Source organism: Aeromonas sp. R5-3 (assembly GCF_040908225.1).
GTDB lineage: Bacteria > Pseudomonadota > Gammaproteobacteria > Enterobacterales > Aeromonadaceae > Aeromonas > Aeromonas dhakensis.
Genome location: NZ_JBFODH010000017.1, coordinates 55728 through 170704, shown reverse-complemented (window position 1 = coordinate 170704; position 114977 = coordinate 55728). Strand labels below are relative to the sequence as shown.

98 protein-coding genes, 3 tRNA genes and 1 pseudogene (2 of these 102 cut by a window edge) are annotated in these 114977 nt (G+C 61.1%); 45 read left to right on the top strand and 57 right to left on the bottom strand.

Going from position 1 to position 114977, the window contains the following annotated elements:
• On the top strand, nt 1-732 hold the 3' portion of the coding sequence (locus AB5Y95_RS08310; protein ID WP_042006289.1) for a PLP-dependent aspartate aminotransferase family protein. 432 nt of this gene lie to the left of the window's left edge; 732 of the gene's 1164 nt are visible here — the last part of the coding sequence; its start codon lies beyond the left edge, outside the window; its stop codon occupies nt 730-732.
• A 91-nt stretch (nt 733-823) separates the two neighbouring features.
• Here the strand turns inward: AB5Y95_RS08310 and AB5Y95_RS08305 are convergent, their stop codons facing one another.
• Both AB5Y95_RS08305 and asd read right to left on the bottom strand, forming a co-directional pair.
• On the bottom strand, nt 824-3595 hold the full coding sequence (locus AB5Y95_RS08305) for a M16 family metallopeptidase (protein WP_368160465.1): 2772 nt from the start codon (nt 3593-3595) through the stop codon (nt 824-826).
• Between the two features lie 569 nt (nt 3596-4164).
• Complete coding sequence (asd, locus tag AB5Y95_RS08300) at nt 4165-5280, bottom strand: aspartate-semialdehyde dehydrogenase (protein ID WP_005300252.1); 1116 nt, start codon at nt 5278-5280, stop codon at nt 4165-4167.
• Nucleotides 5281-5619: 339 nt separating this feature from the next.
• Between asd and sugE the strand changes: the two genes are divergently transcribed.
• The 4 genes from sugE (at nt 5620) to pflB (ending at nt 11376) form a co-directional block, all read left to right on the top strand.
• Complete coding sequence (gene sugE, locus AB5Y95_RS08295) at nt 5620-5934, top strand: quaternary ammonium compound efflux SMR transporter SugE (protein WP_368160462.1); 315 nt, start codon at nt 5620-5622, stop codon at nt 5932-5934.
• Nucleotides 5935-6061: 127 nt separating this feature from the next.
• Nucleotides 6062-7822 carry a 30S ribosomal protein S12 methylthiotransferase accessory factor YcaO gene (gene ycaO, locus AB5Y95_RS08290; RefSeq protein WP_024941585.1) on the top strand — a complete coding sequence of 587 codons (1761 nt, stop codon included), beginning with the start codon at nt 6062-6064 and terminating at the stop codon, nt 7820-7822.
• 381 nt (nt 7823-8203) lie between these two features.
• A complete protein-coding gene (gene focA, locus AB5Y95_RS08285; RefSeq protein WP_005300246.1) occupies nt 8204-9052 on the top strand; it encodes a formate transporter FocA in 849 nt (282 codons plus the stop codon).
• 41 nt (nt 9053-9093) lie between these two features.
• Entirely contained in the window at nt 9094-11376 is a 2283-nt protein-coding gene (gene pflB, locus AB5Y95_RS08280; protein ID WP_005300244.1) for a formate C-acetyltransferase, read from the top strand.
• A 123-nt stretch (nt 11377-11499) separates the two neighbouring features.
• Here pflB and phnX read toward each other — a convergent pair whose 3' ends face one another.
• From phnX to phnW, 3 genes are read right to left on the bottom strand one after another with little or no spacing between them, the layout of a single operon-like run.
• Nucleotides 11500-12339 (bottom strand): phosphonoacetaldehyde hydrolase, encoded by an 840-nt coding sequence (gene phnX, locus AB5Y95_RS08275; protein ID WP_126881982.1) that lies wholly within the window; start codon nt 12337-12339, stop codon nt 11500-11502.
• Entirely contained in the window at nt 12332-13756 is a 1425-nt protein-coding gene (locus AB5Y95_RS08270; RefSeq protein WP_368160458.1) for an aspartate aminotransferase family protein, read from the bottom strand. The genes phnX and AB5Y95_RS08270 overlap by 8 nt, the downstream gene beginning before the upstream one ends.
• Complete coding sequence (phnW, locus tag AB5Y95_RS08265) at nt 13753-14895, bottom strand: 2-aminoethylphosphonate--pyruvate transaminase (RefSeq protein ID WP_368160456.1); 1143 nt, start codon at nt 14893-14895, stop codon at nt 13753-13755. Before phnW ends, AB5Y95_RS08270 begins: the two co-directional genes overlap by 4 nt.
• Nucleotides 14896-15136: 241 nt before the next feature.
• Here phnW and phnR point away from each other — a divergent pair, with 241 nt between their 5' ends.
• The 5 genes from phnR (at nt 15137) to AB5Y95_RS08240 (ending at nt 21504) form a co-directional block, all read left to right on the top strand.
• Nucleotides 15137-15844, top strand: coding sequence for a phosphonate utilization transcriptional regulator PhnR (gene phnR, locus AB5Y95_RS08260; RefSeq protein WP_172442655.1), 708 nt, complete (start codon nt 15137-15139; stop codon nt 15842-15844).
• A gap of 120 nt (nt 15845-15964) precedes the next feature.
• The gene (locus tag AB5Y95_RS08255) at nt 15965-16984 is read left to right on the top strand and encodes a putative 2-aminoethylphosphonate ABC transporter substrate-binding protein (RefSeq protein ID WP_368160453.1); all 1020 of its coding nucleotides are present in this window, start codon (nt 15965-15967) and stop codon (nt 16982-16984) included.
• Nucleotides 16985-17251: 267 nt separating this feature from the next.
• The gene (locus AB5Y95_RS08250) at nt 17252-18346 is read left to right on the top strand and encodes a putative 2-aminoethylphosphonate ABC transporter ATP-binding protein (RefSeq protein ID WP_368160450.1); all 1095 of its coding nucleotides are present in this window, start codon (nt 17252-17254) and stop codon (nt 18344-18346) included.
• Entirely contained in the window at nt 18343-20079 is a 1737-nt protein-coding gene (locus AB5Y95_RS08245; RefSeq protein ID WP_368160447.1) for a putative 2-aminoethylphosphonate ABC transporter permease subunit, read from the top strand. Before AB5Y95_RS08250 ends, AB5Y95_RS08245 begins: the two co-directional genes overlap by 4 nt.
• Nucleotides 20080-20097: 18 nt before the next feature.
• Complete coding sequence (locus tag AB5Y95_RS08240) at nt 20098-21504, top strand: FAD-dependent oxidoreductase (protein WP_368160445.1); 1407 nt, start codon at nt 20098-20100, stop codon at nt 21502-21504.
• Nucleotides 21505-21622: 118 nt separating this feature from the next.
• Here the strand turns inward: AB5Y95_RS08240 and AB5Y95_RS08235 are convergent, their stop codons facing one another.
• Complete coding sequence (locus AB5Y95_RS08235; RefSeq protein ID WP_279973113.1) at nt 21623-22090, bottom strand: YcgN family cysteine cluster protein; 468 nt, start codon at nt 22088-22090, stop codon at nt 21623-21625.
• 294 nt (nt 22091-22384) lie between these two features.
• On the opposite strand from AB5Y95_RS08235, the gene AB5Y95_RS08230 reads away from it, so the two are divergent.
• Entirely contained in the window at nt 22385-23023 is a 639-nt protein-coding gene (locus tag AB5Y95_RS08230) for a DarT ssDNA thymidine ADP-ribosyltransferase family protein (protein ID WP_123246020.1), read from the top strand.
• A gap of 6 nt (nt 23024-23029) precedes the next feature.
• Nucleotides 23030-23734, top strand: a complete 705-nt coding sequence (locus tag AB5Y95_RS08225) for a hypothetical protein (protein ID WP_368160441.1) — start codon at nt 23030-23032, stop codon at nt 23732-23734.
• Nucleotides 23735-23872: 138 nt separating this feature from the next.
• On the opposite strand, the gene sucD is transcribed toward AB5Y95_RS08225, so the two are convergent.
• From sucD to sdhC, 8 genes are all read right to left on the bottom strand, one after another.
• The gene (gene sucD / locus AB5Y95_RS08220) at nt 23873-24745 is read right to left on the bottom strand and encodes a succinate--CoA ligase subunit alpha (RefSeq protein WP_005300222.1); all 873 of its coding nucleotides are present in this window, start codon (nt 24743-24745) and stop codon (nt 23873-23875) included.
• Nucleotides 24745-25911 (bottom strand): ADP-forming succinate--CoA ligase subunit beta, encoded by a 1167-nt coding sequence (gene sucC / locus AB5Y95_RS08215; RefSeq protein WP_005300220.1) that lies wholly within the window; start codon nt 25909-25911, stop codon nt 24745-24747. The genes sucD and sucC overlap by 1 nt, the downstream gene beginning before the upstream one ends.
• A 223-nt stretch (nt 25912-26134) precedes the next feature.
• A complete protein-coding gene (gene odhB, locus AB5Y95_RS08210) occupies nt 26135-27322 on the bottom strand; it encodes a 2-oxoglutarate dehydrogenase complex dihydrolipoyllysine-residue succinyltransferase (RefSeq protein ID WP_005300217.1) in 1188 nt (395 codons plus the stop codon).
• 90 nt (nt 27323-27412) lie between these two features.
• Nucleotides 27413-30223, bottom strand: coding sequence for a 2-oxoglutarate dehydrogenase E1 component (sucA, locus tag AB5Y95_RS08205; RefSeq protein WP_005300215.1), 2811 nt, complete (start codon nt 30221-30223; stop codon nt 27413-27415).
• Nucleotides 30224-30338: 115 nt separating this feature from the next.
• Nucleotides 30339-31055 carry a succinate dehydrogenase iron-sulfur subunit gene (locus AB5Y95_RS08200; RefSeq protein ID WP_010634177.1) on the bottom strand — a complete coding sequence of 239 codons (717 nt, stop codon included), beginning with the start codon at nt 31053-31055 and terminating at the stop codon, nt 30339-30341.
• A gap of 17 nt (nt 31056-31072) precedes the next feature.
• Nucleotides 31073-32839 carry a succinate dehydrogenase flavoprotein subunit gene (sdhA, locus tag AB5Y95_RS08195; protein WP_017782711.1) on the bottom strand — a complete coding sequence of 589 codons (1767 nt, stop codon included), beginning with the start codon at nt 32837-32839 and terminating at the stop codon, nt 31073-31075.
• A 1-nt stretch (nt 32840) separates the two neighbouring features.
• Entirely contained in the window at nt 32841-33185 is a 345-nt protein-coding gene (sdhD, locus tag AB5Y95_RS08190) for a succinate dehydrogenase, hydrophobic membrane anchor protein (protein ID WP_005300209.1), read from the bottom strand.
• Nucleotides 33179-33568 carry a succinate dehydrogenase cytochrome b556 subunit gene (gene sdhC / locus AB5Y95_RS08185; RefSeq protein WP_005300207.1) on the bottom strand — a complete coding sequence of 130 codons (390 nt, stop codon included), beginning with the start codon at nt 33566-33568 and terminating at the stop codon, nt 33179-33181. Before sdhC ends, sdhD begins: the two co-directional genes overlap by 7 nt.
• 424 nt (nt 33569-33992) lie before the next feature.
• On the opposite strand from sdhC, the gene AB5Y95_RS08180 reads away from it, so the two are divergent.
• The 3 genes from AB5Y95_RS08180 to AB5Y95_RS08170 all read left to right on the top strand — a co-directional run bounded on the left by AB5Y95_RS08180 (nt 33993) and on the right by AB5Y95_RS08170 (nt 36306).
• Nucleotides 33993-35279, top strand: coding sequence for a citrate synthase (locus AB5Y95_RS08180; protein WP_005300205.1), 1287 nt, complete (start codon nt 33993-33995; stop codon nt 35277-35279).
• A 93-nt stretch (nt 35280-35372) separates the two neighbouring features.
• Entirely contained in the window at nt 35373-35699 is a 327-nt protein-coding gene (locus AB5Y95_RS08175) for a DUF4377 domain-containing protein (protein ID WP_005300200.1), read from the top strand.
• 112 nt (nt 35700-35811) lie between these two features.
• The gene (locus AB5Y95_RS08170; RefSeq protein ID WP_214453872.1) at nt 35812-36306 is read left to right on the top strand and encodes a GNAT family N-acetyltransferase; all 495 of its coding nucleotides are present in this window, start codon (nt 35812-35814) and stop codon (nt 36304-36306) included.
• A gap of 59 nt (nt 36307-36365) precedes the next feature.
• On the opposite strand, the gene fabB is transcribed toward AB5Y95_RS08170, so the two are convergent.
• Nucleotides 36366-37577 (bottom strand): beta-ketoacyl-ACP synthase I, encoded by a 1212-nt coding sequence (gene fabB / locus AB5Y95_RS08165; protein ID WP_010634180.1) that lies wholly within the window; start codon nt 37575-37577, stop codon nt 36366-36368.
• Between the two features lie 90 nt (nt 37578-37667).
• Here fabB and mnmC point away from each other — a divergent pair, with 90 nt between their 5' ends.
• Nucleotides 37668-39680 carry a bifunctional tRNA (5-methylaminomethyl-2-thiouridine)(34)-methyltransferase MnmD/FAD-dependent 5-carboxymethylaminomethyl-2-thiouridine(34) oxidoreductase MnmC gene (gene mnmC, locus AB5Y95_RS08160; protein WP_368160436.1) on the top strand — a complete coding sequence of 671 codons (2013 nt, stop codon included), beginning with the start codon at nt 37668-37670 and terminating at the stop codon, nt 39678-39680.
• Nucleotides 39681-39770: 90 nt separating this feature from the next.
• On the opposite strand, the gene AB5Y95_RS08155 is transcribed toward mnmC, so the two are convergent.
• Complete coding sequence (locus tag AB5Y95_RS08155) at nt 39771-40370, bottom strand: DUF922 domain-containing Zn-dependent protease (protein WP_017779966.1); 600 nt, start codon at nt 40368-40370, stop codon at nt 39771-39773.
• Between the two features lie 335 nt (nt 40371-40705).
• Here AB5Y95_RS08155 and dcuC point away from each other — a divergent pair, with 335 nt between their 5' ends.
• From dcuC to AB5Y95_RS08130, 5 genes are all read left to right on the top strand, one after another.
• Nucleotides 40706-42058, top strand: a complete 1353-nt coding sequence (gene dcuC, locus AB5Y95_RS08150) for an anaerobic C4-dicarboxylate transporter DcuC (protein ID WP_368160434.1) — start codon at nt 40706-40708, stop codon at nt 42056-42058.
• 129 nt (nt 42059-42187) lie between these two features.
• Entirely contained in the window at nt 42188-43846 is a 1659-nt protein-coding gene (locus tag AB5Y95_RS08145; protein WP_368160431.1) for a bifunctional UDP-sugar hydrolase/5'-nucleotidase, read from the top strand.
• 197 nt (nt 43847-44043) lie between these two features.
• Nucleotides 44044-45687, top strand: a complete 1644-nt coding sequence (locus AB5Y95_RS08140) for a hypothetical protein (protein ID WP_368160428.1) — start codon at nt 44044-44046, stop codon at nt 45685-45687.
• A gap of 139 nt (nt 45688-45826) precedes the next feature.
• Nucleotides 45827-46330 carry a M48 family metallopeptidase gene (locus AB5Y95_RS08135; RefSeq protein WP_368160425.1) on the top strand — a complete coding sequence of 168 codons (504 nt, stop codon included), beginning with the start codon at nt 45827-45829 and terminating at the stop codon, nt 46328-46330.
• A 26-nt stretch (nt 46331-46356) separates the two neighbouring features.
• Complete coding sequence (locus AB5Y95_RS08130; RefSeq protein WP_368160422.1) at nt 46357-47145, top strand: DUF2927 domain-containing protein; 789 nt, start codon at nt 46357-46359, stop codon at nt 47143-47145.
• 292 nt (nt 47146-47437) lie between these two features.
• Here AB5Y95_RS08130 and AB5Y95_RS08125 read toward each other — a convergent pair whose 3' ends face one another.
• Nucleotides 47438-47686 carry a DinI family protein gene (locus AB5Y95_RS08125; protein WP_117404324.1) on the bottom strand — a complete coding sequence of 83 codons (249 nt, stop codon included), beginning with the start codon at nt 47684-47686 and terminating at the stop codon, nt 47438-47440.
• 278 nt (nt 47687-47964) lie between these two features.
• Here AB5Y95_RS08125 and AB5Y95_RS08120 point away from each other — a divergent pair, with 278 nt between their 5' ends.
• On the top strand, nt 47965-48234 hold the full coding sequence (locus AB5Y95_RS08120) for a type B 50S ribosomal protein L31 (protein ID WP_010634187.1): 270 nt from the start codon (nt 47965-47967) through the stop codon (nt 48232-48234).
• Complete coding sequence (gene ykgO, locus AB5Y95_RS08115) at nt 48231-48356, top strand: type B 50S ribosomal protein L36 (protein ID WP_005300174.1); 126 nt, start codon at nt 48231-48233, stop codon at nt 48354-48356. The genes AB5Y95_RS08120 and ykgO overlap by 4 nt, the downstream gene beginning before the upstream one ends.
• 46 nt (nt 48357-48402) lie before the next feature.
• Here ykgO and AB5Y95_RS08110 read toward each other — a convergent pair whose 3' ends face one another.
• On the bottom strand, nt 48403-49269 hold the full coding sequence (locus tag AB5Y95_RS08110; RefSeq protein ID WP_368160420.1) for a pirin family protein: 867 nt from the start codon (nt 49267-49269) through the stop codon (nt 48403-48405).
• 123 nt (nt 49270-49392) lie between these two features.
• On the opposite strand from AB5Y95_RS08110, the gene AB5Y95_RS08105 reads away from it, so the two are divergent.
• The 3 genes from AB5Y95_RS08105 (at nt 49393) to AB5Y95_RS08095 (ending at nt 52673) form a co-directional block, all read left to right on the top strand.
• Nucleotides 49393-50298: a LysR family transcriptional regulator gene (locus AB5Y95_RS08105; protein ID WP_124249839.1), complete on the top strand. Its 906-nt coding sequence runs from the start codon at nt 49393-49395 to the stop codon at nt 50296-50298.
• Nucleotides 50299-50584: 286 nt separating this feature from the next.
• A complete protein-coding gene (gene sbcB, locus AB5Y95_RS08100) occupies nt 50585-52012 on the top strand; it encodes an exodeoxyribonuclease I (RefSeq protein ID WP_185450565.1) in 1428 nt (475 codons plus the stop codon).
• A gap of 154 nt (nt 52013-52166) precedes the next feature.
• A complete protein-coding gene (locus AB5Y95_RS08095; RefSeq protein WP_005300120.1) occupies nt 52167-52673 on the top strand; it encodes a hypothetical protein in 507 nt (168 codons plus the stop codon).
• 73 nt (nt 52674-52746) lie between these two features.
• Here the strand turns inward: AB5Y95_RS08095 and AB5Y95_RS08090 are convergent, their stop codons facing one another.
• Nucleotides 52747-54456, bottom strand: a complete 1710-nt coding sequence (locus AB5Y95_RS08090) for a glycoside hydrolase family 36 protein (protein WP_368160416.1) — start codon at nt 54454-54456, stop codon at nt 52747-52749.
• Between the two features lie 159 nt (nt 54457-54615).
• On the opposite strand from AB5Y95_RS08090, the gene AB5Y95_RS08085 reads away from it, so the two are divergent.
• The 3 genes from AB5Y95_RS08085 (at nt 54616) to cdd (ending at nt 56724) form a co-directional block, all read left to right on the top strand.
• Nucleotides 54616-54972: a CidA/LrgA family protein gene (locus tag AB5Y95_RS08085; RefSeq protein ID WP_010634193.1), complete on the top strand. Its 357-nt coding sequence runs from the start codon at nt 54616-54618 to the stop codon at nt 54970-54972.
• A complete protein-coding gene (locus AB5Y95_RS08080) occupies nt 54969-55655 on the top strand; it encodes an LrgB family protein (RefSeq protein WP_010634194.1) in 687 nt (228 codons plus the stop codon). Before AB5Y95_RS08085 ends, AB5Y95_RS08080 begins: the two co-directional genes overlap by 4 nt.
• Nucleotides 55656-55842: 187 nt before the next feature.
• Nucleotides 55843-56724 carry a cytidine deaminase gene (cdd, locus tag AB5Y95_RS08075; RefSeq protein ID WP_017779977.1) on the top strand — a complete coding sequence of 294 codons (882 nt, stop codon included), beginning with the start codon at nt 55843-55845 and terminating at the stop codon, nt 56722-56724.
• Nucleotides 56725-56797: 73 nt separating this feature from the next.
• On the opposite strand, the gene AB5Y95_RS08070 is transcribed toward cdd, so the two are convergent.
• The 3 genes from AB5Y95_RS08070 to AB5Y95_RS08060 form a co-directional block, all read right to left on the bottom strand.
• A complete protein-coding gene (locus tag AB5Y95_RS08070) occupies nt 56798-58462 on the bottom strand; it encodes an AMP-binding protein (protein ID WP_005300110.1) in 1665 nt (554 codons plus the stop codon).
• A gap of 97 nt (nt 58463-58559) precedes the next feature.
• The gene (locus AB5Y95_RS08065) at nt 58560-58838 is read right to left on the bottom strand and encodes a YfcL family protein (RefSeq protein ID WP_005300108.1); all 279 of its coding nucleotides are present in this window, start codon (nt 58836-58838) and stop codon (nt 58560-58562) included.
• 110 nt (nt 58839-58948) lie between these two features.
• The gene (locus tag AB5Y95_RS08060) at nt 58949-60064 is read right to left on the bottom strand and encodes an ATP-NAD kinase family protein (RefSeq protein WP_206219902.1); all 1116 of its coding nucleotides are present in this window, start codon (nt 60062-60064) and stop codon (nt 58949-58951) included.
• 118 nt (nt 60065-60182) lie between these two features.
• On the opposite strand from AB5Y95_RS08060, the gene AB5Y95_RS08055 reads away from it, so the two are divergent.
• Nucleotides 60183-60917 carry a TerC family protein gene (locus tag AB5Y95_RS08055; protein ID WP_368160411.1) on the top strand — a complete coding sequence of 245 codons (735 nt, stop codon included), beginning with the start codon at nt 60183-60185 and terminating at the stop codon, nt 60915-60917.
• 57 nt (nt 60918-60974) lie between these two features.
• Here the strand turns inward: AB5Y95_RS08055 and AB5Y95_RS08050 are convergent, their stop codons facing one another.
• From AB5Y95_RS08050 to pspA, 12 genes and pseudogenes are all read right to left on the bottom strand, one after another.
• Complete coding sequence (locus AB5Y95_RS08050; protein ID WP_005300102.1) at nt 60975-61463, bottom strand: OmpA family protein; 489 nt, start codon at nt 61461-61463, stop codon at nt 60975-60977.
• A 2-nt stretch (nt 61464-61465) separates the two neighbouring features.
• Nucleotides 61466-62734, bottom strand: coding sequence for a diguanylate cyclase (locus AB5Y95_RS08045; protein WP_368160408.1), 1269 nt, complete (start codon nt 62732-62734; stop codon nt 61466-61468).
• The gene (locus AB5Y95_RS08040) at nt 62731-63282 is read right to left on the bottom strand and encodes a YfiR family protein (protein ID WP_026141919.1); all 552 of its coding nucleotides are present in this window, start codon (nt 63280-63282) and stop codon (nt 62731-62733) included. Before AB5Y95_RS08040 ends, AB5Y95_RS08045 begins: the two co-directional genes overlap by 4 nt.
• A 195-nt stretch (nt 63283-63477) precedes the next feature.
• Nucleotides 63478-65025 (bottom strand): transcriptional regulator TyrR, encoded by a 1548-nt coding sequence (tyrR, locus tag AB5Y95_RS08035; RefSeq protein WP_010634201.1) that lies wholly within the window; start codon nt 65023-65025, stop codon nt 63478-63480.
• 169 nt (nt 65026-65194) lie between these two features.
• A pseudogene (locus tag AB5Y95_RS08030) lies at nt 65195-65284 on the bottom strand (4a-hydroxytetrahydrobiopterin dehydratase); the annotation flags it as partial.
• A gap of 31 nt (nt 65285-65315) precedes the next feature.
• On the bottom strand, nt 65316-65654 hold the full coding sequence (locus AB5Y95_RS08025; protein ID WP_005300093.1) for a 4a-hydroxytetrahydrobiopterin dehydratase: 339 nt from the start codon (nt 65652-65654) through the stop codon (nt 65316-65318).
• 53 nt (nt 65655-65707) lie between these two features.
• The gene (gene phhA, locus AB5Y95_RS08020) at nt 65708-66502 is read right to left on the bottom strand and encodes a phenylalanine 4-monooxygenase (protein ID WP_368160404.1); all 795 of its coding nucleotides are present in this window, start codon (nt 66500-66502) and stop codon (nt 65708-65710) included.
• A 172-nt stretch (nt 66503-66674) separates the two neighbouring features.
• Nucleotides 66675-67706 (bottom strand): YcjF family protein, encoded by a 1032-nt coding sequence (locus tag AB5Y95_RS08015; protein WP_368160401.1) that lies wholly within the window; start codon nt 67704-67706, stop codon nt 66675-66677.
• A 60-nt stretch (nt 67707-67766) separates the two neighbouring features.
• Nucleotides 67767-69173, bottom strand: coding sequence for a YcjX family protein (locus AB5Y95_RS08010; RefSeq protein WP_368160398.1), 1407 nt, complete (start codon nt 69171-69173; stop codon nt 67767-67769).
• A gap of 133 nt (nt 69174-69306) precedes the next feature.
• On the bottom strand, nt 69307-69711 hold the full coding sequence (gene pspC / locus AB5Y95_RS08005) for an envelope stress response membrane protein PspC (protein ID WP_005300085.1): 405 nt from the start codon (nt 69709-69711) through the stop codon (nt 69307-69309).
• Nucleotides 69708-69944, bottom strand: coding sequence for an envelope stress response membrane protein PspB (gene pspB / locus AB5Y95_RS08000; protein WP_005300084.1), 237 nt, complete (start codon nt 69942-69944; stop codon nt 69708-69710). The genes pspC and pspB overlap by 4 nt, the downstream gene beginning before the upstream one ends.
• 3 nt (nt 69945-69947) lie before the next feature.
• Nucleotides 69948-70628, bottom strand: a complete 681-nt coding sequence (gene pspA, locus AB5Y95_RS07995) for a phage shock protein PspA (protein WP_368160396.1) — start codon at nt 70626-70628, stop codon at nt 69948-69950.
• A 196-nt stretch (nt 70629-70824) separates the two neighbouring features.
• Between pspA and pspF the strand changes: the two genes are divergently transcribed.
• The 6 genes from pspF (at nt 70825) to AB5Y95_RS07965 (ending at nt 77275) form a co-directional block, all read left to right on the top strand.
• Nucleotides 70825-71859: a phage shock protein operon transcriptional activator gene (gene pspF, locus AB5Y95_RS07990; RefSeq protein WP_017782737.1), complete on the top strand. Its 1035-nt coding sequence runs from the start codon at nt 70825-70827 to the stop codon at nt 71857-71859.
• 90 nt (nt 71860-71949) lie between these two features.
• Nucleotides 71950-73545 (top strand): ABC transporter substrate-binding protein SapA, encoded by a 1596-nt coding sequence (sapA, locus tag AB5Y95_RS07985; protein WP_017782738.1) that lies wholly within the window; start codon nt 71950-71952, stop codon nt 73543-73545.
• 2 nt (nt 73546-73547) lie between these two features.
• Entirely contained in the window at nt 73548-74507 is a 960-nt protein-coding gene (locus AB5Y95_RS07980; RefSeq protein WP_005300071.1) for an ABC transporter permease subunit, read from the top strand.
• A 35-nt stretch (nt 74508-74542) separates the two neighbouring features.
• A complete protein-coding gene (locus tag AB5Y95_RS07975) occupies nt 74543-75436 on the top strand; it encodes an ABC transporter permease subunit (protein WP_005300069.1) in 894 nt (297 codons plus the stop codon).
• Entirely contained in the window at nt 75436-76434 is a 999-nt protein-coding gene (locus tag AB5Y95_RS07970) for an oligopeptide/dipeptide ABC transporter ATP-binding protein (protein WP_005300065.1), read from the top strand. Before AB5Y95_RS07975 ends, AB5Y95_RS07970 begins: the two co-directional genes overlap by 1 nt.
• Nucleotides 76435-76489: 55 nt before the next feature.
• The gene (locus AB5Y95_RS07965; RefSeq protein WP_017779988.1) at nt 76490-77275 is read left to right on the top strand and encodes an ATP-binding cassette domain-containing protein; all 786 of its coding nucleotides are present in this window, start codon (nt 76490-76492) and stop codon (nt 77273-77275) included.
• Nucleotides 77276-77422: 147 nt separating this feature from the next.
• Here the strand turns inward: AB5Y95_RS07965 and AB5Y95_RS07960 are convergent, their stop codons facing one another.
• The 8 genes from AB5Y95_RS07960 to lrp all read right to left on the bottom strand — a co-directional run bounded on the left by AB5Y95_RS07960 (nt 77423) and on the right by lrp (nt 87539).
• Nucleotides 77423-78181: a tRNA-(ms[2]io[6]A)-hydroxylase gene (locus tag AB5Y95_RS07960; protein ID WP_368160392.1), complete on the bottom strand. Its 759-nt coding sequence runs from the start codon at nt 78179-78181 to the stop codon at nt 77423-77425.
• Nucleotides 78182-78365: 184 nt separating this feature from the next.
• Nucleotides 78366-79886 (bottom strand): amidophosphoribosyltransferase, encoded by a 1521-nt coding sequence (purF, locus tag AB5Y95_RS07955; protein ID WP_005300060.1) that lies wholly within the window; start codon nt 79884-79886, stop codon nt 78366-78368.
• 21 nt (nt 79887-79907) lie between these two features.
• On the bottom strand, nt 79908-80396 hold the full coding sequence (locus AB5Y95_RS07950) for a CvpA family protein (protein ID WP_005300057.1): 489 nt from the start codon (nt 80394-80396) through the stop codon (nt 79908-79910).
• Between the two features lie 186 nt (nt 80397-80582).
• Nucleotides 80583-81878 (bottom strand): serine--tRNA ligase, encoded by a 1296-nt coding sequence (gene serS, locus AB5Y95_RS07945; protein WP_206865320.1) that lies wholly within the window; start codon nt 81876-81878, stop codon nt 80583-80585.
• A 339-nt stretch (nt 81879-82217) separates the two neighbouring features.
• A complete protein-coding gene (locus tag AB5Y95_RS07940; RefSeq protein WP_054545047.1) occupies nt 82218-83561 on the bottom strand; it encodes a replication-associated recombination protein A in 1344 nt (447 codons plus the stop codon).
• A gap of 70 nt (nt 83562-83631) precedes the next feature.
• Nucleotides 83632-84240, bottom strand: coding sequence for an outer membrane lipoprotein chaperone LolA (lolA, locus tag AB5Y95_RS07935; protein WP_042007800.1), 609 nt, complete (start codon nt 84238-84240; stop codon nt 83632-83634).
• 77 nt (nt 84241-84317) lie between these two features.
• The gene (locus AB5Y95_RS07930; RefSeq protein ID WP_139724163.1) at nt 84318-86846 is read right to left on the bottom strand and encodes a DNA translocase FtsK; all 2529 of its coding nucleotides are present in this window, start codon (nt 86844-86846) and stop codon (nt 84318-84320) included.
• A gap of 201 nt (nt 86847-87047) precedes the next feature.
• Nucleotides 87048-87539 (bottom strand): leucine-responsive transcriptional regulator Lrp, encoded by a 492-nt coding sequence (gene lrp / locus AB5Y95_RS07925; protein WP_005300047.1) that lies wholly within the window; start codon nt 87537-87539, stop codon nt 87048-87050.
• A 911-nt stretch (nt 87540-88450) separates the two neighbouring features.
• Here lrp and trxB point away from each other — a divergent pair.
• The gene (trxB, locus tag AB5Y95_RS07920) at nt 88451-89401 is read left to right on the top strand and encodes a thioredoxin-disulfide reductase (protein WP_010634213.1); all 951 of its coding nucleotides are present in this window, start codon (nt 88451-88453) and stop codon (nt 89399-89401) included.
• 57 nt (nt 89402-89458) lie between these two features.
• On the top strand, nt 89459-90706 hold the full coding sequence (locus AB5Y95_RS07915; protein WP_017779995.1) for a diguanylate cyclase: 1248 nt from the start codon (nt 89459-89461) through the stop codon (nt 90704-90706).
• Nucleotides 90707-90812: 106 nt separating this feature from the next.
• Here AB5Y95_RS07915 and AB5Y95_RS07910 read toward each other — a convergent pair whose 3' ends face one another.
• Nucleotides 90813-91283 carry a glycine zipper 2TM domain-containing protein gene (locus tag AB5Y95_RS07910; RefSeq protein WP_017765515.1) on the bottom strand — a complete coding sequence of 157 codons (471 nt, stop codon included), beginning with the start codon at nt 91281-91283 and terminating at the stop codon, nt 90813-90815.
• Nucleotides 91284-91302: 19 nt separating this feature from the next.
• Between AB5Y95_RS07910 and aat the strand changes: the two genes are divergently transcribed.
• The 3 genes from aat to infA all read left to right on the top strand — a co-directional run bounded on the left by aat (nt 91303) and on the right by infA (nt 93010).
• On the top strand, nt 91303-92010 hold the full coding sequence (gene aat, locus AB5Y95_RS07905) for a leucyl/phenylalanyl-tRNA--protein transferase (protein ID WP_042050953.1): 708 nt from the start codon (nt 91303-91305) through the stop codon (nt 92008-92010).
• Entirely contained in the window at nt 92007-92723 is a 717-nt protein-coding gene (locus AB5Y95_RS07900; RefSeq protein ID WP_005300035.1) for an arginyltransferase, read from the top strand. The genes aat and AB5Y95_RS07900 overlap by 4 nt, the downstream gene beginning before the upstream one ends.
• 68 nt (nt 92724-92791) lie before the next feature.
• Entirely contained in the window at nt 92792-93010 is a 219-nt protein-coding gene (infA, locus tag AB5Y95_RS07895) for a translation initiation factor IF-1 (protein ID WP_005300033.1), read from the top strand.
• A gap of 69 nt (nt 93011-93079) precedes the next feature.
• On the opposite strand, the gene clpA is transcribed toward infA, so the two are convergent.
• On the bottom strand, nt 93080-95329 hold the full coding sequence (gene clpA / locus AB5Y95_RS07890) for an ATP-dependent Clp protease ATP-binding subunit ClpA (protein WP_005300030.1): 2250 nt from the start codon (nt 95327-95329) through the stop codon (nt 93080-93082).
• A 59-nt stretch (nt 95330-95388) separates the two neighbouring features.
• Nucleotides 95389-95706 carry an ATP-dependent Clp protease adapter ClpS gene (gene clpS, locus AB5Y95_RS07885; RefSeq protein WP_005300028.1) on the bottom strand — a complete coding sequence of 106 codons (318 nt, stop codon included), beginning with the start codon at nt 95704-95706 and terminating at the stop codon, nt 95389-95391.
• A 229-nt stretch (nt 95707-95935) separates the two neighbouring features.
• Here clpS and cspD point away from each other — a divergent pair, with 229 nt between their 5' ends.
• Nucleotides 95936-96154 (top strand): cold shock-like protein CspD, encoded by a 219-nt coding sequence (gene cspD, locus AB5Y95_RS07880; RefSeq protein WP_005300025.1) that lies wholly within the window; start codon nt 95936-95938, stop codon nt 96152-96154.
• A gap of 107 nt (nt 96155-96261) precedes the next feature.
• On the opposite strand, the gene folD is transcribed toward cspD, so the two are convergent.
• Complete coding sequence (folD, locus tag AB5Y95_RS07875; RefSeq protein WP_042050951.1) at nt 96262-97125, bottom strand: bifunctional methylenetetrahydrofolate dehydrogenase/methenyltetrahydrofolate cyclohydrolase FolD; 864 nt, start codon at nt 97123-97125, stop codon at nt 96262-96264.
• Between the two features lie 203 nt (nt 97126-97328).
• On the opposite strand from folD, the gene AB5Y95_RS07870 reads away from it, so the two are divergent.
• The 3 genes from AB5Y95_RS07870 (at nt 97329) to AB5Y95_RS07860 (ending at nt 97643) form a co-directional block, all read left to right on the top strand.
• Nucleotides 97329-97405: transfer RNA gene (locus AB5Y95_RS07870), tRNA-Pro, on the top strand.
• Nucleotides 97406-97441: 36 nt separating this feature from the next.
• Nucleotides 97442-97518: transfer RNA gene (locus AB5Y95_RS07865), tRNA-Arg, on the top strand.
• Between the two features lie 49 nt (nt 97519-97567).
• Nucleotides 97568-97643: transfer RNA gene (locus AB5Y95_RS07860), tRNA-His, on the top strand.
• A 786-nt stretch (nt 97644-98429) separates the two neighbouring features.
• On the opposite strand, the gene AB5Y95_RS07855 is transcribed toward AB5Y95_RS07860, so the two are convergent.
• From AB5Y95_RS07855 to tssH, 11 genes are all read right to left on the bottom strand, one after another.
• Nucleotides 98430-98852: a hypothetical protein gene (locus AB5Y95_RS07855; protein WP_155292465.1), complete on the bottom strand. Its 423-nt coding sequence runs from the start codon at nt 98850-98852 to the stop codon at nt 98430-98432.
• 10 nt (nt 98853-98862) lie between these two features.
• Entirely contained in the window at nt 98863-101514 is a 2652-nt protein-coding gene (locus AB5Y95_RS07850; RefSeq protein ID WP_368160382.1) for a peptidoglycan DD-metalloendopeptidase family protein, read from the bottom strand.
• Nucleotides 101515-101526: 12 nt separating this feature from the next.
• A complete protein-coding gene (locus tag AB5Y95_RS07845) occupies nt 101527-101925 on the bottom strand; it encodes a hypothetical protein (RefSeq protein WP_139398350.1) in 399 nt (132 codons plus the stop codon).
• Nucleotides 101926-101978: 53 nt separating this feature from the next.
• Nucleotides 101979-104027 (bottom strand): type VI secretion system tip protein TssI/VgrG, encoded by a 2049-nt coding sequence (tssI, locus tag AB5Y95_RS07840; RefSeq protein ID WP_368160379.1) that lies wholly within the window; start codon nt 104025-104027, stop codon nt 101979-101981.
• A 10-nt stretch (nt 104028-104037) separates the two neighbouring features.
• Nucleotides 104038-104325, bottom strand: a complete 288-nt coding sequence (locus tag AB5Y95_RS07835) for a type VI secretion system PAAR protein (RefSeq protein ID WP_005300007.1) — start codon at nt 104323-104325, stop codon at nt 104038-104040.
• A gap of 257 nt (nt 104326-104582) precedes the next feature.
• Complete coding sequence (locus AB5Y95_RS07830) at nt 104583-106013, bottom strand: VasL domain-containing protein (RefSeq protein WP_005300006.1); 1431 nt, start codon at nt 106011-106013, stop codon at nt 104583-104585.
• A 46-nt stretch (nt 106014-106059) separates the two neighbouring features.
• A complete protein-coding gene (tssM, locus tag AB5Y95_RS07825) occupies nt 106060-109545 on the bottom strand; it encodes a type VI secretion system membrane subunit TssM (protein WP_368160375.1) in 3486 nt (1161 codons plus the stop codon).
• Between the two features lie 41 nt (nt 109546-109586).
• A complete protein-coding gene (tssA, locus tag AB5Y95_RS07820) occupies nt 109587-111032 on the bottom strand; it encodes a type VI secretion system protein TssA (RefSeq protein WP_368160372.1) in 1446 nt (481 codons plus the stop codon).
• Between the two features lie 8 nt (nt 111033-111040).
• Nucleotides 111041-111646: a type VI secretion system-associated protein VasI gene (gene vasI / locus AB5Y95_RS07815; RefSeq protein ID WP_368160369.1), complete on the bottom strand. Its 606-nt coding sequence runs from the start codon at nt 111644-111646 to the stop codon at nt 111041-111043.
• Entirely contained in the window at nt 111646-113184 is a 1539-nt protein-coding gene (vasH, locus tag AB5Y95_RS07810; protein WP_368160367.1) for a sigma-54-dependent transcriptional regulator VasH, read from the bottom strand. Before vasH ends, vasI begins: the two co-directional genes overlap by 1 nt.
• 2 nt (nt 113185-113186) lie before the next feature.
• Nucleotides 113187-114977, bottom strand: the 3' portion of a protein-coding gene (gene tssH, locus AB5Y95_RS07805; protein ID WP_368160364.1) for a type VI secretion system ATPase TssH. Its footprint extends 852 nt past the window's final position; 1791 of the gene's 2643 nt are visible here — the last part of the coding sequence; its start codon lies beyond the right edge, outside the window; its stop codon occupies nt 113187-113189.

Here is a 114977-nt window from a genome sequence, read left to right as displayed (position 1 = left end):
GTACTGTTCGAAACCCTGACCAACCCCACCCTCAAGGTGGTGGATCCGCGGGTGGTGGTGGAGGCGGCCCGCAAGGTGGGCGCCATCACGGTGTGTGACAACACCTTCCTCACCCCCTATCTGCTGCGCCCGCTCGAGCTTGGCATCGACATCGTCATGCACAGCGGCACCAAGTACCTGGGCGGCCACGGCGACATCATCGCCGGGGTGGTGGCGGGCTCGCACGTGCTGATGAAGTCGATCCGTACCGTGGCCCTCAAGCACATCGGCTCCCCCATCGGCCCGCAGGAGGCCTACCTGCTGCAGCGCGGGGTCAAGACCCTGCCCCTGCGCATGGATGCCCACCTGCACAACGCCCAGCAGGTGGCCGACTTCCTGGCCGCCCATCCGGCGGTGAAGAAGGTGATCTACCCGGGGCTTGCCAACCATCCGGGCCACGATGCCCTCGGCGCCTTCGCCAGCGGTTTTGGCGGCATGGTGAGCATCGAGCTGGAAGGTGGGTTTGAGCGCTGCGCCACCCTGCTCGACAACCTGCAGCTGTTCGTGCAGGCGGTGAGCCTGGGGGATCTCGAGAGCCTGGCCTGCCATCCGGCCAGCACCACCCACGCCGCCATGGACGAGGCGAGCCGCCTCGCCGCCGGGGTCAATGACGATCTCATCCGCTTCAGCATCGGGGTGGAGGACGCCGACGATCTGATCGCCGATCTGGCCGCCGCCCTGGCCCTGCTCTGACCGTCTGTCTCTTTTGAATGAAAAAACAGCCCGCCCCCTGCCAGGGGGCGGGCTGTTTTGCTTGCGGCCGTCGCCCAATAGGGGCAACCCGCTAGGGAGAGAGGCGCTGCACCGGCCAGCCCAACCCGGCCAGCTCAGGGGCCAGCGTCTTGGCATCCCCCACCACCAGGATCACCATGTCGTCGGGATCGAGCCAGCGGCGGGCCAGCTCGCGCAGGGTAAAGGGGGAAAGCTGGCTCACCTGCTGCACCTGCTGCTCCACATAATCCTGCGGCCACCCTTTGAGCAGGATGGGTTGCATGTAGGCCACCTCCTGCGGCAGCGTCTCGTAGTCGAGCGCCTGGCCATTGAGCACCCGATCCCGCAGGGTACGCACCTCCAGCCGGGTCGGCCCCAGCCGCTGATACTTGTCGAGCTCCTGCAGGATCTGCCGCAACGCCGCCCCGGTCACTGCGCTGCGCACGCTGCTTTGCAGCAGGAAATAACCCGCATCGACGTTGCCCTCGAAGGTAGCGCCGATAAAGTAGGTGTAACCCAGCTCCTCACGCAGCCGGATGTTCAACCGCTCGGCGAGGGAGACATTCATCAGCCGGGTCAGGTACTGCTCGCCGAAGGCATCCTCCGCCATGGCGCGCCGCCCCACCCGGATCTGGCTAAGCGCAGCCCCGGGATTGTCCAGCAGATAGATGGCCCGTTTGGCCTGCTGCCCACGCCACTCCAGAGAGCGCAGGGCCGCCGGCTGACCCGCTGGCTCGACCAAGAACCCGAGGGCTTTCATCACCCGCTCCTGAGCCAGATCCCCGCTCACCACCACTTGGGCTTCCCCGCTGCGATGGACCGACTGATAAAAATGGCGCACATCGTCCAGGGTCAGCGCCCGCAGGCTGGCCACGGGATCCAGCGGCTTGTTCCCCTTGAGCAGGGCGCCGAACTGCCAGTCCGCCTGCCACTGGGGATCGCGAGCCAGCTGTTGCAGCCACTGGCTGTAGTCAAACTGGCTGCGCTCGAAATCGGCGCTGCGCATGGCGGGCTGCAGCACCAATTCCCGTACCAGCGCCAGCACCTCCTCGAAATGGGAGGTGAGCCCCTGGACCTCGATGGAGCTGCGCTCCTCACCATGTTCGAATCTGATGCTGGCTCCCAGCTGGCGCGCCCGCTCCTCGATGCTCGCCTCCTGCAGCTGTTCGCTGCCAAGGGAGAGCATGGCGTCAGTCAGGGTGGCGACCCCGCCCTTGCCCTGCGGCTCGGCCCGCTCACCGCCCGGCCAGTTGATGCTCATGGCAAAGGCCGGCACTTCGTCGCTGTAGTGACCGAGCAGAGAGACCCGCTCACCCAGCTTGGCATGCCACAGGGTCGGCATGGGCACCGGCAAGGCACCGCCACTGGCCGGCTCCTGGCGTCGATCCAGGGTCTCCTCGATCTGTCTGGGAGCCAGCGTCTGCTGCGGCCGGGCCAGCGGCAAGGGGGGCGGCTCGACGAAGTTGGGGTTGCCCGCCTGCCACTCGGGATGCTCGGCCGGCACCACGCTCAGCACCACCCTGGGCTTGTTCAACACATAGCGCGTCAATGCCCGCTGCAGATCGGCCGGCGTCACCCGGGCAAGGCGCTTGAGGTTGCGATACTGGAAGTTGGGATCCTGAAACAGGGTATAACCTGTGCCCAGCTGCTCCACCTTGCCGGCCACGCTGTCCAGCGGCCAAATCCGTTTGGCGCGCAGGGCATTGACCGAGTGGGCAAGCTGCTCGCGGGAGACCCCGTCGCTGACGAGCTGGCCGATGACCCGATCGATCTCCGCCTTGATGGGGCCAAGCTCGGCCCCTTTGGCCAGATTGGGAATGGCATGGATCATCAACTTGCATGCCAGCACATTGCATTCATGGCTGGCAAAGACGGAGACCAGCCTGCCGCTTTGCTGCAGCTCTCGCTGCAGCAGGCCACTGGCCGAGCCCCCCAGCTGATCCGCCAGCAGATCGAGGGCCTCGACCCCGGGATCACTGGCAGAGACGGTCGGATAGGCCAGCACCAGCAGGGGTTCGGCCACCCGATCGGTCAGGGTGCGATAGCGGCTCTTCTTCAGCGTCACCGGCCGCACCAGCGGCCGAGTCTGGGCCGGAGTGGCGGGCAAGGCCCCGAAATAGCGCTCGACCCAGGCCAGGGTCTGGGCCGGCTGAATGTCACCGCCGATCACCAGGGTGGCGTTGTTGGGCCCATACCAACGCAGGAAGAATTGGCGCACATCCTCCAGAGTGAGGCGATCCAGATCTGCAGCCCGGCCAAACGGCGTGTTGAAGTAGGGGTGATTGGGCGGGTAAAGCGTGCGATTCAGCGCCTCATAGAAGCGCCCATAGGGTTGATCTTCGATCAGGTTGGCGCGCTCGTTCTTGATGATGTCGCGCTGCACGTCCAGCTTCTGCTGATAGAGGGTATCAAGCAGAAACCCCATGCGATCCGCCTCCAGCCAGAGTACCTTCTCCAGCTGATTGGCCGGCAGCGTCTGGAAATAGCGGGTCTGATCCTCCTGGGTCCAGCCGTTCACATCCTTTGATCCCATCTGTTGCAGCAGGCGGTTATGGCCCTCCTCCCCCGCGTGAGCCGAGCCCTGAAACATCATGTGCTCGAACAGGTGGGCCAGCCCGGACTGGCCCGGCGCCTCTTCTTCCAGCCCCACCCGGTAGTGGACCGCCACGTGCACCAGGGGATCGGAGTGATCCTGGGTCAGGATCACCGTCAGGCCATTGTCGAGCCGATATTGCTGATAGGGCACGATCAAGGGATCGGCCACTTTTTTCTGCTCCTTGACCAGCGCGGGGCCGGCCAAGGCCAAGACACTGAAGAAATAGAGCAAACTCCACACGACTCTCATGTAATTTCCCAATTCTCGAACCTGAACATTATTATGGGTCACCGTTGCTGCCCTTCATTGGTCTCGCAGCAAGGGGAAAACGGCGACGGCACGCCATGGGCGTAACGCGCACTATTGAGCATATAAATATTATTTTCGCCCCCCACGGGGCTGCCGCGAGCCGGCCGCCACGCCGCGTCGGATCACCTGGCGCCACGGCCTCGTGGTATCGGCCTGGCCAGGCGGTCAGTGTAATCAATCGGGCTCGCAGTGGATATCTTGAATGGATATTCATTTGTAACAAGGCATATATCCCGCCCATCCCGCGAGCCCACCGCACCCTATTTTGTGGTACAGATGGAATAGAACGAGTCGGCTACCAGGGCGGCTGCGGGAATATATTTCCGGCACTGACTGCTCAGTCAGGAAATAATCGATGCGCCACTGTTAATATCTATTTAGTTAATAACAGTGCCACTGCATTACAAAACGAAGACCCCATGCCTTGCAGCGTCAATGGCATCGAGCCTGCCCGGTTCCTGCCAAAAAAACAGGGGGCCTGAGCCCCCTGTCGTCGTTCCCGATTGCCATCACCCGCGGTCCAGCAGGATGTTGAGCATGCGGCGCAGCGGCTCGGCGGCGCCCCACAACAGCTGGTCGCCCACGGTGAAGGCGGCCAAATACTCCGGACCCATGTTGAGCTTGCGCAGACGACCGACCGGGATGCTGAGGGTGCCGGTGACGGCGGCCGGGGTCAGCTCGCGGGCGGTGATGTCGCGATCGTTGGGGATCACTTTCACCCAGTCGTTGTGGGCGGCCAGCAGGGCTTCGATCTCGGCTAGCGGCACATCCTTTTTCAGCTTGATGGTGAAGGCCTGGCTGTGGCAGCGCAGGGCACCGATGCGCACGCACAGGCCATCCACCGGAATGGCGGCGTTTTCGATACCCAGGATCTTGTTGGTCTCGGCCTGGCCCTTCCACTCTTCGCGGCTCTGGCCGTTGTCGAGCTTGGTGTCGATCCAGGGGATGAGGCCACCGGCCAGCGGTACGCCGAAGTTGTCCACCGGCAGGGTGCCGGAGCGGGTCTTCTCGGTGATCTTGCGCTCGATGTCGAGGATGGCGGAGGCGGGATCCGCCAGCTCCACAGCCACTTCATCACGCAGCAGCCCCATCTGGGTGACCAGCTCACGCATGTGGCGCGCACCGCCGCCGGAGGCAGCCTGATAGGTGGCCACGCTCACCCACTCCACCAGATCGGCCTTGAACAGGCCACCCAGGGCCAGCAGCATCAGGCTGACGGTGCAGTTGCCGCCGACGAAGGTCTTGATGCCGTCGTTCAGGGCATGTTCGATGACGTCGCCGTTGACCGGATCCAGGATGATGACCGCGTCCTTCTCCATGCGCAGGGAGGAGGCGGCATCAATCCAGTAACCCTGCCAGCCGGCGGCTTTCAGGCGCGGATAGACATCCTTGGTGTAGTCGCCGCCCTGGGCGGTGATGATGACGTCCTGTGCGGCCAGCGCCTCGATGTCGAAGGCATCCTGCAGGGTGCCGGCATCGACGCCGAAATTGGGGGCGGCCTCACCGGCCTGGGAGGTGGTGAAGAAGGTGGGCTGAATGCGGGCAAAATCCTTCTCTTCCTGCATCCGGCTCATCAACACCGAACCCACCATGCCACGCCAACCGACCAAACCTACTTTTTTCATAATGTCCTACCCTGGATAGCTGCTTATAGAAACCGAGTGTGATAACCGTGATCCCTTGTCCGGCGCGGGCCGTTTACAAGCGGTTCACAAAATATGGGTTGCGAAAAATGCGTCTGTCCACATTACGGATTGTGACGGCGGGCGCAAGTCGAATTGCGCAATATTCTGTGCCGTTCGCTGCAATATCCGTCAGCCTGGCCGACCTGCGGGCAGCCGGTTGGCATCCCGTCACGACTTGGGGCATCATTGAGACCGACCGGCAGCCCCGCTGCCCCTCGGGGACGACCCCGAGGCCTCCTGATACGCAGGGACGACCCTGCTTCCTGCGGAATCTGCCTTATGTCCTGGTTGCTCCTGCTGCTGGCCGGCCTGTTCGAGGTCGCCTGGGCCATCGGCCTCAAATACACCGACGGTTTCAGCCGTCCCCTCCCCACCCTGCTGACTCTCTCTGCCATGGGGGTGAGCGTGCTGCTGCTCGCCATGGCGGTCAAACAGCTGCCCCTTGGCACCGCCTACGCGGTCTGGACCGGCATCGGCGCGGTCGGCACCGTGCTGATGGGGATCTGGCTGTTCAACGAACCGGCCACCCTCGCCCGGGTGCTCTGCCTGCTGCTGATCATCGGCGGGCTCCTGGGTCTGAAATTCATCGGATGAGCCGTGACCCTGGGCGGTTGAAAGGAGAGCCAAACGGGGCATGGCCCCCGTTTTTTGCCTGCCAAACGCGCCGACCCCTGCTATTATCTGCGGCCAAACATGAGCCAATAAAAATCAGGATATCGTGATGACCGACCACACTTTTATTCCCGGCAAGGACGCGGCGCTGGAAGACTCCATCGAACGTTTCCAGACCAAGCTGCAAGCCCTGGGGTTTGATATCGAAGAGGCCTCCTGGCTCAACCCCGTGCCCAACGTCTGGTCCGTGCACATCCGGGACAAGGAGTGCTCCCTCTGTTTCACCAACGGCAAGGGGGCCAGCAAGAAGGCGGCGCTCGCCTCCGCCCTTGGCGAATATTTCGAGCGTCTCTCCACCAACTACTTCTTCGCCGACTTCTATCTGGGCGAGCAGGTTGCCAATGGCGACTTCGTGCACTACCCGAACGAGAAGTGGTTCCCCATCGAGGGGGATCAGCTGCCGGCCGGTCTGCTCGACAGCTTCACCCGCAAGTTCTACAACCCGGACGGTGAAGTGACTGCCGACATGCTGGTGGATCTGCAATCCGGCAACGAGGAGCGCGGCATCGTCGCCCTGCCCTTCGAGCGCCAGTCCGATCACCAGACCGTCTACATCCCGATGAACATCATCGGCAACCTCTACGTCTCCAACGGCATGAGCGCCGGCAACACCAAGACCGAGGCCCGCACCCAGGGCTTGTCCGAGGTGTTCGAGCGCCACGTCAAAAACAAGATCATCGCAGAAGCTCTGAGCCTGCCGGAGATCCCGGCCGAGGTCATTGCCCGTTACCCCGGCATCAAGGCCTCCATCGAGGCGCTGGAAGCCGAAGGCTTCCCCATCTACAGCTTCGATGCGTCGCTTGGCGGTCGCTACCCGGTCATCTGCGTGGTGCTGCTCAACCCGAGCAACGGCACCTGCTTTGCCTCCTTCGGCGCCCACCCGCGCTTCGAAGTGGCCTTCGAGCGCACCGTCACCGAGCTGCTGCAGGGCCGCAGCCTCAAGGATCTGGATGTGTTCGTACCACCCTCGTTTGACAACGAGCAGGTGGCGGATCACCACAACCTGGAGACCCACTTCATCGACTCCTCAGGCCTCATCAGCTGGGACCTGTTCAAGCAGGATGCGGACTTCGAGTTTGCCGACTGGGACTTCCGCGGCACCTCGCAGGAGGAGTTCGACCACCTGATCGGCATCTTCCACGAGCTGGAGCAGCCGGTCTACATCGCCGACTACGAGCACCTGGGCGTCTACGCCTGCCGCATCCTGGTGCCAGGCATGTCCGACATCTATCCGGCCGAAGATCTGCTGCTGGCCAACAACACCATGGGTGCCCACCTGCGGGAAACCATCCTGGCGCTGCCGGCGCTGGAGTGGGACGCGGAGCAATACATGGCGCTGTTTGACCAGCTGGATGAAGAGGGTCACGACGAGCGCACCCGGGTGCGCGAGCTGCTCGGCATCGCCGCCGCCAAGGGCACCGCCCTGCACACCCTGCGGGTGGGCGAGCTCAAAGCCATGCTGGCGCTGGCCGCCGGAGAACTCGACACAGCGCTCGATCTCATCGACTGGACCATGGAGTTCAACCAGTCGGTGTTCCCGGCCGATCGCGCCAACTACTATCGTGCCCTGCGCGCCTGCGTCGAGCTGTTCCTGGACGAGGATCGTGACCCCGAGCAGTACCGCGCCGTGTTTGCCCGCATGTATGGCGAAGAGACGCTGGCGCAGGCTTGGGCCCACGCCAGCGGTGAAGCGCGCTTCCACGGACTGGCTGCCGCCGATCTCTCCCTCAGCCAGTTCCCGCTGCATCAGAAGCTGCTGGCTGCCTACGAGAAGCTGCAGAAGGCCAAACGAGCCCATTCATGGGGTTGATGTGGTAACATTCCGAAGGGGCCCTGATGGCCCCTTCTCTTTTATGGTCTGCCAAGTGGCCATTTGTTATTCAAAGATGAAATAAAAAACAAAAAATACCTCTTAGGGGGTTGCCAACAAGGAGTAGCAAGTGCTGGGGAGACGCAAAGATGCCTTGCCGGCACACTTTTTCAGGGATGAAAAATAAATTGTTTAAAATCATGACATTAAAAAAACCACGTTTCTGTTTCAGCTGAAACCTGGTGTAAAGAATCGCTGCCGGGGGACTCAAATATTTGTAGTAAAATTACATTCACAATCTGCAATTCTTGATCGGAGTCAATTTTGACGATCTGGCCCTTTGTTATGATTTCCACAGGCAAAACATCAGGTACATGAGAATTGAAAGCAGAATCTCCCTTTGATTGTCTCAAGCCAGAAGCCATCGCTGCACTGGCAGAAGATATAACCTATGCCAAGGCCACCAAGCCCGCATACAAGGTCATCCCCCTGGCCATCACAGCTGGCGCCTTCATCGCCATCGCTTTCGTCTTCTACATCACAGTCACCACGGGTGCCGGCAATGTGGCCTGGGGCCTCAGCAAGCTGGTCGGCGGTCTCTGTTTCGCTCTTGGCCTGATCCTCTGCGTGCTGCTCGGCGCCGAGCTGTTCACCTCTACCACCCTCACCCTGGTGGCCAAGGCAGCCAACCGCATCACCTGGGCCCAACTGTTCAAGAACTGGGGACTGGTCTACTTCGGCAACCTCATCGGCGGTCTCATTATCGTCGGGCTCATCATCATGTCGGCCGAATACATGGCGGCAGATGGTCAGTGGGGCCTCAACGCCCTCAAGGTGGCCCAGCACAAGATCCACCACACCTTCTTCGAAGCCGTGGCGCTTGGCATCCTCTGCAACCTCATGGTGTGTCTCGCCGTGTGGATGGCGTTCGGCGCCCGCAGTGCCACCGACAAGGTGATGGTCATGCTGCTCCCCGTCGCCATGTTCGTCGCCTCCGGTTTTGAGCACAGCATCGCAAACATGTTTATGATCCCGGTCGGCATCGCCATTCACAGCGTCGCAGGCCCGGAATTCTGGCAGGCCATCGGCCAGGACCCGGCGACCTTTGCCGACCTGACCGTATCCAACTTCGTCCTGCACAACCTCATTCCTGTCACCATAGGTAATATCATTGGTGGTGGCGTCATGGTTGGGCTGACTTACTGGTTTATCTTCCGTCGCCATCATTAAGGATGGCGGCAGACACATAAATACCTTGAGAGGTAATGAAAATGGCAGAACTTAACGAACAGTTCCAAAAAGCATGGGAAGGCTTCGCGGCCGGTGAATGGCAGACCTCTGTCAACACCCGTGACTTCATCCAGAAGAACTACACCCCGTATGAAGGTGATGAGTCCTTCCTGGCTGGCGCGACCGAAGCTACCACCAAGCTGTGGGACAAGGTCATGGAAGGCATCAAGATCGAGAACCGCACCCACGCGCCGGTCGATTTTGATACCGACCTGCCCTCCACCATTACCGCTCACGATGCCGGCTATATCGATCAGAGCCTGGAGCAAATCGTTGGTCTGCAGACCGACAAGCCGCTCAAGCGCGCCATCATCGCCAACGGCGGTATCAAGATGGTCAAGACCTCTTGCGAAGTGTACGGTCGTCAGCTGGACCCCATGGTCGAGAAGATCTTCACCGAGTACCGCAAGACTCACAACCAGGGTGTGTTCGACGTCTACACCAAAGACATCCTGAACTGCCGCAAGTCCGGCGTCATCACCGGTCTGCCGGATGCCTACGGCCGTGGCCGTATCATCGGTGACTACCGTCGTGTTGCCCTGTACGGTATCGACTTCCTGATGGCCGACAAACTGGCCCAGTTCAAGTCCCTGCAGGCTGACCTGGAAAACGGTGTCAACCTGGAAGCCACCATCCGTCTGCGCGAAGAGATCTCCGAGCAGCACCGTGCCCTGGCCCAGATGAAGGTGATGGCTGCCAAATATGGTTGCGACATCTCCGTTCCGGCCAAGACCGCCAAAGAAGCCGTACAGTGGACCTACTTCGCCTACCTGGCGGCGGTCAAGTCCCAGAACGGCGCGGCCATGTCCTTCGGTCGTACCTCCAGCTTCCTGGACATCTACATCGAGCGTGACCTGCAAAAAGGCCTGATCACCGAGCAAGAAGCCCAGGAGCTGATGGACCACATGGTCATGAAGCTGCGTATGGTTCGCTTCCTGCGTACCCCGGAATACGATTCACTGTTCTCCGGCGACCCGATGTGGGCTACCGAGACCCTGGCTGGTATGGGCGTTGACGGCCGTACCCTGGTCACCAAGAACAGCTTCCGTATGCTGAACACCCTGTACACCATGGGCCCGTCCCCTGAGCCGAACCTGACCATCCTGTGGTCCGAGAAGCTGCCGGTCGGTTTCAAGAAGTACTGCGCCAAGGTATCCATCGAGACCTCTTCCGTTCAGTATGAGAACGACGACCTGATGCGTCCGGACTTCAACAACGATGACTACGCCATCGCTTGCTGCGTGTCCCCGATGATCGTCGGCAAACAGATGCAGTTCTTCGGTGCTCGTGCCAACCTGGCCAAGACCATGCTGTACGCCATCAACGGCGGTATGGACGAGAAGATGAAGCTGCAGGTGGGTCCGAAGACCGACATGATCACCTCCGAGTACCTCGAGTACAACGACGTGATGGATCGTCTGGATCACTTCATGGACTGGCTGGCCAAGCAATACGTTGCCGCGCTGAACATCATCCACTACATGCACGACAAGTACAGCTACGAAGCCTCTCTGATGGCGCTGCACGACCGTGACGTCTATCGCACCATGGCTTGCGGCATCGCCGGTCTGTCCGTGGCGGCTGACTCCCTGTCTGCCATCAAGTACGCCAAGGTCAAGCCGGTTCGTGACGAAGATGGCGTGGCCATCGACTTCGAAATCGAAGGCGAGTACCCGCAGTTCGGTAACAACGACGCTCGCGTCGATGACATCGCCTGCGACCTGGTTGAGCGCTTCATGAAGAAGATTCAGAAGCTGAACACCTACCGTGGTGCCGTGGCTACCCAGTCCGTGCTGACCATCACCTCCAACGTGGTGTACGGCAAGAAGACCGGTAACACCCCGGATGGTCGTCGCGCCGGTGCGCCGTTCGGCCCGGGTGCCAACCCGATGCACGGTCGTGACCAGAAGGGTGCCGTTGCTTCCCTGACTTCCGTCGCCAAGCTGCCGTTCGCTTACGCCAAAGATGGTATCTCCTATACCTTCTCCATCGTGCCGAACGCGCTGGGTAAAGACATGGAAGCCCAGAAAGCCAACCTGGCCGGTCTGATGGATGGTTACTTCCACCACGAGTCTAACCTGGAAGGCGGTCAGCACCTGAACGTCAACGTGATGAACCGTGAAATGCTGCTGGACGCCATGGAAAACCCGGAAAAATATCCGCAGTTGACCATCCGCGTATCCGGTTATGCCGTTCGCTTCAACTCTTTGACCAAAGAGCAACAGCAAGACGTCATCACCCGTACCTTCACCGCCTCTCTGTAATAGAGTCTCGGTGAACAAAAACCGGCGCCCAGGCGCCGGTTTTTTTATGCCTGATAGTCAGGGAACATAGGCCTGAAAACCTGCAGGCAGGGCCGGCACTCCCCTTCTCTCACCCCACCTTGTTCAGGGCCGCTCCCCTGCTGCCAGACGGCGGTTGATATCGGCGATGACCGGAGCGATGTCGGCCAGGGTATCGATCACGTAATGAGCCCCCGCCGCCCGCAGTTTGGCCTCGGCCGGTGCGCGCCTAGTGGCGATCTCCGCCTCGCTCATGGCGGAAAACGCTTCCCAGGTGGCGCCAAACTCGTTGCCGGAGACCGACAGACCTACGGTCCACATGCCCGCATTCAACCCTTCGCTGATACCCGGCACGGCATCATCCACCTTGATGCAGCGATGCACCGCGCTCACCCCCAGCTCAATCACGTTGGCCAGCGCCATCCAGGGGCCGGGGCGACCACCTGCCTTGAGGTCATCGGTGGCGACCCAGTGATCCGGGCGATAGCCGTGATCGGCCGCCGCCGGTACCAGCGCCTCCATCACGGGACGGGGGTAGCCGGAGCAGGAGCCGATGCGCAGCCCTTGAGCTCGCAGAGCCTCCAGCACCGGCAGCACACCCGGGATGGGGGCGGCGAAGCGGGTCACGGCGGCAATCTGCAGCGGCATAAAGGTGTGATAGAGGTGGTCCACCTCGGCGTGGCTCATGGGGTGGCCAAAGCGGGCCTGCCAGCGCGCATCCACCGAGGGCAGCCGGCCGAGCGCCGCGATATGGTCCCACTTGCCCAGCCCCATGGGCTGGCGCGCCTCATCCAGGGTCACAGCAAAGTCATAGGCGCGGGCGAAGGCCTCGACAAAGATGGAGGTGGGGGCGAAGGAGCCGAAATCGACGACGGTGCCGGCCCAGTCGAGGATCAGCGCCTCTATGTCTGTGGTCGGGTGGATGGCAGTCTGCAAGTCAGTCATGGTGGTGTTCCTGTTGCGGTGAAGACGCGATCTCGCCGAGGGCGCGATCGAGAATGGCGATGGCGCGCACCAGATCGGCGCGGGCGATATTGAGCGGGGGCGAGAGCTGGATGACGTTGCCCTGGGAGACCTTGAAGCTGAGCCCCAGTTCCAGGCAGCGGTAGAGCAGCCGCTCGGCGGCCTGGCTGTTGCGGATGCGACTCTGGTGATCGACCACCAGATCGAGCGCCCAGAGCAAACCTATGCCGCGCACCTGCCCGATCAGCGGGTGGCGTTCGGCAAGCGCCGCGAGCTCGCACGCCATCAAGCGGCCATCCTCCTGCACCTTGGCCAGCAACCCTTCTTCACGGATGGTGGCGATGGTGGCGAGCGCCGCCGCGCAGCCGATAGGGCTCTTCTCGTGGGTGTAGTGACCGAGCGAGATGGCCGCCGCCTGATTGAAACGATCGCGGGTGATGAGCGCGGCAAACGGCACCACCCCGCCCCCCAACCCCTTGCCAAGGCAGATGATGTCGGGCTCGATGCCAAACTCCTCGAAGCTGAACCAGTGGCCGGTGCGACCCAGGGCATTGGGGATCTCGTCGACGATCAGCAGCACCTTGTGGCGATCGCAGATCTCCCGCACCCGCTGCCAGTAGGCCCTTGAGGGCACCTGCACATCGGTGTTGCGGATAGGCTCGGCAATAAAGGCGCCTATTCCCCCCTCTTTCTCGATGACGTACTCCAGATAATCGGCGTAGTGCAGATCATCCCCCTCCCCGCGATACCAGACACCGCGATAGCGGGTGGGTGGCGGGATGCGCTCTACCCCGGCCATCAGCGGGCCCATGCCAGCGCGAAAACAGGCCTCGCCGCCGACCGAGATGGCATCGAGGGAGGCGCCGTGAAAGGCATCCCACAGGGATACCACCTTGCTGTTGCCGGTGATGAAACGGGCAAGCTTCAGGGCAATCCCCACCACCTCGCTGCCGCCGGGGGCGAACAGCACCCGGTTGAGATCGTCCGGGGCCAGTTCGGCCAGAGTGCGGGCGCAGTCGATGGCGACCTGATGGGTGTAGCGGCGGGGGGCGAACGGCAAGTCGGCGAGTTGCTGCTGCACCGCGGCCACCACTCTGGGGTGACCATGGCCCAGCTGATGGACACTGTTGCCGTGAAAATCGAGGTAGCGCTTGCCCGATACGCTGGTCAGCCAGCTCCCCTGCGCCCCCTCAATCAGATCCAGACAGGGGGTGGAGAGGGCCTGATGGAGAAAGTAGCGGCTATCTTCTGCCAATCCGGCCTGTACATCTTCGCTCTGACCCGCCCACCAGCGTGAGCGCCCCTCGCCGAGGTTGATATCCCCTTCACTGTCGGCGCGGCCACTGCCGTGCAGCTTATGGTCACGCTGCTCGCGGCCCTGAGCCAGAACGCTGGTCATCGCGCATCCCCTCGCCAGTAGCAGGCACAGGCTATGGCGGCGAGCAGATCCCGCACCCGCTCCGGCGTCACGTCACCGATATTGCCGATGCGAAAGCAATCGGCTTGCGAGACCTTGCCCGGATAGATGACAAAACCCTGCCCCTTGAGCCGCTGGTAGAAGTCAGCAAAGCGGTAATCCGGGTGCGCCGGGGAGTAGAAGGCGGTGATGATGGGGGATTGCCATGTTTCTGGCAGCAGCGGCGCAAAGCCAAGCGCCGCCATACCATCCACCAGGGTGCGCTGGTTCTCGCTATAGCGCTGATGGCGGGCGGCGATCCCCCCTTCTTCATCCAGTTCACGCAGGGCCTGGGCGAAGGCGAGCACGGTATGGGTGGGCGAGGTAAAGCGCCACTTGCCCCCCTGCTGCTCCATGGTCTGCCACTGAGCGTGCAGGTCGAGGGAGACCGAGCGGGCGCGACCGGCGCAGGCCGTGAGCGCCACGCGACGGGCGATGACAAAGCCAAAGCCCGGCACCCCCTGAATGCACTTGTTGGCAGAGCTGATGAGAAACTCGATGCCAAGGCGCCCCATGTCGATGGGGATGCCGCCAAAGCTGCTCATGGCATCGACGATCAGGCGAATGCCGCGGCGCTGGCAGAGTTCAGCCACCTCCTCAAGCGGGTTGAGCATGCCGGTGGTGGTCTCGCAGTGCACCATGGCCAGATGGGTGATCTCGTGGTGGCGCGCCAGCATCGCCTCGATGGCGGCGGGTTCGGGGCGGGTGGTCTCGCCGCAGTCGAGCTCATGGTGGCGCAGGCCAAGGCAGCGGGCCATCTCCCCCATGCGGGCGCCGTAGGCGCCGTTGTTGATGATCAGCAGACACTCGTCGACGCCTATCGCCGAGCCCAGCACGCTCTCCACCACATAGCTGCCGCTCCCCTGCAGCAGTACGGCGCTGTAGTCGCTCTCATATTCAGGGCCAGTGGCGAGGCGCACCAGCTCGCGGCGGATGGGCTCCACCACGCCCTGGTTGTAGTCCGCATCCCAGGTGCAGCTGTCTTGCAGCATGGCGGCGCGCACCGTGGCGGTGGTCGAGAGGGGGCCCGGGGTCAGCAGCAGGTAATCGACGGCGGCAGGGGCCGCAGGAATATGGGTCATGACTTCACTCCTTTTGGTATATACCAGAATGAGCGCATTGTGGGTAACTCCCCCGCCAAGGTCAAAGGGGTGGCCTTACGTGCAACAAAAAATTCATTTTCGGCGCCGGGATCGCGATAATCTAGGAAGCCTGAACAACAGGGGCAACACTGGTCTTTACCAATGCACGTTGATACCTACGCTTAGCGACCTGGCCGATGACCAGACCATTGCCCAACTCATTGCACAACCAGGGATTTTCATGAGCAAACCCCAATACCTGCAGATCAAGGATGCCCTCGCCAACCAGATCCTGGCGGGGGGCCTGGCCCCCAACGACAAGCTTCCCTCCGAGCGGTTGCTGGGGGAACTCTACGCCACTACCCGGGTCACCATCCGCGAGGCCCTGGTGCAGCTGGAGGCCAATGGCCTTATCTATCGGGAGGATCGCCGCGGCTGGTTCGTCACCCCGCCGCGCTTTCGCTTGAACCCCAGACGCACCTCCAACTTTCACCAGATAGTGCGGGAGCAAGGGGGGGAGCCGCGCACCGAGCTGCTGGAGAAAAGCCGCCAGGCAGTGCCGCCCGCGTTGATGGCGCAGTTGCAGCTCAAGCCGTTCGACAGCCTGTTTCTGCTCAAGCGGCTGCGCTACGCCAACGGGCGCGCCATCTGCTATTGCGAGAATCACTGCCTGCCAGAGCGGGTACCGGGCCTGCTGGAGCTGGATCTCAACGGCAGCCTGACCGAGATCTATCAGGCCCATTACGATCTTCACTACGCCCGCATGCAGGTGCGCTTCTTCCCTACCGCCCTGCCGGACGAGGTAGCCAAGGCGCTGGGGGCCACCGCCGGTCTGCCCGCCCTGCGCCTCGAGCGACTCAACTTCGATCAGCACGGCCGGGTGCTTGACTTCGATCTGGAGTACTGGCGCCACGACAGTCTGGAGATCGAGGTGGATACCCAGGATTAGTCGCGGACACATCAGGAACAGCAAAACGTCACGGGGCCGTCACGGTCACGTCATAAAGATCCCCTAGCCTCTCTCTCGACCAATCTGGTTTATACCAAGCCAACTTATATGGAGAAGAGGATGAAACAGGGAACCCATCTGCTGGCCGCCGCCGTGCTGGCTGCCACGACAGCCCCGGCACTGGCCGCGACCGATCTCACCGTCTACACCGCCTTCGAACCGGAACAGCTCAGCGAGCTGAAAACCGCGTTCGAACGCCAGCATCCGGACATCAACATCAAGTGGGTGCGCGACTCCACCGGCGTGGTCACCGCCCGCTTGCTGGCGGAAAAAGCCCAGCCCAAGGCAGATGTGGTGTGGGGGCTGGCGGCCACCAGCCTGATGCAGCTCGATCAGCAGCAGATGCTCAATGCCTATGCCCCGAAAGGGCTGGAGAAGCTCGACAGCCGCTTTCGCGACAGCAAGGCCGAGCCACACTGGATCGGTCTGGACGCCTTCTTCAGCGCCATCTGCTTCAACAAGGTAGAGGCGGAAAAACAGGGGATCCCGGCGCCCACCAGCTGGGCCGACCTCACCAAGCCCGTCTACAAGGGCAAGGTGATCATGCCCAACCCCAGCTCCTCCGGCACCGGCTACCTGAGCGTCGCCGGCTGGCTGCAGACCATGGGCGAGCAGCAGGGCTGGCAATTTATGAATGGCCTGCACCAGAACATCGACCGTTATACCCACTCGGGCTCAGCTCCCTGCAAGCTGGCTGCCAGCGGCGAGACGGTGATCGGTATCTCCTTCGACTTCCCGGCTACCAGCCTCAAGGCCAAGGGTGCCCCCATCGAGGTGGTGTTCCCGAAAGAGGGCTCGGGCTGGGATATGGAAGCCGCCGCCATCATCAAGGGCACCCCCAAGCTGGATGCAGCCAAACAGCTGCTGGACTTTGCCGCCACCGAGCAGGCCAACGCCCTCTACAACAAGTCATTCGCAGTGGTCGCCATCCCGGAGGTGGCCAAGCCCAGAGCCGGCTATCCCGCCAACATCAAAGGCCAGATGATCGACAACGACTTTGGCTGGGCTGCCCGCGAGCGCAACACCATCCTGGCCCAGTGGAGCGCCAGCTTCGACGGCAAGACCGAAGCTAAGCAGTAATCCCATTTAGGGCTGGTTTGAACAATGCCAATGCACCCAGGCTGATAAACAGATTGCCGAAGGCCAACCCAGGTTGGCCTTCGTTTTTTGGCATCGCCCCCACTTTGTTTCACCCTCAATTGGTAACCCCGCCCATCCACAAGCGACCAAGCTAGCTGCTGGCGACCCGATGTCATCTGACTGTCATCAAGCCGTCATCCCCCGATCACCTGATCGTCACACTTCACCCGCAAACTGGTATATACCAAATCAGTAGCGAGTCGCACCATGACCCAGCCCTATCTGGACATTCAACATCTCAACAAGCAGTTTGGGACTTTTCAGGCCCTCAAGGGGATCTCTCTGACCATTGAGCCGGGGGAGTTTATCTGCTTTCTCGGCCCCTCCGGCTGCGGCAAGACCACCTTGCTCAGAGCCATCGCCGGGCTGGATCTGCCGGACAGCGGCGAGATCTGGCAAGGGGGGCGCAATATCTCCCAGCTGCCGCCCCAGCAGCGCGACTTTGGCATCGTGTTTCAGTCCTATGCCCTCTTCCCCAACCTGACGGTGGCCCAGAACATCGCCTTCGGCCTTGAGAATCAGGGGCTGGCACGGGATCTCATCAAGGAGCGGGTCGATCACTGGCTGGGGCTGGTGGACCTCACTGCCCAGTCCCACAAATACCCGAGCCAGATCTCCGGCGGCCAGCAACAGCGGGTGGCGCTGGCCCGGGCCTTGGCCCTCTCCCCCGGTCTGTTGCTGCTGGACGAACCGCTCAGCGCGCTGGATGCGCTGGTGCGCACCCACCTTCGCAGCGAGATCCGCGCCCTGCAGCAGCGCCTTGGCATCACCACCATCATGGTGACCCACGATCAGGAAGAGGCGCTGACCATGGCCGATCGCATCGTGGTGATGGAAGGCGGCCGCATCGTACAGGTAGGCACGCCACAAGCGATCTACCACCAGCCTGCCAGCCGTTTCGTGGCAAGCTTTGTCGGCACCATGAACTTCCTCGAGACCCTGGTGCTCGGCCCCACTCAAGTGCGCCTCAACGAGCAACCGCTGACACTGGCCAACCGGGCGGCGGCCGGTAGCAAATTGCAGGTGGCGATCCGCCCCGAGGCGATCACCCTGAGTGCGCCGAGCGAACCCTGTCTTGGTCAGCATGGCGTTGAAGCAACCATCGATCAGGTGGAGTTTCTCGGCGCCGCCCAGCGCCTCATCTGCACCGCCGACACCTATCTGGGCCCGCAGCAGATCCTGGTGGAGCGCCCGACCCACGAGCTGCCCCGCCACGAACAGGGTGGCTGGCGCAGCGGCATGCGCTGCTCGCTGCACTGGCCCGCCGGAGCGATGCAGCTGTTTGAAGGAGATCGCCCATGACAGCCCCCCTTGCGACCTCCTCCCTGCTGCCGCCAGCGACAGCCCGCCAAGACTCTCGTTGGCAGCGGCTTTGTCGCGGCTGGAGCCGGGATCAACTGCTGCAGCTGATCCTGCTTTTGCTTGGCATCGCCCTGCTCACCGGCGGCCTGCTGCTACCGCTGCTCACCATGCTGCAAAAGAGCCTGCAGGATGAGAACGGCCTCTGGGTGGGCCTTGCCAACTTCAGCGCCTACTTCGACTCCCCTCATCTGGGGCGCACCATAGGCAACACCCTCTGGCTCGGGGTTTTAATCACCGCGCTGGTGGTGACCATCGCCTTTGGCTACGCCTATGCCCTCACCCGCACCTGCATGCCGGGCAAGCCCCTGTTTCGCCTCATCGGTTTGATCCCGCTCTTGATGCCCTCTCTGCTGCCCGCCATCAGTCTGGTCTACTGGTTTGGCAATCAGGGGATCGCCAAGGGGCTGCTCGGCGGCGAGAGCATCTACGGCCCCATCGGTATCGTCATTGGCCTTGGCTTCTGGTGCTTTCCCCACGCCCTGATGATCCTCATCACGGCGCTCGGTCAGAGCGATGCCCGCCTCTATGAAGCCTCCCGGGTGCTCGGCAGCAGCGGCTGGCGCACCTTTGTCACCGTCACTCTGCCTACCGCCCGCTATGGCCTTTTGAGCGCCGCCATAGCGGTCTTCACCCTCACCATCTGCGACTTCGGGGTGGCCAAGGTGATTGGCGGCCAGTACAGCGTGCTGGCTACCGACATCTACCGGCAGGTAATCGGGATGCAGAACTTCTCGCTGGGCGCCGTTGCCAGCGTCACCCTGCTGCTGCCGGCGCTCTTGAGCTTTGCGCTGGAACACAGGGTGCGTAGCAAGATGCAGGAGCAGAGCAGCACCAAGGCGGTGCCCTATCAGCCCAAACCCCATCGGCTACGGGATCTGCTGGCGCTAGGCTGGTGCACCCTCTGGGCCCTGCTGTTTCTGGCGCTGGTCGGGATGGCGGTTTATGGCTCCCTGGTGCAGTTCTGGCCCTACAACCTCGGGCTGACGCTGGATCACTACGCCTTTGACAGCAACAGCGTCTACGGCTGGCAGCCCTTTACCAATACCTTGCAGTTGGGTCTTTTTACCGCCCTTGTGGGCACAGTGCTGGTGATGGTGCTGGCCTGGGCCCAGGAGAAGGGGCGCCACTTTGCATGGCTACGCCAGTTGCTGCATCTGCTTGCCATGCTGTCGCTGGCGGTGCCCGGCATGGTGCTGGGGCTGGGTTACATCTTCTTTTTCAACGGCAATCCGCTGTTTGGCAGCCTCTATGGCACTCTGCCGCTGATGGTGCTCTCCTGCGTCATCCACTACTACACAGTGGGCCATATGACGGCGCTGACCAGCCTCAAGCAACTGCCCAAGGAGCTGGAGCTGGTGGCCATCTCATTGCGCATTCCGCTCTGGAAGGCGTTCTGGCGCGTCACCCTGCCCGCCTCCCTGCCAGCGCTCTTGGAAATCTTTATCTATCTGTTCGTCAACGCCATGACCACCACCTCGGCGGTGATCTTCCTCTACTCGAGCGACAGCGTGCTCGCCTCCATCGCCGTGCTGAATATGGAGGATTCCGGCGATACCGCCGCGGCCGCTGCCATGGCCACCCTGATCCTGCTGGCTGCCGCCACCGTCAAGCTGCTCCAGCTCTTTTTGAGCCGCACCCTGCTGGATCGCACCCAGCGCTGGCGCCACCCATAACCTTGTTGAGGAGTCATGATGTCCACTCTCCCCTTCTGGCTGGCCGAAGCGCTGGCCGCCGAACAGCCCGCGCCCCCCACGCCACTTTGCGGCAACCACGAGGCCGATGTCTGCATCGTCGGCGGCGGCTTTACCGGGCTGTGGAGCGCCATCGCCCTTAAAACAGCCGAGCCACACTTGCGCATCATGGTGCTGGAGAAAGATCGCTGCGGCAGCGGCGCCTCCGGGCGCAACGGCGGCTGCCTGCTCACCTGGTCGGCCAAATACCTGACGTTAAAGCGCCTCTTTGGCGAGCAGCAGGCCGCCTGGCTGGTGCAAAAATCCGAGCAGGCGGTGCACGAGATCGCCCGCTTCTGCGAAAAGCACCACATAGAGGCAGAGCTGAGGGTCGAGGGCACCTGTTACACCGCCACCAGCGAGGCGCAGCGCGGCCTGATGGAGCCGGTATTACAGGAGCTAGAGCACGCCGGCCTTAACCAGTGGCAGGCGATTGCGGAGGGTGAACTGGCGAGCCAGTGCGGCTCCCACGTTCATCTGGAGGGGCTCTACAGCCCCCACGCCGGTTCGGTGCAACCGGCGCTCTTGGTGCGCGGCCTGCTGCGGGTGGCGCGGGAGCTGGGGGTCGAGGTTTATGAGCACTCCCCCATGCAGCGCCTTGAGGCGGGTCAGCCTGCACGGGTGCAAACGCCGCAAGGTGAGGTGCGTGCCCGCAAGGTGGTGCTGGCCCTCAACAGCGCCATGGTGCAGCACTTTCGCGAGTTTCGCCGCAGTATCGTGCTGGTCTCCTCCGATATGGTGATAACCGACCCCGCGCCGGATGCACTGGCTGCCCAGCAGCTTGCGCATGGCCGCTCCGTGGTGGATGGCCGCACCTTTGTCCACTACTACCGCTCCACCCCGCAAGGGCGGCTGATGCTGGGCAAGGGGGGCAACACCTTCGCCTTTGCCAACCGCCATCTGGCCGAGTTTGATGCGCCGAGCCGTTATCTTGCCCCCCTCACCTGCACCCTGCTCCGCTTCTTTCCGGCGCTCAAAGAGGTACCCATCGCCGCCAGCTGGTGCGGCGCCTCCGACCGCTCGGTAGATGGCCTCCCCTTCTTCGGCCACTGGCGAGGGCAACCCAATATCGTCTATGGCCTCGGCTACTCCGGCAACGGGGTGGCCCAGAGCTGGATGGGCGGCCAGATCCTGGCGGCCTTGGTGCGCGATGAAGTACGGGAGGAGGACAAGCCGTGGCGCGACTGCGCGCTGGTCAGCAGCCCGCGCGGCTATTTTCCGCCCGAACCGTTTCGCTGGCTGGGCGCCATGGCGGTGCGCAACGCCATCCGGCGCAAAGAGCGGGCGGAAGATGAGAACCGCCCGGTGGCCTGGTATGACAAACAGCTGGCCAAACTGGCCGATGCGGCGGGCAAGGCAGACAAATAGGCGCCTTCGTCCAGCGCTTCGGAAAGCATCAAAAAACCGAAGGGGCAGGAGAGTGATGACTCCCCTGCCCCTTCGCAGTTGGTACGGCTCGCGGCTGGCCCGATAGGCGGGCCTGGCGTTAGCTGGCCCAGGTAATGATGTGATCGATCCAGTCGCCGGCATCCACCTCGTGCACCACCTTGCCGCGCACCGACTGACCAGCCTGGTGCATGGCGCTGCGGCTGCCGGTGATAAGCGGATGCCACGCAGGCAGGCTCTGCCCCTCCGCCAGCAGGCGGTAGGCACAGGTCGACGGCAACCAGTCATATTCGGCAATCTTGTCGTGGGTGATCTGCAGGCAGTCCGGCTCTTTTTTAAAGCGGTTGCCGTAGTCGGAGCACTGGCAGGTCTTGGTATTGAGCAGGTTGCAGGCCACGTTGGTGAACACCAGCTCCTCGGTGTCCTCGTCGATCAGCTTGTTCAGGCAGCACTTGCCGCAGCCGTCGCACAGGGACTCCCACTCCGTCATGGTCATCTGTTGCAGGCTTTTTACCTGCCAAAAGGGGGCGTTCTGCACGGGTTCTGTTTGCTGCGCGTTCTGCTGCATGAAGATAGGCTCACTCAATACACTGACAAGCGCGTGGTTATACGCCCTATTGCCCGATTTTTCAAGATAAATTGGCAGAGTATCAATAAACATTGAGTTTCATAAATTCTGCCAAAAATTTAAGATAAATAAGAAACACATCAATGTGAATAAAATCAGAAACGAACTCATTAAAGTCACAAACCAAATACACCTTAAATCCACTCAATCACGATCAAAATAATCATTACTCTTGCCTAAAAACATTAGGAGGTACATTATAAAATCAGCGAAAACAAGAGTGAGGGATAACTCATGAAACAACAAACAATTGAAAATTATGCAAAGGAAAGAGCAATACCTTATTTACTTCATTTCACTAGGGCAATCAACCTTCCATCAATAATGACTCATGGGATTTATCCTGTTGGCCGTGCACATGAGGTAGATGCAGCTCCAGTTATCAATGATAACTACCGATTTGATGGTCATAGTGATAGTACATCTCTATCTATTGGCTTTCCCAACTGTCAGATGCTGTACAAATATAGAATGTCAGACGTCACTGTTGATTGGGTTATTCTAGTTCTTCCCCCCTCAATTCTTTGGACGAAGAATTGTGCCTTCTGCTGTCACAACGCTGCTGATGGACGTATTAGTACTCAACCCCTTACCAACCTAATGACTCCTCGAGCATTTGCAGGTATGTATCAAGACATTGCAGGCATCCCCTCCCGTGAGGAACAAAGGCTTAAAATCTACGACCCATCGGACGTACAGGCTGAAGTACTGGTGTTTGATGTCATTGAGCCTCATGATATAGCATGTGTAGTTTTCGAGAGATCTGCGGCACGAGACGCTTATGCGCCATACCTCGGAGACCGAAAATTGTACCTTCACGCAAACAATAAAGGCATGTTTGCATCACGAGGATACTCTCGTAAGTATGAGTAGATACCCATGGCAAAAAGACCCGTATTCATTCCGACAACAGAAGGCCCGGTATTAGTCAGGACAGAATCTACTGACTTCCAATGGTTTTCTGGTTTGGCTGTATCTCAGAAGCAAAAATCTATCGATTCGCTTCATGCTTCTGCCTGTAAAATGGTTGGTATCAATAGAGTACTCGAGGTTTCCAGCAAATCACGTGAAGAACTAGGCATCGCCCTCAGCGCTTTCAATCTAACTTTTACCACCATCAAATACAGCCGTACAACAAGCGTTGAGTGTGCGTTTCAGGGGAGTAAGATTTTCGAACATGGCGGTCCATTTCTCGATATTTTCGACATGACCTCACGTGAGGCCAAGAAAGATGAGAGGATTCGTTCGTCTGGCCGACTAATTGGATTCCGGTTCTTTGGCATTGAATGGGGATTGGAGCCACAGACAGCTTTCTATGATTGGCTATATATAAACGCTTTGAAAAAAAACACCAATCTGACAGCACAACTATTAGATTATTCAGCCTTTACTGATATAGAGTTCAACCCCGAGCGTTCGATAAACTGTCAAGCCTATTCTGTTGCGCTCTATATATCACTTCACAGACGTGGCTTGCTCGAGAAGGCTATATCCTCAAAGGAAGCTTTTTTACAAATTGTAGGAAGTGCTCCTGTTTGCAACGCTCGGGAGGACGAAACAATACAGGGTTCATTACGTCTTTGAGCGAATACTCATTTTCTGAACAAATAATCAAAATTTAGCTTCTTTACAAATCGGTACTGCACATGCCTATGTGACAACTAGAACTGTAAAAAATGCCGCCCTAGGGCGGCATTTTGCTATCCGAGATAACAGGCTAACTTACCAGCCGGTCACTTCACGCAGGGCTTTGCCGATATCGGCCAGGGAGCGCACGGTTTTCACGCCAGCATCTTCCAGGGCGGCAAATTTCTCGGCCGCGGTGCCTTTACCACCGGCGATGATGGCGCCCGCATGACCCATGCGCTTGCCAGCCGGGGCGGTGACACCCGCGATGTAGGAGACCACCGGCTTGGTGACGTGGGCCTTGATGTAGGCCGCCGCGTCTTCCTCGGCGTTGCCGCCGATTTCGCCGATCATCACGATGGCTTCGGTCTGCGGGTCATTCTGGAACATCTCGAGGATGTCGATGAAGTTGGAACCCGGGATGGGGTCACCACCGATACCGACGCAGGTGGACTGGCCGAAGCCCTCGTCCGTGGTCTGCTTGACCGCTTCGTAGGTCAGGGTGCCGGAGCGGGAGACGATGCCCACCTTGCCCGGCTTGTGGATGTGGCCGGGCATAATGCCGATCTTGCACTCACCCGGGGTGATGACGCCCGGGCAGTTGGGGCCGATCATGCGCACGCCGGTTTCCTGCAGCTTCACCTTGACGTCCAGCATGTCCAGGGTCGGGATGCCTTCGGTGATGGTGACGATGAGCTTGATGCCGGCATCGATGGCTTCCAGGATGGCGTCCTTGCAGAACGGCGCCGGGACATAGATGACGGAGGCAGTGGCGCCAGTGGCTTCCACGGCGTCACGGACAGTGTTGAACACCGGCAGGCCCAGGTGAGTGGTGCCACCCTTGCCCGGGGAAACGCCGCCGACCATCTGGGTACCGTAGGCAATCGCCTGTTCGGAGTGGAAAGTGCCCTGACCGCCGGTAAAGCCCTGGCAGATCACCTTGGTGTCTTTGTTGATCAGAACGCTCATTATTTGGCCTCCGCTGCTTTTACCACTTGCTGAGCTGCGTCAGTCAGACTCGTTGCGGCGATGATATTGAGGCCGCTGTCGGCCAGTTTACGGGCACCCAGTTCGGCGTTGTTGCCTTCCAGACGCACCACCACGGGCACTTTCACCCCCACTTCCTTGACGGCGCCGATAATGCCTTCCGCGATCATGTCGCAGCGCACGATGCCACCGAAGATGTTGACCAGCACGGCTTGTACCTTGCTGTCGGAGAGGATGATCTTGAACGCCTCGGTCACCCGCTCCTTGGTGGCGCCGCCGCCGACGTCCAGGAAGTTGGCCGGTGAGCCGCCGTGCAGGTTGACGATGTCCATGGTGCCCATGGCCAGACCCGCGCCGTTGACCATGCAGCCGATGTTGCCATCGAGGGCCACATAGTTCAGCTCCCACTGGGCGGCGTGCGCTTCACGGGGGTCATCCTGGGACGGGTCGTGCATCTCGCGCAGCTTCGGCTGGCGGTACAGGGCGTTGGCGTCGATGTTGATCTTGCCGTCCAGGCAGTGCAGGTTGCCCTTGTCGGTGATGACCAGCGGATTGATTTCCAGCAAGGCGAAGTCGCAGTCCAGGAACATCTGGCCCAGACCCATGAAGATCTTGGTGAACTGCTTGATCTGATCGCCGACCAGACCCAGTTTGAAGGCCAGCTCGCGGGCTTGATAAGGCTGCGGGCCTACCAGCGGATCGATGGCGGCTTTGTGAATGAGTTCCGGGGTTTCGTGGGCGACTTTTTCGATCTCCACGCCACCTTCGGTGGAAGCCATGAAGACCACACGGCGAGAACCACGGTCAACCACGGCGCCCAGGTAGAGCTCCTTGGCGATGTCGGTGCAAGATTCCACCAGGATCTTGGTGACCGGCTGACCGTTGGCGTCAGTCTGATAGGTCACCAGGTTCTTGCCGAGCCAGTTCTGGGCGAAGGCACGGATCTCGTCCTTGCTCTTGGCCAGCTTGACGCCGCCCGCTTTACCGCGGCCACCGGCGTGGACCTGGCACTTGACGACCCAGGTGTTGCCGCCAATCTTGTCGGCCGCTTCGGCCGCTTCCTGCGGGGTGGCACAGGCATAACCTTCGGAGACCGGCAGGCCATACTCGGCAAACAGCTGTTTTGCCTGATATTCATGCAGATTCATAGATGCTCTATCCGTGTTGTAGGTATTTCCGTCCGGGGCTCGTGTTTCTCAATCCCCTGTGAAAGAGGCCAAAGTGGCCCCTCGTTATCTTTCTAATTTCACTTTCACTCAGACGTTCCGTCAGGGCCGCGAGGGCCCCCGCTTGCCGCCGGGCGACAGACCCGGCGGCAAGCTTGTGGCGCGGCTTGGCAAGCCCACAGGCTTGCCACTCCGGCCGATTTCTTTAGACGTCCAGCAGCAGACGGGTCGGATCTTCCAGCAGCTCCTTGATGGAGACCAGGAAGCCCACCGACTCGCGGCCGTCGATGATGCGGTGATCGTAGGAGAGCGCCAGGTACATCATCGGCAGGATCTCGACCTTGCCGTCAACAGCCATCGGGCGGTCCTGGATCTTGTGCATGCCCAGAATGGCGCTCTGGGGCGGGTTGATGATCGGGGTGGACATCAGGGAGCCGAACACGCCACCGTTGGTGATGGTGAAGTTGCCGCCGGTCAGTTCGTCCACGGTCAGCTTGCCGTCACGGCCCTTGCCGGCCAGATCCTTGATGGCCTTCTCGATGTCGGCCAGGCTCATGCTGTCGCAGTCACGCAGCACCGGAGTCACCAGACCACGGGGGGTGGAGACGGCGATGCTGACGTCGAAGTAGTTGTGGTAGACGATGTCGTCACCGTCCAGCGCCGCATTCACTTCCGGGTAGCGCTTGAGGGATTCCACTACCGCCTTCACGTAGAAGGACATGAAACCGAGCTTGATGCCGTGCTTCTTCTCGAAGATCTCGCCGTACTGCTTGCGCAGCTTCATGATGGGCGCCATGTTGATCTCGTTGAAGGTGGTCAGCATGGCGGTGGTGTTCTTGGCCTCCAGCAGACGCTCGGCGATACGCTTGCGCAGACGGGTCATGGGCACGCGTTTTTCAGTGCGACCGGCCAGCGGGGCGACCGGTGCAGCCGGGGCTGCAGCGGCAACCGGCGCGGCGGCAGGCTTGTTGCCACCCTTGATGAAGGCTTCCACGTCTTCCTTGGTGACGCGACCGCCTTTGCCGGTACCGGTCAGCTTGGCAACATCGATGTCATGCTCGGCCACCAGGCGGCGCACGGAGGGGCTCAGGCCATCGGCGGCGTCATCGGCTACCGCTTCTACCGGCTTCTCCTTGGTCTCTTCACCGGCCACCGGGGCAGGCTTGAGCATGGCGATCAGCTGGCGGGAGAGCACGGTGGCCCCTTCGCTTTGCAGGATGTCGCCCAGCACGCCGGCTTCCGGCGCCGGCACTTCCAGCACGACCTTGTCGGTCTCGATGTCAACCAGCACTTCGTCACGGGCAACCAGATCACCCGGCTTCTTGTGCCAGGTCGCGATGGTGGCATCCGCCACTGATTCCGGCAGGTCCGGTACTTTGATCTCGATAGTCATCTAATCAGTTCCTTGTTTACTTCTTGGCCAGCGGGCTTGTTCTTGGTCGAAGAGGACGCTCCCGGGGAGCGCCCTCTCCTTCACAACTCGTTATTCCAGGGTAAGTGCGTCTTCCACCAGGGCTTTTTGCTGCTTGGCGTGGACGGACATGTAACCGACGGCCGGCGAGGCCGAGGCCGGGCGACCGGCATAACGCAGACGGGCATGGCTTGGCAGCACGCTGTCGTAGTGATGACGGGTGCAGTACCAGGCGCCCTGGTTCTGCGGCTCTTCCTGACACCAGACGAAGTCGGTGACATGGCTGTAGTCGGCCAGGATGGCGCGCACTTCCTCTTCCGGGAAGGGGTAGAGCTGCTCAATCCGCACCAGGGCCACATCTTGCTGCTCGGCCTTGCGACGGGCATCGAGCAGGTCGTAGTAGACCTTGCCGGAGCAGAACACCACGCGCTTGACGCCCTTCGGATCCAGCGCATCGATCTCGCCGATGGCGTTCTGGAAGGTGCCTTCGGCCAGCTCTTCGAGCTTGCTCACCGCCAGCGGGTGGCGCAGCAGGGATTTGGGCGTCATCACGATGAGCGGACGGCGCATCGGGCGCACTACCTGACGGCGCAGCATGTGGAATACCTGGGCTGGGTTGGACGGCACGCACACCTGCATGTTGTGCTGGGCGCACATTTGCAGATAGCGCTCCAGACGGGCGGATGAGTGCTCCGGACCCTGCCCTTCGTAGCCGTGCGGCAGCAGCATGGTCAGGCCGCACATCCGGCCCCACTTCTGCTCGCCGGAAGAGAGGAACTGGTCGACCACTACCTGAGCGCAGTTGGCGAAGTCGCCGAACTGGGCTTCCCAGATGGTGAGGCCGGCCGGCTCGGCGCTGGCGTAGCCATATTCAAACGCCAGTACCGCGTTCTCGGTCAGCACGGAGTCGTACACCTCGAACGGGCCTTGCTCGTCGTGCAGGTTGCACAGCGGGGTGTAGGTGCTGGCATCGGTCTGGTTGTGCAGTACGGCGTGGCGGTGGAAGAAGGTGCCACGGCCGGAGTCTTCCCCGGTGAAGCGGATGCGGGAACCCTTGTCCACCAGGGTGGCGTAGGCCAGGGTCTCGGCAAAGCCCCAGTCCACCAGCTTCTCGCCGGCGGCCATCAGGCGGCGGTCTTCGTAGATCTTCTCGACCTGGCGCTGCAGCACGTGGGTGGCCGGATACTGGCTCACCCGCTCGCCGAGGGCCTTCAGATGATCCATGGGCACAGTGCTGTCATAGGGCATGGCCCAGTCATGGCCCAGGTAGGGGGTCCAGTCGACGGAATGCAGCTCCATCGGACGCCACTCCTTGCTCACCCGCTCACCGCGATCCAGGGTGTCGCGATACTCGTTGACCAGGGTAGTGGCCAGCTCCTGGCTGATGACGCCATCGGCCACCAGCTGATCGGCGTAGATCTTGCGCGGGGTCGGGTGCTGCTTGATCTTCTGGTACATCAGCGGTTGGGTGGCGCTCGGCTCGTCGGCCTCGTTGTGGCCGTGACGACGGTAGCAGACCAGCTCGATCACCACGTCGCGCTTGAAGGTGTTGCGGTAATCCAGGGCAATCTGGGTCACCAGCACCACGGCTTCCGGATCGTCACCGTTGACGTGCAGCACGGGGGCCTGCACCGCCTTGGCGATGTCAGTGCAATATTCGGTGGAGCGCAGGTCACGAATGTAAGAGGTGGTGAAACCCACCTGGTTGTTGATGACGATGCGCACCGTCCCGCCCACGCCATAGGCACGGGTCTGGGACATGTTGAAGGTCTCGGCTACCACGCCCTGACCGGCCATGGCCGAGTCACCGTGGATGGTGATGGGCAGTACGGTCGAGCCGTCCTTGTCACCACGGCGGTCCATGCGAGCACGCACGGAGCCGATGACCACGGGGTTGACGATCTCGAGGTGAGACGGGTTGAAGGCGAGCGCCAGGTGGACGTTGCCGCCCGGGGTGGCGAAGTCGGACGAGAAGCCCATGTGGTACTTCACGTCACCCGTACCCCAGGATTCGCCGTGCTTGCCGGCAAACTCGTCGAACAGGTCCTGGGCGCGCTTGCCCAGCACGTTGATCAGCACGTTGAGGCGACCGCGGTGGGCCATGCCGATGACGGCCTCTTTGCAACCCTGCTCGCCGGCGCGACGGATCAATTCTTTGAGCATGGGTACCATGGCATCACCCCCTTCCAGGGAGAAGCGCTTGGCCCCCGGGAACTTGGCACCCAGGTATTTTTCCAGCCCTTCGGCAGCGGTCAGGCTCTCGAGGAAGCGGGTCTTCTCTTCGAGGGTATAGGTCCCCTTCCCTTCGATGGATTCGAGCCTGTCTTGCAGCCAGCGCTTCTCCTCGGTGGAGGTGAGGTGCATGTAGTCGGCGCCTATGCTGCCGCAGTAGGTCTTCTTCAGCGAGGCATACAGGTCGGAGAGCACCATGGTCTCGCGACCGATGGCGTAGGAGCCCACGTTGAAGGTGGCCTCCATGTCCGCGCCTTGCAGGTTGTGAAACGCAGGGTCCAGTTCGGCAACGGTTTCACGCGCCCACAGGCCGAGCGGATCCAGATTGGCGTTTTGATGGCCGCGGAAGCGGAAGGCGTTGATCAGCTGCAGTACCCGCACCTGCTTGGCATCCACTTGCGGATCGGAGACGGGGGCACTGTAACGGGAGGGCTCCTTGGCCAGGCGACGGAAATAATCGCGGACCCGGGAATGGGGTTGTTCTATCGCATGGCCATTGACCTGGGGCAGCGAGCTAAACAGGCTGCGCCACTCTTCGGCTACGGATTCGGGGTCTTCCAGGAAGGATTCGTACAAATCCTCGATATAGCTTGCATTCGCACCAGCCAGGTGAGATGACTCCAACCAGGCCTTCATCACGCCGTTATGCATTTCTATCCCTTGTACATCTTGTTCACTGCAGCGCAGCTTGTAGGGGTCAAATAGCCATCCAGGCTGGATGGCTATCCAGAGGTCGGGCCTGGCGCGTGACGCCCTGGCCCTGATATCAAACAGCCCGGTTGAGCAGCATCGACTTGATGTGGCCGATGGCCTTGGTCGGGTTCAATCCCTTGGGACAGACGTTCACGCAGTTCATGATGCCGTGGCAACGGAACACACTGAAGGCGTCATCCAGATTACCCAGTCGCTCGGTCGCGGCGGTGTCGCGGCTGTCCGCCAGCCAGCGGTAGGCGGCGAGCAGCCCGGCCGGGCCGATGAACTTGTCCGGGTTCCACCAGAAGGAGGGGCAAGAGGTGGAGCAGCAGGCACAGAGTATGCACTCGTACAGGCCATCCAGCTTGGCGCGCTCTTCGGGGGATTGCAGGTGCTCACGCACGGGCGGCAATTTTTCGTCGTTGATGAGGAAGGGTTTGACCTTCTCCCACTGGGTGTAGAACTGGGTCATGTCGATCACCAGATCGCGGATCACCGGCAGGCCTGGCAAGGGGCGGATAACGACGTTATTGCCCTTCTTCAGCAGATCGGAGAGCGGGGTGATGCAGGCAAGACCGTTCTTGCCATTCATGTTGAGACCGTCTGATCCACAAACCCCTTCGCGGCAGGAGCGGCGGAAGGCGAGCGTGGGATCCAGCTCCTTGAGCTGGATCAGTGCGTCGAGCACCATCATGTCGGAACCTTCAGGAATATCAAGACGATATTCCTTCATATGGGGGACGTTATCAACATCCGGATTGTATCTGTAGACAGAGAATGTGACGTTCATTGTGCTTGGCTCCGCAATCAGTAAGTCCGGACCTTGGGCGGGAACGCCTCACGGGTCTTGGGTGACATGTTGACAGCGCGACGGGTCATGGACTCGGTGTCCGGATGATAGAGGCTGTGGCACAGCCAGCTCTCATCGTCACGCTCCGGGAAATCGAAGCGGCTGTGGGCGCCCCGGCTCTCGGTACGGAAGTTGGCGGCCACCGCGGTGGCATAGGCGGTCTCCATCAGGTTGTCCAGCTCCAGGCACTCGATGCGCTGGGTGTTGAACTCCCTGGAGGTGTCGTCCAGACGGGCGTTCTTGAGGCGCTCGCGGATGAGTTTCAGCTCGGCCAGCCCTTCCGCCATGGCATCCCCTTCGCGGAACACGGAGAAGTTGTTCTGCATGCAGCGCTGCAGATCCTTGCGGATCTGGGCCGGGTCTTCACCGTTACGGTTGCTTTCCCAGCGGTTGAGGCGCTCGAGCGCCTTGGCGATGTCGGCTTCGGTGGCTTCCACGCCGTGATCCATCGAGCCCAGGGTCTCCACCAGGTGCATGCCGGCGGCACGACCGAACACCACCAGATCCAGCAGGGAGTTGCCGCCCAGACGGTTGGCGCCGTGCACGGAGACGCAGGCGATCTCGCCCACCGCGAACAGACCGACCACCGGCACGTCGTTGCCATCCTTGTCCTGAGTCAGGCACTGACCGTTCACGCTGGTCGGCACACCGCCCATCATGTAGTGGCAGGTCGGGATGATGGGGATGGGTTCCTTGACCGGATCCACGTGGGCGAAGGTGCGAGAGAGCTCGCAGATACCCGGCAGACGGGATTCCAGTACCTCTTTGCCGAGGTGATCCAACTTGAGCTTGATGTGCGGGCCCCAGGGACCGTCGCAGCCACGGCCTTCGCGGATCTCGATCATGATGGAACGGGCCACCACGTCGCGACCGGCCAGATCCTTGGCGTTCGGCGCATAACGCTCCATGAAGCGCTCGCCGTCTTTGTTCAGCAGGTAGCCGCCTTCACCGCGGCAACCTTCGGTCACCAGTACCCCTGCCCCGGCGATGCCGGTGGGGTGGAACTGCCAGAACTCCATGTCCTGCACGCCGACCCCGGCACGCAGCGCCATGCCGACACCGTCACCGGTGTTGATGTGGGCGTTGGTGGTGGACTGGTAGATGCGACCGGCGCCGCCAGTGGCGAGTACGGTGGCCTTGGCCTTGAAGTAGACGACTTCACCGCTCTCCATGTCGATGGCGGTACAACCGACGATGTGGCCGTCCTGGTTCTTCACCAGATCCAGCGCATACCACTCGGAGAAGACGGTGGTCTTGTTCTTGACGTTTTGCTGATACAGGGTGTGCAGCAGGGCGTGGCCGGTACGGTCGGCAGCCGCCGCGGTACGGGCAGCCTGCTCGCCACCGAAGTTCTTGGACTGACCGCCAAACGGACGCTGGTAGACGCGGCCGTTGTCGAAGCGGGAGAAGGGCAGACCCATGTTCTCCAGCTCATAGACGGCCTCGGGGCCTGTCTTGCACATGTACTCGATGGCTTCCTGATCACCGATGTAATCGGAACCTTTCACGGTGTCATACATGTGCCACTGCCAGTTGTCGTCGTGGGCGTTGCCCAGCGCAACCGTGATGCCGCCCTGGGCGGAAACCGTGTGGGAACGAGTCGGGAAAACCTTGGAAAGCAGTGCGCAGCTCTTGCCGGACTGGGCAATCTGCAGCGCGGCGCGCATGCCGGCACCGCCGGCGCCGATCACGACCGCATCAAATTCACGAGTTGGAATAGTCACCTTACACACCCCACAGCACGACGAAACCCGTCATCAGATAGACAAACAGCACCACCACCAGTGCAAACTGCAGCGCACCGCGCAGCCCGACCGGCTTGATATAGTCGGTCAGCACCTGCCACAGACCGATCCAGGCATGGATCAGCACACACAGCAGCGCCAACAGGGTGAACACCTTGGTGAAGGTTTTCGCGAAGAAACCGGTCCACACCTCGTAGGTGATGTCGTTGCACGCAACGAAACCCACCAGATAGAGGACATAACAGGTCATGATGAGGGCGGTGGCGCGGATCAGGATGTAATCGTGAACACCGCTGCGCCCGAATGTTGCAGAATTGGTTACCATACCAGAACCCCCGCCAATACCGCCAAAATCGCAGTGATCACGAAGGCCACACGGGCACTCTGATTACCGGATTCCAGCTCTTCCCAATAGCCCATGTCCATGACCAGGTGACGCAGCCCGCCCACAATGTGGTAAGCCAGCGCGGTCAGGATCCCCCACAGCACGAATTTGACCAGGAAGTTGTCCATGATGGACACCACGGTCTCAAATCCTTCGGGAGAGGCGAGTGAAGTACCAAGCATCCACAGCAAGATTGAGAGCGCCACAAAGGTGATGACCCCTGAGACACGATGCAAGATGGAAGCGATGGCGGTGACAGGAAAGCTGATCGTCTGTAGGTCGAGGTTTACAGGTCTCTGTTTATTTTTCACGGCTTTGCCCACTCAGCTCCATTGAGCACGTTAGTTATTGTTTTTTCACGCTTATGAGGGCATGGAGTGGCATTTGTTAGGTTTTTGTTACCAAAACAACTCGGGAAAGCCAAAAACGACATTTTCAATATCACATCTGGCTTTGCGAAAGCGTTTCAAACACCGACAGCCATCACCCACGAGGCGCAGTATATCGGCGGGCTTAACCAATGACAATCAATTAGCTACAAAGAAAACCCAAAACCGTAAACCAGATCTCACAACTGATTTAACAAAACATTAATGATCATCCAGCAAAATTGACAACAGACCTGAACTCTGTTTCAAATAAGGCGCTCCAGCCGCCCTGGTACGGGTCAGAACCTTTGCCAGCGTCATCAAACTCGTAATAAAGTAGAGCTGGAATCAAATTATAAAAGAGCAAAGGAGACGTGCTATGGCTGATAAGATAGCCACCCTACATCTGCCCGGCAAAGACCCGGTAGAACTCCCGATCCTGTCAGGAACTGTCGGACCTGACGTGATCGATGTCAGAAAGCTGGGCGCGCAAGGGTACTTCACCTTCGACCCCGGTTTCATGGCCACCGGTTCTTGCAAATCATCCATCACTTACATAGATGGCGATCAGGGTGTCTTGCTGCACCGTGGTTACCCCATCGCCCAGTTGGCCACCCAGGCCAGCTACCTCGAAGTCTGCTACATCCTGCTGTACGGCGAGGCGCCCACCAAGGCGCAATACACGGAATTCGAACGTCTGGTCACCCGCCACACCATGGTGCATGAGCAGATCGCCTTCTTCTTCCGCGGCTTCCGCCGCGACGCTCACCCCATGGCCGTCATGTGCGGCGTGGTCAGCGCGCTTTCCGCCTTCTATCACGACGCCCTCGACATCAACAACGAAGAGCATCGCGAGATCTGTGCCTTCCGTCTGCTCTCCAAGATGCCGACCCTGGCCGCCATGTGCTACAAGTACTCCATCGGCCAGCCGTTCATGCAGCCGCGCAACGCCCTCTCCTATGCCGGCAACTTCCTGCACATGATGTTTGGCGTGCCGACCGAAGAGTACAAGGTCAACCCCATCGTCGAACGCGCCATGGACCGCATCTTCACCCTGCATGCGGACCACGAGCAGAATGCCTCCACCTCCACCGTGCGTCTGGCTGGCTCGTCCGGTGCCAACCCGTTCGCCTGTATCGCCGCGGGGATCGCCTCCCTGTGGGGACCGGCCCACGGCGGTGCCAACGAAGCCTGCCTCAAGATGCTCGAGGAGATCGGCTCCGTGGATCGCATCCCCGAGTACATCGCCAAGGCCAAGGACAAGAACGATCCGTTCCGTCTGATGGGCTTCGGTCACCGGGTCTACAAGAACCACGACCCCCGTGCCACCGTGATGCGCGAAACCTGTCACGAGGTACTGACCGAGCTGCAGATCAAGGATCCGCTGCTGGACGTGGCCATGGAGCTGGAGCGCATCGCGCTGTCCGACCCCTACTTCATCGAGAAGAAGCTCTACCCGAATGTGGACTTCTACTCCGGCATCATCATGAAGGCCATCGGCATCCCCATGTCCATGTTCACCGTGATCTTCGCCATCTCTCGTACCATCGGCTGGATTGCCCACTGGAACGAAATGCACTCGGATCCGGATCAGAAGATTGGCCGTCCGCGCCAGCTCTACACCGGTCAGCCGCAGCGCGAGTTCACCCCGCTCGACCAGCGTTAAGTCGCAGGTTTCAGATATTTTGTTACAAAGGCGGTCATTGACCGCCTTTTCATTTGCCGCTCTAATGCCCCCCTTTTAGCCAAGGAGTCCATCATGAGACCATTATTCATCAGCGCCGGCGCCGCCCTGCTGCTCAGCGCCTGCCAGAGCGCCCCAGCCCCGACCGCCGGCGAGACTCTCTACGTCAACAGTCAGCTGGTGCACTGCGTCGGTGTCGGCCCCATGCAGTGCATGCAGGTGCGCAGCGACGAGCAGCAGCCCTGGACCCTGTTTTATCAGCAGATCGAAGGCTTCCAGTTCGAGCCCGGCTACCGCTACCAGCTGAGCGTCAGCAAGGAGCAGCTCACCGATGTGCCGGCAGATGCCCCTTCCCTGCGCTACCAGCTCATCAAGGTCGTCAGCAAACAGGCGGCGCGCTGATCAAAAAAGGCATCATTTGAAGATGCCTATTCAGTTGGTGACCCGCTTCTGGTAGGCTGGCTGACGCATTCACTATTTAATCAGCGTTTTCGGGCAGCCATGCCCTGTCACTATGATCAAGATCCGCACGACCCGGGCCAACGACTGGCCCGCCATCATGGCCATTCAGGACGAGTGTTATCACCAGCTGGATCCTGAACCCATCGACGTCATGAGCAACAAGGCTGAACTGGCCCCCGACTGCTGCTGGGTCGCCGAATATCAGGGCCAGGTGCTGGGTTACCTGCTCTGCCACCCCTGGCGCGCCCACCAGCCACCGCCCCTCTCCATGTCCATGCAGCGCCTGGCCGGCAACGACGAGTTCTATCTGCATGATCTCGCCGTCTCCAGACAGGCTCGCGGCAAGGGGATCGGCCAGCGTCTGCTCGCCACCGCCCTCGCGTTTGCCACCGACGAAGGGTTCGAGCACGCCGGTCTGGTGGCGGTACAGGATGCGCCAGCCTTCTGGCGCAAGCAGGGGTTCAAGCCTGCCAGCACCCAGAAATCCCTGGCTGAATACGGCGAGGGCGCCACCTACATGCGACTGCCACTGCAGGCGCGGGCCTGACGAACACCCAATAAAAAAGGCGCCTTGCGGCGCCTTTTTTGCAACTCATGACGGGCTCATCAAGCCTTGAACTTGCTGAACACCAGAGAGGCGTTGGTACCGCCAAAGCCGAAGCTGTTGGACATGACGGTGTTGAGCTCAGCCTCTTCATACTCACGCACGATGGGCAGACCTTCAGCCTTCTCGTCCAGGGTCTCGATGTTGATGCTGGGGGCGATGAAGCCGTGTTCCATCATCAGCAGGGAGTAGACAGCCTCGTGCACGCCGGCGGCGCCCAGCGCATGGCCGGTCATCGCCTTGGTGGCAGAGATCTTGGGACCGTTGGCACCAAACAGGGTCTGGATAGCTTCCAGCTCTTTGGTATCACCGACCGGGGTGGAGGTGCCGTGGGTGTTGATGTAGTCAACCTTGCCAACACCTTGCATCGCCATCTTCATGCAGCGCACCGCGCCTTCACCGCTCGGGGCGACCATGTCGTAACCGTCGGAAGTGGCGCCGTAGCCGGTCAGTTCGGCATAGATGTGAGCACCACGAGCCAGCGCGTGCTCCAGCTCTTCGATCACCAGGATGCCGCCGCCACCGGAGATGACGAAACCATCGCGGTTCGCATCATAGGTACGGGACGCCTTTTCCGGCGTGTCGTTGTATTTGGTAGACAGCGCGCCCATGGCGTCAAACTGGATGGTAGAAGACCAGTCCAGCTCTTCACCGCCACCGGCGAAGACCACATCCTGTTTGCCAAGCTGGATCAGCTCCATGGCGTGACCGATGCAGTGAGCGGAGGTCGCGCAGGCGGAGCTGATGGAGTAGTTCACACCCTTGATCTGGAACGGGGTCGCCAGGCAGGCGGAGGTGGTGGAGGACATGGTGCGCGGCACCATGTAGGGACCCACACGCTTGACCCCTTTCTCGCGAGCGATGTCCACAGACTCGGAGGTGTTCTTGCCGGAAGCACCACCCGAACCGACCACCAGGCCGGTACGCTCGTTGGAGACCTGGTCTTCCGCCAGGCCGGCATCTTCAATGGCCTGCTGCATGGAGAGGTAGGCGTAGGCCGCGGCGTCACCCATGAAACGCATGACTTTACGGTCGATCAGTTCAGACGGATCGAGTTTGATGTTACCCCAGACACGGCTGCGCAGGTTGTGCTGCTCGAACTGCTCGGAATAGGTGATGCCAGATTTGCCTGCTTTCAGGGAGGCCAGCACTTCTTCCTTGTTGTTGCCGATACTGGAGATGACGCCGATACCGGTGATCACTGCTCTTCTCATTAATTCATCTCGTCTGGAAAAACTGGCACCGAGTCTACCCGCTTTCGGCTGCCAAACTGGTCTGCTTTCACGTAGAATGCCCGCGATTTTGTGACGCGAGCCGAGGAAAACGTGAGTCAAACATCCTTACATCATGCCCGATTGGACTGGAACGAAGCGGGAACTCCAGTCTCCAGTGAGTTCGGGGATGTGTACTTTTCCAATGATAACGGTCTAAGTGAAACCCGCTACGTCTTTTTGCAGCAAAATCGGCTGCCAGCGCGATTTTCGCACCACGATAGTGACATTTTCGTGATAGGTGAGACAGGTTTCGGCACAGGTCTTAACTTTCTGGCGACAATGGCCGCCTTTCTGGAACAGGCGCCCCAAACCGGCAACGGTTCCCGGCTGCACTTCATCAGTTTCGAAAAGTACCCGCTAACCCAGCACGATCTGCGCAAGGCGCTGGCGGCCTGGCCCGAGCTTGCCCACCTGAGCCAGGATCTGATTGCCCAGTGGCCGCTGCCTGTCTGCGGCTGCCATCGCCTCATCTTTGCCAGCGGCCGCATCCGGCTCGATCTCTGGCTTGGCGACATCAAGGAGATGCTGCCCCAGGTGCCCCACCCGGTAACGGGGCTGGTGGATGCCTGGTATCTGGATGGCTTCTCGCCGGCCAAGAACCCCGAGATGTGGACCCAGGATCTGTTCGACGGGCTCGCCCGTCTCGCCCGCCCCCAGGCGACCATAGCCACCTTTACCTGTGCCGGCTTCGTGCGCCGCGGCCTGATTGCCGCCGGCTTTGCCATGCAGAAGGTGAAAGGGCACGGCAGCAAGCGGGAGATGCTGGCAGGCGAGCGCGCAGACAAGCTGCCGCAGCAGACCATAGCCCCCTGCTATGCCCGTCCGTCCGGGCGGGAGGGAGAAGTGCTGATCATTGGCGGTGGCATCGCCTCGGCCATGACGGCGCTCTCGCTGGTGGAGCGGGGCCGCAAGGTCACCCTCTTGTGCCAGGATGACGAGCCGGCCGGCGGCGCCTCCGGCAATCGCCAGGGGGCGCTCTATCCTCTGCTCAACGGTGAGCACGATGCCCTGTCGCGCTTCTATTCGCTGGCCTTCGGCTTTGCCAGAAGCCGACTGCTGGCCCTGGCCGAGCGCCACCCCGTCGCCTTTTCCCTGTGCGGCGTCACCCAGCTCGGTTATGACGACAAGTCCGCCGCCAAGCTGACCAAGATGGCGCAAGGCCCCTTCCCGCCCGATCTGATGCACCCGCTTTCCGAGCCAGAGGTCGAGCAGGTGGTCGGTCTGCCTTGCGGCCACGGCGGCGTCAGCTATCCGCTGGGGGGCTGGCTCTGTCCGGCCGATCTCACCCGCGCCGCCATCAAGGAGGCGCAGGCCGGCGGGCTGCTTGAGGTGCTCTTCAATACCCGGGTCGCTACCGTGACCGAACAGGCGGATGGCTGGCAAGTCGAAAGCTGTGACGGGCGCCGCTGGCAGAGCCCCACCCTGGTGGTGGCCGCCGGACACCAGTTGCCGGCGCTCATCCCCTTTGCCGAGTTGCCGCTCTATCCGGTGCGCGGCCAGGTGAGCCATGTGCCCACCTCCGCCAGCCTGAGCCAGCTCAATACCGTGCTCTGTTATGACGGCTACCTCACCCCAGCCAACGAAGGCCAACACTGCATCGGCGCCAGCTATGGCCGCAACCAGACCGAGCTCGCGTTTCGCGCCGAGGAGCAGACCCAGAACCAGGCGCGCCTGCAGGCCTGCCTGCCGCAGCAGCGCTGGCCTGCCGAGGTGGACGTGAGCGGCAACCAGGCCCGGGTCGGCGTGCGCAGTGCCAGCCGGGATCATCTGCCGGTGGCGGGGCCGGTCGTCAGACTGGCGGCGCTGGCGGATCACAACCTGAAGGCGCCCGTTGATCAGCAGAGTCCATTGCCCCTCTACCCCGGCCTCTATGTGCTGGGGGCGCTCGGCTCACGGGGTCTGTGCTCGGCCCCCCTCTGCGGCGAGCTGCTCGCCTGCGAGATCTGCGGCGATCCGCTGCCGCTGGCCGCCGATCTGCTGGAGGCGCTCCATCCGGCCCGCTACTGGGTACGCAAGCTGCTCAAGGGCAAGCCGTTGCAGTAAGCCTCAGATGCTCAGCTCAAGTGCTCGGCAAGGCGCAACAACAAAACGGGCTCCCCAAGGGAGCCCGTTTTTCATGGATGGTATGTGGCGTCAGATGCCCTTAGGCCAGTTGAGCCCCAGCTTGCGGCCATGGTCGGTCTGCTGCTGCAACTGGGCAAAACGCTCGCGCAAGCTGGCCAGCCCCCCCTGCCCGCGCTGCCAGGCCTGATACTGCAGGGCGGCGCAGTCACGCTCCACCGGCAGTTGGGCCAACTGGATGCCGAGCTGGCTCACGCTCTCCAGCAAGATGTCCTTGTGGCGGCTCTCGTAATCGAACATGGCGGCCACCAGCTTGTCCCACTTCTGGCGCTCGGCGACGGAGGCCTTGGCCTTGTCCATCCAGTTCGGCACCATCACCTTGATGCGGGTGGTGACCTTGACCTGCTCCAGCTCGCAGCGCTGCGCCCCGGGGCTGGTCTGCAACTGCCAGGAGAGTTGATAGCTGGCCATGCCGATGTGGCCATTGGCCCGGGCTGTGCCCGCATTGGTCATCTGGCGGGCCAGGCTCGCCACATCCGGTCCGGAAACCCGATAAAACTGGAAGTCTACCTTGATGTCAGGCACCGCCTTGATGCCGGTGTAATGGGAACTCTCGGCCCCTGCGGTGGCGGCAAACAACATCAGTGCCACCATGAAAAGTTTGCTGACCATTCCCATCTCTGCTGCCTTGACCTCGTTGCTGGCGGGGTTGTTATTTTAATTAATAATCAACGCATTAATATTCAAAGCAGGAGATTAACCGCGATCCCCGCGACTGTCACCTACTCCCGTCACAAAGCCTAAGTGTCAGCTTGACAAGTCGCAACCCCGCGCCCGTATTGATTTGCAAGCGAGATCACAAGTGATGCGCTACATCATGGTGGGTTACCCCTTATTAGATAATAATCGCCGAGTTTTATGTCGATGCATTTCGGGATTGGCCAGATTAACCTCCAAGTTGACGCCAATAATGCATCCACTCCCATTCGTACTCAGGAACTCACTCTATGATGGAACTCCTTATTGGTACCCTGGTCACCCTTGCCGTGGGCCGCTACATCTTCAAGGGCTACTCGGCCACCGGGGTGCTGCTCAGCGGCGGCCTGCTGCTGCTGGCGATCACCGCCCTGATGGGCAAGGCGGTGCTGCCCACCAGCGTCACTTCCACCGGCCACGTTGCCACCGACGTGTTCGAATACGTGCGCTTCCTGCTGGTTGACCGGGGCGGCGGCCTTGGCATGCTGATCATGGTGCTGTGCGGCTTCGCTGGCTACATGAGCCACATCGGGGCCAACACCATTTTGGTGAAGCTCGCGAGCAAGCCGCTCGGCGTCATCAAGTCCCCCTATATCCTGCTGGTGGCCGCCTACCTGGTGGCCTGCGCCATGTCGCTGGCGGTGAGCTCCGCCACCGGCCTCGGCGTGCTCTTGATGGCCACCCTGTTCCCGCTGATGGTCAACATGGGGATCTCCCGCGGCGCCGCGGCGGCGGTGTGCGCCTCGCCGGCCGCCATCATCCTGGCCCCCACCTCAGGGGACGTGGTGATGGCCGCCCAGGCCGCCAACATGGAGCTCATCGAATTTGCCTTCAAGCTGACCCTGCCCATCTCGCTGGTGGCCATCGCCGCCATGGCGGTGACCCACTTCTTCTGGCAGCGCTATCTGGATCAGAAGGCCGGCGAGCACAACGCCGCCGTCGCCCCGAGCGGTCTCATCACCGACGCGCCCGGCTTCTACGCCATCCTGCCCTTCACCCCCATCATCGGGGTGCTGCTGTTTGACGGCAAACTGGGTCCCAAGCTCGACATCGTCACCATCATCGTCATCTGCCTGGTGCTGGCTGCCCTGCTGGAGCTGGTACGCAAGCACAACGGCAAAGAGCTGCTGGACGGGCTGCAGGTGTGCTGGCGCAGCATGGCCGATGCCTTCGCCGGCGTAGTGATGCTGCTGGTGGGGGCCGGGGTGTTTGCCCAGGGGCTGATGGGGCTTGGCTTCATCGCCAACCTCCTGGATCTGGCCCAGAGCTTTGGCACCGGCGGCATCGTCATCATGCTGGTGCTGGTGGTCATCACCACCCTGGCCGCCTTTACCACGGGTTCGGGCAACGCCCCCTTCTACGCCTTCGTGGAGCTCATTCCCCATCTGGCCACCAGCCTGGGCGTCAACCCGGCCTACCTGGTGATCCCCATGCTGCAGGCCTCCAACCTCGGCCGCACCATTTCGCCGGTCTCCGGGGTGGTGGTCGCCTGTGCGGGGATGGGCAATCTCTCTCCGTTCGAGGTGGTCAAACGTACCTCGCTGCCGGTGGCCGTCGGCCTGCTGGTGGTGATCCTCGCCACCCAGATCATGGTGCCCGCCTGACGTGGTCGGGGCTCCCTGAGCGGATGCCCCGCCTCTCCCCTCTCTGCCAGCCCGACCTGCCGCCGGGCTGGTATCTCCCCCCGCCATTGGAGTAGACTCGGTGCTCTTTTTTCTCTAAGGAGGACCGAGATGAGTATTACGGTTCAACTTGCCCATTTCAGTGACTGCCACTCCCATTTCGATGGCGCCCCCATGCGCTTCGCCCCCGCAGGCGAGTCCGAGTGGCGCACCCAGTGCGGCGGCTATGCCCGTATCCTGACCCGGCTCAACGCCCTGCGCCGGCAGGCGGACGAGGCAGGCCAGTCCTCTCTGTTTCTGCACGGTGGCGACACCTTCCAGGGCTCGCTCTATTTCAACCGCTTCAAGGGGCGGGCCAACGCCGATCTGCTGAGCCTGCTGCGACCGGACGCCATGGTGATCGGCAATCACGAGTTCGATCTGGGCAACGGTCCTCTGGTGGAGTTCCTGCGCCAGCTCGATTTTCCGGTGCTGGCTGCCAACCTCGACAGCAGCCAGGAGCCGGCCGATACCCCACTCCCCCTGCGCGGCCTGCCCAATCTGTACGATGCCAGCCGCCCCTGGCAGCGGCGCCTGCTCGGCGGCGTGCCCTTTGCCCTGCTTGGCATCACCTTGCCGCAGATGGCCGCCATCGCCAACCCGGATGGCCACACCCGCTTCCACGGCATCGAGCAGACCCTGCAAACCGCGCTGGCAGAGATCAAGGCCGCCGGCATTCAGCACATCATCCTGCTCAGCCACCTGGGGCTCGAGCAGGACAAACGGCTCGCCGAGCGTTTCCCCGAGCTCAGCCTCATCATCGGTGGCCACACCCACAGCCTGCTGGGGGAGCTGGCGCCGCTCGGGCTCGACAGCGAAGGCAGCTACCCGCTGATGGTGAACGGGGTGGCCGTCCTGCACGCCGCCCACAGCGCCCTCTGCCTCGGGGTGTGCGAGCTGACCTTTGACCAGCGCGGCCGGGTTGAGCGCAGCCGCGGCCAGCTGGAGTGGCTACCCTGGCAGCCCTGGCCCTTTGCCGGCAATCCGCCGGCCGGGCTCACCTTCTGTGACCCCGACCCCGAACTGGAACAGCATCTGACCAAGCGCTACCGGCCCGAGCTGGAGACCATGACCCAGCGCATCGTGACCCGCCTTGACGAGCCGCTGCACCACCAGCGGCTGCCCGATGCCAACCTACCGGCCGGCAGCCAGGTCGCCCCCCTGGTGGCGAGCGCCATGCTGGCCAGCGCCCGCGAGCAGGTCGGTCAGGTGGACTTCGCCCTGCACAACGCCGGCGGGGTGCGCTGCTCCCTCGAACCCGGGCCGCTCAGCGAAGCAGACATCGCCGGCCGCCTGCTGCCATTCGCCATCCCGCTCACCCTCTATCGGGTGCACGGCCATGAACTGGCCGAGGCGCTGGAGGGGGCCATCGACAACGCCACCAACAACGGCGTGACGGGCAATGGCAGCGGCAGCTTCCCCTATACCGCCGGCGTGCGCTTCTGTTATCAGGCGGACCAACCCAAGGGGCGCCGGATCACCCGGCTGGAGTGGGAGCGTGCGCCTGATGAGTGGCAAGCGGTCGACGCCGACGCCATCTATCGGGGGGTCTCCAGCGCCTACACCGCCTCCGGCAAGGAGGGCTACACAGCGCTGGCCCGCACCCTGACCCAGCACAATCAGGAGCTCGGCATCACCCTGGCGGATGCCTTCATCCGCTGGGCCCGCTATCTGCCGGCGCTCACCGCCATGCCGGCGCGGGTGGAGTATCAGGGGCCGACCGCCGGCTGATCCCCCGCCAGCCGGGGCGAAAGCCGGACTCGGCTTTGCCCTTTGTCCCCGTACGCCATAAAACGTGCCGCTTTCTTGTCGTAAAGCGGCACTTTTGCAAATTATTTCAAGCACATTCCCCTGGCCCATTGCATCGTGTGGTCAGGCTCGGCAAGATAGGCCCGCTTTCGAGACTTCCCAGCAGGAACAGGTCACCCATGAATCATGCCATCCGTTTTACTCCTCCTCGCGTCAATCCGGGCCTGCGGCCGCTGGTGATCCTGCTCACCGGTTTGCTGGCCTTGCTGTTCTGCCTGCGCAACCCGCTGTTCCACGGCATGGCGCCGGGCTTCGACGCCTCACTGTTTGCCGTGATGGGCAAGATGTGGAGCGAGGGGGGCGTGCTCTATCGGGACATGATCGACATCAAGGGCCCCATGATCTTCGCCCTCGATGCCTTCGGCTACGGCCTCGGCGGCTTCTTCGGGATCTGGTTGCTGGAATGGGCGCTCTGCTGGCTGGGGCTGATGGCCAGCTGGCAGGCCTTCGGTCAGCTCGGCCTCTCATTGCGGGCCCGGCTCGGCAGCATGCTGGCGGTGCTGGCGCTCTATGGCACCCGCTATTACTACGGCAACATGACCGAGGACTGGACCTTCCATCTGGCCCTCATCGCCCAGTGGGCCTTCATCACCATGCTGCTGGACAAGCGCTGCAGCTGGGGACCGGCGCTGGTGGCCGCGCTCACCTTTGCCATCGTCGCCTGGATGCGCACCAACAACGGCGCCTTCTGGGGTGCCTGGTATCTGGTGCTGTTCTGCCACTGGTGCCTGCGCGAGCAGTGGCGCTGTGCCCTCTCCCTGCTCTGCTCCAGCCTGCTGGGGCTGATGCTCGTCGGCGGTCCGCTGCTGGCCTATTTCCAGCACCACAACCTGCTGGCCGAATTCAAATACTACGCCTTCGACATCTTCTTCGAGGGGAGCTACGGCAACGGCTTCTCGCCGGATGTGGGCAGCGTCGGCCTGCTGCGCACCGGCCTCATCATGCTGTTGCCCGCCTTCATCGTGCTGATGATGAGCCGGCGCCAGGAGTGGTACCTGCCTGTGTTGTGCGCCACCCTGTTTGGGGTCATCTTCACCCTGATCGCCAACTCGGTCTCCGGCCACGTGTTCGATCACTACGACGTGCTCTATCTGCAGCTGGCCCTGCTGCCGCTTGCCTGCCTGCTGGATCGCAGCGAACAGCAAGCCGATGCCCTCGGTCTGCTCTGCATCTCGCTGGTGGTGCTGACCGCCAGCTGGCTGCTGGCCCAACAGCTCGGTTACGGCTGGAGCACCAAGGAGTGGTCACTGGAACGGGTGCGTGAAGTGCTCGGCAACAGCCTGCTGTGGGCCCTGCCGGTGCTCATTCTGGTGCCCCTGTGGCGCGCCTGGGACGTGCGCAGCGCCACCCCCTGGCTCGCCTCGCTCGCCATGCTGGCCCTGATGCTCAACAACGCCTGGGAAGGCAGCCAGAAAGGCAGACCCTTCAACCCACCGGCCCAGGTACGGGTCGACCGGATCCTGGCCGAAAGCACCCCCACCGACAAGATCTGGGTGGATGGCATCCAGCCCCAATATTACCTCTGGACCGATCGCCAGCCGGCCTCCGCCTACCTGTTCTTTGCCAACGTCAACCCACCCTACGACGTGCGTGAACGGGTGCTGGCCGACCTCAAGCGCCAGAGTCCCAAGTTCATCATCGCCAAGCCGGATCGGGTGGCCTATGAGCTCAAGAAGCCCAGCTCCCCCTCCAGTCTCGCCTTCTATCAATATCTGGTGAGCCAGTATGAAGAGGTGGAGCCGGGTCTCTATCGCAGGCGCTGAGCCCCCTTGAGCGAACAGGGCCGTCATCCCGCGATGACGGCCTTTTCATTGCGGTGAGGCAGGCCCGGCCCGAAACGGTAGGCAAGCGGCGACGCGCTGACTACAATGGCGCTCTTTTGATGTATTGAGTAATGCAGACATGGCGGAACTGACCTATCTCGATGGCTACCCCGAGCCCCTCAAGGCCCAGGTGCAACAGCTGATCGCGGCGGGCAAGCTCGGGGAGGGGCTGGCCAGGCGCTATCCTGAGACCCACCTCATCCAGAGCGACAAGGCGCTGCTCGCCTACACCATGGAGCTGAAGAACCGCTACCTGAAGAGCTCGGCGCCGCTTTCCAAGGTGATCTTCGACGGCAAGATCAACGTGATCAAGGATGCCCTCGGTCTGCACACCTATGTGAGCCGGGTGCAAGGCAGCAAGCTCAAGGCCAAGAACGAGATCCGCATCGCCGCCCTGTTCAAGGAGGCCCACCCGGCCTTTCTGAAGATGATCGTGGTGCATGAGCTGGCCCACCTGAAAGAGAAGGATCACAACAAGAGCTTCTATCAGCTCTGTCAGCATATGGAGCCGGACTATCATCAACTGGAGTTTGATCTGAGGCTCTGGCTCACCTGGCGCGATCTCGAGCGTGCCGCACGCTGACCCATCGCAGGTTTCAAGGAGGAGACATGATCCCGTTGCGCCGACCACTTGCCCGCTGGTTGATGGCGACACTCTTGCTGAGCCCTTCCCTCTCGGCGGCCGAACGCTGGCAGAGCGATGCCTATCTCACCGCAAGCTTCTTTGAGATCGCCATGAAGCGGGAGTACGGCCACGAACAGAACGTGCGCTTCTCCCGCTGGGAGCAGCCCATCCGGCTCAAGCTGGTCAACGAGTTTGGCGACAAGGCGCTGCAAAGCGAGGTGGTAAGGGTGCAGAGCCAGCATCTGGCCGGCATCATAGGCCGCCCCATTACGCTGGTAGATGAGCGGCCCAACATCACCCTGATCATGACCGAGCGCGCCAAGATGGCGAGCTGGGCCAAGCGCACCATGGGGCAGGATGCCTCCGTCAAGACGGCGCTCAAGGAGGGGCTCTGCATGGCCAACTTCACCACCAATACCCGCCGCGAGATGGCCCGCGCCACCATCATCATTCCGGTGGATTACAGCCGGGCCAAGGGGCGCTTCCTCGACTGCGTGGTGGAGGAGCTCACTCAGGTGATGGGGCTGCCCAACGATTCGGACAAGGTGTTTCCCTCCATCTTCAACGACAACAGCATCGACAGCTTTCCGACCGGGCTCGATTACGTGCTGCTCAAGCTCGCCTATCACTCGGCCCTGCAGGCCGGCATGACGGCCAGCGAAGTGCGCGCCGCCCTTCCCATCGCCCTCAAGGCACTGCGGGCCAGCGGTGACATTGCCCAGGCCGATCAGCGGGTACAGGTCAACAGCCTCAAACGCTGGGCCGGGCTCTAACACTTGCTGCCTGTTCTGAGTTCTGAGTTTTGAGTTTTGAGTTTTGAGTTTTGAGTTTTGAGTTTTGAGTTTTGAGTTTTGAGTTTTGAGTTTTGAGTTTTGAGTTTTGAGTTTTGAGTTTTGAGTTTTGAGTTTTGAGTTTTGAGTTTTGAGTTTTGAGTTTTGAGTTTTGAGGATTAAGGATTAAGGGCAGAGAGCACGACAAGCACGGGCTCCATCCCGCGAAAACAAAAAACGCAGCCATGGCTGCGTTTTTTCTGTCTATCCAATTTTCATATGCTCGACGCCTGGCTCAGGAGGCTGCACTCTCCGGCATCCAGCTATCGGCGTTCTCCCACACCTCCTGCACCATGGCTTCCGCCAGCTCCTTATCCTCCTTGCTGGCCCGGCTGACGGTCAACGCCATGGCACTGCCAGGGGCGACGCGAACATGCAGGTCGGGGAACTTCTCGCCCAGCTGCTTGAGCAGCTCCTGGCGCAGCGCCTCCATGGTCGAGGTGGGCACCTGATGTTTCTTGTCGATGATGATTTCCAGACGCATAGGATACTTCTCCATGATTTTTACTGTATTTTTATACAGTAAAAATCAAAAGTAAAGAGGGCGCCAGCGGCTGACCAAAAACTCTTTCCTGCAAGACCTTCTCCCCTGATGCAATTGGCTGTCTATTCAAGCGGTCAACCGAGCAAACGGCGCAACGCGGCAACTTCATTCTCCTCGCTCAACCCTGATGCCGTGCAAAAAGTTGTTGATATTGATTCTCAACGGAGGCATGATTTTATTGTTATAACATAACATTAAATCACACAGAGCGAACCATCATGCGTCCAGACATTCACCCCGAGTACCGTCAGGTTCTGTTCCACGACCTGACCGCCAACACCTATTTTCTGGTGGGTTCCACCCTCAAGACCGATCGCACCAAGCTGTGGGAAGACGGCAATACCTACCCCTATGTAACACTGGATGTTTCCAGTGCGTCACACCCCTTCTATACCGGCAAGCAGAAGCAGGTCAGCAAGGAGGGTCAGGTCGCCCGCTTCGGCCAGCGTTTCGGTCAGTTCTTCAACAAAGGAAAAGCCCAGTCATGAAAGTCCTCTCCTCCCTCAAATCAGCCAAGTCGCGCCACCCCGATTGCCAGATCGTCCGCCGCCGCGGCAAGCTGTTCGTGATCTGCAAGAGCAACCCCAGGTTCAAGGCCCGTCAGCGCTGATCCGCAGCACAATAAAAACAAGGCCCTTCTGCGAGGGCCTTGTTTATCACTCCGGCATCACGCCGAATCTGCCGCTGTTGAAGTCATCAATAGCCTGCACTATCTCCTCATGGCTGTTCATCACGAAGGGGCCGTGCCCCACGATGGGCTCCTCGATGGGCTCGCCGCTCAGCAGCAACACAGTGGCGTCGCTGTTTGCCTCGATCACCACCTGCTGCCCCGCTCTCTCTAACACCACCATCTGCGCCTCCCGGGCGATGGCACTGCCGCTGACCTGCACCGAACCCTTCAACACGATGAGCGCGCCGGTCCAGCCTTCGGGCAACTCGAGTGTGCTGACGCTGCCCTGCACCAGACGCAGATCCCAGACATGCAGCGGACTGAAGGTATGGGCCGGACCACGGACTCCCTCAAACTCGCCAGCGATAACCCGTACCGACCCCGCGTCGTCGGCAAGCGCCACCGTCGGAATATCTCGTGCCAGGATGGGCTGGTAACCGGGCGGCGTCATCTTGTGGCTGCTCGGCAGATTCACCCACAGCTGCACCATCTCGAGTTCACCGCCTGACTCGCTGAAGGCCGGGGCATGAAATTCCTCGTGCAAGATACCCGCGCCGGCGGTCATCCACTGCACGTCACCCGGGCCTATCACGCCGCCCCGACCGGTCGAATCCCGGTGCGCCACTTCGCCCTTGTAGACGATAGTTACCGTCTCGAAACCGCGATGGGGATGTTCACCCACTCCGCGCGGCCGGCTGCTCGGCGTGAAGTTGGTCGGGCCGGCATAGTCGAGCAGCAGAAATGGGCTCAACTGCTTGCCATGGCTGCTGTAGGAGAAGAGGGAGCGTACGGGAAAGCCGTCGCCCACCCAGTGAGGACGGGGGGCGCTGTAAACACCGAGGATCTTTTTCATCTGTCGCTCCTGACATATCCGGTGGAATTGAACACTGGAGACAGCATAGTTTCGAGACGAACAGGTGGGTAGACTGCTAAATTGGGCATCAGCGTCCTATTTTTGGAACGATGAGAGCACCCTATGCAGGATCTGAACGATCTCTACTACTTCGTCCAGGTGGTGGATCACGGCGGCTTTGCCCCCGCTGGCCGCGCCATCGGCATGCCCAAATCCCGCCTCAGCCGCCGGATAGCACAGCTTGAAGAGCGGCTCGGCGTGCGGCTGCTCCAGCGCTCGACCCGCCAGTTTGCGGTGACCGAGCTGGGCCGTACCTATTACGAACACTGCAAGGGGATGCTGGTGGAGGCCGAGGCGGCGCAGGCTGCCATCGAGATGACCCGAACCGAGCCCTGTGGTCTCATCCGCATGAGCTGCCCCATTGCCCTGCTGCATACCCATATCGGCCCCATGCTGGCGGATTTCATGGCCCGTCACCCGCAGATCAGGATCGAGCTGGAAGGGACCAATCGGCGGGTCGACCCCATCGCCGAAGGAGTCGATGTGGCGATCCGGGTCAGACCGCCACCGCTGCAGGACAGCGAACTGGTGATCCGGACACTGGCGCAGCGTCGCCAGTGCCTGGTGGCCAGCCCGGCACTGATAGCACAACGGGGCTTGCCCGCCGCACCGGCGGATCTGTACGGCTGGCCCAGCATGGGGCTGGGAGCGCCACGGCAGCACTATATCTGGTCGCTGTTCGGGCCGCAGGGGGCCCATGTCGAGCTCGCCCACCAACCCCGTTTCGTCACCACCGACATGGTGGCCCTGCGCAGTGCCGCGCTGGTCGGGATCGGCGTGGTGCAGTTGCCGCTGTTGATGGTGCGGGAGCAGCTCGATGCCGCCACCCTGGTCAAGGTGGTGCCCGCCTGGGAGCCGAAGCCCGAACTCATCCACGCCGTGTTCCCCTCCCGGCGCGGCCTGCTCCCCTCTGTACGGGCGCTGATCGACTATCTGGTGGCTCGATTCGCCGCCATCGATGAGGAGTAACCTGCCATGCCCGGCCGCGATCACCAGGCCGGGCATCCATCCTCGATGTCCGGCACACTGGCGGGCGCGGCCAGAAGAAACCGTTGAGACATGCCTTTGTCTTAGAAGATCATGGCGTTGCTCATCTCACCGGGCTGGCCAACCTGCCGCGGCCAATAAACAGCCAACCACGACGACTGCCCTTCGCTCTGCCTGCGCTATGGTTTACCATGCAGGCAACCGAGGTGCATGGCACCCCCACCCAGGCGCCAGGCGCCGCCGTCATCGGATATCCCTCTCGAGCAACATGAGCAAAACAGCACACGCCGGCAGCGAGCCGACCTTCTACTTCCACGACTACGAGACCTTCGGCATCAGCCCGGCCAGGGACAGACCGGCGCAGTTTGCCGGCATTCGCACCGATGCGGATTTCAACCTCATCGGCGAGCCGCTGGTCATCTATTGCAAGCCGCCGGCGGACTATCTGCCGGAACCGGAGGCGTGCCTCATTACCGGCATCACGCCGCAAAAAGCGATGAAGGACGGGCTGTGCGAGGCGGATTTCATCCGTCAGATCCACGAGCAGTTCGCCACCCCGGGCACCTGCGTACTTGGCTACAACAGCATCCGCTTCGATGACGAGGTGACCCGCTACACCCTCTATCGCAACTTCTATGACCCCTATGCCTACGCCTGGCAAAACGGCAACTCCCGCTGGGACATCCTCGACATGCTGCGGGCCTGCTACGCCCTGCGCCCGGAGGGGATCGAGTGGGCGTTTGACGAAGAGGGCAAGCCGAGCTTCAAGCTGGAGAAGCTGACGGTGGCCAACGGCGTGGCCCACGCCAACGCCCACGATGCGCTCTCGGATGTGCTGGCCACCATCGAGATGGCCAGGCTGGTGAAAAAGGCCCAGCCCAAGCTGTTCGATTATCTCTTTGATCTTCGCAACAAGAACAAGGTGAAGGCCCTCATCGACGTGGTCACCATGAAGCCGCTGGTACACGTCTCCGGCATGTTCTCCCCCTGGCAGGGGTGCGCAAGCTGGGTGTCGCCGCTCGCCTGGCACCCCAGCAACCAGAACGCGGTGATCATGGTGGATCTCACCCGCGACCCCACCCCGCTCATCGAACTCACCAGCGAGGAGATCCGCGAGCGCCTCTACACCAAGAAAGAGGAGCTGGGGGATCTGGCCGGCATTCCGGTGAAGCTGGTGCACATCAACAAGTGCCCGGTGCTGGCGCCGGCCGCCACCCTGACGCCGGAGCGGGCGGACCAGCTGGGCATCGACCGGGCTCAGTGCCGCAAGAGCCTGGATCTGCTGCGCGCCCACCCCGAAGTGCGGGAAAAACTGGTGGAGGTGTTCAATCAGGAGTTTGCCGGCAACAATGACGGCGATCCGGATACCCAGCTCTACGCCGGCTTCTTCGGTCACGGCGACAAGTCCACCATGGATCTGGTGCGCGCCACCCCGGCAGATCTGCTGGGCGAGCGGGAGTTTGCCTTCACGGATCCACGTCTGCCGGAGATGCTGTTCCGCTACCGCGCCCGCAACTGGCCGCACACTTTGAGCGAAACGGAGCAGAAGCGCTGGCGCCTGCACTGCAGCGACTACTTCAGCCGCCGTCTGCCCGACTATGTGCCACGCCTCGAGGCGCTGGCTGAGCAGAATCAGGGGAACGATCGGAACTTTTCCATCCTCAAGAGCCTCTATCACTACCTCGAAAATCTGTGAGATGTGACCCGCCTCACGGTTAAATGACTGTACGCTCCCCCGCCCCGCGACATAATGGGAAGGGGAGCAAAGACTCCTGATGTTTCAATTATTTGTGCGCTAACATTGCACTAACGGCCGGTTGGCCTATCGACCCTTGGGGATGCCTCATCCGATGCGTTCAGGATTATCCGGTTTTGGTTTGCTCATCTGCGCCCTGCTGCCATCGACCAGCATGGCGGGTGTGCGCTTTGATATCCCCGACTACCTGCTGCAATTGCCGCAGCAGACCTATGAGCTGATCGAGAGCAACTTCAGTCGCCTCTATCGGCAGACCGATTTCACCCCCCAGATCACCAACAGCTATTTCAACCGCTCCGATCTCTACAACTTCGTCGGCGTGCCATTGGCCATCACTCCCCAGGCCGGTTTTCAGCTGGAGGTATTCGGCCAGCTCTACAACCGCGCCTCCCAGAGCTATGTGCACATGAGCCAGGACATGTCGCTCTATCGGATGATCCGGGCCGACATGATGGGCAACACCAACGACGAGGTAGCCCTCGGCATGGGGCTCGGCATTCCGCTCACGGCGCAGCTCACCTTCAAGGCCCTGCTCTCCAGCAACGAGATCCCGGGCTATGGCGCCGCCAACTACGCCATCGGCTTCGAGTGGCGTTACTGACTCAAGGCCAGCAGCCCTCTTTCGCAATAAATTCAGGCTCCCGTGGGAGCCTGAATCATGATTGCCAGCCTGCTCAGCGGTAGCGGATCACCCGCCCCTCGCCCCCCTGCAGGGTGAGCGCGGTACCGACGGCCCCCTCTTCCCAAAAATCCTCGCCACCCGCCGGCAGCAAAAACTCCTGAGGCTGTGCCTCCCAGTTGAAGAGACAGAGCAGGGTACCGCCCTCGGGCAGGCTCACCTCGCCGCAGGCAAAGTCCATCGACTCGAAACGGGCGCAAGGGGCGCGCGCCGCGCAGAGCTCGAGCAGCTTGCGCAGCTGCGCTGCCTGTTCCTCGTCAAGATCCTGCAGCCTGTCCCCGGCCAGCATCATGCCGCAGCTTGCCACCAGCGCTGCCAGATGAAAGCGGTACTCGGCAGGGCTCGCCTGCTGGCTCGGCAGATCCCGCAGGCAGATGCAGTCGGGGTCGAGGGCCCAGAGCTTGTCATTTTGCCAGGCGCGGCAGAACGCCTCGCGGGCGATCTGGCGATAGCGATGGCCGTGGCGCTCCACGTCATCGCTCACCCGCATGCCGTGCACCAGGCCAAGGCTTGGCCAGATGGGCGCGTTGCAACCGAGCAGGAAGGCCCCCTCGCCCGCCCCGCGCAGGATGGCGGCCATGCCGCGCCGGTAAGCCTCGACCCGGGTGGCGGAAGAGTCATGGAAGCGGCCGCCGTGGATGGCGCCCCAGAAGTTGGCGTCGAGCTTGAAGTAGTGGATGCCCCACTGCTCGCGCAGGGTACGAAACACCTGCTCGAGGTGAGCCTGCACCTCGGGGTGGGTGCCATCCAGCACGTACCAGGGGGTACAGCGCCAGCCGCCGTAGGTAACCCGCTCTGAGGGCAGCGGCAGCCCGTCCTCCCCCTTCACGAACCAGTCGGGGTGATCCTGAAACACCTGGGAGCCGGGCTCGGCGATAAAGGGTGCGACCCAGAGCGCCGGCTCGCAGCCAGCGTCTTTGATCTCGGCGGCCAGGGATGCCACCCCCTGCTCGAACTTGGCCGACGGGGTGAGCCAGTCGCCTATCTTGGCCTGATAACCGTCGTCAAGCTGCACGTAGCGCAGCGCCGGGAAACGCTCGGCACGCACCTGCAGGTTCTCGCGAATGTCGGCGGCGCTCACGTCCGCGTAGTAGTGATACCAGGAGCACCAACCGCTGGGGCGTTCGCCGACCTGGCCAATCAGCGAGCCATGCTCGGCCTCGATCCGCTGCGCCAGCTCGGCCAACAGCGCCTCCCGATCTTTTCCTTCAAGGCAGAGCAGCGCCTCGCTCTGCCAGAACTGGCCGGCCGGGAGCGCACGCCCCTCGCCGTTCATCAGGATCTGCAGCCGGCCATCGGGGTAGAGCCGAAACTCCCCGCCAAAGCGCTGGCAGCTGGCAAAGGCGAGCAGCAGCCAGCCCCTGTCGTGCTCCACCAGCAGCAGGTTGTGCACCGTGTGATAGCCCTGATCGTCGGTGATGCGATAGACGCCGGCATCGGGGCAACGGCCGACCGGCTGCGGCGCTTGCCAGCTGCCCATGGTCTGGGCCAGCATCTGGAAGCCTTCGCCGTAGATGGCGCTCGCGGGCGAGAGGCCGAGTTTGCCGTCAAACAGCGTCCAGTGCCCGACCCGGGCCTCGCTGCTGCCGGTGTTGTCGAGCCGCACCCGGCACAGGGGGCCTTCCCACTGGCGGGTTTGCAGCAACGAAGGGGGGAGATGGTGGTCGTCCGCCAGCTGACGCAGGCGGGACAAGAGAGATGTCATGGCGACTCCTTGTGGTTCGAAAAGGGTTCTATCTGAAAATCCTCAATGAAATCAGCCTCAAACGAACTGATTTCAGCTGTTATTGTTTTAATGCCGCGACCCTGTCTCTCTGGTAGACTGGCGAATTACTTAGTTCACCGTTACCAAGATGGGGCTCCTGTGATCGCGCAACGTGCCTTGCTGTACCTTCGTGACTTTCTGGTCATCGTCGCCTGCCTGCTGGCGGGCAAAACCCTGGCAGCCATCCTGCCGTTCGCCTTTCCCGGCAGCATCATCGGCATGCTGCTGCTGTTCGTGCTGCTCTCCCTGCAACTGGTGAAACTGCACTGGGTCGAGCAGGGCGCCGGCCTGCTGCTGCGCCACATGGGGGTCTTGTTCGTGCCGGTGGCGGTCGGGCTGGTGGCCTGGCTGGAGCCGCTGCGCCAATCCTTCGGCCTCATCATGCTCTGCATCGTGCTCGGGATCGTGCTGATCCTCGGCACCGTCGGCCGCCTCTACCAGAGGATGAACAGATGATCTTCTGGCTGGCCATTCCCTTGACCCTGGCGCTCTACTTCGCCACCCGGGCCCTCTATCGCAAGCTGCCCTGGCCCATCATCAACCCGGTGCTGGTGCCCACCGCCGTCATCATCGGCCTGCTGCTCTGGTTCGATCTGCCGCTAGAGCAGTACGAGAGCGGCACCCGCCCCATCACGGCGCTGCTGGAGCCGGCGGTGGTGGCGCTGGCGCTGCCCCTCTATCAGCAGGCCCGCCAGATCCAGGCCAGGCTCAAACCCATCCTGATCTGCACCCTGAGCTCGGTCCTGATCTCGGTCTGCACTACCCTGGCAGTCGGTCATTTCATGGGCGCCGATCCGGCACTGCTGGCCTCGCTCGCCACCAAATCCATCACCACCCCGCTCGCCATGAGCGTCAGCCAGTCCCTCGGCGGCATTCCTGCCATCGCCGCCGCCGTGGTGGTGGTAGTCGGGATCGTCGGCGCCCTGGTGGGCTTCCCCCTGCTCAGGCTGATGCGGGTCACCGACCCCGAAGCCCAGGGGCTGGCCATGGGGGCCTGTGCCCACGCCATCGGCACCGCCACCTCCGCCGAGCAGGGCATCACCCAGGGCGCCTTTGCCTCGCTGGCCATGGTGGTATGCGGCATCCTCACCGCCGCCGTGGCCCCCCTGCTGTTTGCCATTTACCACTGGTTGAGCTGAAGCGCACCCTTTTCCGCTGCGGCGGGCCTGCGGGCCCGCCGATGTGCGACCTGCCGCACAATTTGCACAAGACAAACGTTTCCATTAACATCCCCCTCCGTTTGCCCGTCAGGGCGTGAGCACGCTCACACATTTAGCCGAGCTTGCTCCCTACAATGGCCCCCCAATTGGCCTTTGAGGACACACTATGCATCCCCGTTTTGCCAAGCCACTCGATACCCTGTCCGCTCCGCTCAAGGCAGCCCTGCTGCCCATGCTGGGCGATGACTTCCAGGCCCGCTTCACCGCTGATCAGGTCGCGACCCTGAAAGCCGCTACCGGTCTTGACGATCGCGCCCTGCGCCTGGCCCTGCTGCCGCTGGCCGCCGCCTGCTCGGTGGCCCCCATCTCCAAGTTCTTCGTCGGCGCCATCGCCTGCGGCCTGAGCGGCAACTGGTATTTCGGCGCCAACATGGAGTTCGCCGGCCAGGGACTGTTCCACTCGGTGCATGCCGAGCAGTCCGCCATCTCCAACGCCTGGCTGGGCGGCGAGACCGGCATCTCCGAGATCACCGTCAACTACACTCCCTGCGGACACTGCCGCCAGTTCATGAACGAGCTGAGCACCGCCAAGACCCTCAAGGTCTCCCTGCCGGACGACTTGAGCGCGCTGCAATCCTTCCTGCCCCACTCGTTCGGCCCGGCGGATCTGGACATCACGGACGCCCTGATGAGCCCGCAGTCCCACGACGAGCTCCAGCTTGAGAGCGATGATCCGCTGTGGCAGGCCGCGCTGGCCGCCGCCCGCCAGAGCTACGCCCCCTACAGCCAGGGTTATGCCGCAGTGGCACTGCAGTTCGCCGACGGTCGCATCTTCTGCGGCCGCTACGCCGAAAACGCCGCCTTCAACCCCAGCCTGCCGCCGATGCAGATGGCCTGCGCCCATGCGGTGCTGGGCGGCGAGGATCTCGCCACCATCCGCCGCGCCGTGCTGCTGGAGAGCAAGGATGGCCAGATCAGCCAGCAGGACTCCGCCCGCGCCACCCTCAAGGCGCTCGGTTCGGTCGAACTGGAGTATCAGGCGGTCTGATCGGCCATGGCCTGAAACAACAAGGGGAGCCAGTGGCTCCCCTTGTTGCTTTGCGGTGATCAGCTGATCCCCGTCAGGACTCCCAGACGATGCTCTGGGAGGAGGACCAGGCGTCCCCCAGGTTCGCGTACTTCTGCTCCAGCAGGTGGCGGCGGATCTTCATGGTGGGCGTCAGCACCCCGTTCTCGATGTTCCAGGGGCTCTTCACCACCAGGATGCCACGAATTTTGGCATGGGACTCCAGCTGTTCGTTGACCCGGTTGCGGGCCGCCTCCAGCTGGGCATTGACCTGACTGCGATCCCCCTTCATGGCGTGTTCAGCCAGCTGCACCAGCGCCACCGGCTGCGGCATACCGTAGCCGATCACGCACAGCTGCTCGATGATGGGCTCCTGGCCCAGCAGCCCCTCGATGGGCACCGGCGCCACATACTTGCCCTTGGCGGTCTTGAACACGTCCTTCATGCGGCCGGTGATGGTGAGGTAGCCCTCCCGATCCAGCTTGCCCATGTCGCCGGTGTGCAGCCAGCCCTCTTCATCGATGGCCTCGCGGCTGTGCTCGGGATCCTTGTAGTAGCCCAGCATCATGCCCTCGCAGCGACAGAGGATCTCCCCCTCGTCGGAGATCTTGATGTTGACCCCGATCCCTGCCTTGCCGACCGTGCCTATCTTGTCGGCCCTAAACGGGTAGTTGATGGTGGAGTAGGCGTGGTTTTCGGTCATGCCCCAGGCTTCGGTCACCTGAAGGCCGATGCTCAGGTACCACTCAAGCAGGGCCGGCGACACCGGCGCCGAGCCGCAGCCAAGTACCCGCGCCTGATCCAGCCCCAGCCCCTTTTGCAGCTTGCGCTTGATGAGGCCCGAGACGAAGGGGATCTTGAGCAGCAGCGCCAGCTTCTGCTGAGGCAGCTTCTCGAGGATCTTGATGCGGAACATGGCCCACAGCCGCGGCACCGAGATGAACACGGTGGGACGGCAGCGTTTGACGTCCTCGATGAAGGTATCGAGGGACTCGGGAAAGGCGATGGTGGCGCCGCCGTAGAGGCTGCCGCCGTAGATGTAGACCCGCTCTGTGATGTGGGCGAGCGGCAGATAGGAAAAACCGCGGTCGGACTGGGTCAGGCCCACCGTCTCCACCAACTTCTCGCACGACCAGGCGTAACGTTCGACGCTCAGCATGGCCCCTTTCGGCTTGCCGGTGCTGCCGGAGGTGTAGACCAGGCTCAGCAGGGCGTCCGGCGCCTGCACCGGGCTGTCCGGGATCGGTTCGTGGCGATCCAGCAGTTCGTCCCACTGGTGGGCCGCCGGCATAGTGTCATAGGGAAAGGCAATGCGCAGCAGATCGGCGGGCACCCCCGCCTCCTGGCTCTTCCAGTCATCGAGCTTGCCGACGAAAATGGCCTTGGCCTCGCTGTGGCGCAGCACGTATTCGATGGTATCGACGTTGGCGGTGGGGTAGATGGGCACGCTCACGTACTGCCCCATCTGCATGGCGAGATCGGCGATGAACCACTGGGCGCAGTTCTTGGAAAGCAGTGCCACCTTGTCGCCGGCCACCAGCCCCAGTTGACGCAGTGCCGTCACCATGCGGCGGGCCTCGTCGGCCACTTCGCCCCAGGTGAAGTCCACGTATTCTCGGTTGATGGTTTGACGCAGATAGACTCTGTCAGGAGACTGCCGCTCCCAGTGATAGAGCATTTCGAGCGGCAGTTTATTGGCAATACGCGAGGAGGAAGCCATAGTTTAATCCCTGAAACAAAAGGCGAAACTTATTATTAACCTTTCACTAACCTCAGGGAAGAATAAACTTAAACTTCTGTTTGAACTGTGTAACCGATCAAGCTTCTGCCTGTTGTTGCAAACGAATCCACATCGCCTGCACCAGCTTCTCATCCTCTTCCGAGAGTTCACCCTGCAAAATGGCCTCGTTCAGGCTGCGCAGCACATAGCTCTTTACATCCCGCACCAGGGTCTTGCCTTCCAGCTCGGCCCGCGCCACCGCCAGCGAGATGTGGCCGCGCAGGTAGCCCCCGGCAAACAGCTCGTCATCGGTCGCCGTGGCCACCATGCTGTCTATCAGTCCCAACAACTTGTGCTCAAATTCATGAATCGTCATTTAACGCAGCCTCATTTTCCGGGATTGCCGGCAAAATAATTCGGGGGAGTGGAACCGCGATCCGGTTGATCGCGGCTCTCTGGCGCCAGGCCAGCCGCATCCTTGATGTCCTATTCCGGGTTGGCCACCGGGTAGATGACCTGATCCTTGTATCCCGTGGTGATCCGCAGATAACCACTTAACGACCGGTTCAGCGCCGGATCATCGGTATCCACCAGCAGCGGACGGCCATCGAGGGCTGCCAGCTTGGCTTTGGTGGCCAGGACCTGGATCTGGTCCCGCCCGACGGCCCGGATCACCTCTGGACTCAGTTGCTGATTTCCGCGCCCGAACAGATGTCCCTGACCGCCGATCAGGGTGATGATCAGCCGGCAGCGACGACCGCGGATCCGGGTCAGGATCTCGGCGGCGCAGAGATCCTGCCCGATAAGCCGGCCATTTTCCACCAGATCCACACCGAGCAGGGTATTTTCCAGACCCAGCTCCGCCATGCAGGCCGCCACCGTGCTGCCGGAGCCCATCAGATAGAGGGTATCGGGCTCCATCTGTTCGACCACACCGGCGGCGATGTCCGCCAGCACCAGCTCTTCGGACTCCCGTCCCCCCTGCTTGACCGCCTGCACGTAGCGCAGATCGCCGGGCACCTGCAGCTGGCCATAGTGGCGGGCGCGCACCTTGCCGGCGCGAAACGCCTCCTCGTCGATGTCCATCACCTCGGCATCCACCAGACTCAGCAGTTCGCCTGCGATCATCCTGGCCGCCACCCGGCCGCTGGCGGCGGGGGTCACCCCGTACACCCCGGAGTGGATCTTGCAGCCGGCCGGGATCCCCAGCACATGGCACGACTCCCCCACCGCCGCACAGATGTCGCGCGCCGTGCCGTCACCGCCGGCAAACAGCAGCAGATCGACGCCGGCCTCGCGCAGCGCCAGCGCCGCCGCGCGGGTATCGGCCGCCGTGGTGGGCACAGTGGCGGGCTGGTAGACGATGCGACAGGGCAGACCGAGCTCGCCGGCAAGCCCGGCTCCCATCTCCCCTGCCACCGTCAGCAGCTCGAAACGCTCCGCCAGTTCACACAGTGGCAGCAGCGCCTGACGAGCCCGCTCGCAAGCCTTGGGCACGGCGCCACGGGCCAGCGCCTCGGCCACCATGCCGTCACTGCCCTTGAGACCGACCGAGCCACCGATGCCGGCGACCGGATTGATGATGAGTCCTAAACGAAACATATGTCCCTCCCGTTGGATGGTCGCCATTTTTATCTTTTCCAGCCACTGGGACAAGCCATAACCCCCTGCTAGAATGCGCAGTTTCAACCCTCAACCAAAGTTCAACCAAGGTTTCATCATGCTGGAATGGGTTCTGGACCCCTCTGCCTGGGTCGCGCTCGCCACCCTGACCCTGCTCGAGATCGTGCTCGGCATCGACAACATCATCTTCATCTCCATCCTGGTCGGCCGTCTGCCGGAAGCCCAGCGCCAGAAGGCGCGGATCCTGGGGCTGGCGCTTGCCATGGGCACCCGCATCCTGCTGCTGCTATCGCTCGCCTGGGTGATGCGTCTCACCGAGCCGCTGTTCACCGTGCTGGGCGAGGCCATCTCGGGCCGCGATCTCATCCTGTTGCTGGGAGGCCTGTTCCTTATCGGCAAAAGTGCCCACGAGATCCACGCCACCCTGGAGGGGGCCGCCGAGCCCGAGAGCGTGAGCACGGCCGCCTCCGGCTTTATCAGCACCCTGATCCAGATCGCCATCCTCGACATCGTCTTCAGCCTGGACTCGGTCATCACGGCGGTGGGCATGGCGGATCACGTGCCGGTCATGGTGCTGGCCATCATGATCGCCGTCTTCATCATGATGTTTGCCGCCAAGGCCATCGGCGACTTCGTCGACAACCACCCCACCATCAAGATGCTGGCCCTCTCCTTCCTCACCCTGGTAGGCTTTGCGCTGATGGCCGAGGGGATGGACCTGCACATTCCGAAGGGCTACATCTACTTCGCCATGGCCTTCTCGATGACGGTGGAGATGATCAACATCCGCCTGCGCAGTCACCACGACCGCGAGAAGTTCAAGCAGCAATAACGGCGAGCCACAAAAAAGAGCGCCTGATGGCGCTCTTTTTGTATCTACACAACCGTGTCATTCATTGCTGATGACAATCGCCACACGGCGGTTCTCGGCCCGACCGGCAGCCGTCTTGTTGTCGGCTATCGGATCGCGCTCGCCACGGCCCCGGATGTCCAGGTTGGCCTGCGGCATGCCGACCGAAACCAGCACATCGGCCACCGACTGCGCCCGCTTGTAGGAGAGCTGATCGTTGTAGTCCGCCGCCCCGTTGGAGTCGGTATGACCATCGATCCGCGCCCGGTTCAAGCCCACTTCCAGCAGCGTCGTCCCCAGTTTTTCCACCACGACGCGCGTCTTGGGGGTCAGGGCATCCGCGTTGTTGGCAAACAGCACACGGTTGGAGAAGTCCAGAGTCCAACCCTCGTCGGTCAGGCGAAAGCCTTGCTCCTTGAGTACGGCGATCTGCTCTGCCGTGAGGCCGTGGGGAGCACTCTGGCAACCCATCAGCACGCTCAGCAGCAGACCGATCAAGCCGGTTTTCATCAGGACATGGATCTTCATTGTTATTTTTCCTCAGCAGAGACATCAAATTCCAGCTGCTCATGGAGTACAAGCTCCCGACGCAGCCGTTTGGCTTGGTACATGGCATGGTCCGCCTGCTGCAGCAGATCGGCGGCACTCTGCCCCTGATCCGGATACAACGCGACGCCAATGCTGACGGCCGCCACCAGCTGGCTGCCGTCCCCCAGTACCACGGGGTCCGCCATGGCCTGCTGGATGCGGGCAACCACATCCTCCGCCTCCTCCACCAGGGAGAGGGGGGTGAGCAGGATGGCAAACTCGTCGCCCCCCAGACGGCATACCAGATCCATCGGCCGCAGCTGATGTTGTACCCGTCTGGCCAGCGCGATCAGCACGTCATCCCCGGCGGCATGGCCCAGGGTGTCGTTGATCTGCTTGAAGCGATCACAATCGAGGTAGAGCAGCGCGAAGCGCTCGTCATGCAGCCGGCCCGTGGTGACCGCCTGATCCAGACGAGCCTCAAACAGAGCACGATTGGGCAAGCCGGTCAAGGCATCGTGGGTGGCCTGGTGCAGCAGGCTGGCATTCTCCCGCCGCTGGTGGGCCTGCCAGGCCTCCAGCTCGTCGAGCAGGGAGTTGAAATCCTGACCCAGCTCGTGCAGCTCGGCGATGTTGGCCTCCGGCACCCGCATGGCGAGGATCCGCTGGCGGCTCACGCTGTGGGCCACCTGGGCCAGCTCCTTGAGTGGCGCCGTGAGGGAGTGTTGCATCCGGTGCGCCACATAGAGTGCCCCCAGGGTGCTGAGCACCAGACAGAGCAGCATGGCCAACAGGGTTTGCAGCAGGAACAACAACAGATACTGGCCGTGCCCCACCAGGTGGATATGGGCGATCTCCATGCCCCCCCGCATCATGGGTTGATCCACCGGCCCCGGCAGGATGATCCGCGCCAGATACTGCTCAAGGCCGGACCAGGGGGTGCTCATGGCCCGGCTCCAGCTCGCCAGCAGCTGGCCGCTCGGCAGATAGATGCTGGCCTGCGCCACGTCTTCGTGCGTGAGGATGGCCTCCAGCGCCTCCCGGGCCGCCTCCTCGTCGTGGAACACCACGGCCGCTTCGCTGGTATAGCCGATGGCGCGGGCGACCAGCTCCAGATTGTGATCCGCATAGAGCCGCAGCGCCAGCAGGGCGATGCCGGTCAGCAGCAGACCGGCCATGCAGACCGCGGTCAGGGACGTCACCAGATGGGTGCGTCCCAGACTCTGTCGCAAGGTGAGGCGCTGGGAGGGGGGGCGGAACAGACCTATCATGACCCCCCCTCATCGGCCTTGGCCAGTTTGAGCACCGCCGGATGCACCCGCACTCCGCTCCTGGCCAGGGCATCCAGATTGACCCTGAACCGGATCCGCTCCTTGCCGATCTGCAGGCAGAAGACGGCGTCGGCCACGCACTCGGAGCTGGATTCGCTGATGCTGAGGATGGGGTAGCCACGCAGCCGTTCAAACAACGGCAAGCGCCGCTCGGAGGAGAGTACCCCCAGATAGAGCACGTCACACTGGGGGCCGATCGCCTCGTCATCGATTTCGTAGCGATGGACGCTGACCGGCCGGCCGTTGGCCTGCTGCTTGATGGAAAAGAGCGCGGTGGCGTACTCCGTCGGTGCCGCCACGCACAGGCGCAGCTCGCTCGGTTCATTCGGCCAGCGGGTATAGCTGAGAATGTCGAGCACGGTCTGGCGTACCTGCTCGGACCGCAGCTCGGCCGCGGTGAGCGGGGGCGACTCGCCGGAGAGGGCCAGCGAGCAAAACAGGGGCGCCAGCCAGACCAGGATCCTGAACAGTGAAAAAGTGTGCATCATGCCTGCGCTTACACCCGCCTCAGCAACCACACAGGGCACAGGCCCGAAGGGGGTGAGCCGGCAGGAGATAGTATGGAACTTGTCAGCAGCATGACAAGGCGCAGCCCGCAGAGCAAGGGGCTGACCGGGCTGGCGTCACAATAATGAAGAGGGCCCACCCCGGCGTGAGCCCTGCGATAAGTTACATTCATGGGGTTACTTCTTGCTGATCCCGTATTCCCGCAGTTTGTTGGCGATGGCGGTGTGCGACACCCCCAGCCGTTTGGCCAGCTGACGGGTGGAGGGGAACGCCGGGTAGAGCCGCTCCAGCAGCCTGCTCTCGAAGCGTTTCACCGCCTCGTCCAGCCCCCCTTCGAACCACTCGTCGATGAGCGGCATGGCGTCGGCCGCCACCGGCAAGTCCACGTGCTCAGGGCCGATCTCGTCCCCTTCCAGCAAGGTCATGGCGCGATAGAGGCAGTTGCGCAGCTGGCGCACGTTGCCGGGCCAGCGATAGGCGGTCAGGTACTCGGCCATGTTGCGGGTAAAGCGCGGGCGCGGACGCTGCAGTTCGCTGGCGAAGCGGGAGACGAACTGCTGGGCCAGCGCCATGATGTCCGCCTTGCGCTCGCGCAGCGGCGGCAGCGCCAGACTCAGCACGTTGAGGCGATAGTAGAGATCTTCCCGGAACTTGCCCTCATGCACCAGATCCAGCAGCTGCTTCTGGGTGGTGCAGATGAAGCGCACATTGACCTTCACCTCCTGCTCGTCGCCGACCCGGCGGAACACGCCATCCTGCAGCACCCGCAGGAACTTGGTCTGCAGATGGGGCGACATGTCGCCGATCTCGTCCAGCATCAGGGTGCCGCCGCTCGCCAGCTCCAGTACCCCGCGCTTGCCCTCGGTGTTGTTGCCAAAGGCGCCGGGGGCATAGCCGAACAGCTCGCTCTCGGCCACGTTGTCCGGCATGGCCGCACAGTTGAGCGCCATGAAGGGGTGGCTGGAGCGCAGGCTGGCACCGTGGCAGGCGCGGGCCAGCAGCTCCTTGCCGGTGCCGGTTTCGCCGACGATCAGCAGCGGCGCATCCTGCATCGCCAGCTTGCTCGCCTGGGCCAGCACCTGTTTCATCTTCTGGCTCTCGGCCTGCAGGTGTTCAAAGCCCCCCACTTCCACCGCGTGCAGCGCGCTGAAGTGCATGCCAACCCGGCGGGCGGACTTGAGCACCACCACGGCGCCGGCCAGGGCCTGCTTGCCCTTCTCCTCGGCCACGAACAGCGGCATCAGATCCGCCAGATACTCCTCGCCGCCGATGCTGAGCTTGCAGGTCTGCGGGCGGATCTCGCTCGCCTCCAGCCAGCGGCTGAAGGAGAAGCCCTTGACCAGGGAGCCGAGCGCCGCGCCGCGCACCTCCTCCACCGGCAGGGCCAGGGTGGTGAGGGCGGACTGGTTGGCCTGGGTCACCTTGCCCTTGGCATCGAGGGAGAAGACCAGATCCGGCAGCGCCTTGAGCAGCGCCTCAATCTCGTGGTGCTCCCGCTCGGAGGGCATGTAGGGGATGGTCTTGACGTCATAGACGCCGGGAATACGGCGGATCTCCGGCATCAGGTGCTGGAAATCACGAAACTCCAGCTCGGGAAAGTTGAGATAGATGATGCCTGAGGTATCGATTTCGATGCCGCGCAGATCGATGTTGTGCTCCACCAGGCGGTCGAGCAGTTCCCGGGTCAGGCCCAGGCGGTCTTCACAGCTGACTTCAAGACGCATTCGGGACACACTTCCTAGCTAACTCTATGAATGACCGGATAATACAGACTCGATCCCGCCAGTGCGAGCGCCAGCCCATAAAAATGCGGGCCCGCCCCGTTTTCACCAGGCAGGCCCGCGTCATCTACAGGCGTTTATTTGAGCAATTTGTCGATGAGGAATGGCCTCTTCACTTCAGCAGCTCATCCGTGCGCGCCGCCATGATGAAGTCGTTGCGATGCAAGCCACCTATCTTGTGGGTCCACCAGCTGGCGGTCACCATCTCGCCCACTCGGTGAGTGAGGGCGTCTTCACTTCAGCAGCTCATCCGTACGCGCCGCCATGATGAAGTCGTTGCGGTGTAATCCGCCAATTTTGTGGGTCCACCAGCTGACGGTCACCTTGCCCCATTCGGTGAGGATGGCGGGATGATGAAACTCCGCCTCCGCCAGCTCACCCAGGCGGTTGGTGAAGGCGAGCGCCTCCTTGAAGTTGCGGAAGGTGAATTCGCGCCGCAGCTGCAGCTCACCTTTTACCACCAGCGGCTGCCAGTCGGGGATGAGGCGCATCAGTTCGCTCAGCTCCTGCTCGCTCACCTTGGGGGCATCGGCGCGGCACGCTTCACACTGCTGGCTGGCCAGTTCGGACATGGGACTCTCCTTGTGTATCGATGAAATGGGGTAATCAAATACCGGCGGGCGGTTCAACTCGCCTGCTTGCCGCCAGCCGGTGCAAAACGGGGGGGACGCAGCCCCAGACGGCGCGCCTCGGCCACCATGGCCATGATGTCCTGCTCCGCCAGACGATAGAGCTCATCAAGCTCGGGCAGCACGAAATAGGTGGGCTGCATGATATCGATGCGATACGGGGTGCGCAGCACCTCGATGGGATCAAAGGGTTGCAGCACAGGTTGGCCACCGAGGGCATAGGCGGTCTCACCGATGGAGGAGAGAATGCCGCCACCGTAGATGCGAAGCCCCTCCGGCGTGGCCAGGAGGCCAAACTCCACCGTGAACCAGTAGAGCCGCGCCAGAAAGACCCGATCCTCCTTGCCGGCCCGCTGGCCGAGCTGGCCATAGACATGAGTGAAGTGGGCGAAAGCGGGGTTGGTCAGCATGGCGCAATGGCCGAAGATCTCGTGAAAGATGTCGGGCTCCTGCAGGTAGTCGAGCTCGTCCCGGCGGCGAATGAAGGTGGCCACCGGAAACTGGCGGTTGGCCAGCAGGGCAAAGAAGCGGTCAAAGGAAATGAGCGCCGGCACCGCCGCCACCGACCAGCCGGTGGCCGGCTGCAGCACGGCGTTGATCTGGGCCAGCTGGGGGATCCGATTCCGGGGCAGGTCGAGCCGCGCCAGCCCGGCCTGGTACTCGTCACAGGCCTTGCCCTCGAGCGCCGCCAGCTGGCGTGCGATCAGGATCTGCCAGGTGCCGTGCTCCTCGTCCGAGTAGTGGATCGTGCCCGATTCGTCCGGCTGGTGGGCGGTGTAGAGACTTGCCATGGGTGACTCCATCCTCTGGGTTGCAACCCGCCATCCGGGCGGTGTGGCGCCATTGCGCGATGGGATCACTGTAACGGTTTGCCCCCCAAAAAAGCAGCCGACCCAGGGGTCGGCTGTCGCGGATAATTGTAAATAATTTGTGACAACCACAATCGAGCCCCTGGCCTGGTGCTCACCCCTTGTTGAGGTAGCCCGCCAGCTGACCGATCAGCCGCTTGCGCAGCTCGCCGAGCCTGGGTTTCTCGTCCGCGCACCAGGGCAGCGGGCGGCACGCCTCTATGGTGCGCAGGCCGAGGCGGGCAGTGAGCAGCCCGGCCCCCACCCCTTGCGCGGCGCGGGCTGAGAGCTTGGCGGTGAGCTCGGCCCCCAGCAAGTCCATCCCCACCTCGGTCACCAGCTCGGTGGCGCCGGCGTAGAGCATGTTGCGAAACACCTGACGGATGAGGCGAATGCGGCTCCAGTAGCCGAGCTCGATGGCGTAGACATCGGCGATGTCCTCGATCATCCGCAGGTTGCGCCACAGCATCAGCATCATGTCGACGGTGGCGAGCGGGCTCAGGGCCACCAGCACGGCGGCCTCCCCCGACCATTTGGCCACCCGCGCCTGGGCCAGCTTATCGCGCTCGCCGAGCACCAGCTGGCTGTAGAGGGTCAACACCTCCCGATCGTTGTGGCTCTCGTCGAGCTGGGCGAGCCAGGTTTGATACCCCTCGCGCCCCTTGTCGCCGCTGCGCTCGGCCAGCCCTTCGCAAAACCCCTGACCCTGGCCGACCCCTTGATGGGCCAGCAGATCCTCGGCCCGCGAGCGCACATCCTGGCGTCGCTTGAGGGTGCGCAGGCGCAGCCACTCGCGCCCCACCACCCCGGCGGTGCCCGCTGCCACCAGTGCCGAGGCCGCCAGCCAGGCACCGCCCCAGAGCGGGGTGGTGAGAAACTGCTCGTAGAGAAAGGCGCCGTACTGGCCCAGAGAGAGCAGGCCGACCGCTCCCAGTCCCCAGGCCAGCAGCCGATGACGGCGGCGCGGCTTGATGATGAGGGCGCTCTCCACCTCGGTGAGCTCTTCCAGCTCATCGAGGCGCTCGAAGCTCGCCTCCTCCAGCCGCTGGGCCGGAGCCGGCGCTCGCTGGTCGTCAGCTGCCGTCAAGGTGGGTTCCAGGATCACCTTGCCCTGCAGCGGCGGCTGCGCTTTTGTCTGATCGTTCATCGCTTCTCCTGAAAACCGTCTTCTGGGTGCGGCGACGGAAACAACCCCGGCCGCACACCCTTATTCGAGGTGATCCCCGAGCAGAAACTCCAGCGCCGCATCGAGCCGGATATGGGGCAGCGCCTGATGGGTGCTCATGGGCAGCGGGCGAAAGGCCTGAAAATCAAAGCCCTGATTGTTCCACCACTGCGCAAGCGGGATATGGGATGGCACCTCACCCGGAAACAGCAAGAGCGGCTCACCCGAGAGGCTGGTGCCACGGATGGCGGGGAACTCGCGGCCATCGGCCATCCCCTTGCCCACCTCGGTCGCCTTGATGGCGGCGAGCGCCAGACACTCGGTGGCAATCCCCTCAAAACGGGCCTGGCCGCGGCCGCTGCGCACCAGGTGCTGCAGCAGGGAGACCATGGGGCCATGCTGCTCCGGGGTGACGTGATCGGCCTTGCTCGCCACGAACAGCAGCTTGTCTATGCGCGGTGAGAAGAGCCGCCGCCACCAGTTGCTCTTGCCGTAGGCAAAGCTCTCCATGATGCGGGCGATGGCCTGCTGCATGTCGCCAAAGCTGGCCGCCCCGGCATTGAGGGGCTGCAGGCAATCCACCAGCACGATCTGGCGATCAAAACCGGCGAAGTGCTGCTCATAAAAACCCTGCACCAGATGCTGCTTGTACTGCTCGAAGCGCTGCTTGAGGGTGGCGTAGAGGGTGCCATCAACGGGCTCGCCGGCAGGCATCTCCCACACCCAGGGCACAAACTGCAGCATGGGGGCACCGGCATACTCCCCCGGCAGCACGAAGCGACCGGGCTGGATCAGGTGCAGCCCCAGCTCACGCTTGCAGGCGTGCAGATAATCGGTGTAGCGCTCGACGAGCTGGGCCACCGGCCGCTCCTCGAAGCCCTGCTCCGCCTGCCATGCGGGTGCCAGCCAGCCGGCGGCCAGGGTCTGCAGCTCGGGGCGGCGCAGCTGCTCGCGCACCTGCTCGCTCCACTGCTCGTAGCTCATCTCAAGCAGCGGCAGGTCGAGCAGCCACTCCCCGGGGTAGTCCACCAGATCCACGTAGAGGGTGGAGATCTCCCCCAGGTGCTTGCGCAGGGGGTGACGGGTGCGATAGCGGATTTCCAGGCGCACCTCGGCCACCCCGCGGGTCGGCTCGGGCCAGGCCGGCGGATCGCCAAACAGAGAGTCGAGGCCACGCTCGTAGGGGAAGGTGGGAATGTGGGCATTTTGCTGGGGTACCCGGCGAGCGCCGAGGATGCGCCCCTGGCGCAGGGCATCCCACAGGGGCAGCCGGCCATCGATGGCCGCGTGTTCCAGCTGGTTGACCAGCGCCGTGATGAAGGCGGTCTTGCCGCTGCGAGAGAGGCCGGTCACCGCCAGCCGGATGTGGCGATCCCGTACCCGGTTCACCACGTCGCTTGCCTTGTGCTGCAGGCGATTGAATTGCTGTTCCAGTTTATTGAGTATCAAGGCTTGTTCTGTTCTCCCGTAGCTGCCCGGCGAAGCGGGTGGCAGGCAGCACCACCCTCGTCATGATCCCCGCCCGCCTCCCCTGCCATCAGAGGCAAGTCCAGGCCGGCGGGGCCATCGTACCGCTCAGGCCTTACAAGTTGCGAAACTCCCGCTGCAGGGTGAACTCCTTGGAGGTCACCAGCTTCTCGATGCGCTGCACCCTGGGCTCCAGCGCATCCAGCTCCTGGCCGATGCGGGCAAGGGCCTGATGAGGTGTGACGCCTGCCTGCCAGCTGCGCGCCTTCATCCGCACCTCGGCAAAGTCGGCATCCTCCTGGGCGTAAAGGGTGACCGGCTTCTTGTCGAGCAGAAACCAGGCGGCGACGTAGGCGGTGAAGGTGATGAAACCGGCGAAGATGAGGCCGCTGATGGCCAGCAACCGCACGATCCAGGTCTCCACCCCGAAGTACTCTGCCAGACCGGCACAGACCCCGGCTATCTTGCCGCGCTGGGGGTCACGATAGAGGTTGCGCCCCTCTTTGCTCCACTGTGTCATACCTTGTTTCTCCAACCAGGAACCTCGGCATCCAGAATCGACTCCAGGGCGCCGACCCGCTCCTGCATCTTCTCGGCACGCACCAGCAAGCCCTGCAGCTGTTCACGCTCGCCATCGGCAAGACCGGCGCCAATGCGCCCCTTGGCGCGGTAGTGCAGCACCAGCCAGATGGGGGCCACCACTACCATGAAGACCACCATGGGAACCATCAACACACCCAGCAGATCTTCCATCTGTTACTCTCCCTGTTTCGGCGTGGTGTCGCTCTGGCCCAGCTTCTGGCGCATGGCTTCCAGCTCTTTGCTTATCTGATCGTCGGCTTCCAGCTCGGCAAACTGCTGGGCCAGCGCCTTGTCGGACTGCCCCAGCTCGGCGCGGGCCTCCATCTCGTCGATGCGGCGCTCCATGCGCTCGAACTTGCTCACCACCGCCTGGCTGTCGCCACGGGCAACCTGGCTCTGTACGTTGAGACGGCTGCTGGCCGCTTCGGTGCGAATGGCCATCGCCTTCTGGCGGGCACGGGCATCTTCCAGCTTGGCTTCCAGCTGACGGATCTCCTCCCCCAGCTTCTCGATGCCGCTGTCCACCGCCTGCTGCTCACGCAAGAGGGAGTCGGCCAGCTCGGCCTGCTTCTTCTTCTCGATAAGCGCAGCGCGGGCCAGGTCTTCCCGCTCCTTGCTCAGGGCCAGCTCGGCCTTGCCCTGCCACTCGGCGACCCGCTCCTGATGGCGGGCGACCTGGCGGCCGATCTCTTTCTGGTTGGCGAGGAAGCGGGCCAGGTTGGATCGCTCCTTCACCAATTCGTCTTCCATCTCCTGGATGATCAGGCGCACCATCTTCTGGGGATCTTCTGCCTTGTCGAGCAGGGCCGTCAGGTTGGAATTGATGATGTCGGCCAGGCGGGAAAAAATACTCATGATTGTACTCCTGTGGTTGGCATACGTTGTTTCTCCATTGACAATGGCAACTTGTGTGCCAATCTGGAACAGAATTTAACTTGTTGATTTATATGGGGCTGCTCGATCGTATTTCAAGAGGCACCACACAAGTAATGATTAGAATCACCAACTTTTGGTAAAATTGACCAGCTTTCACCGACTCACGGGGATGACTATGACCACGGCCACGGAAAGCCTGTTGGGGGAATCCAACGCATTTCTCGAGATCATTGAGCAGGCCTCCCGCCTGGCGCCGCTGCGCAAGCCCGTGCTGATCATTGGCGAACGGGGTACCGGCAAGGAGCTGATCGCCCACCGCCTACATTATCTCTCGGCGCGCTGGGATCAAAGCTTTGTGACCGTCAACTGCGCCACCCTGAGCGAGAGCCTGCTGGAGACCGAGCTGTTCGGCCACGAGGCGGGCTCCTTCACCGGCGCCGCCAAGCGTCATCAGGGTCGCTTCGAGCGGGCCGATGGCGGCACGCTCTTCCTTGACGAGCTGGCCACCACCAGCGCCCGGGTGCAGGAGAAACTGCTGCGGGTCATCGAGTACGGGGAGTTCGAGCGGGTGGGCGGCGCCAAGGCGCTCAAGGTGGATGTGCGGCTGGTGTGCGCCACCAACGAGGATCTGCCGGCGCTGGCCGACAAGGGGCAATTTCGCCACGACCTGCTGGACCGGCTCGCCTTCGACGTCATCACCCTGCCCCCCCTGCGGGAGCGGCGCGACGATATTCTGATGCTGGCGGAGCACTTCGCCCACGGCATGACCCGGGAGCTCGGCTATCCGCTGTTTGCCGGGTTCTCGCGCAAGGCGACCCAGCTGCTGCTGGACTACCCCTGGCCCGGCAATGTGCGGGAGCTGAAAAACGTGGTGGAGCGCAGCATCTACCGCCAGGGCAATCCCCAGTTGCCGCTGGCCGAGCTGGTGCTCAACCCGTTCGATTCCCCCTGGCGACCCTTGGCTCGCACCGACACCACCGCGGCGCTGCCGAGCGAGGCGCAACCGGCGCCCGTTGCGGCAACTGCCACCCTGCCGCTGGACCTCAAACAGGCGGTGGCGGGCTACGAGATTAATTTACTCAAGCAAGCGTTGCAGCAATCCCAGTATAATCAGCGCAAAGCCGCCCAACTGCTGGCCCTGAGCTATCACCAGTTCCGCGGCATGCTGCGCAAATACCAGCTGCTGGACAGTGACAACGATGCGGATTAATAACCCGGGCAGCCCGTGCCAGAGCGGCTTCCCCCCCTTGCCGGCCCCATCGCCGGCAACTTCGTATAAAAACATGGTTCGACAATGAGAATGCTCAAACCCCTGCTGCTTGGTGTGCTGGTGCTGCTCACCGGTTGTCACAAACAGGATGACGCGTCCAGAACGGGACTCATCTATTGTGCGGAAGGCTCGCCCCAGACCTTCAATCCCCAGGTCTCCAACTCGGGGGTGACCCTGGATGCCAGCTCGCGCCCGCTCTATGACCGCCTGCTGGAGGTGAACCCCAACACCCTGGCGCTCGAAGGCGGGCTCGCCACCCGCTGGCAGGTGAGCGAGGATGGCCTCTCCTATACCCTGACCCTGCGCCAGGGGGTGACCTTTCACCACACGCCCTGGTTCAACCCCTCCCGCCCCCTCAACGCCGACGACGTGGTGTTCACCTGGCAGCGGCTGCTCAACAAGCTGCACCCCTATCACGAGGTGTCCGGCGGCGAGTACCCCTACTTCTACAGTCTGGGGCTGGATCAGCTGATCAAGCGGGTCTACCGGAAGGGGGCCGATAAAGTCGTGTTCGAGCTCAACCGGCCGGATGCCTCCTTCCTCGCCACCCTGGCCAGCGACTACGCCATCGTGCTCTCCGCCGAGTATGCCGAGCAGTTGCAAAAGGCCGGCACCCCGGGGCTCATCGACAGCCGCCCGGTGGGCACAGGGCCATTCAGCTTCAAGGAGTATCGCCACAACGAATACGTGCGCTACCTGCGCCACCCCGGTTACTGGGGCGGCGAGGCCAAGATTGAGCAGCTCATCTACGACATCACTCCCAAATCCTCCAAGCGGCTGGCCAAGCTGCTGACCGGCGAGTGCGACGTGATGAGCACCCCCTCCGCCAGCCAGCTGTCGGTGATCGACAAGGATCCCGACCTCAGCCTGGCGGTACAGTCCGGCATGAACGTCGCCTTCCTCGCCCTCAACACCCGCAAGGCACCGTTCAACAAGGTGCAAGTGCGCCAGGCCATCGCCAGCGCCATCAACATCGACAACCTGCTGCAGGCGGTCTATTTCGAGACGGGTCAGCCCGCCAACAGCCTGCTGCCGCCGCTATCCTGGGGTTACAACCCCTCCCTGCCGATGCGCCAGCCGGATCTCAAGCGGGCGCGCCAACTGCTCAAGGAGGCGGGACTGGCGCAAGGCTTCGAGATGCAGGTACTGGTGCAGCCGGGCTCGCGCGCCTACAACCCGGATGCCCTCAAGACCGCCCAGCTGATGCGAAGCGATCTGGCCAAGATCGGCATCAAGCTCAAGATCGTGCAGCAGGAGTGGCCGGTCATCGAGGCCCGCCTCGCCCAGGGTCAGTACGACAGTCTGCTCAGCGGCTGGATTGCCGACAACGCCGACCCGGACAACTTCTTTCGCCAGCTGCTGAGCTGCGCCGCCGTCGAGCGCGGCAACAACTACAGCCGCTGGTGCAGCCCGGCGTTTGATCAGCTGCTGGACGACGCGGTGACCACGCCCCAGCTGGCGTTCCGGCTGCGCAACTACTATTACGCCCAGACCCTGCTCAACGAGCAGATGCCGCTCATTCCGCTGGCCCATGCCCTGCGTACCCAGGTCAGCCGCAGCGACATCGAGGGGCTCTCCCTGATGCCCTTTGGCGGCACCGTCTTCAACCAGGCCTATCGGGAGTAAGCATGTTTCTCTATATCCTGCGTCGCATCAATCTGCTGCTCATCACCCTGCTGGCGCTGACCTTCGTCGCCTACCTGCTGGACGTGCGCCTCATCGGCCAGCAGGCCAGCTTCTGGAGCGGCTACCCCGACTTCCTGCGCCGCATTCTGGACGGGGATCTGGGGCTCTCCAGCGTCTCCGGCCTGCCGGTGCTGGACGAGATCCGTCACTACTTCCCCGCCACCCTGATCCTCTGCGGGGCGGCCTTCGCCATCTCGCTGCTGGTGGGCATCCCGCTCGGCACCCTGGCGGCCCTCTCCCAGGGCAAGCCGCTCGATCTCACCATCATGACCGCCGGCCTCATCGGCTACGCGGTGCCGGTGTTCTGGCTGGCACTGCTGGTGGTGATGTTCTTCTCGCTGGAGCTGGGCTGGCTGCCCGCCTCCGGCCAGATCAGCCTGCTCTATGACGTGCCCTCCATCACCGGCATCGCCCTCATCGACGTGCTGATGAGCCACGAGCCCTGGCGCCAGGCCGCCCTGCACGACGCCCTGCGCCACCTGATCCTGCCCTCGCTGGTGCTGGCGGTGGTGCCCACCACCGAGGTGATCCGCCATGTGCGCAGCTCCCTTATCGACGTGATGAAGCAGAACTACATCAAGGCGGCGGCCAGCCGCGGCCTCTCCCGCCGCCAGATCGTCTGGCGCCACGGTCTCAAGAACGCCCTGCCGCCGGTGCTGCCGCTGCTGGGCCTGCAGCTGGGCAGCGTGCTCACCTCCGCCATGATCACCGAGGTGGTGTTCGAGTGGCACGGCATCGGCCGCTGGCTCATCAACAGCATCGCCCTGCAGGACTACGCCGCCATCCGCGGCGCCACCCTGGTGGTGGCCAGCTTCGTCATCTTCATCAGCGTCAGCACTGAGCTGCTCACCACCATCATCTACCCGGCGCGGCGCAAAGAACTCTATGCAAAACAAGACTGAACGTGCTCATGGCATGACCCGGAGCCAGGAATCCTATGCAAGACAAGACTAGCCTCTACCCCGAGCTCAAGATCCTCTCGCCGCTGGAGCAGACCTGGGCCTCCTATCGCCGCAATCCGCTGGCGATGGCAGGGCTCTGGTGCTTCGTGATCCTGCTGCTGATCACCCTGCTCGGCCCGCTGGTGGTGCCCTACGGCATCGACGAGCAGCACAGCTCCCGCCTGCTGCTGGCCCCCTCCTGGGCCAACAGTGGCAACATCGACTACTTCCTCGGCACCGACGATCTGGGCCGCGACATCCTCTCCCGGCTGGTGGTGGGCGCCAGGCTCACCTTTGGCAACGCCCTGCTGGTGGTGGTGATCGCCATGGTGGTGGGCACCGCCATCGGCATCCTCGGCGGCATGAGCAAGGGGCTCAAGTCGAGCGTGCTGCACCACCTGCTCGATACCCTGCTCTCCATCCCCTCCCTGCTGCTGGCCATCATCATGGTGGCCATTCTGGGGCCGGGTCTGTTCAACACCCTGATCGCCATCACCCTGGCGCTGATCCCGCCCTTCATCCGGGCCACCTACAACGCGGTCCACACCGAGATGCAGAAGGAGTACATCATCGCCAGCCGGCTCGACGGCTCACCCCCCTTGCGGATCATGCGCCTCGCCATTTTGCCCAACATCGTCGAGACCCTGGTGGCCCAGACCACCCGCACCCTGTCGGCGGCCATCCTCGACATCTCGGCAGTGGGCTTTCTCGGCCTCGGCGCCCAGTCACCGCAACCGGAATGGGGCGCCATGCTGGCGGACTCCAGCGATCTCATCTATCTCGCCCCCTGGACCGTGACCCTGCCGGGCATGGCCATCCTGTTCAGCGTGCTGGTGACCAACCTGGTTGGTGAAGGCATTCGCGAAGCGCTCAAAGAGGGGAATGACTGATGCCGCTGCTCGACATACGCAACCTCACCATCGAGATCGACACCCCGCAGGGTAAGGTCAAGGCGGTGGACAAGGTGAGCCTGACACTGGCCGAGGGGGAGATCCGCGGCCTGGTGGGGGAATCCGGCTCCGGCAAGAGCCTGGTGGCCAAGGTGATCGTCGGCATCCAGAAGGACAACTGGACGGTGCGCGCCGACCGGATGCGCTTCAACGACATGGACTTGCTGACCATGGCCCCCCGCGAGCGGCGCCGCATCATGGGCCGCGAGATCGCCATGATCTTCCAGGACCCCATCAGCTGTCTCGACCCCTCCGAGGAGATCGGCACCCAGCTGGAAGAGGCGATCCCGACCGACTCCTTCGAGGGGCAGTTCTGGCAGCGCTTCCAGTGGCGCAAGAAGAAGGCCATCGCCTTGCTGCACCGGGTCGGCGTCAAGGATCACCGCAAGGTGATGCGGGCCTACCCTCACGAGCTGTCGGACGGCATGTGCCAGAAGGTGATGATCGCCATGGCCATTGCCAACCAGCCGCGCCTGCTGGTGGCGGACGAGCCCACCAGCGCCATGGAGTCCACCACCCATTCCCAGATCCTGCGGCTGCTGGACAAGATGAACAAGCTGGGCAACACCACCATCCTCATCATCAGCAACGACATAGCCGCCATCGCCAACCTGACCGACACCATCAACGTGATGTATTGCGGCCAGATGGTGGAGGTGGGCACCCGGGAGCAGATCCTGGAGACCCCGCACCACCCCTATACCGATGCGCTGCTCAAGTCGATCCCCGACTTTGACAAGCTGGTGCGCCACAAGTCGCGCCTCGAGACCCTGCCCGGCGTCATTCCGCCGCTGCAGCACCTGCCCATCGGTTGCCGGCTCGGCCCCCGCTGCCCCTACGCCCAGAAGCAGTGCGTGCAGACGCCGCTGATGAGCAAGATCAAGGGGCACCAGTTCAGCTGCCACTTCCCGTTGAACATGGAAGAGCCCAAGAAGTGACGTCAATTTCGTATCAGTGCGTGACAGCGAGCCCTGTCACCAAGGAGTCAGGACAGTGATCGAACCCTCTCTGCTGCAGGTCAGGGGCCTGTGCAAGACCTATCAGAACCGCACCGGCCTGTTTCGACGCCGGGCGGTGGAAGCCATCAAGCCGCTCTCCTTTGATCTCGAGGTGGGCCAGACCCTGGCCATCGTCGGCGAGGCCGGCTCCGGCAAGAGCACCCTGGCCCGCATTCTGGCGGGCATGATAGAGCCGAGCGGTGGCGAGATCGCCATCGAGGGGCAACCGATGATCCACGGCGACTATCAGACCCGCTGCAAGCTGCTGCGGATGATCTTCCAGGACCCCAACTCCTCCCTCAATCGCAAGATCCGGGTCGGCCAGATCCTGGAGACGCCGCTGCGCCTCAACACCGAGATGACCGAGGAGGAGCGCCGCGAGAAGGTGATACAGACCCTGCGCATGGTGGGCATGCTGGCGGATCACGCCCTCTTCTACCCGCAGATGCTCTCCGCCGGCCAGCAGCAACGGGTGGCGCTGGCGCGGGCGCTGATCCTCAACCCCAAGATAGTGGTGGCCGACGAGGCGCTCTCTACCCTGGATATCTCGGTGCGCTCCCAGATCATCAACCTGCTGCTGGAGATGCAGGAGACCATGGGGCTCAGCTATGTGCTGGTGGCCAACGATCTGGGGGTGGTGAGCCACATCAGCGACGAGGTGCTGGTGATGCACGAAGGGCGGGTGGTGGAGCGCGGCAAGACCCTCAAGGTGTTCGCCGATCCCCAGCACGAGGTGACCCGCCGCCTCATCCAGAACTACGACAACGAATACCGCCGCTGAGCCCTGCCCGGCGGCCTGCCGCCGGCTCTTTCCCGCCGCCCCGAAAATGAGACAAAAAAATCCCGGCTCAGGGGCCGGGAATTGCGCTCAAAAGTAAATGCGTCGCTCGTAGTAGGAACGCTGCAATGGTAGGCAGCCCCCTTCGCGTCAACAACTGTCAGATCTGACAGGAAGACCGCTATGGAACCTGAACTGCGGATCCGGCGAGCGGATCAGCTCCGCCTCCACCTGGCCGAAGAAGGCCACCCGCTCGCTGATGTCCTCCCCCGCATATTGCTCGGCCAGCGCCAGATAATCCTGATAGTGGCGCGCCTCTGAGCGCAGCAGGGAGACGTAAAAGCGACCCAGCTCCTCGTCCAGATGGGGTGCCAGCTTGGCAAAACGCTCGCAGGAGCGCGCCTCGATATAGGCGCCGATGATCAGCTTGTCGACTATGGTGGCGGGCTCGTGGGTGCGCACGTGCTGCATCAGGTTGCGCGCATAGCGGGAGGCGGTCACCGGGCCGTAGGGAATGTCGCGGGCGGCCATCAGCTCCAGCACCTGCTCGAAGTGGTGCAGCTCCTCCTGAATGAGCCGCACCATGGGAAACAGCAGCGGATTGCGAGAGAGCTCCTCGAACACGGTGCGCTCGGTCTCTCCCATGGTCCGCTTGCCGAGGATCTCGGCCTTCTCCGGAATGGCGTCCAGCTCCCGATAGAACTCCAGCTTGGGCAGCAGATGGCGCTTTCCCTTGGGCAGGCAGTAGCGGCGCACCAGGCTGTGGGCGGTGAGCGCAGCCTTGTTTTCGCAGTTGGCGTGATCGATGAGCAGGGTCGGCAGCTGGGCGGGATCCCGCGCCATCTCGATCCACGCATCCGGGGTCTCGCAGTGCAAAAACTGGCGCACGGGGGCTAGCAGGTCATCCATCTGAACTCTCGTCTGGTCGGGTTGATACGGCGGCGGCCCATGCTAGCGGATCCCGCCGCCACTGCCCATAGCTGCGGCTACAAACGCTGCTTTTTCAAGCAGATGCAGGCCCTTTTCGGCGAGCAGAAACAACAATGGGGGCCTTGGCCCCCATCTCGTTGCAACACCTCAGCGTGGAAAACGTTTAACTGCCTTCGTTAAAAATTTCCAGGTTGCTGGTGCCTTCCTGCCACTCGCGCACCGCCTTGTTGTCATCGCTGCGCATGGCGTTGAGGTGGTCGAGGTAGGACTGATCCACGTCGGAAGTGACGTAGTGGCCGTTGAACACCGAGGTCTCGAAGTGACGCAGCTCGGGATTGATCTCCCGCACCGCCGCTTCCAGATCTTCCAGATCCTGGAAGATGAGGCCATCGGCGCCAATGAGCTTGCACACTTCTTCCACTTCCCGGCCATGGGCGATCAGCTCGTTGGCGGTGGGCATGTCGATGCCGTAGACGTTGGGGAAGCGAATTTCCGGTGCCGCCGAGGCGAAGTAGACCTTGGCCGCCCCCGCTTCACGGGCCATCTGGATGATCTGCTCGGAGGTGGTACCGCGCACTATGCTGTCATCCACCAGCAACACCTTTTTGCCCTTGAACTCGGAGCTGATGGCGTTGAGCTTGCGACGCACCGACTTCTTGCGCTGGGTCTGGCCCGGCATGATGAAGGTACGGCCGATGTAGCGGTTCTTCACAAAGCCCTGACGGTACGGCAGATCCAGGGTGTGGGCGATTTCCAGCGCCACGTCGCAGGAGGTCTCGGGGATGGGGATGACCACGTCCACGTCGAGATCTTCCCACTCGCGGGCGATCTTCTGACCCAGCTTGCGACCCATGTTGAGGCGGGCGGCATAGACCGACACCTTGTCGATGCACGAATCAGGGCGAGCGAAGTAGACGTACTCGAAGATGCAGGAGCTCATCTGCGGGTTCTCCGCACACTGCTCGGAGAAGAGCTGGCCCTGCTCGGTGATGTAGATGGCCTCGCCCGGGGCGATGTCGCGCACCGTCTCGAAACCGATGGCATCGAGCGCCACGCTCTCGGAGGCGAGCATGTACTCCACCTGCCCCTGCTCGTCGACCCGGCGACCCAGGATCAGCGGGCGAATGCCGTTGGGATCACGGAACCCGATGAGACCGTGGCCAATCACCAGGGAGACCACCGCATAGGCGCCGCGGATCTGCTGATGCACCTTGCGCACCGCAGCGAAGATATCCTCCGGTTGCAGGGCCATCTTGTCGCAGCGATCCAGCTCGTGGGCCAGCACGTTCAGCAGCACTTCGGAATCCGAGGTGGTGTTGATGTGGCGGCGGGCCACCTTGAACTGCTGCTCCTTGAGCTCCTTGGCGTTGGTGAGGTTGCCGTTGTGGGCCAGCACCATGCCGTAGGGAGAGTTCACGTAAAAAGGCTGAGCTTCAGCGGCACTGGAGCTGCCTGCGGTGGGATATCTGACATGTCCTATGCCGATATGCCCTTTCAGGCGCTGCATGTGACGCACTTCAAACACGTCCTTCACCAGGCCGTTGGCCTTGCGTTGCCGGAAGTTTCCACTGTCAATGGTCACGATCCCGGCGGCATCCTGTCCCCTGTGCTGCAACACCGTCAAGGCGTCGTAGAGGGCCTGATTGACGGGGGTGGTGCCAACTATACCGACAATACCACACATGTCTTTGCTACCTCGAAGTCACTATACCTGTTTAAGAAAACTCGATGAGTTCAGCATGAACCCGAAGAACCACTGGATGACCGGCTTGAACTCGGGCACCAGCTTGGATGCCACCCACCAGTCGCTCTGGGAGAGGCTGGTGAAGGTATCCATGAAAAAAAGCAGGGCACTGACGATCAGTACCCCGCGAATTGCGCCAAAACAGATGCCGAGCACCCGGTCGGTGCCGGACAGCCCCGTCTTGTCCACCAGCAGGCCCACCACGTAGTTGACCACGCTGCCCAGGATCAGGGTCGCCACGAACAGGGCGGCGATGGCCAGGCCGTTGCGTACCAGGGGATCGCTGAACGAGGTGAAATAGACGGCGAGATCGGGATAGAAATGACTGGCGATGAAGAAGGCGACGAACCAGGTGACGAGAGACATGGCCTCCTTGACGAAGCCGCGCACCAGGCTGATGAGAGCAGAGAAACCGACGATGCCGATGATGGCGTAATCAATCCAGACCATAGAAAAAGATGTCCTGCGAAATTGCGGCGCAGTCTAACAAAAACGATTGCGCAATGCTTGATAAAATTGTGTTACATGTTCAAAGAGACGCCGGCAACGCAGATTTATTCACGATAAAAACGGTTGACCGGCGCCAGAATGCACAACGCCATGGCATGCCATGGCGTTGTCGTCTGCAATGAGCGCTTACCCGATGTGGGTCAGGCCGCCCATGTAGGATTGCAGCGCAGCCGGGATGGCGATGCGGCCATCTTCCTGCTGGTAGTTCTCCAGCACCGCCACCAGGGTGCGACCCACCGCCAAGCCGGAGCCGTTCAGGGTGTGCAGCAGCTGCGGCTTGCCATCGATGCGCACGCGAGCCTGCATGCGGCGTGCCTGGAAGTCGGTGCAGTTGGAGACGGAGGAGATCTCGCGATAGGTGTTCTGGGCCGGCAGCCACACTTCCAGATCGTAGGTCTTGGCGGCGCAGAAGCCCATGTCACCGGTGGAGAGTGCCATCACGCGATACGGCAGCTCCAGCAGTTGCAGTACCTTCTCGGCGTGACCCACCATCTCTTCCAGCGCGTCCCAGGATTTTTCCGGGTGCACCAGCTGTACCATCTCGACCTTGTCGAACTGGTGCATGCGGATGAGACCGCGGGTGTCACGGCCGTAGGAGCCCGCTTCGGAGCGGAAGCAGGGGCTGTGGGCGGTCATCTTGATGGGCAGTTCCTGCTCGTCGAAGATCTCGTCGCGGGCCATGTTGGTGAGCGGTACTTCGGAGGTCGGGATCAGGGAGAACTTGCGAACCTTGCCCTCTTCTTCCCCTTCACCTTCGATGCCGGTATTGAAGAGATCCTGAGAGAACTTGGGCAGCTGACCGGTGCCGTACAGGCTGTCCGGGTTGACCAGGTAGGGCACGTAGCACTCGGTGTAACCGTGTTGCAGGGTGTGCAGGTCCAGCATGAACTGGGCCAGAGCGCGGTGCAGGCGGGCAATCTGCCCCTTCATCACCACGAAACGGGAGCCGGAGAGTTTGACGCCGTTCTTGAAGTCGACGCCCTTGGCCGCTTCACCCAAATCGATGTGATCACGCACCTGGAAGTCGAACTCGCGCGGGGTACCCCAGCGGCGCACTTCTACGTTGTCGTTCTCGTCACGACCGACCGGCGTGGTGTCGCTCGGCAGGTTGGGGATGGCGTCGGCGATGGTCTTCAGCTCGGCCAGCAGGGCATCCAGCTCGACCTTGCTGGTCTCGAGCTCTTCGTTGATCTTGGAAACGATGGCCTTGAGCGGGGCAACATCTTCGCCGCGACGGGCAGCCTCACCGATGGATTTGGAGCGGGCGTTGCGCTCGGCCTGCAGCTCCTGGGTACGGGACTGCAGATCCTTGCGTTTCTCTTCCAGAGCATTGACAGCCGCTACGTCCAGAGCGTAGCCACGTGTCGCCAGACGAGCGGCGGCATCGTCGATGTCGCTGCGCAGATATTTGGGATCCAGCATGGTTTACCTACTTTTTTAAAATGGGATCTGGGCCTGAGTCATCATGACGGGCTGGGAAACAGATCCGGAAGTTAACATCGGTTGGCACACCCCTGTCGTCTTTTTGCATCGGGCCAACAAGAGCAAGCCTTCGAAATCAAGAAGATGGCACCAGGCCAAGACAAGCGGGGTCAGAGGGGCAGTGTATCAGACCGCCCCCCCGCCCGAACAGGGACTATTGCGCCCGTTTTGCCCTGTTTTCCGGGGGATGGCGACCTGGATCAAATCGGCTGACCAATTAACGTGCAATCGGCCCGAATTGGTCAGGCAGAGGCGCGGCCACTCCCCTGCCCCGGCCGGTTATTTCTCACGCTGGCGCGGGCTCTGCTTGTCCAGTTCGTGCAGGTAGTCGAGCTTCTGGCCGATCTGCTTCTCAAGGCCGCGATCGGTGGGCTGATAGTACTGCTTGCCAGCCAGCTCAGGTGGGAAGTACTGCTCGCCGGCGGCATAGGCGCCCGGCTCGTCGTGGGCATAGCGATACTCGGCGCCATAGCCCAGCTCGCTCATCAGCCTGGTCGGTGCGTTGCGCAGGTGCGGCGGCACCTCGAAGTCAGGCAGGTTCTTGGCATCATGAAGCGCCGCCTTCCAGGCGGTGTAGACCGCATTGCTCTTGGGGGCGCAGGCGAGATAGACGATCGCCTGGGCGATGGCCCGCTCCCCTTCCGCCGGTCCGATGCGATGGAAGCAATCCCAAGCCGACAGGGCGACCTGCATGGCACGCGGGTCGGCATTGCCCACATCCTCGGAGGCAATCGCCAGCAGCCGGCGCGCAATATAGAGCGGATCGCAACCGGCGCTCACCATGCGGGCATACCAGTAGAGCGCCGCATCCGGCGCCGAGCCGCGAATGGATTTGTGCACCGCCGAGATGAGGTCATAGAAGTGATCGCCACCCTTGTCGAAACGGGCCACGTGTTCCCCCACCACGGCGGCGAGCAATGTGCTGTCGATCACCCGCGCCCCGGCACTGTCGATTTCGGCCATGTCGGCCAACAGCTCCAGATAGTTGAGGGACTTGCGCCCATCCCCGTCCACGGCTTTCGCCAGCGCCTCCTTCACCCCGGGGGCGAAGGCAAGGCTCGGGTCATTGAGGCCACGGGGGTCCTGCATCGCCTGATCGATCATGGCGAGGATATCCAGCTCCTCCAGCCGTTTGAGCAGATAGACCCGGGCCCGGGAGAGCAGAGCGTTGTTGAGTTCGAACGAGGGGTTCTCGGTGGTGGCGCCGATGAAGGTGATGGTGCCGTCTTCGATGTGGGGCAGGAACACATCCTGCTGGCTCTTGTTGAAGCGGTGCACCTCGTCCACGAAGAGGATGGTGCGCACCCCGCGCCAGCTGTTCTCCTTGGCCTTGTCGATGGCGGCGCGGATCTCCTTGATGCCGGAGGTCACCGCCGAGAGCCGCTCCACCTCGGCATGGCAGTAGTGAGCAACCAGTTCTGCCAGCGTGGTCTTGCCGGTGCCGGGTGGCCCCCACAAGATCATGGAGTGGCAGTGACCCGCCAGGATCGCCTTGCGCAGCGGTTTGTCGGGCCCGAGGATATGTTGCTGACCTATGTACTGCTCGAGGGTTTGCGGCCGCATCCGGGCCGCCAGCGGACGAAAGTCCGACGAGAAATCCAGCGATAAATTGCTCATCTGCATTGACCGTCAGGAAGGGTGCAGGCCGCCGTTGCCGGGCGGCCTGCCAATAAAGCCAGCGCCTGCTTGCGCATCAGCGCTGATCGTCCAGTGCGACCCCCGCAGGCGTCTTGAAGACAAATTCGTTGCCCTTGAGCGCCGGCTTGCGGTTGAAGTTGCTCAGGGTGAACTCGCTCCACTGCCCCTGGGCCTCTTTCACGTCGAAGCGGTTGATGTTGTTCTGGCGGTCGAAGGTGATGCGAAAGGAGGCGATCAGCTCATCCTGACTGCGGCTGGTGACTGTGTAGACGTCCCCCTGCTGGGTCACGTCGTAGTTCTTCCAGAGCGCATCGTCGTTGCCGGCGATCAGCACGAAGGGGGTGTTGAGCACCGCATCCTTGAGCTTGAGCGCCGTCACCTGCTCGACGAAGGGATCGTAGATCCAGACATCCTTGCCATCGGCCACGATCAGGCTCTCGTCCGGCGTGGTGGTATGCCAGTTGAAACGGTTGGGACGCTGCACCAGCAGGGTGCCGCCGGCACGCTGCAGCTCCTTGCCCTTGCTGTCATAGACCACCTGGGCAAACTTGGCCGAGAAGAGGCTCACCCCCGCCAGTTTCTGCTTGAGATCGCTGGCCGCATCGGCCCACGCCTGGCTGCTGGCCACCAGCAGCACAGTGCCCACCAACAGTTGTTTTTTCATCACGCTTTTCATAACGGCTATCTCGATAAAAGGCCACGCCCGCAGAGGGCATGGCCAGGATGATAGAGGGGTGAGCCTTAGTCCCGCACCGGCGGCGGGGCCAGCACGTCGCGCTGACCATTGCCGCCCGGGGCGCTGACGATGCCCTGGTTTTCCATCTGCTCGATGAGACGGGCCGCCCGGTTGTAACCAATCTTGAACTTGCGCTGCACGCTGGAGGTGGAACCGCGGCGCGACTCCACCACGAAGGCCACCGCCTCGTCGAACAGGGGGTCGAGCTCTTCGTCGTCACCACCGCCATATTCACCGCTGCCGCCCTCGCCGCCCGACTCACCGGAGAGGATCTCCTCGATGTAGTTCGGCTCGCCGCGCAGTTTCCAGTCCGCCACCACCTTGTGTACCTCGTGGTCATCGACGAAGGCGCCGTGCACCCGGGTCGGGTTGGAGGTACCGGCAGGCATGTAGAGCATGTCGCCCATGCCGAGCAGGGATTCGGCGCCGCCCTGGTCGATGATGGTACGGGAGTCGATCTTGCTCGACACCTGGAACGAGATACGGGTCGGGATGTTGGCCTTGATAAGACCGGTAATGACATCCACCGACGGACGCTGGGTCGCGAGAATGAGGTGAATACCGGCCGCCCGCGCCTTCTGGGCGATACGGGCGATGAGCTCCTCCACCTTCTTGCCGACGATCATCATCATGTCGGCAAACTCGTCCACCACCACCACGATATGGGGCAGTTTTTCCAGCTCAGGCGGCATCTGATCCATGGAGTCGCCCGGACGCCACAGCGGATCCAGCAGGGGGTCGCCCTCCTCGATGGCCGCCAGCACCTTGTCGTTGTAGCCCTTGAGGTTGCGCACCCCGACCGCCGACATCAGCTTGTAGCGACGCTCCATCTCGCCCACACACCAGCGCAGGGCGTTGGCGGCGTCCTTCATGTCGGTCACCACCTCGGTCAGCAGATGGGGGATCCCTTCGTAGACCGACAGCTCCAGCATCTTGGGGTCAATCATGATGAAGCGCAGATCGTCCGGCGTCGACTTGTAGAGCATGGAGATGATCATGGTGTTCACCCCCACCGACTTACCGGAACCTGTGGTACCAGCCACCAGCAGGTGGGGCATCTTGGCGAGGTTCACCACCACGGGTTCGCCGGCGATGTCCTGACCCAGGCCCATGGTGAGCGGGTTGCGGCTGCCCGAGAACGCCTCGCAGTCGAGGGTCTCGCGCAGGTAGACGGTCTGACGCACCCGGTTGGGCAGCTCGATCCCCACATAAGTCTTGCCCGGGATCACCTCCACCACCCGCACGCTGCTGGCCGACAGAGAACGGGCCAAGTCGCGGGAGAGGTTGGTGATCTTGCTCGCCTTCATACCGGGTGCCAGATCCAGCTCGAAACGGGTGATGACGGGGCCCGGATAGACGCCCACCACCTTGGCCTGCACGTTGTAGTCGGCGAGTTTCGCCTCCACCAGCCGGCCCATACGCTCCAGCTCGTCCTTGCTCATCATCTGGGTCTTGGCGGGCGGACGGTCCAGCAGCTCGATGCTCGGTAAGGGGGGCAGTCCTGGTTGCAGACGGCGCTTGGGCTTGCCAGGAGTAGGGGCAGCCGGTGCCGGCGCCTCCTCATCCCCTTCGGCCCAGGGCAAGTCGAGATCATCGTCCTCGTCATCGGCCGTCACCAGCGCGGGCTGACGACGGACGCCGGCAGCGGCGGTCCGCTTGGTGCGGGTAACCGGCGCAGGCGCGTCATCATCGTCGTCGTCAAACTGCGGATCGAACTGGAAGGTATCCTCGTCGAGCTCGGGCAGCCACTCCTCGGACTTGGCCTTCTGGCCCTTGGCGGCCACCTTCTCCTTCGGACGACGGGTCCAGCCGGTATGTGGCTCATCCTCCTCGTCGTCACCCAGCTCGATGGCACCCACGCCCCCTTCCAGCAGGGGATCAGGCCCCTCGTAACGGGGCTGGCGCCAGCCACCGGTGAGCCAGCGGCCCAGGGTGGCAGGAAAGTGATAAACGGCGCTGACCGAGCCGGTGCAGGCGGCACCGATCCGCTCGACGATGGTGAGCCAGGACCAGCCGGTAAACAGGGTGATGCCGGTGGCCACGAAGCAGAGCAGCAGCAGGTTGGCCCCGACGCCGCCAAACAGCGGCACCACGGCGGAGGAGATAACGTCCCCCACCAGACCGCCGGCGGAGAAATTCTGCAGATCATTGAAGTTCATGCTGGCGATGGCGGACATGCCGAGCACGGTCAGGATGAAACCGACGATGCGCACCGACAGGGTAAGGTAGTCCACATCGAGCAGGCGGCTCGGGCGCCAGAACAGGCTCCAGCCAAGCAGCACGACCAGGGGGGGCACCAGGTAGGAGAAAGCCCCGAAGGTAAACATGGTGATATCGGCGAGCCAGGCCCCCGCGCTGCCGGCGAGGTTCTTCACCTCCCCTTGCCAGGAGGTCTGGGACCAACCGGGATCGGCGGGGTGGTAGGACAACAGGGCAAGCAAGAGATAGGCAGCCATCAGGGTGATGGCGATCAAGACGGCTTCGAAGATCCGTTGTGTACCTGATAAAGGAGTAAACAGCTTTTTATCGGCCAAACTCCGGCTCCTTTCTGAAAACATGTAATGCAGGGGGATAAGGGGGCCTAGTATCCCTGAAAAGCCCACCGGTTGTCAGCCAGTGCCCGATGTGCCGACCGTATTCACAACCGGCACGATAAGAAGAAACGAGCGGACCGGCCGCTCGTTTCTGAATGTCGTGACTTGTCGCAAGGCTGGCAAGCCACAGCATAACCCAACTCAACGGGTGCTGATCACCAGCCGACTGCTCTGTTTGACCTCTTCCATCACCACGTAGGTGCGGGTGTCGTTGACGCCGGGCAGACGCAGCAGGGTTTCCCCCAGCAGGCGGCGGTAGGCCGACATGTCGCTGACTCGGGTCTTGAGCAGATAGTCGAAATCGCCGGAGACCAGATGGCACTCCTGGATCTCTTCGAGCACCTGAACAGCCTTGTTGAACTGTTCAAATACATCCGGGGCACCGCGATTGAGGGTGATTTCCACGAATACCAGCAGAGACGCATCCAGATAATGAGGGTTCAGAATGGCGGCATATCCTTCGATATACCCTTGTCGCTCAAGGCGACGAACCCGTTCCAGACACGGTGTGGGACTCAGGCCAACACGTTTGGACAACTCAACGTTCGAAATTCTGCCATCCTTTTGCAGCTCATTCAGAATGTTGCGGTCAATCCTGTCCAAATCCTTTAGCCGACTCTTAGCTTCCATCATTTATTCCATCCTTTGGCTATTTTTTGGTAAGAATCACCAGTCATTTTATAATTATGGTCACAAATCCTGTCAATACCTGAATATGCTAGGCGCAAATGTTGCTGAAAATAACTGCAACATAAAACACCAATCGATAGTCGAGGGATAGCATGATTATCGGTGTACCTGAAGAAATAAAAAACCATGAATACCGCTTAGGCATGGTTCTGGCCAGTGTACGTTAACTAACAGCACGAAACCATACCGTTTTCGCCCAAAGCGGCGCAGGAAGCGGCAATGAGTTTGCCAATGCAGATTATCCCGCTGCCACTGCTGCTATTTTGTCCTGCATCGCCGAGCTTTTCGCCAGGGCAGAGTCACCACAACGATCAGCCAAGGCTGCCAAGCCGGCTGCTGCCCCCTCGTGTTTCCCTCCTTTCTATAGATATGCACCTCACCGACCCAGCGTGTTTTGCATCCGATGTGCCATAACGAGGGCGTTTCTTCGGCAAGAGAGCCCAGGCCCCTCCCCCAAGCAGCACCGCCGAAGCGACCCTCGCGGACAACCGGGCCTCTTGGTGAGTCCCATCGAAGCCAAATTGCCCCACCCACGGCGGGCCCCATTGCGCCAGAAGCTGTCAATCCTGGCGAGCTTGTCTCCATCTGATCGGGGTCCAGTTCACTTGTGCCGGCAATCCAGTACGCATGAGCCCCGCTCCTCTTGTTGTCGACCGTGGGGCCACCAGGCATTGCTCGCCCGGGCCCATGACGACTGCCAGGGACAACCCGTGACAAACAACCCGTGACAAGAGAGCGCTTCCCCTTCATGAAGGGCCTTGAGGCCGATTGATGCAATCGACGCACTGGCCTTTGACCCCATATCACGAATTACCTACAATCGCGCAAACTCATCACGTCTCGGAAATCACATCATGAGCCAAGTCACTCATAGCAAACTGCTGATCCTGGGCTCCGGCCCGGCTGGTTACACCGCGGCAGTCTACGCCGCCCGTGCCAACCTCAATCCGCTGCTCATCACCGGCATGCAGCAAGGCGGTCAGCTGACTACCACCACCGAAGTGGAGAACTGGCCCGGTGACCCCGAGGGTCTGACCGGTCCGGCCCTGATGGAGCGCATGAAAGAGCATGCGGAGAAGTTCGATACCCGCATCCTGTTCGATCACATCAATGAAGTGGAGCTGACCCAGCGTCCGTTCCGCCTCAAGGGCGACAACGGCGAATACACCTGTGATGCGCTGATCATCGCGACCGGTGCCTCCGCCAAGTACCTGGGCCTGCCTTCCGAAGAGGCCTTCAAGGGCCGCGGCGTCTCCGCCTGCGCCACCTGTGACGGCTTCTTCTATCGCAACCAGGAAGTGGCCGTGGTCGGCGGCGGCAACACCGCCGTGGAAGAGGCACTCTATCTGGCCAACATCGCCAAGAAGGTGCATCTGATCCATCGCCGCGACGAGTTCCGCGCCGAGAAGATCCTGATCAAGCGCCTGCACGACAAGGTTGCCAGCGGCAATATCGTGCTGCACACCCACCAGACCCTGGACGAAGTTCTGGGTGACGACATGGGCGTGACCGGTGTGCGTCTGCGCAACACCCAGAACGACACCACCACCGACCTGCCACTGATGGGGGTCTTCATCGCCATCGGTCACCAGCCCAACACCCAGATCTTCGACGGCCAGCTGGAGATGCAGAACGGCTATCTGAAGGTGCGTGGCGGCCTGGACGGCTTTGCCACCCAGACCAGCATCGAAGGGGTTTTTGCCGCCGGTGACGTGGCTGACCACACCTACCGTCAAGCCATCACCTCCGCCGGTACTGGCTGTATGGCCGCCCTCGATGCAGAGCGTTATCTGGACGCGCAATAAGCACAAGGGATATAAAAGGCATGCCGCAAGGCATGCCTTTTTGCTTTAAGGAGCCGGATGAAACAGAAAATATTGATTGTCGAGGATAGTCTGACTATTCGTCGCATGCTGATCCAGGCCATTGCCCAGCAAACCGGGCTGGAAATCGATGCGTTCGAAACCCTGGAAGGGGCCCGACACTGTCGGGGAGAAGAGTATGTGGTTGCCCTGGTGGATCTCACCTTGCCGGATGCCCCCAGCGGAGAAGCGGTCAAGGTATTGCTGGAGCGCGGCCTGCCGGTGGTGATCCTCACCGCCGACATCAGCGAGGAGAAACGGGAAGCTTGGCTTGAGGCCGGGGTGCTCGATTACGTGATGAAAGATTCACGTCACTCCCTGCAGTATGCCGTCAGCCTGGTCCATCGCCTCTACCTCAACCAGCGCATCGAAGTGCTGGTGGTCGATGATTCCCGTACCTCCCGCCACCGCACCATGGCCCAGCTGCGCAAGCAACTGCTGCAGGTGCACGAGGCGAGCCATGCCCGTGAAGCGCTGGCCCAGCTCGAACAGAACCCGGCCATCCGGCTGGTGCTGGTCGACTACTATATGCCAGAAATTGACGGGATCAGCCTGGTACGCATGTTGCGCGAGCGCTACAGCAAGCAGCAGCTCGCCATCATCGGGATCTCGGTGTCGGACAAACGCGGCCTCTCCGCCCGCTACCTCAAACAGGGTGCCAACGACTTCCTCAACCAGCCGTTCGAGCCGGAAGAGCTGCAGTGCCGGGTCAGCCACAATCTGGAGGCGCTGGAACAGTTCAACAGCATCCAGGAGTCGGCCAATCGTGACTACCTGACCGGGCTCTACAACCGGCGCTACTGGTTCAACGAGGGTCAAAAATGGTTCGAGGAACACCAGCGCCAGGAGACGCCGCTTGCACTGTGCGTGCTCGATGTGGATCACTTCAAGCAGGTCAACGATCACTGGGGTCACGCCATCGGCGATCAGCTGTTGTGTCACCTCACCCGTCTGCTCACCCAGTTCTTCCCCGATGCCATGATCGCCCGCTTTGGCGGCGAGGAGTTTGCCCTGATGGTGCCTCACTGCACCGTGCCCGTGCTGCTCAAGCGGCTGGAAGGGTTGCGCCAGCAGATGCGCCAGCAACCGCTGTCACGGGAAACGCCGCTGTTCGTTCGCGCCAGTTTCGGGGTGATCCAGGTCGGGCGCGTCTCCATGGACGAGGCATTGAGCGAAGCGGATCGCCTGCTCTATCAGGCCAAGAACACCGGTCGTGACAAGATAGTGTCTCAAGGCTCAGCGGCCTGATCGCACCATCCCGGATGCTCGTCGTGTAGTACCGCCCGACCGCAGCCCCTCCCCGGGCACACGTCGGGTTCCCCTCCTGTTACCTCCCGTCATGTCACAGCCCTGCTCAGTAGGTCTTGTCGACCCGCACGCCATCGTCAAAATAGAGGATGCGCACCTTATCGCCGTTCATGAATACCATGGCCGGATCGTAATCCTGAATGACGTTGATCAGCCCGTTCTGTTCGTTGCGAATGAGCAGTTCCACCAGCTTGTTCTCCACCACTGTGCCGCCGGATTGATACTGCTGCGCCGCCGCGGCGCCCGCCAGGGCCCCGACAGCGGTGGCGATTTCCCGACCATGGCCGCCACCGAACTGGTTGCCAAGCAGACCACCCAGCACGGCGCCGCCCAGGGTTTTCCAGCCTGAACGCTCGGACTCCAGGATCTGACGCTGGGTGATGTTGCGCACCGTTTCAACCTGGCCAAACACCACCTGATTCACGGGCCTGGCGGTATTGCGCTCGTAGACCTGGGCCCAGGCGGGCGCAGTGACAAAGCAGAACAAGCTGGATACTATCAGGATAATGGCCTTCATCTATGAACCTCGTTGCCTTATGTCTCGCTATCTTACCCAATTGGATGATGAGCTGTGCTGGTTTCCCGACCCCGAGCACGCCCTGGATGAACCCAACGGCCTGCTGGCGATCGGTGGCGATCTCTCCCCCGCCCGTTTGCTGGCAGCTTACCACAAGGGGATCTTCCCGTGGAACGAGCCCCACCAGCCGCTGCTGTGGTGGTCACCCGACCCCAGAGGCGTGGTGCTGCCGACGCAACTGCACATCGGCCGCAGCCTGCGCAAATTTATCCGCCGTACCCCATTCGATATTTCCATCGATCGCGCCTTTAATGAGGTGATAGCGGCCTGCGCCGCCCCCCGTCGCAGTGCCAGTGGAACCTGGATAAGCACACCCATGATCGACGCCTATCGACAACTGCACCGCCTTGGCCATGCCCACTCCGTCGAGATCTGGCAGGATGGCCGGCTGCAGGCCGGCCTCTACGGCCTCTCCCTCGGCCGGGTGTTCTGTGGCGAGTCCATGTTCAGTCGCATCGACAACGGCGCCAAGCTGGCCATGGTAGCCCTCTGCCAGCACTTTGCCCGGCATAACGGGGCCCTGATCGATTGCCAGATGCAGAACGACTTTCTGGCCACCATGGGAATAGAGGAGTGGCCGAGAAGCAAATTCCTGACGACGCTGACCCAGCTGAGTCGGCAACCACTGGCGGCCGGCTGCTGGCAGGCGGGGAGCATGACACTATGACCGAAGAAGTGATCCTCAAGGTAGGACTGACCCCCAAGCATCAATGCAGCTATCTGGGTCATGAACAGGAACAGCTGCTGGTATTGATGGATCACAGCCTGCTCAACGCCAGCGGTTACGAGCGCCTGCTGACGGCCGGCTTCCGCCGCAGTGGCAACGACATCTATCGCCCCCACTGCCCGGCCTGCAATGCCTGCCAGTCACTGCGCATCCACAGCGAACGGTTCGTGCCCAGCCGCAGCCAGAAGCGGATCCGCCAGCTCAACCGGGATATCGAGCTGGTGCTGAGCTATGATGACAAGCCCGAATACTATCAGCTCTATGAACGCTACATTCGCGAACGCCATCATGATGGCAGCATGTATCCCCCCAGCCGCACCCAGTACAAGGGGTTTCTCCATTGCGACTGGATGCCTCCCCTCTATCTGGAAATGCGCAAGGATAACCGGCTGATCGGGGTCGCTACTACGGATCTGCTGCCCCATTCCCTCAGCGCCATGTACACCTTTTTCGACCCGGCCCATGCCGATCGCTCACTCGGTACCTTTGCCATTCTGAGCCAGTTGGAACTGGCCAGGCGTACCGGCCGCAGCTGGCTGTATCTGGGCTACCTGGTGGAGGAGTGCCGCAAGATGAATTACAAGAGCCAGTACCTGCCTCATGAGCGTCTGATACAGGGAGAATGGAAAAATATCGACAGCAAGCCCGAGTAAACTTTACACATAGCCTTAAATCCGGCATGATCCAGCGGATTTTTGTTGTGGCTTATCAAGAGGATTCAATGGCTAAAGAAGACAGTATTGAGATGCAGGGCACTATTCTCGAAACCCTGCCCAATACCATGTTCCGTGTGGAACTGGAAAATGGTCACGTGGTTATCGCTCATATTTCCGGCAAGATGCGCAAAAACTACATCCGTATCCTGACTGGAGACAAAGTAACGGTAGCTCTGACTCCGTACGATCTCTCCAAGGGACGTATTGTTTTCCGCTCTCGCTAAGCCAGGAATTCAGCAAAAAACCCCAACCTTTCGGTTGGGGTTTTTTGTGGTCTTTCAACTGTTCAATGCTTAGTGGGAAACGGCTTCAACATTGACCTGATAGTCAAAGCTGAGGCTGTCGTTTATCAACTCAACCTTCACAACCCCCCCATCGACCAGCGCCCCGAACAGGATCTCGTTGGCCAGGGGTTTCTTGAGGTGTTCCTGGATGACCCGCCCCATGGGTCTTGCCCCCATGGCCCTGTCATACCCTTTCTCGGCCAGCCAGTGGCGGACACCCTCGGACACTTCAAGGGATACCCCTTTCGCATCCAGCTGAACCTGCAACTCGACGATGAACTTGTCGACCACCTGATGGATGATCTGCATGTCCAGATGGTTGAACCAGATGATGTGATCAAGCCGGTTGCGAAACTCCGGACTGAACGTCTTGTTGATCACCGCCATGGCATCGTGGCTCATATCCTGCTGCTGGAAGCCGATGGACTTGCGCTGGGTCTCCTGCACCCCTGCGTTGGTGGTCATCACCAGGATCACATTGCGAAAATCCGCCTTGCGCCCGTTGTTGTCAGTCAGGGTGCCGTTGTCCATCACCTGCAGCAGCAGGTTGAACACGTCCGGATGCGCTTTTTCGATCTCGTCCAGCAGCACCACCGAGTGCGGATGCTTGAGGACAGAGTCGGTCAGCAGGCCTCCCTGCTCGAACCCCACATAACCGGGGGGCGCCCCGATCAGGCGAGAGACAGTATGGCGCTCCATGTACTCGGACATATCAAAGCGCAGCACCTCGACCCCAAGCGCCTTGCCGAGCTGCTGGGTGACTTCAGTCTTGCCCACCCCGGTCGGGCCGGCAAACAGGAAGCAGCCAACGGGACGACGCTCATTACCCAGCCCCGAGCGGGACAGGCGAATGGAGTCTGTCAGCACCTCAATGGCCTTGTCTTGGCCAAAGACCACCATCTTGAGATTGCGCTCCAGGTTCTTCAGCACTTCCTTGTCGGAAGAGGAGACTGATTTCTCCGGGATGCGGGCAATCTTGGCGACGATGGTTTCGATCTCCTGCACATTGATCACTTTCTTGCGCTTGCTCACCGGCAGCAAACGTTGACCCGCCCCGGCCTCGTCGATCACGTCGATCGCCTTGTCCGGCAGATGGCGGTCATTGATGTATTTGGCGGAGAGCTCCACCGCGGCACGAATGGCCTTGACGGTATAACGTACCCCGTGGTGCGCCTCATAGCGGCTCTTGAGGCCCATCAGGATGCGGGTAGTGTCATCCACGCTGGGCTCGACGATGTCGATCTTCTGGAAGCGACGCGCCAGGGCACGGTCTTTTTCAAAGATCTGGGAGTATTCCTGGTAGGTGGTAGAGCCGACGCAACGCAGCAAGCCATTGGAGAGCAGCGGCTTGATGAGGTTGGCCGCATCCAGCTGACCACCGGAGGCAGCCCCCGCCCCTATGATGGTGTGGATCTCATCGATGAAGAGGATCGCCCCTTCCTGCCGTTCGATCTGCTTGAGCAGCACCTTGAGGCGCTTCTCGAAGTCACCGCGATATTTGGTCCCCGCCAGCAGCGACCCCATATCCAGGGAGTAGATGGTACTGCCCGCAATCACCTCGGGCACATCACCCTTGACGATACGATAGGCCAGCCCTTCCGCGATGGCTGTCTTGCCCACCCCGGCTTCGCCCACCAGCAAGGGGTTGTTCTTGCGACGGCGGCAGAGCACCTGAATGGTACGGTTGAGCTCCTGATCGCGCCCGATGAGGGGATCGATACGCCCTTCCAGTACCAGCTGATTGAGGTTGGTGGCAAAGCTCTCAATCTGGGCAGCAGAGACCTCATCGTCAGACTCGACGTTGTTGCTGTTGTCCGGTTTGCTGTCTTTGCGTACCCCATGGGAGAGGAAGTTGACCACATCCAGCCGGCTGATCTCGGCCTTTTTCAGGAAGTAGGCGGCCTGGGACTCCTGCTCGCTGAAGATGGCAACCAGCACGTTGGCTCCACTGACCTCGGTGTTGCCGGAGGACTGAACGTGGAACACGGCGCGTTGCAGCACGCGCTGGAAGCCCAGTGTGGGCTGGGTCTCGCGGTCTTCATCATCACGGGGGATAAGCGGGGTTGTTTGACTGATGAATGCGCTGATCTCTTTGCGCATCTGCTCCACGTCAGCACCACAAGAACTCAGCGCCTCATTGGCTGAGCTGTTATCCAGCAGGGCTAACAACAGGTGCTCGACGGTCATGAATTCGTGGCGCTCGTCACGGGCCAGTTTGAAAGCCTCGTTCAGCGTCTTTTCTAGATCTTTATTCAACATAGGCACCTCCCCTAGTACAGCAACAATGTGGTGTCGTCATCGCCATCAAGTCATCAGATTCAAGCCTTTTCCATGGTACAGAGCAGTGGATGTTCGTTGTTACGTGCATAGGTGTTGACCTGGACCACTTTGGTTTCGGCAATCTCGGCGGTGAATGTGCCACAGACTCCCTTACCACTATAATGCACGCTCAGCATCACCTGAGTGGCCTTGTCCAAATCCATACCAAAGAACTTTTGCAGCACCTCCACCACGAACTCCATCGGTGTGTAGTCGTCGTTGTTCAGGACGACCTTGTACATGGGTGGCGGTTGCAGCTTGGTTTTCTCTGCCTCTGCAATCTCTTCATTAGCAAAGAGTTCTTTCTGCTTGCTCATAGTCGCGCTTTGGTACCTCTAGATTACTACCGCCTAACACAAGATTGGTCAATAGACTTGTTAACCAGATCACATCAGTTGTTAACAACTCCTTGACTCGCTCAAAAGTTAGACTAGATTGGTTACTTGCTAATCGGCGCCCGTCTGCTATGGGCTATGTTACTAGTTATAAAGGGCTGGCGCAGGTTACTCAACGACTTCAAGGTAATCAATAAAAGGATGTAGATGTATGGCAACCGGAACAGTCAAGTGGTTTAACAACGCAAAAGGATTTGGGTTTATCTGTCCGGAAGGAGGTGGCGAAGATATTTTCGCCCACTACTCCACGATACAAATGGAAGGCTACAAGACGTTGAAAGCAGGTCAAGCAGTCAACTTCGAACTGCAGCAGGGGCCGAAAGGCAATCATGCCTCTGTTATTGTGCCAAACGAAGCACAGAACATGTAAGAGTCGAACTGGATAAATAAAAAAACCGGCAACCTTGCGGCTTGCCGGTTTTTTTATTGCTGCGATCCTAGAGGAGAAGTGCATTCTCTTGGCGGATCAGGCAAAGATCATCGCGCGTTGTCGTGATAGTCCTGACAGGCGCTCAGAGTGTTTTCCATCAGGCTGGCGACCGTCATGGGGCCCACCCCACCCGGTACGGGCGTGATGAAGGATGCGTGGTTGCGGGCCGTTTCAAACTCCACGTCACCGACCAAAGAGCCATCCGCCAACCGGTTGATACCCACGTCGATCACCAGTGCCCCCGGCTTGACCCACTCACCCGGGATGAAATTGGGTTTACCAACGGCGACCACCAGCAGATCGGCACGGCGAACCTGCTCTTCCAGATCCTGGGTGAAACGGTGGCAGGTAGTGGTAGTGCAACCGGCCAGCAGCAGCTCCAGTGTCATCGGCCGGCCAACGATGTTGGACGCACCGACCACCACCGCATGCAAGCCGTGTGTCTTGACCCCGGTCGTTTCAATCAGGGTCATGATACCTTTGGGCGTGCAGGGGCGCAGTGCCGGAATTCGCTGTGCCAGCCGACCCACGTTGTAGGGGTGGAAACCATCGACATCCTTGTCAGGACGAATACGCTCCAATACCTGAGTCGTATCGCAGTGAGCCGGCAAGGGGAGCTGCACCAGAATACCGTCAACGTCTGCGTCTTCATTCAGCTTATCGATCAGTGCCAACAACTCTTCCTGGCTTGCCGTCGCATCCAGATCGTAAGAGCGGGAGATAAAGCCCACCTCTTCACAGGCACGCCGCTTGCTGCCGACATAGACCTGAGAGGCAGGATCTACCCCGACCAGGATCACCGCCAGACCCGGCGCCCGTTTTCCTTGTGCCAACCGCTGTTGGACTTGCGCTGCGACCTGATTGCGAATCGTTTGCGCAACCTGTTTTCCATCAATGATTTTGGCAGACATCGTTCTTCACTCACCATGTGTTCAACTGCCGCGCATTGTCGCATTTTTTTGCCACGGGTGTTAGCGGCTCTCGCATGGAGGGCAATAAGTAGGCATTTGAATTCATTGGTGGAAAAATTCGTTGACGCTGGCTTTCCCGCTTGGGTATGATGCCGGCCCGTTGCCCAGTACAGCCGCTGTCGCTATGCTGGAGACGAGATTTTCGGTGATTAGCGCAGCCCGGTAGCGCATCTGGTTTGGGACCAGAGGGTCAAAGGTTCGAATCCTTTATCACCGACCAGGTTTTTCGACATGCCGTCAGGTTTGTCGAGGCAATGCGCCCTTAGCTCAGTCGGATAGAGCAACGGCCTTCTAAGCCGTGGGTCGCAGGTTCGAATCCTGCAGGGCGCGCCATTGATGATATGCATCTCCCCGATGCAGGCATTGATGGTTATCTTCAGTGGTGGCTGTAGCTCAGTTGGTAGAGTCCCGGATTGTGATTCCGGTTGTCGTGGGTTCGAGCCCCATCAGCCACCCCATTATCCCTTTCAGAAAACATTCAATCTTATCTATTTAAATCCAGTAGAAACAACCCTCTCTTATTGCGTCCTGATGGTTGCCTGCAAAATGTCTTTAAGGCATCCGTGTCGGTACGGGCGCTTTAGCTCAATGGTGAACATATTCACCTGTTCGAACACTTCAGCCGTAGCTTCAAAAGCACCACACTGCCTCGAGGAACTGGTGACGGACGGCCGACACCTTCTTCATTCGCATGCTCAAGGGAGTAGGCAAAGTGTATCCACAAACCGTGTTGGACTGCTTCAACCACCGCGCTACACCACCAGCAAGCTGACATTGACCTCGGCCCATGCGCTCAACGAAACGGTACTACCGTTCTTCGTGGCTCACGAGGCGCGGGTCTATACCACCTAGACAGCTATTTCGAACTCTGCACAACCAGCGCCCCACACTAGGGCAGAATAATGAAAAAACAGCCCTTTCTAGCGCATATTCAAGAAGGTTCTGAAATTGATGATGACAGAAGAGCATACTAAAGTAACGTAAACAAGACACCGGTTTTAGGCCGGTGTCAGGTGATAACTAGATCTGTACAGCTGAGTCGTTACAACACTAAACAAATAAGCTGATTGAAATAATGTTAGAATTATCTTGTCAGTACTTTAAATCACTCTGGTGAATTAATATTAAAGAAGAAACGTCCCAAAATATAAAAACAAAACGTCAGCTTTAGAATAATGCCTTACTATGATACTATTTATATAGTAAACATGTGACAACTTCGCGATTATTTTTATTTAAGATGCTCAATCAAAAATACACTTTCTCATCATGGCAGTTTCGTCACCATTATTTTCTAAAATAAAATCAGGCTGCTTATTCCAAATGTACAACTTTTTCTTTTTATCAAAAAATCCATACCAATTAACAACAAGAGATTTACCATTCACAGATAGTTTAGCAATCGGTTTCTCTAGAGAGATAGATGACCAGTTTATTTTTTCATTTCGTGACTCCAACACGTCAACAAAAAACAATTCCGAAGAACCATTTTTTAACTCCTTTAATCTTGCAGAAATTAACAGATTATTGTCATTTACATTAACTCTTACCCCTCCCCCATCAGATACTATTATATTGCCTCCGAATCCACCACAATTAACAGACCAATAACCAACATATGTTCCAATGTTAGCGTTAGCCGTACTAGAAGATACCGCTAGCAACATAAATACGATTCTACTGAACATCATTAAATAACTCCAAAAAGCCTGGCTTTATAAAAAGACTTGTTTTTCCTAAACGTTCTTCAGAAAGAAATTTTTCGTAGGAACTCAAGCATTCATCAATTTTTTTAATCGGTTGACCATGTCGACCAGGAGGAAGGCTCGCCCATTCATAACTGCAACTATCTTCAATAGCTTCCTTTATTTTATTATTTACTATCATGGACAGTGCATTTCCACGAACTTTTTCTTTCAAGAAAACTACACAAAGCAGATCCTGATATATTGGTGAAAAATCTTTTATTTTATATTTCTTGCGCCAAAATTCAGTCGATGGGTCATTCCATGTATAGCCCATAACTTGATAGGCGCCAGCTGCCGACGATATATATTCAACATTTGTTTTTTTATTCTTACGCGTTATTTTAATTTGTGGATGATCATTAAATGTTCTATTGTAGTCTTTTATAAAAGATTGGCCGCCAAACAGTCTTTCATAACCACTGTCGGTATCAGTCCCTTCACACATTCTAATCATTCTCATAAAGGCTCTAATTCTCAACTCAGCCTCCGAAGATAATGAAATGTTCATCAATAGCGAAAATGGATGAAAATGCCATACATTAGGCCCAGCAATCTTAACTTTACCAAGATTATCCATCCACCCTAATTCCTCCACCCGTTTAACCTCATGTTCAATTAAAGGCGGGAGAGCAGTGACTTTACAAAAAATACTTTTAAATCGCTCCATCATCACTTTTGATGCCGGAACCCACCACTCGCTGCTATGCTTCACCACCATCCCTTTAACTCGATCATAGTTCTCTATGCTATCGACAGCATTCTCCAACTTTTTAACCGTAAGATCATTATCTTTCAACTCTTTATCATCTGAAGCATGACGATACAGGTTCAGGAAAAATGGGGGGATTTTAGCAGGATCCAAGGCACCATCACTGTCAGAGCCATCAATCAGCGTGAAGCCTTTATCCTTCCACTCTTTGCTACTAACTACTGCCTCTGCTCGTGGATCATCACTAAACAGCTCAATGTGGACCATGTGCTTGCTCGACATTCCCCCTTCGGTAGAAGTTGGCGCTTCGTACATTCCTAGATAGCCAATAGTCTCGCCAGCACGAATTGGTACTGGTGTTGGCAATTCATACAGCTTACCCAAGTGAGTAGGCTCTTGGCGCTTAATCTCAATATTCTCTTCTTCTACACATAACCAAACAGGGCGACCAAGAGGCTGTACGACACAACGAGCCATTCGCCGCGCTCTACCGCGAACTTCCTGCCACTCGCACCTGTGTGCATCAAAGCTGATCAGACTTCCGGCTGGTACACTAGAAACACTTTCACCAGCTACATAATGTCCTGTTTTCCCTTTTTGAGCTTGGGGGTCGGCACGACCAACCATATCTTCTTTCACACGAGCTTCTATTTTGTCATATACCCACATAGGTCTAACAATGTTGCCAACTTTCTCTATCGCGCTTGGGTCTTGTGCCATCCAAAGGCTATCCATTCCTTTTGTGGCTAATACTTCTTTGCTACTAGCACCGTTACTCAGCACCTTGATACGAGCAAATTCGAACTCCCCTTGACCTGTCACATAACCACGTTGTGCAGTAACACCTTCGACAAGTTCGAATTCCTCTCCCGCTTTCAAGGTTAGTGCGGGAGGTTGGTAATCATGATTCGGTACACTATGACGCACCCGCCATCCCTTTTTTAACCGATAGCGGCTGTTTTTCGGCCATTTATCCCAAGGACATAAATGCATATATAGTGTGTAATAGGTAAACCCATTATCTTCTGTACTCCCCCCCTTTTCAGAACTGTTCTCCTTCTGCGTAGAACCTTTATTTCCCTCTGCTGACTTGGGTTGTTTGAAATGATGACGAACCAAGCAAAAAGAATTGGAATAGCGATATTCCTGCCCTTTAAAATTGCTGGCAAGATAGTCAGGCATCATTCGAAAAGCTACAACCTCACCATCAGCCATACAGCGAACAGGATAAATATCTTTGACCCAAGGAGCTTTTTTATCACTAATATGGATGCCACCATGCCAAGTGTTTAGGCCCAATAGATAATTAGCTTCACTTCCTAAAATTGAAGCTAACGATTTGGCATCCTTAAACTCCTTTCCATCAGCTTGGGTAATAGGTAAACAAGGGGAAGCGATGGGTTTAACATCTATAGGATTGCTGTTGCTAGTCGCATCTTTATTAGCCCACCACTCTTGAGGATTAACAATTTTCCCAGAAGAATCTTTTATCTGATAATGAATATGCATTGCATATTGATCTATCTTTTGTGGTCCTCTCCCCCCCATCTTGCCAATCTGGGTAACCCCAGCTTTGACCGACTCACCCTCTTTTACATTTTGTGAGAAAAGGTGAAGAATTCCATGACTAAAACCTTTTTTGTCCAGGATTTTTACTGTACCAAAAGAACCGCCAGAAAATATCACTTTCCCGTCAACAGGAGAAAATGCAGCGGGATGCTCCATATTAATTCCGGACTGACCGCCTATATAATTAAAATCCACTCCTTTATGCGGCCCTGACACCCTTTTTTCACCGAAGGGAGCAGTAATATGTGCTTTTTTCCCATCGCGAGGAGGAAGTATCAAATTCATGGCGATATCAAAAGACATATATACCTCCACCTACATAGAATGATCAGTTATTTTTACGAGATACCAACACTTGTCTTTTTTGGAAAAAGACAACGACACTTGATAACCCGAATCACGCCCCTTGATAACAGCCTCTAAGTTATCCTTGTCAATTTTAATCTCTCTATCGCCATCAGCGCCTTTACTACTCACAACAGGAAAATCTGACAACTTAAAAAAACGAGATTCATTTACCTCTTTAATGTCACCATCCAGATCTTGATAAAAAACAATATCAACAGGTTTTGCTGTGTATCTAGTTTGAACTTCGATTTCATTAATAAAAATTCGAGAAAAACCATCAAAACTGTCAGCAGGACAGGACTCTGCAATACATTGGGATGACATGAAGAGAAGGATAACTAGCTTAAAAAGCTGTGGGATTTTCATAGAATCTCCAAACTTAAAAATTCCAATGATTAATTTGAAAAAACATTTTAACTCTATCGCCCTGAAAAACTGACTTTTGCCAGAGTTTTCTCTTCTTTCAAGAGCGCTTCCATCGCCTTCTCGGTGGGGATAGCCTTGACCAGTTCAACCAGTTCGGGAGCCTTGACCACTTCTACTCCCTTGGGCACCACGGGTGCCTTCCCCCCCCAGCCAGAGCCTGAGCCTGCGCTGCCGCCGGCATTGAGCTTGATCGCAGGACCGACCAGCTTGATGCCGCTCGGGTCTACTTTCACAAAGCTGCCGCCCCCCTTGAGGGTGATCTCGGAACCCGCCTCCAGCACCAGCTTGTCGCCCACCTTGATATGCACTTCCTGACCGGCTTCCACCAGCAGGGACTGCCCCAACTTCTGGTGCAGGCTGGCATCCACCGTCAGTGAGTAGTCGGCTTTTATCTGGTCGCGCTTCTCACCCTCCACCGTCAGGTGGTCGTTGGCCTTGATGCGAGTCACCCGCTCATTGTCGATATCGGTGTGCTGGTCGTGCTTGATATGCCAAGCCGCGTCGTTCTCGATGAGCACGTTCAGGTCTTTCTGACCGTGGATATAAATTTCTTCCTTACCCGCCAGGTCCTCAAAGCGCAGTTCGTTGAACCCCTCACCCTGGTGGGTCTCGGTACGCAGCACGGTGCGGGTCTTGTTGGCCGGTAACTCATACGGCGGCCGGTTGGTGGCGTGATAGGTGCGACCGGTCACGATGGGCTGGTCCGGGTCCCCTTCCAGGAAACTCACGATAACCTCGTGGCCGATGCGCGGGATGGCCATCATGCCATACTGACCACCGGCCCAACCCTGGGAGACCCGCACCCAGCAGGAGCTCTGGTCATTGGAGCTACCATATCTGTCCCACGGGAACTGCAGCTTCACCCGGCCGTGCTCGTCGCAGTAAATCTCCTCCCCTTCGGGACCCACCACCATGGCGATTTGCGGGCCATCCACCATGGGCTTGTGGGGGGCCTCTGGGCTGCCGATGCGCGCCCGCCAGGTGGTGCTGGCTTTCACCACGCCGAATCCGTTGTGATAGACAGTGGGGCCACTGCCCCCCTCCTCTTCCAGCGCCTGTGGCTGCAAGCCGGTGTGCTGGATACGCACGATTTGCCAGTCGGTGTTGAGGCTGCCATTGGGGTGTTCGATCAGCGAAAAAGTTTGTCCTGGCTGTAGTGCCGCACTGTTGGACTTGCCACTGCCGGCTACCGCATCGTTGCGCAGGGCATCGAGCCTGTGCTGGGCAAAGGCCTTGCCGCTGCCATCCTGCTTGTAACGACCCGGATAGTCGAAGTGCTGGTAGGTATCCCGTTGATGTTCGAGCTCTGCACCCTGCTTTTTGTGGGAGAGACCATAAGCCGGGGTCTTGAAGCTGTAGTCCTTGAGCTCCACATCCGAAGGGCGCACCGCCTCCCGGTAGTGGAACTGCCGCACATAGGGGCCCTGCTCCAGCGAACGGTTGCCGAGGTTGAAGAAGAGCTCGGGGCCAGCGGTCAGCGCGGCTGCATCGTCGGCAAACACGATGCGGTGTTTGCCCGCTTCAAACTCGTGGAAGTAGAACATCCCCTCTTCAGCGGCGAGGCGGTTCACGAAATCAAGGTCACTCTCCCGATACTGAACGCAGTATTCCCGCTTGGCGTGCTCGTTTTTCAGCGCAAAGGCGTAGTCGGTGATGCCATGCTCTTGCAAAAGAATGCTGAGGATTTCATCGGGCTTCTGCGCCTGGAAGATGCGGGAGTTTTGGCGAAGTGACAGCCGCCACAGGGCTGGCTGAACTATGAGTAGATAGCGGGTGCGACGAAAACCGCTGTCACCTTGCGCAAAGTCACTGACCACCCCGCACACCCGACGCTGCAGCTCGCCGTTGTACCAGACCAGCAGCTCGCACGGCTGATCCAGCACGGCGCCAAAGTCGATGTCGGGCTGGCTGCTTGCCAGCTCCAGGCGCAGGTTGAACGGCCGGTTGAGCGCTTCATCAAGCGCAAACTCGGCCACCACGAAGGTGCTCTCGGGCAGGGCCCCCACCTTGACGGTAAATTGTAATCCTGTGCTGTCTGCCATGAAGCGCTCCTTAACCTGCCTGTCCGCTGCCCGAGCCAATCACCACGCCGCCGCAGCCGACTGCGGTGCCGGTCACGGCGATGGGCTTGCCGTTGACCAGCACAGAGCCGACGCCGCCCGAGATGCTGCGCGGATGGGGTGGATTGTTGGGTTTGTCGTGGGGGGCCAGCGGATCACCCTGGCGGGCCACCGGCTTGCCATCGAGGAACACATCGGGGCTGGCGGCAATCACGGGGGATGGGTGGAAACCCTCGTGGTCGGTACCGATGTCACCGAGCAATGCAATAGAAGGACACATCTGGATTCTCCGTGGGGCAACCATGGTGCAAGCGCAGCCTGGTGCAGAGACAGTTGGAATGGCGACCCAGCAGCCTCCATGCCATGGCATGGTCGCCCACAATCACATTAAAAATCAGCTAATTACGATTCAATCTCGTTGAGTCTGACAAATCTGCTGCAATCCATTGCGCAAGACAGGGCAAGTTTTCCGGCAAACCTTGCCTTGCCAGTCAAATTCACCATGCCTTGCGCAACTCTTTGCTCATACCAGCATTTTCAGCTACCAGAAGCGCCCTGTTGCAGCTGATAGAGGCGGATGTTGAGCGCTTTCAGATCATTTTCCAGGCTCTTGAGCTCCGCTGCCGTGATGGGCTCCTGAGAGGCTTTTCTCGCCTCCAGTTCATCCAGGCGCAGACTGAACGGGATGTTCTGCATCAGGTTCTTCTGCACTTCGTAGAGCTGGGATTTGAGGTAGGAGATGGTCACCGTCTTGCGCTGGCGCTCCAGCTCCAGCAGCTGATCGAGCAGGGCATCCACCCCGGCGCGGGCATCCAGATAGGTGGGCACGCTGATGACATCCCCCTGCTGACTGCCAAGCTGCGTCTGCCACTGCTTGTCCAGCGCCTTGACCGCCAGCGAGTCGGGATAGAGCATCTGTAACGAGTTCCGCAGTCCCTCGCCGTAGCGATACCAGTAGAGCGGCGACGTCTGCTCGAGCCGGGTCAACTGGTTCTGGTAGCGGGCCACCAGATCGCTCTCCATGTTCTGCAGGGTCTGCTCCCCCAGCACGATGCGCGCCTGGCGAATGTCGTCGTAGCTGAGGGCTCGGGGCAGCTCGGCGGCCGGCTGTACCAGGCGCTGGGCCGCCACGGTTTTCTCCTGCTGATGTTGCTGCCAGCCGAGCCACCCCATCACTGGCAGGGCGCAGCTGAGCAGGCCACAGCCAAACCAGAACCAGGCGGGACGCTGCCGGCGGTGCTGCTCAATCTTCAGCACGGTGGGCTTGACCTGCCCCTTCTCGCGCCCCACCAGAATGCTGCCCTGGGGCAGGTGCGGGGTCGATGCCGAGACCGTGCCGCCATGATCACTTTCCATGTCTGACTTGAAGAACACCATGGGCGGGATCTGCAGATCCTCCTTGAGGCCCGGCTCGTCGGAGACGATGACGATCTCGGTCTCATCGAACAGGTGGGTATACCCCTCGATGAAGTGCACCAGATTCTCGACCCGGGGAATGCGGCTCAGATCCGCGTTGTGCAGCTTCTCGCTGATGAGCTGCAGCGCCCGCTCGCAGCGATAGATCAGCCGCTTGTCCTCGTGGCTGATCTGGTACTGGCGGATGACGTCGCTGATGCGGGCGATGAACCAGTCGAGCATCTCGATGCGGGCCCGCTCCTGATGGACCGGCGGCCAGAAGCTCTCCCACTGGGTGACGATGAGGTTGGCGAGAAACTCGCATCCTTCGGTAAAACCGCTCAGCCCCTGCAGGCGCGAACGGGCCAGGGTGAAGTAGATGGCGGTCTGCAGATCCACCCCGTGTTTTTCGAAGATAAGGCTGGCAAGCTGATGGATCCGCTGCCAGTCCACCTCGGGGCGCGAAGCGTGGCTGAGCTTGTTGATCTCGGCCCGCAGCGCCTCGTACTCCGGCAACATCCTGGGGTCGCGCCCCACTTTCAGGGCCTGCTGACCTTGTTGATTCTGTGACATATGGACTTCCAACGCAGGAAGGGGGTACAACGTGCCCCCGACGCGATCAATAGAGGGATTCGGGCAGTCTGAACTGGCTGAACAGGCCGCCGGTGAAGGGGTTTTGCGCGCTGTCGGTGTAGACGCGATAGGTCATGGCCCCCTGATCCACCGGGAAGCGCACATCGAAGGTGGCGTCATTGACCTGGGTCAGCTCCCCCTTGTCCATCAGGCGGAACATGGCCCAGGGGCCGACGAAGCCTTCGCTGCGTGGTGAGCGCTCGCGGGCGGCCGGCACCAGGGTGATCTTGCTCTCGGCCCCGTCGCGCATGGTGTTGGGCCACACCAGCGGGATCTTGGTTCGACGGCCGTGGGCGTATTCCAACAGCTGACCATCCAGGTTCAGCACGCTGCGCCGCTTGTTGGCGGTGAGCTCGATGGGCTCGAGGGCGAACTGCACCTCCAGGTTGCCCTGCTGGCTGAAGAAGATCTGACGGATGCGGGCCGCACGGTCCAGCTGCTTGACCAGCTCGGCCTGGATGGGCGAGCTGAACTCCCCTTCCATCAGACCGCTCTCCACCATGGGTTTGAGGTTGACCTGATAGAAGCTGTCCAGCGTCCCGCCCGGCGCGAAGAAGCGCTCCATTTCGGAGAGGGGCACGTCCTTGTTCGAGCTCGGGTCAAACGGATAACGACCGGCCAGCTGGCTGTTGAAGGGCGCCAGCACCTTGTCCTGCCACTCCTGGTTGAGGGAGGACATGGCAAGGTCGATCACCAGCCGCGAGCTCTGCTCGGAGAGCTGACCCACCCAGCGATCGAGCGGGGCCGGCAGGCTGCGGGCATATTGCTGCAGCGCAAACACCGGATCGGCGTACTTGTTGGTCATGCGCAGCTGCACCGCTTTCAAGGCAGACTGGCCCGGCTCGGTGGCGTTGACGATGAGCTCCAGGTAGTGCTGCAACTCCACCAGCTTCTGGTTGACCTCCTGAATGAGCGGCCCCTGCTCACCACGTCCAGCCAATACTCCATTAGTGGCCATAAAGGGGCGACCGATGCGGGCACTGATGGCCTGGGCCGGGTCCCCTTCCACGTCGGAGATCTTGCGAATGCGGGTGTTGTCATCCAGCGAGGCCAGTACCCGCTGGAACGGCTGATCGTTGCCGGTGATGGCGGCCAGCACGTCAAGCGCCTGCTCCGGGCTCTCCAGGGTTTGCACATCCAGATTGGTCAGCAGTTTTTGCCACTGGTTGACGTAATCGGTGACGTAACGGTCGTTGACCTGACGGGTGATCTCCTTGCGATCCGCCTCGCTCAGCTGGCTCAGCTTGCGCTGGCCCAGCACCCAGGCATCCATCGCGGTGAGATCGATGAGGGCCTTGTCTTGCTTGAGGAAGAAGTCGTTGAAACCGGGCCAGGTGAGCAGCCGCGGCACCTGGCCGGCGTTGTCGCTGCGCAGGGCAAACACGGTGTCGAAGGTGGGGCCCACCTCGTCACGCACATTGAGATCCGGCGGCAGTACCTCGTCCGCCTTCACCACCAGGTTCTGGTAGACCCGCTGATACATGGGCAACTTGCCAAGCTCGCGCTGGGCACCGTAAACCGGCTCCTTGAAGGGCACGAAGGCGGTGATGGCGGCCTGATCCCGCTTGGCTCTGGCGCCATACCAGTTGGTGTGATCGAGGGCATAGTCCAGGTGCCCCATCAGCTGCTCCTGTACCGCCCCCTGTCCCGGGAAGGCCTTCTGCCAGCGGCTCGCCATGTACTGCGCCACCAGCTCCTTGTTGCGACCGGACGCATCGTCCAGCATCCGCATCACCCGCAGGATGGCGAGCTTCTCCTCGCTCCCCGCAGGTGCCTGGTTGAGATCCTCAAGCAACCCCTGCATCTGGGCCGGCAGGAAGCGCAGGCTCAGCAGTTGCAGGTAGGAACCCTCCACATAAGGACCAATTTCGTCCCCCTGGTAGAGACCGAGATCGGCCACCAGCGGCATGCGCTCGCGGTAGTTGCCAAATGAGAGGGTCGCCTCGCGAATGAGGTTGAGGCGCGGCAGCTGGCTCACCCCGAAGGCGTGGGCGTCGGCCACCTCGTTGGTCTCCATGAAGGCCTGGGCCTTGGTCAGTACATTGCGGCCCGCCTCCTCGTTGACCCGGTAGAAGTAGTGCCAGCCACCGATGAGGGCTGCCGAGAAGAGTGACAGGCAGCTGAGACCGATGGCCATGCGGCGCCGGCGATAGAGGGTGTGCAGCCGGTTCTCGCCGGCCAGATGAGCCTCCGGGAAGATGATGGAGGAGAACAGCTGGCGCACGAAATAGGTGTTGGACTCCCCACGCAGGGCCGAGTGGATGGGCTCTGGCAGGTTGTAGCGGCGAGAGGCCGCCTGGGCAAACGCATCGAACGGCACCCCCTGCTGATAGACGGAGCTGACATAGACCCCGCGTATCAACAGCGGCTTGCTCTCCTCGATGGCCAGGGTCTCGGCCAGCAGGCTGGTCACGTAATCCTTGAGTCCCGCCAGCTGGCGCACGAACGAGAACAGCGCGTTGCGCTGGGCGGCATCGAGCCGGCTCAGCATCAGTTCGGGCAGATTCTGGTTGAGGTTGTCCACCCACTGATCCCAGAACAGGGCCAGATCCTGCTGCCAGTCGGCGCCCGGCTTGAAGGTCACCCCCAGCACGGCCTCGCGGGCCTCCTTGTCTAGCTGCTGGTAGATCACGTCAAAGCCGCGCAGCAGATCGAGCTTGGTGAAGGTGACATAGAGCGGCAACCGGGTATTCATGGTGGCCGACACCTCCTGCAGGCGCGAGCGCATCAGCTGGGCATAGGCCTTGCGCTCGGCCACGCTGGCGTGGGAGAGCCAGGCCAGATCCACGGTCAGCACCAGGCCGTTGAGGGGTTGGCGACGACGGTGTTCATTGAGCCAGCCAAGCAGGTGCAGCCAGAGCCGCTCATGTTTGCGCGCCTGCGGATCCAGTTCGGCTTCGCTCTGGGAGAGCAGTACCCCGGCCGGATCCAGCATCACCGCCTGCTCCCCCAGCCAGCAATCCACCAGCTGATCCTGCGCCACGTCGCGCAGCTCGGTGTCGAGTCTCGGGTTGAGCTTGTTGGCCGGGTTGGCGCGGTGAATGAGGCTGCTCTTGCCGCTGCCGGGCAGGCCCAGCACCAGATACCAGGGCATGGCGTAGAGCGCCCCCTTGCCCAGATGGGTATTCAGCGCCTGCAGCCAGCGATCGAGGAACAGCGCCTGCCTGTCGATGAGCCCCTTGACCGGATCCTGCTCCAGCACCTGTTCGTGCTGACGCTCGGCCTTGAGCTGTTGCATCTTGCGCCACACCCGCCAGGAGACCACTCCCAGCAGCAGCCAGAGCCAGAGCAGGGTGAACACCACCCGCCCCCACAGCGGCTCGAACGGCTTGGCGCCGCGAACCTCGAGACGAGGGCCCAGCCACCACACCAGGATGAGGGCGAGCCCCCAGAGCACAGCACCGAGCAGGGGCCAGGAGGGTTTCAATTTCGGCAGCTGTTGCCGCAGAAAAGTAAAAATGGTTTTGAACATAAAATGTGATCCAACTCCGACTCAATGACTCATTTCGGCACTTATTTCGACAACGGCGCCGCCAGGCTCTCCAGGCGGTTGACCAGCCCGGGCTCCCAGTGCGACAACCCGAGGCGACTGGCCTCTTGCCACAAGTGTTGATAGTGCTGGCGCGCAAGCGCCTCCATGCCTTCCTGCGCCAACAGCTCCGCCTGCACCAGCAAGGCGTGGAAGCGATCTCTTGGCTCTTTCAACTGCGCAATCCGCTCATCGAGCAGGGCGAGCGCCGCTGCAACCCCCTGCTCGCCGTGACGCTGGGCGACCTCCTCGGCCAACCCTGTTTCGCCACTGCCGGCACTGCCGCCCTTGGCCGGTTGCAGCCAGCGGCTGCACTCGGGGGAGAGAAACGGCGAGCCGTCGCTGAAGGCGAGCTCCCGCAGGGCCGGCAGGCGCTGCAGGAAAGCGCCGAGCTCCTCGGCGATCGCCTGGGCCACCGCCCCGAAGCCGAGCTTCTGGGCCACCTCGGCCGAGAGCCTGTGCCCCTCGAACCAGTAAGGGGCCAGGGTCAGGCTCTGCTCGATGCGCTGCCAGAGCCCCTGATCAGGGGCGTTCATGGCGGCGCGGTACTCGTCCACCATGTCCGCCGACATGGGCGCCAGCGGGGTTTTATTGCCCGCCCCGCTCATGGGAACCGCCGTGATCCCGGCCCAGACGGCATGACGGCGCAGTCGATAGCCCACCGCGGCATCGGGCTGGCGTTCGATCAGGAGCTCCGCCACCTTGAGCTGTGTCTGGCGCCAGGCGCGATCGTTGGAGCTGTCGACATCGATGCCGGCACTGCCGCCACCGCCGCTGAGCACCATGGCGCCGGCGCCGCTGGCACTCGGCCCAGCCGATGCCGGGTTGCTCGCTGCCGCCGCGCCGCTGCTCTGGGGCTGCCCAGCAGCATCAGCCTGCGCCTGTGCCACCTGCTGGCGCTGGGCCCGTTTCAACCCCATCACCAACGGGTCGAGCAGCTCTCCCTTGTCGGGACACTGCGCCAGCCAGACCTGCTCCAGCTGCTCGGCCTGGGCCAACAACTGGGCCAGCTCGGCTGCCGAGGCGCTCTCGCAAATGCGCGGCAGGGCCCCTTCGAAGCGCTTGACGATTTGCACCATCAGCCGTTGTTTCTGGCTGGCATTGCCGGGCCAGGCCAACAGCCAGTAGGCCTGGATCCAGGCCTCCAGCAGGCTGATCGCCGCCCCCAGCGGGGTTGCCTTGGCCGGGTGCTGCAGACAGCGCAGCAACTGGGCCAGCACCCGCATATCCTTGGTGCGGCTCTCCAGCAAGCCGAGGCAGGCCTCGGCCACCGCATTGAGATCCACCTGGCTGTGAGCGAGGGAGCCCAGCTTGACCAGCTCGGTCTCCACATAGTCCCAGCGCGGCTCGTCGGCCAGCACCGCGCTCTTTATCTGTTCATCCGGCAGGCTGGTGAGCAGGCGTGCACACCAGGGGTGTTGATAGCTCATCTTCCCCCCTACCAGCGGCACTGCTGACGCAGCGGTGCCAGCGCCTCTTTCAGGCCGCTCAAATCGACCCGCAAGAGGGCACCGTTGTCGGCCCGCACCTGCAGCTCGCGATGGCCCAGCCAGCGTTTGAGCTCCTCGATGGCGGGCAGACCGCGGCCATATTCCAGCAACAGACCCTGATCCCGAATAAACCAGCTCTGGGAGCCGGCACTCGGCTGACCATCCAGCTCGACCTGCACCTTCTCGCCGCTCCAGGGCTGATCCAGCCGCAGCCGGATATGGGTGATGCTGTCGACACAGCCGATGGAGAGCGTCGCCCCGCGCAGCGCCGGGCGGGTCAGGGTTTCACTGCCGCGCGCCTCATCGCTTTGCAACAGGAAGGGGGCGCTCTCTGGCGTGCGGGCCTGCTCCTGGGCCCAGATGGCCTGCCAGGCCGCCGATTTGGGAGAATCCCCTTCGGTGGTACTGACCGCGCCATTGCCGATGGCGTCGTAGCAGGCGAGCCGCACCAGCGGCGAGGGCTCCTGCCGGCAGGCCTGCCAGCGCGCCATGTCCAGCGGTGCCTCGGCCGCACTGGTGGCCAGCAGCAGAGGCAATAGGGCGATGACGCTCATCAGTTCACCTCCAGTTTCTGGCACTTGTGATCCAGGGTGCGCTTGGGAATGTTGAGACTCTCGGCCACCAGCATCCGGTTGCCGTGGAAGTGGCGCAGCCGCGCCTCGATGACGGAGGCCTCGTACTGCTGCATGGCCCGGCGCAGATCGCGGATGTGGTTGTAGTCGTCCATGTAGCCGGGCAGCTCGACACAGACCCGTTCGCGCAGCTCTGGCGGCAGCGCCTCCAGCCCCACCTCCTCCCCGGAGCGGGTATGGGCACAGGCCACCTCCAGCAGGTTGCGCAGCTCGCGCACGTTGCCGGGGAAGTCATAGGTCTGCAGCTGTTTCAAGAACTTGCGCTGCAAACCGGCGAGCGTCTTGCCATCCTGGGCGGCAAACTGGGCCATGAAGTGCTGGCACAAGAGCGGCACATCCTCGATATGCTCGCGCAGGGGGGCGATCAGCAGCAGACACTGGCAGAGGCGGTGGTAGAGGTCGGCCCGAAACTGCCCCTCCTCCACATGACGGGTGAGCGGCTGGTGGGTGGCGGCGATGAGGCGAAAATCGGAGTGATACTCCTGCTCGGCCCCGAGCGGCCGGTAACTGCGGGTTTCCAGCACCCGCAGCAGCTTGGCCTGCATGGCGGCGGGCATGTCGCCCACCTCGTCCAGAAACAGGGTACCGCCGTTGGCCTGGGCCACCAGCCCGGTCTTGTTGGCAAGGGCGCCAGAGAAGGCCCCCTTCTGGTAACCGAACAGCTCGCTCTCGATGAGGTTCTCCGGGATGGCGGCGCAGTTGATGGCGACAAAGGGCTTGTTGGCGCGATCGGAGCACTGATGCACCAGCCGTGCCACCACCTCCTTGCCGCTGCCAGTCTCACCCTGGATCAGCACGGTCAGCTTGTGCTGGCCAGCCTGGTTTATCTGCTCGCGCAGCCCGCGGATCACCGCCGACTGGCCGACCAGCTGATCGCCGAGCAGCTTCTCGTGCTGGCGCAGCCGCTCCCCCTCTCCCTTCATCTGACGCAGGGAGTCACGCAGTACCCCCTGATCCCGCCGACTGCGACCGAGATCGCGAATGAGGGTGAGCTGGTTGCAAAAGACCTGGGAGAGCTGGGCCAGCTCGGGGCCGTCGGCCCAGGCCCGCAGCACCTCCCCCTCATCCATCAGGGCCAGCACGGCAAACGGCTTGCCGTTGCCATCCAGCAGCGGATAGGCGTGCAAGCCGCACTGCTGGCCAAGGTCGGCCAGCAGTGCGCGAAAACCGGCGTGCTCGATGCGGGCGCCGCCGTAGAGGGAGTCCCAGGTGCGGGACTGGGCCTTGTGCAGCACATAGGCAAGGGGGTGGGAAAAATCGTCCACCGCCAGCCCCAGCGCCACGTCCTTCCCCCTTACCCAGCCTTGGCACTCCAGCTGACGGCCGCTCACATCCAGCATGCCGAGCAGCAGCCCCTTGGGCTGGAAGCTGGCATTAAGGGTCGAGCTCCACCAGTGGCACAGATGCGGCTCATCGCGCTGGGCGGTGAGGGCCAGGGCAAATGCGAGGGCTTGCTCCATACTCAAGCCCCCACCTCGGCCACAAACTGGTGATCGGCCACAGAAAAGTGGACGCGCTTGATGGGTTCACCGGCCGAGAGGCGCTGCAGCAGTTGCAGGGAGACCGGCGGCAGCAGGGCCCCATCGATGACGGATTCGAGCATGCGGGCGCCGTTCTCGCTGCGATTGGCCCGCAGCAGGATCTCCTCGGCCACCTCATCGTCCAGCACCACCTCGGCGCCGAAACGCTCCTTGAGCAGCTTGACCAGCCGGTTGAGCTTGCCGCCGACGATCTGCACCAGGGTATCGTGACCGAGCGGCAGATAGGGGATCACCTCCATGCGCGCCAGCAGCGCTGGCTTGAAGAAGGCGGCGAGCTCCGGATAGAGGGCATCCAGCAGCATGTCTGGCTGCTCGGCATGATCGACTATGGTCTGGAAACCGAGGTTGGAAGTGAGGAAGAAGACCACGTTCTTGCAGTCGATGATGCGCCCTTCCCCGTCCGCCAGCTCGCCCTTGTCGAACGCCTGATAGAAGAGGTTGAGCACGTCCGGGTGGGCCTTCTCTACCTCGTCCAGCAGCACCACGGAGTAAGGCTTCTGCCGAATCGCCTCGGTCAGCACGCCCCCCTCACCGAAACCGACGTAGCCGGGCGGCGAACCGATGAGACGGGAGACGGTGTGCTTCTCCTGATACTCGGACATGTTGATGGTGGTCAGATACTGGCGACCACCGAACATCAGCTCGGCAATCTGCAGCACGGTTTCGGTCTTGCCGACCCCGCTCGGTCCCACCAGCAGGAAGGCCCCCAGCGGGCGGCCGGGACGACGCAGGTCGGCGCGAGCGGTCAGCAGATGCTTGTGCAGGTGGGCCACCGCCACATCCTGCCCCTTGATAAGCTCGCCGAGGTACTCCGGCAATCGGGTCACCACGTCCAGCTCCCCTTGCGAGATGCGATTGAGGGGCACTCCGGTCCACTCGGCGATGACGGCGGCAATCTGGGTCTTGTCGACGTGGGCGGAGACCAGCACTTCTCCTTGCTGCAACTCGGCCAGCTCGCGCTCGAGGGTGGCCAGCTGCTCGGCAGCGGCTTGTGGATCGAGGGGCGCATCAGCGAGATCCAGCGCCTCTCTGGCCAGCATCTCATCCTGCTGATCGGCCAGCAGCGCCGCACGCAGCTCGACAATCTGGTGCACCAGCCCCTGCTGCTGCTGCCAGCGGGCCTCCTGCTCGGCCAGTTCTTCACGGCAAACCTGCTGGGCCGCCTGTAACTCGGCCAGGCGTTCTGCGTTGTCACCGAGACCTATCAGGCTCTGGCGCTCCAGCTGGCGGATCTCCAGCTCGCGCTGGCGCAGCGCATTTTGCAGGTGGCTGACCGCGCGCGGCGGCGTGGTGAGGTTGATGGCCACCCGGGCACAGGCGGTGTCGAGCACGTCGATCGCCTTGTCCGGCAGCTGACGGCCGGAGATGTAGCGGGCGGAGAGCTGGGCGGCGGCCTGCAGCGCCTCCTCGTCGATCAGCACCCCATGGGCCTTCTCGTAGATGCTGCGCAGGCCGCGCAGGATCACGGTGGCCTCGTCGGCATCGGGCTCACCGACTTTCACCAGCTGGAAGCGGCGCGACAGGGCCGCGTCTTTTTCCACGTATTTCTTGTATTCGCCCCAGGTGGTGGCGGCGATGGTGCGCAGCTCGCCACGAGCCAGCGCCGGCTTGATGAGGTTGGAAACATCCAGCCCGCCGGCCTGGTTGCCGGCCCCGATCAGGGTGTGCGCCTCGTCGATGAAGAGGATTACCGGCTGCACGGCGTCCTTGAC

What these genes read in the sequence shown, in the direction of transcription:
- AB5Y95_RS08090 (WP_368160416.1), bottom strand. Translation starts at nt 54,456, where the DNA reads ATGACATCTCTCTTGTCCCGCCTGCGTCAGCTGGCGGACGACCACCAT.
- tyrR (WP_010634201.1), bottom strand. Translation starts at nt 65,025, where the DNA reads ATGCGTCTTGAAGTCAGCTGTGAAGACCGCCTGGGCCTGACCCGGGAA.
- lrp (WP_005300047.1), bottom strand. Translation starts at nt 87,539, where the DNA reads ATGATGGAAGCTAAGAGTCGGCTAAAGGATTTGGACAGGATTGACCGC.
- AB5Y95_RS08225 (WP_368160441.1), top strand. Translation starts at nt 23,030, where the DNA reads ATGGCAAAAAGACCCGTATTCATTCCGACAACAGAAGGCCCGGTATTA.
- AB5Y95_RS07915 (WP_017779995.1), top strand. Translation starts at nt 89,459, where the DNA reads ATGAAACAGAAAATATTGATTGTCGAGGATAGTCTGACTATTCGTCGC.
- AB5Y95_RS08180 (WP_005300205.1), top strand. Translation starts at nt 33,993, where the DNA reads ATGGCTGATAAGATAGCCACCCTACATCTGCCCGGCAAAGACCCGGTA.
- AB5Y95_RS08200 (WP_010634177.1), bottom strand. Translation starts at nt 31,055, where the DNA reads ATGAACGTCACATTCTCTGTCTACAGATACAATCCGGATGTTGATAAC.
- sucA (WP_005300215.1), bottom strand. Translation starts at nt 30,223, where the DNA reads ATGCATAACGGCGTGATGAAGGCCTGGTTGGAGTCATCTCACCTGGCT.
- AB5Y95_RS08040 (WP_026141919.1), bottom strand. Translation starts at nt 63,282, where the DNA reads ATGATGCACACTTTTTCACTGTTCAGGATCCTGGTCTGGCTGGCGCCC.
- sucD (WP_005300222.1), bottom strand. Translation starts at nt 24,745, where the DNA reads ATGAGCGTTCTGATCAACAAAGACACCAAGGTGATCTGCCAGGGCTTT.
- pspB (WP_005300084.1), bottom strand. Translation starts at nt 69,944, where the DNA reads ATGGAAGATCTGCTGGGTGTGTTGATGGTTCCCATGGTGGTCTTCATG.
- cdd (WP_017779977.1), top strand. Translation starts at nt 55,843, where the DNA reads ATGCATCCCCGTTTTGCCAAGCCACTCGATACCCTGTCCGCTCCGCTC.
- AB5Y95_RS08045 (WP_368160408.1), bottom strand. Translation starts at nt 62,734, where the DNA reads ATGATAGGTCTGTTCCGCCCCCCCTCCCAGCGCCTCACCTTGCGACAG.
- AB5Y95_RS07940 (WP_054545047.1), bottom strand. Translation starts at nt 83,561, where the DNA reads ATGCAGATGAGCAATTTATCGCTGGATTTCTCGTCGGACTTTCGTCCG.
- AB5Y95_RS07835 (WP_005300007.1), bottom strand. Translation starts at nt 104,325, where the DNA reads ATGTGTCCTTCTATTGCATTGCTCGGTGACATCGGTACCGACCACGAG.
- AB5Y95_RS08145 (WP_368160431.1), top strand. Translation starts at nt 42,188, where the DNA reads ATGAGTATTACGGTTCAACTTGCCCATTTCAGTGACTGCCACTCCCAT.
- AB5Y95_RS07910 (WP_017765515.1), bottom strand. Translation starts at nt 91,283, where the DNA reads ATGAAGGCCATTATCCTGATAGTATCCAGCTTGTTCTGCTTTGTCACT.
- fabB (WP_010634180.1), bottom strand. Translation starts at nt 37,577, where the DNA reads ATGAGAAGAGCAGTGATCACCGGTATCGGCGTCATCTCCAGTATCGGC.
- AB5Y95_RS08105 (WP_124249839.1), top strand. Translation starts at nt 49,393, where the DNA reads ATGCAGGATCTGAACGATCTCTACTACTTCGTCCAGGTGGTGGATCAC.
- purF (WP_005300060.1), bottom strand. Translation starts at nt 79,886, where the DNA reads ATGTGTGGTATTGTCGGTATAGTTGGCACCACCCCCGTCAATCAGGCC.
- phhA (WP_368160404.1), bottom strand. Translation starts at nt 66,502, where the DNA reads ATGGCAAGTCTCTACACCGCCCACCAGCCGGACGAATCGGGCACGATC.
- AB5Y95_RS08235 (WP_279973113.1), bottom strand. Translation starts at nt 22,090, where the DNA reads ATGCAGCAGAACGCGCAGCAAACAGAACCCGTGCAGAACGCCCCCTTT.
- pspC (WP_005300085.1), bottom strand. Translation starts at nt 69,711, where the DNA reads ATGACACAGTGGAGCAAAGAGGGGCGCAACCTCTATCGTGACCCCCAG.
- AB5Y95_RS08245 (WP_368160447.1), top strand. Translation starts at nt 18,343, where the DNA reads ATGACAGCCCCCCTTGCGACCTCCTCCCTGCTGCCGCCAGCGACAGCC.
- phnX (WP_126881982.1), bottom strand. Translation starts at nt 12,339, where the DNA reads ATGACTGACTTGCAGACTGCCATCCACCCGACCACAGACATAGAGGCG.
- AB5Y95_RS07830 (WP_005300006.1), bottom strand. Translation starts at nt 106,013, where the DNA reads ATGTCACAGAATCAACAAGGTCAGCAGGCCCTGAAAGTGGGGCGCGAC.
- sbcB (WP_185450565.1), top strand. Translation starts at nt 50,585, where the DNA reads ATGAGCAAAACAGCACACGCCGGCAGCGAGCCGACCTTCTACTTCCAC.
- folD (WP_042050951.1), bottom strand. Translation starts at nt 97,125, where the DNA reads ATGTCTGCCAAAATCATTGATGGAAAACAGGTTGCGCAAACGATTCGC.
- vasH (WP_368160367.1), bottom strand. Translation starts at nt 113,184, where the DNA reads ATGGAGCAAGCCCTCGCATTTGCCCTGGCCCTCACCGCCCAGCGCGAT.
- dcuC (WP_368160434.1), top strand. Translation starts at nt 40,706, where the DNA reads ATGATGGAACTCCTTATTGGTACCCTGGTCACCCTTGCCGTGGGCCGC.
- ykgO (WP_005300174.1), top strand. Translation starts at nt 48,231, where the DNA reads ATGAAAGTCCTCTCCTCCCTCAAATCAGCCAAGTCGCGCCACCCCGAT.
- phnR (WP_172442655.1), top strand. Translation starts at nt 15,137, where the DNA reads ATGAGCAAACCCCAATACCTGCAGATCAAGGATGCCCTCGCCAACCAG.
- AB5Y95_RS08255 (WP_368160453.1), top strand. Translation starts at nt 15,965, where the DNA reads ATGAAACAGGGAACCCATCTGCTGGCCGCCGCCGTGCTGGCTGCCACG.
- aat (WP_042050953.1), top strand. Translation starts at nt 91,303, where the DNA reads ATGTCTCGCTATCTTACCCAATTGGATGATGAGCTGTGCTGGTTTCCC.
- ycaO (WP_024941585.1), top strand. Translation starts at nt 6,062, where the DNA reads ATGACCGACCACACTTTTATTCCCGGCAAGGACGCGGCGCTGGAAGAC.
- trxB (WP_010634213.1), top strand. Translation starts at nt 88,451, where the DNA reads ATGAGCCAAGTCACTCATAGCAAACTGCTGATCCTGGGCTCCGGCCCG.
- AB5Y95_RS08025 (WP_005300093.1), bottom strand. Translation starts at nt 65,654, where the DNA reads ATGTCCGAACTGGCCAGCCAGCAGTGTGAAGCGTGCCGCGCCGATGCC.
- tssI (WP_368160379.1), bottom strand. Translation starts at nt 104,027, where the DNA reads ATGGCAGACAGCACAGGATTACAATTTACCGTCAAGGTGGGGGCCCTG.
- AB5Y95_RS08070 (WP_005300110.1), bottom strand. Translation starts at nt 58,462, where the DNA reads ATGGCTTCCTCCTCGCGTATTGCCAATAAACTGCCGCTCGAAATGCTC.
- pspA (WP_368160396.1), bottom strand. Translation starts at nt 70,628, where the DNA reads ATGAGTATTTTTTCCCGCCTGGCCGACATCATCAATTCCAACCTGACG.
- sdhD (WP_005300209.1), bottom strand. Translation starts at nt 33,185, where the DNA reads ATGGTAACCAATTCTGCAACATTCGGGCGCAGCGGTGTTCACGATTAC.
- AB5Y95_RS07960 (WP_368160392.1), bottom strand. Translation starts at nt 78,181, where the DNA reads ATGGATGACCTGCTAGCCCCCGTGCGCCAGTTTTTGCACTGCGAGACC.
- AB5Y95_RS08095 (WP_005300120.1), top strand. Translation starts at nt 52,167, where the DNA reads ATGCGTTCAGGATTATCCGGTTTTGGTTTGCTCATCTGCGCCCTGCTG.
- AB5Y95_RS08110 (WP_368160420.1), bottom strand. Translation starts at nt 49,269, where the DNA reads ATGAAAAAGATCCTCGGTGTTTACAGCGCCCCCCGTCCTCACTGGGTG.
- AB5Y95_RS08305 (WP_368160465.1), bottom strand. Translation starts at nt 3,595, where the DNA reads ATGAGAGTCGTGTGGAGTTTGCTCTATTTCTTCAGTGTCTTGGCCTTG.
- tssA (WP_368160372.1), bottom strand. Translation starts at nt 111,032, where the DNA reads ATGAGCTATCAACACCCCTGGTGTGCACGCCTGCTCACCAGCCTGCCG.
- AB5Y95_RS07950 (WP_005300057.1), bottom strand. Translation starts at nt 80,396, where the DNA reads ATGGTCTGGATTGATTACGCCATCATCGGCATCGTCGGTTTCTCTGCT.
- AB5Y95_RS08015 (WP_368160401.1), bottom strand. Translation starts at nt 67,706, where the DNA reads ATGAACGATCAGACAAAAGCGCAGCCGCCGCTGCAGGGCAAGGTGATC.
- lolA (WP_042007800.1), bottom strand. Translation starts at nt 84,240, where the DNA reads ATGAAAAAACAACTGTTGGTGGGCACTGTGCTGCTGGTGGCCAGCAGC.
- AB5Y95_RS08060 (WP_206219902.1), bottom strand. Translation starts at nt 60,064, where the DNA reads ATGTTTCGTTTAGGACTCATCATCAATCCGGTCGCCGGCATCGGTGGC.
- vasI (WP_368160369.1), bottom strand. Translation starts at nt 111,646, where the DNA reads ATGAGCGTCATCGCCCTATTGCCTCTGCTGCTGGCCACCAGTGCGGCC.
- odhB (WP_005300217.1), bottom strand. Translation starts at nt 27,322, where the DNA reads ATGACTATCGAGATCAAAGTACCGGACCTGCCGGAATCAGTGGCGGAT.
- AB5Y95_RS08120 (WP_010634187.1), top strand. Translation starts at nt 47,965, where the DNA reads ATGCGTCCAGACATTCACCCCGAGTACCGTCAGGTTCTGTTCCACGAC.
- AB5Y95_RS08230 (WP_123246020.1), top strand. Translation starts at nt 22,385, where the DNA reads ATGAAACAACAAACAATTGAAAATTATGCAAAGGAAAGAGCAATACCT.
- infA (WP_005300033.1), top strand. Translation starts at nt 92,792, where the DNA reads ATGGCTAAAGAAGACAGTATTGAGATGCAGGGCACTATTCTCGAAACC.
- AB5Y95_RS08155 (WP_017779966.1), bottom strand. Translation starts at nt 40,370, where the DNA reads ATGGTCAGCAAACTTTTCATGGTGGCACTGATGTTGTTTGCCGCCACC.
- AB5Y95_RS08080 (WP_010634194.1), top strand. Translation starts at nt 54,969, where the DNA reads ATGATCTTCTGGCTGGCCATTCCCTTGACCCTGGCGCTCTACTTCGCC.
- tssM (WP_368160375.1), bottom strand. Translation starts at nt 109,545, where the DNA reads ATGTTCAAAACCATTTTTACTTTTCTGCGGCAACAGCTGCCGAAATTG.
- cspD (WP_005300025.1), top strand. Translation starts at nt 95,936, where the DNA reads ATGGCAACCGGAACAGTCAAGTGGTTTAACAACGCAAAAGGATTTGGG.
- AB5Y95_RS07980 (WP_005300071.1), top strand. Translation starts at nt 73,548, where the DNA reads ATGTTTCTCTATATCCTGCGTCGCATCAATCTGCTGCTCATCACCCTG.
- AB5Y95_RS08055 (WP_368160411.1), top strand. Translation starts at nt 60,183, where the DNA reads ATGCTGGAATGGGTTCTGGACCCCTCTGCCTGGGTCGCGCTCGCCACC.
- AB5Y95_RS07970 (WP_005300065.1), top strand. Translation starts at nt 75,436, where the DNA reads ATGCCGCTGCTCGACATACGCAACCTCACCATCGAGATCGACACCCCG.
- AB5Y95_RS08050 (WP_005300102.1), bottom strand. Translation starts at nt 61,463, where the DNA reads ATGAAGATCCATGTCCTGATGAAAACCGGCTTGATCGGTCTGCTGCTG.
- AB5Y95_RS08130 (WP_368160422.1), top strand. Translation starts at nt 46,357, where the DNA reads ATGATCCCGTTGCGCCGACCACTTGCCCGCTGGTTGATGGCGACACTC.
- asd (WP_005300252.1), bottom strand. Translation starts at nt 5,280, where the DNA reads ATGAAAAAAGTAGGTTTGGTCGGTTGGCGTGGCATGGTGGGTTCGGTG.
- AB5Y95_RS07975 (WP_005300069.1), top strand. Translation starts at nt 74,543, where the DNA reads ATGCAAGACAAGACTAGCCTCTACCCCGAGCTCAAGATCCTCTCGCCG.
- AB5Y95_RS08135 (WP_368160425.1), top strand. Translation starts at nt 45,827, where the DNA reads ATGGCGGAACTGACCTATCTCGATGGCTACCCCGAGCCCCTCAAGGCC.
- AB5Y95_RS07850 (WP_368160382.1), bottom strand. Translation starts at nt 101,514, where the DNA reads ATGTCTTTTGATATCGCCATGAATTTGATACTTCCTCCTCGCGATGGG.
- AB5Y95_RS07900 (WP_005300035.1), top strand. Translation starts at nt 92,007, where the DNA reads ATGACCGAAGAAGTGATCCTCAAGGTAGGACTGACCCCCAAGCATCAA.
- AB5Y95_RS08065 (WP_005300108.1), bottom strand. Translation starts at nt 58,838, where the DNA reads ATGACGATTCATGAATTTGAGCACAAGTTGTTGGGACTGATAGACAGC.
- AB5Y95_RS07845 (WP_139398350.1), bottom strand. Translation starts at nt 101,925, where the DNA reads ATGAAAATCCCACAGCTTTTTAAGCTAGTTATCCTTCTCTTCATGTCA.
- pflB (WP_005300244.1), top strand. Translation starts at nt 9,094, where the DNA reads ATGGCAGAACTTAACGAACAGTTCCAAAAAGCATGGGAAGGCTTCGCG.
- AB5Y95_RS08175 (WP_005300200.1), top strand. Translation starts at nt 35,373, where the DNA reads ATGAGACCATTATTCATCAGCGCCGGCGCCGCCCTGCTGCTCAGCGCC.
- sugE (WP_368160462.1), top strand. Translation starts at nt 5,620, where the DNA reads ATGTCCTGGTTGCTCCTGCTGCTGGCCGGCCTGTTCGAGGTCGCCTGG.
- AB5Y95_RS08250 (WP_368160450.1), top strand. Translation starts at nt 17,252, where the DNA reads ATGACCCAGCCCTATCTGGACATTCAACATCTCAACAAGCAGTTTGGG.
- phnW (WP_368160456.1), bottom strand. Translation starts at nt 14,895, where the DNA reads ATGACCCATATTCCTGCGGCCCCTGCCGCCGTCGATTACCTGCTGCTG.
- AB5Y95_RS08170 (WP_214453872.1), top strand. Translation starts at nt 35,812, where the DNA reads ATGATCAAGATCCGCACGACCCGGGCCAACGACTGGCCCGCCATCATG.
- sucC (WP_005300220.1), bottom strand. Translation starts at nt 25,911, where the DNA reads ATGAATCTGCATGAATATCAGGCAAAACAGCTGTTTGCCGAGTATGGC.
- AB5Y95_RS08240 (WP_368160445.1), top strand. Translation starts at nt 20,098, where the DNA reads ATGTCCACTCTCCCCTTCTGGCTGGCCGAAGCGCTGGCCGCCGAACAG.
- serS (WP_206865320.1), bottom strand. Translation starts at nt 81,878, where the DNA reads ATGCTGGATCCCAAATATCTGCGCAGCGACATCGACGATGCCGCCGCT.
- AB5Y95_RS08125 (WP_117404324.1), bottom strand. Translation starts at nt 47,686, where the DNA reads ATGCGTCTGGAAATCATCATCGACAAGAAACATCAGGTGCCCACCTCG.
- sapA (WP_017782738.1), top strand. Translation starts at nt 71,950, where the DNA reads ATGCTCAAACCCCTGCTGCTTGGTGTGCTGGTGCTGCTCACCGGTTGT.
- AB5Y95_RS08270 (WP_368160458.1), bottom strand. Translation starts at nt 13,756, where the DNA reads ATGACCAGCGTTCTGGCTCAGGGCCGCGAGCAGCGTGACCATAAGCTG.
- clpS (WP_005300028.1), bottom strand. Translation starts at nt 95,706, where the DNA reads ATGAGCAAGCAGAAAGAACTCTTTGCTAATGAAGAGATTGCAGAGGCA.
- pspF (WP_017782737.1), top strand. Translation starts at nt 70,825, where the DNA reads ATGACCACGGCCACGGAAAGCCTGTTGGGGGAATCCAACGCATTTCTC.
- clpA (WP_005300030.1), bottom strand. Translation starts at nt 95,329, where the DNA reads ATGTTGAATAAAGATCTAGAAAAGACGCTGAACGAGGCTTTCAAACTG.
- AB5Y95_RS07855 (WP_155292465.1), bottom strand. Translation starts at nt 98,852, where the DNA reads ATGTTGCTAGCGGTATCTTCTAGTACGGCTAACGCTAACATTGGAACA.
- AB5Y95_RS08140 (WP_368160428.1), top strand. Translation starts at nt 44,044, where the DNA reads ATGAATCATGCCATCCGTTTTACTCCTCCTCGCGTCAATCCGGGCCTG.